The sequence below is a fragment of the Salinicola sp. MH3R3-1 genome, from assembly GCF_001937155.1.
GTDB lineage: Bacteria > Pseudomonadota > Gammaproteobacteria > Pseudomonadales > Halomonadaceae > Salinicola > Salinicola halophyticus.
Genome location: NZ_MSDP01000004.1, coordinates 1 through 113445 on the forward strand (window position 1 = coordinate 1; position 113445 = coordinate 113445).

Here is a 113445-nt window from a genome sequence, read left to right on the forward strand (position 1 = left end):
ACGCCATCTGCAATGCCTTCGGGTTTGGTGGTGTGAATGCCAGCGCGATCTTCAAGCGCTACGAGGGCTGAAACGGGCTGCGCTCGGCAATACGACACGAGCTACGACTGCGCCGGCTTCGGGGCGCTAAACAGCAGCTACGAGCTACGAGCTACGAGCTACGAGCTACGAGCTACGAGCTACGAGCTACGAGCTACGAGCTACGAGCTACGAGCTACGAGCTACGAGCTACGAAAAGGGCCAGCGACTGACGTCGCTGGCCCTTTTCTCGCAATAAGCCCGTGTTGGCTTTCGCGGCTCGCGATTTCAGGCCATCGTGTCGACGATCCCACCTTCGACCCGCATCGCCGCGCCGGTGGTGGCGCTGGCCTGGGGTGAAGCCAGGTAGACGCTGAGGTTGGCGACTTCCTCGACCTCGGCGACTCGCTGGATGATCGACGACGGCCGGTTCTCCTTGACGAAGTTGGCTTCCGCCTCGGCCTCGCTGATGCCTTGCTGCTGGGCGATGTCGGCAATCATCTTGCCCACGCCTTCGGACTTGGTCGGCCCGGGAAGCACCGCGTTGACCGTGACCTGGGTGCCCGCCAGAACCTTGGCCAGTCCGCGCGAGATCGACTGCACGGCGCTCTTGGTCATGCCGTAGTGAACCATCTCCGCCGGGATGTTGAGCGCGGACTCGCTCGACAGAAACTGGATTCGACCCCAGTCGCGCTGCTTCATGCCCTGGGCATAGTGGCGCGACAGCCGCACCGCGCTCATCACGTTGACGTCGAAGAACTGCTGCCACTCGTCATCGGGAATCTCGAAGAAGTCCTTGGGCCCGAAGATGCCGACGTTGTTGACCAGAATATCGCAGTCCGGCTTCTGCTCGATCAACGCCTGGCAACCCTCGGCCGTGCCCAGATCGGCGGCCACGCCGTCGAGGGTGGCGGCCGGGAGTTCCTGCTTGAGGGTGGCGATGGCGTCGTCGACGCGCGCCTGGGTCCGGCCGGTGACGGTCACGGCGGCACCGGCGCCTGCCAGGCCCTTGGCGATGGCCAGCCCGATGCCGGCGGTGGACCCGGTGACGATAGCGGTCTTGCCTGTCAGATCGATTTTCATCAGATGTCTTCCTTAGCGGTTTGGGCTTAGCAGTTTTGACTTAGCGGCTTTAACTTAGCTGTTGCGGCTTTGCTGTTTTGGCCTGCGCCTCGCCGGCCGTGAGTCTGCGGCGATGGTGATCGGCGAGGGGATGGCTCCCACGAAAGTGGCAGAGGTACACTCCGACATCGGGGCAGTCGTCGCGAACACAACCCGTGCGATGACGCTCGACGACTTTTCAGACAAACCCAAATGCTTTTATCGGGTAGCCGGTCAGTGGCAGCTAGTCAGTGGCGGCACTTCGATGACAGGGTCAATGACGGCCCTCGTGGCAACGGGGCGCTTTTCGCAATTCGCCGTCCCATCGCTGAAAGCCGCGAGGCCGTCGCCTCCTTATACTCATTCGACATACTTATTCGACACCCCCTAACCTCCAGGGAGAGAGACATGGCCGCGAGCCCGACACGTGACGATTTCGACAGCTACATGACCCCCAACTATTCGCCGCAGCAGGCGATTCCGGTGCGCGGCGAAGGCAGCCGACTGTGGGATCAGGCGGAGAAGGAGTACATCGATTTCGCAGGCGGCATCGCGGTCAATGCGCTGGGGCACTGCCATCCGGCCCTGGTCAATGCGCTGACCACCCAGGCCAACAAGCTGTGGCATCTCTCCAACGTCTATACCAACGAGCCGGCGCTGGCGCTGGCCAAGCAGATGGTCGAGCGGACCTTCGCCGACAAGGCATACTTCTGCTCTTCCGGCGGCGAAGCCAACGAAGCGGCCTTCAAGCTGGCGCGTCGCTGGGCGTTCGACAACTTCGGCGAGAAGAAGCACAAGATCATCTCGTTCAAGCAGGCGTTTCACGGCCGCACCCTGTTCACCGTCAGCGTCGGCGGTCAGCCCAAGTATTCCGAAGGTTTCGGCCCGATCCCGGGCGGCATCGTTCACGCCGAGTTCAACGATCTCGACAGCGTGCGCGCGCTGATCGACGACGAGACCTGCGCCATCGTGGTCGAGCCGATCCAGGGCGAAGGCGGCGTGACGCCGGCAACGCCGGAATTCATGCGGGGCCTACGCGAGCTGTGCGATCAGCATCAGGCGCTGCTGGTAGTCGACGAAGTGCAATCCGGCGTCGGCCGTACCGGCAAGCTCTATGCCTACATGCACTATGACGTGACGCCGGACATCCTGACCACGGCCAAGGCCCTGGGCGGCGGCTTCCCGATCGGCGCGATGCTGACCACCGATCGCGTCGCGCCGTCGCTGGCGGTGGGGACGCACGGTTCCACCTACGGTGGCAACGCGCTGGCCTGTGCCGTGGGTCTGGCGGCGCTGACCACCATCGACACGCCGGAGGTTCTGGAAGGCGTCGAGCGTCGTCACGCGCTGTTCCGCGAGCATCTCGAGGTCATCAATCGCAAGTACGGCGTGTTCAAGGAGATCCGCGGCATGGGGCTGCTGATCGGCGCCGAGATGAGCGACGACTTCCACGGCAAGGCACGGGATATTCTGCCGCTGGCCCTCGAACAGGGGCTGATGATTCTGGTCGCCGGTCCCAACGTGCTGCGCATGGCGCCGTCGCTGGTGATTCCGGAAGCGGATCTTCAGGAGGGCATGGCGCGGCTCGAGATCGCCATCGGGCAGCTCGTCAACCCATCATGATCGCCTCCGATATCGTCTCCAGTGGCATGGATGATCCCGCGGCGCGAAGCGTGGGCAACCTGCTGGTTCGCCCGGCGCAGTCGGGCGATCTGGCCGCAATCGAGCGGCTTGCCGGTGGCGCCACGCCCCGGCTGACCAATCTTCCCGCGCATCGTGACCGGCTCGAGGAGCGGATTGCCCGCTCCTCGCGCGCGCTGGCCCACAACGTCGACTTCCCTGGCGACGAGCTCTACACCTTCGTGCTCGAGGATCGGGACCTGGGCGAGATCGTCGGCACCGCCAGCATCCGGGCGCAGGCGGGGGCGCAGGACGCCTACTACACCTATCGTCAGGAAACCCTGATCCACGCCTCGCAGCAGCTCAATCTGCGCCACGAGGTGCAGACGCTATCGCTCTCCCACGAGATGTCGGAAGTCTCGCTGCTGTGCGCGCTGTCGCTGGATTCGCGCTACCGCGGCACCAGCGCGGCCACGTTGCTGCGCCGCGCCCGGCTGATGTTCATCGCCCAGTATCCCGAGCGCTTCGCGCAGACGCTGGGCGTGGCCTTTCCGGGCTATCTCGACGAGGAGGGCAGGTCGCCTTTCTGGGACAGTGTCGGCCATCACTTCTTCGAGCAGGGCTACCACGAGATCAACCTGCTGGCGGGTGTACGCTCTAAGAGCTTCATCGCCGAGGTGATGCCGCAGTTTCCGCTCTATCTGCCGCTGCTGACGCCCCAGGCCCGCGCGGCGATCGGACGTGAACATCCGGATCATGAACAGGCGCTGCAGGAAATGCTCGCCGAGGGTTTCGTGCGCTCGCGCCACGTCGATATCTTCGACGCCGGACCGGTGGTGAGAGGCGAGCGTCAGCGCCTGCGCACGTTGACCCACTGCGGCTGGCATCCGGTACGGATTCGCCCGGCGGCCTCGTTGCCGGATGCCGAACCGGCGATGGTCGCCAATCAGCAACTGGCCGATTTCCGCTGCACCGTCGCGCGCTATGCGCTCACGCCGACCGGTCAACTGATGCTGTCGGAAGAGCAGGCGGCGCTGCTCGGCGTCGAAGAGGGTCGTGCCGTACTGGTCGCGCCGCTGGCGCTACCCAATGTCGAAGACGCGCTGGACGAGGGAGAACTGTAATGCGCCTGCGACCCATTGGGCATCACGATATCGACGAACTGCAGGCGTTGGCGCAGGAGACCGGTGTCGGTTTCACCTCGCTGCCCAACAGCCGTGAATTTCTGAGCGCCAAGATCGACAACGCGGTGGCGGCGTTCGAAGGCCGCGTCCCCGAGCAGGAACGGCTCTATTTCTTCGTGCTCGAGGACGAGCAGAGCGGTGAACTGGCGGGCTGCTGCGCAATCGAGGCCGAGGTCGGCCGCGAGACGCCGTTCTATCATTACCGCGTTGGCAAACTGGCGCATTCGTCGGTCCAGCTCGATCTGCACCGCACCATCGATACGCTGTTTCTGAGCTCGGATCACACCGGCGATGCCGAAGTCGCCTCGCTGTTTCTGCGTCCGGCCTATCGCCGCGATCGCAACGGCACGCTGCTCTCCAAGGCGCGCTGGCTGTTCATGGCGGAGTTCCGCGACTGTTTTCCGGCCAAGGTGCTGGCGGAGATGCGCGGCGTGTTCAGCCCCGACGGCGTCAGCCCGTTCTGGGACAGTCTCGGCAGCCACTTCTTTCCGATGGAATTCAAGCAGGCCGACCAGCTCACCGGGCTGGGTCAGAAGAGTTTCATCGGCGAGCTGATGCCGAAATACCCGATCTACACGCCGTTTCTGCCACAGGCGGCGCGGGAGTGTATCGGCCAGGTCCACGAGCACACCCGGCCCGCGCTGGAGATGCTGAAGAAGGAAGGGCTGCGCTGGGAAGGCTATATCGACATCTTCGATGGCGGGCCCACGGTTGAGGCCTATATCGACGACGTTCGCGCGATCCGCCACTCGTCCTGCGTCACGGTCGAGGTCAGTAGCGAGCGACTGGAGCAGTCCGAACGCCCCGGCTGGATGGCGGCCACCACCGGGATGAGTGATTTCCGCTGCAGCTGGATCGGCCGCGGCCCCAGCGAGGACGGAGTGATCACGCTGACCACGGCGGAAGCCGAGCGGTTGAACGTGACCAGTGGCGATGCCTTGCGGGTGCTCGAGTCCTGAGTGCCGACTAGCAGCCGACGCAATTTCCAGAACAACCAGGAGTGATGTATGCACGCCAAGCAACAACTGCTGATCGACGGTCATTGGATCGATGGCGCCGCTGCGCGGTTCGATAAGCGCGACCCCATCACGGGCGACACGTTATGGCAGGCCGCAGCGGCCTCACCCGAGCAGGTCGACGAAGCGATCGCAGCGGCACGGCGTGCGTTCCCTGGCTGGGGGCGGCGGCCGTTCGCCGAGCGTCAGGCCGTGGCCGAGCGTTTCCGCGACGAGCTGGAAGCCAATCGCGAACCGCTCGCCCTTAGTATCGCCCATGAGACCGGCAAGCCGATCTGGGAAGCGCGCACGGAAGTGGGCGCGATGATCGCCAAGGTGGCGATCTCGCTCACCGCCTATCACGAGCGTACCGGCGAGCGCGCCCGCGATGCCGGCGGTACACGGGCGGTATTGCGACACCGCCCGCACGGCGTGCTGGCGGTTTTCGGCCCCTACAACTTCCCGGGGCATCTGCCCAACGGCCATATCGTGCCGTCGCTGCTGGCCGGCAACTGCGTGGTGTTCAAGCCCAGCGAACAGACCCCGATGACCGCTGACCTGACCCTGCAGTGCTGGGAGCGGGCGGGCCTGCCTGCCGGTGTGATCAACCTGGTCCAGGGCGCGGCGGAAGTGGGGCAGGCTTTGGCCGGCAACGCCGATATCGACGGCCTGCTGTTCACCGGCAGCGCCAAGGTCGGCGGGCTGCTGCATCGTCAGTTCGGCGGTCAGGTCGGCAAGATCCTGGCGCTGGAGCTGGGTGGCAACAACCCGCTGGTGGTCAAGGACGTGCGTGATCTCGATGCCGCCGTGCTGACCATCATCCAGTCGGCGTTTCTCTCCGGCGGTCAGCGCTGTACCTGTGCACGTCGTCTGATCGTGCCGCAGGGAGAATCCGGCGATCAGCTGATCGAGAAGCTGGCGCGGACACTGGCCGAACTGCATGTGGCCGAGCCCTTCAGCGAACCGGCGCCGTTCTATGCCGGACTGGTCAGCCCGCAGGCGGCGGAAGGTCTGCTCGAGGCCCAGCGCGACCTCGAAGCCCGCGGTGGCCGGGTGCTGGTGCGGATGCAGTCGCTGCAGGCCGGCACCAGTCTGCTGTCGCCGGGGCTGGTCGATGTCACCGGCTGCGACGTGCCCGATGAAGAGCACTTCGGCCCGCTGCTCAAGGTCGATCGTTACCGGAGCTGGGACGAGGCGATCGAACTGGCCAACGCTACCCGCTACGGACTTTCGGCCGGACTTATCGGCGGGGACCAGCCGGATTGGGACGACTTCCTACTGCGGATTCGGGCCGGCATCGTCAACTGGAATCGTCAGACCACCGGGGCCTCCAGCGATGCGCCGTTTGGCGGGATCGGCGACAGCGGCAACCATCGCCCGAGCGCCTATTACGCGGCGGACTACTGCGCCTATCCGGTCGCCTCGATGGAGGCCGATACGCTGACCCTGCCCGCGGCGCTGCCGCCCGGCATTCGGCTATGAGCGATTCCGTCAGCAATGCCATTAGCCATGCCATTAGCCATGCCATTAGCCAAGACATCAGCTACGCCACCAGTCAGGCCACAAGTGGAGTTACGCGATGAGCGACACGACGAACGCTTTCGCGCCGGACGTGCGTGAAGTCAATTTCGACGGCCTGGTCGGCCCGACGCACAATTACGCCGGGCTGGCCCACGGCAACGTGGCCTCGATGCGCCATGGCGGGTTGGCCTCCAATCCGCGCGAGGCGGCGCTGCAGGGCCTGGCCAAGATGAAGTCGCTGATGGACTCAGGCTACGCCCAGGGCGTATTGCCGCCGCAGCAGCGCCCGGATCTGGGTGCGCTGCGTGCCCTGGGGTTTGGCGGCAGCAACACCGAGATACTCGCGCGAGCCGCGCAGGAAGCGCCGCAGCTTCTGCGCGCGGTGTGTTCGGCCTCCTCGATGTGGACCGCCAACGCCGCCACCATCACGCCGGGTTTCGATGCTCCGGACGGTCGCGTGCACTTCACGCCGGCCAATCTGCAGTCGAGTTTCCATCGCTATCTCGAACCGGAAACCACCGGCCGCGTGCTGGCATCGATTTTCCGTGACGAGCGCCACTTCGCCCACCACAGCGTGCTGCCGGCGACGCCGGCGTTCTCCGACGAGGGTGCGGCCAATCACACCCGCCTGTGTGGCGAGTACGACGAGGCCGGCGTGCATCTGTTCGTCTACGGCCGACAGGCCTTCGGCGGTGAGCGCGCCCCCCAGCGCTATCCGGCGCGACAGACGCTGGAAGCGAGTCAGGCGATCGCGCGTCAGCACGGGCTCGAGGATTCACAGGTCGTCTTTGCCCAGCAGCATCCGGATGCCATCGACGCGGGCGTCTTCCACAACGACGTGATCGCGGTGGGCAACGGGCCGGTGCTGCTCTATCACGAGATGGCGTTTCTCGACGAGGAGAAGACGCTGGAGGCGCTGCGCTCCCGAATGGCTTCCCCGCTGATACCGGTACGGGTGCCCAGCGAGGCGATCAGCCTCGAGGACGCGGTCTCGACCTACCTGTTCAACTCGCAGCTGTTGTCGAATCCGGATGGCAGCATGACGCTGGTGGTGCCGGGGGAGTGCCAGGAGAACGAGGCTGTTTGGCGAACGATTCAGGATCTGCTGCTGGCGGGATACAACCCGATCAGCGAAGTGACGGTCAAGGACGTCAAGCAGAGCATGCGCAACGGCGGCGGCCCGGCTTGCCTGCGTCTGCGGGTGGTGCTCTCGGCGGCCGAGCGCCAGGCGCTGAGCGGACGGGTGCTGCTGAACGATGCGCTATATGCCGACCTGGTGGGCTGGGTCGAGCGTCACTACCGTGACAGCCTGACCCCGGACGAGCTGGCCGACCCCCGGCTCGCCGACGAGACGCTCACCGCGCTCGACGAACTGACCCGGCTGCTGGGCATCGGCAACGTCTATCCGTTTCAGATGGGGTCGTAGACCGGCCGGTCAGCCCTGGCCGGCGGCGCCGCCGACCATGCCGCTGCGCAGGTCGGCGCCACTCTGGCTGTTTTTGACATGCTGGCCCACGACATCTTCCGGTGAACCGGCCATTTCCCGGAACATGCCCATGGAACCGAGTAGCGCCGAGGACTCGTAGGGCACGAACACCCGCTCGCCATCCTTGGCCATGGTCGGTAGCGCCTTGATGTAGCTCTGGCCCAGCAGATAACCCACCACGGTGCGCTTGTTCTCCTCCGTCTCGCCGATGGCATTGAGCACCAGCTTGATCGATTCCTGCTCGCCCTGGGCGCGCAGGATGGCGGACTGCTTGTCGCCTTCGGCGTTGAGAATCGACGATTCGCGCTGACCCTGCGCCATGGCGATGGCAGCAGATTTCTCGCCCTCGGCTTCGGTCACCGTCGCGCGCCGTTTACGTTCGGCGGCCATCTGCAGGCGCATGGCGCTCTCGACCTCTTCCGGCATGGCGATGTCCTGCACCTCGACCCGGGAGATCTTCACGCCCCATTTGGACGCGGGCTCTTCCATGGCGGACTGGATCGCGTTATTGACCTCGGCGCGGGATTCGAACAGCTTGTCGAGCTCCATCTTGCCCACCACCGAACGCAGCGTGGTCTTGGCCAGCACCTCGACGGCCTGACTCATGTTGGCGACTTCATAGACCGCCCGCTTGGGATCGATGATCTGGTAATAAAGCGCGCCGTTGATGGTGACCGTCACGTTGTCGGTGGTGACCACCGGCTGTCCGGGGAAATCCATGACCGTCTCGCGGCGGTCGATACGGATTTCGTCGGTGGCGATCGGGTAGTACTCTTCTCCCTGCTTGCGGTAGCGGATCATGCTGATGGCGCGAGGCTGCTCGATGAACGGGATGATGAAGTTGATCCCGCTTTCGAGCAGCCGGTTGAAAGAGCCCAGACGCTCCACCACCATCACCTCCGACTGGCGAACGATCACCAGCCCCTTGACGATGAGCAGCACGCCGATAGCGACGATGATCAGGCTGAGAATCAGCCCCGGGCTGGCAAAGAGATCCATATGCGTTACTCCGTTGGGCTTTTCAGCGTCACGATGGCCTCGGTGCCGTCGAAATGCTGAAAGATGACCGCGCTGCCCAGCGGCAGTTCGGTCGTGTCGGTGTCGGCGACTCGCAGTCGATAGAAATCGCCGTTGATCTTGAGTCCGGTCGCGCCGTCGAAATCGCGCTTGAGGGTACGATATTCATGGCCTTTCTCGACCCCGGTGCCGGTCGTGCCGTAATCCACACCCGGTGGCGAGAACCAAGGGCGGATCACCTTGATGACCAGCGGCAGCAGCACCCCGGCGACGATCCCCAGGCCCAGCAGTTGCCAGGTCATCGACGCCCCCAGCCAGGCCAGCAGCGCCGCCACGGCCGCCGCGATCGCCAGCGCCAGCAGCACCAGCGCGCCCGAGGCCAGCTCCGCCAGGCCCAGCAGCAGCGCAATGCCCAGCCACACATAAGCCACGTTCCAGTCCATATCGGTCCTCGGTGATCGAGTCGGGAGGAAACTTCTCGAGGTCGGCGCTCGATGCCGGCCGGCGCCCGGGGCTCGTCAGTTTCGCTGAAAAGCGGTCCAGAAGGTTGCCCGCGTCGGACAGAACAGCGTATCAGAGATCGTTACGCCAAAGAGGATAGTGATCACCCTCGATGCGCATGCGAGAAATAATGTGAAGATCACGGCGTGCTCGGCGGGGCAAGTCAGTCATCGCCCAGCTTGACCATCTTCGGCCGGCCGATCAGCACGCCGGCGACGCTCTGGGCGGCGAGCAGCACGATTAGGAAGATCAGCGACAGCTGCCAGTCGCCGCTCAGGCCGTGCAACGTGCCGAACAGCAGCGGCCCGCTGGCGCCCATCAGATAGCCGATGCTTTGGGACATGCCCGAGAGCATGGCGGCGTGCTGCGGCTGTCGGGTGCGCAGCACGATCATGGTCAGCGCGAAGGCGAAGCAGCCGCCCTGACCGGCACCCAGCAGCAGCGCCCACAGCAGCGGCGAGGCGGTCGGGGCCAGCAGCAGGCCGAACAGCGCCAGCGCCACCAGCGAACAGAGCCCGAGCACCAGCAGGCTGTGATGGGTCAGCCGCGAGGCCAGTCTGGCGACGACGTAGCTGCCCGGGATGCTGGTGAGGTTGATCAGCGACAGCATGATCCCGGCGGTCGCCACCGGAACGCCGGCCTGAATCGCCACCGCCGGCACCCAAGTCTGCAGCGTATAGAAGCTCAGCGACTGAGCACCCATGAACAGCGTCAATGTCCACGCTACCGGGCTTCGGAACAGCCGCGACATCGGCGGTCGTCGGCTCGATGCTTGCTCGGCGGGGGCCAGCGAGATCGCCACGCGCCACCACACGATGGCGGAGCCGATGCCGAAGGCGGCCCACAGCCAGATTGGCGTGGACCAGCTTCCCGACAGATTCATCAGCGGAATGGCGCTGCCGGCGCTGATCGTGGCGCCGACGCCCATCATCACCGTATAGAGCCCCATGGTGCGGCCGAGTCGATCACCGCGATCACGTTTGACCAGGCTCGGCATGAACACGTTGCCGAAGGCGATGCCCATCCCCGCGCACAGGGTGCCGAGCAGCATGACCGTCAGGCTCTCGATACCGCGCAGCACGCCGCCGATGGCGATCAGCGTGATCGCGCAGGCGATGGCCCGGTCGAGGCCGACGCGATCGGCGAAGCCCGGCGCCAGCGGTGACAGCAGCCCGAAGCAGAGGATCATCCCGGTGGTGAAGAGGCTCGCCGTCCCCGCGCCGATGGAGAGCGTCGACATGATCGGATCGAGCACCGGTCCGATGACGACGATCGGCGCACGCAGATTGATCGCTGCCAGACCGAAAGCGACGAGCCATAGCCAGGCGGGTAGCGGGGGACGAGAGAGCGAGGCTGACGGCACAAGCGATCACCGAGTCATGAGCGGGCCGGCATCTTATCATCGTTGATCGGCGCATCGATGCTTGCACGTGTAAAGTGATCGTTTTACACTCAGTGCATGGACATTCGCACACGACTCATTTCGACCGCCGAGCAGCTCTTCGATCGCCACGGCTTTACCGCCACCGGGATGGACCGGCTGACCCAGGCCGCCGGCATCTCGAGCCGCACGCTCTACAAGCACGTCGGCAGCAAGAATGGCCTGATGGCCGCGGTCCTGAACGAGCGCGACCGTCGCTTCCATCGGCGGATCGACGCCGTCAGCGTCGATGCGCTGTTCGGCGCGCTGGAAACCTGGTTCGCCGAGGAGGGCGCAAGAGGATGCCTGTTCCTGCGGGCCTGGGGCGAGACCGGAGGTAGCGTTCCGGAGATCGCCGAGGTGATGGCCCGGCACAAGGAGCGCCTGCGGCAACGCATCGACGACATCGTCGTGGCGGAGATGGGACACCGCGACGACGAGCTGGCCGAGGCGATTCTGCTGCTGTTCGAAGGCGCGACCCACGCCGCGACCTATCGTGGCGGTGCGGCCGTCGATGGTGCTCGCCGGGCAGCACGGCGGTTGATCGCAGGCGCGCGCGCTGAGGGAAGCACTGCCTAAATGCCTACGCGGGCGAATCGCTGCGTTGCGCGGTGCTCGAAGGATTGCCTAACCCCATGTTATGTCTCGCCTTCTGTGCTCCGTGCGTCTTGCGCTTCATCCCGCTCGCCGATTGATTCAGCGCTTCCTTAGCGGATTCTGCTCGGGAAAGCCGTGCCAGTCTGGCGAACCATCCCTTGATGGTCCGAAAACACCACGGCGCCATTCTCCGGTTCAAGGCCGGCGGATTCGTTACGACCGTAAGAAAAACGATCATTTTACACCACGACTGTCGTCTGGACGTTTCGGTAGCGTTCAGCACTTCAGCAAGGAGGATTCCGATATGAACCGCCAGGAACTTCGACTCATCGTTGCCGGCACAGCGCTGATTGGCGTGAGCTACGGTTTGGCGCGCTTTGCCTACGGGCTGTTTCTGCCTAGCATGCGCGAGGACGTCGGGCTGAGTTCGGCCATGGCCGGGGCGATCGGCAGCGGCGCCTACGTTGGCTACTGTCTCGCCATCGTGGCCAGTGCAATGCTGGTGGAGCGTTTCGGTGCCCGGCTGATGGCCGTCGCTGCCGCCCTGATCGCGGCGGCCGGCATGGCGGTCGTTTCGATTAGCGAGAGCCCGCTGTTGCTGGCCGGCGCCATTCTGCTGGCGGGAACGAGTACCGGATTGGCCTCGCCACCCATGGCCCAGGCCGTCGCTCGCGCGATCCCGGAAGCCCGCCAGAGCCGGGCCAACACCATCATCAACGCCGGGACCAGTCTCGGCGTTGCGATCTCGGGCCCGGTGGCATTTCTCGCCACCGGCCAATGGCGAGTCGCCTACGCCGCGTTCGCGATCACCGCATTGGTGAACGCCGTGCTATTGCTCCTCAGCGTACCGCGACCCCCGGCCACCGAGACGCGTGTCAACGTCGCGCCCAAGGCAGGCAAGGATTCTTCCCAGCAAGAAGGTCGTCAGAACCGAGGCGGTTTATGGCGGGCGCCGGCATGGCGAGTGATGTTGGCCGCAGCGGGCACGGGAATCGCCAGTGCCGCCTACTGGACGTTCTCGAGCGAAGCGGTCGTCACGCAGGGGAATTTCGACCAGACAGTGGCCAATATCGTCTGGATTCTGATCGGCGTTGCAGGTCTGGTCGGGGGGCTGGCGGGGGATCTCGTCAAACGTTTCGGCCTCGACGTCGTTAATCGCGGGTCGCTCGGCGCACTGGCGCTCTCGCTCTGTCTGCTGGCGTTGTTGCCTGCCAGCCTGCCGGCGATGCTCGTTTCGGCGACGCTTTTCGGTGGTGCCTATATCATGCTCACTGGCGTCTATCTGGTCTGGGGGATCCGGCTCTACGCGGACCGGCCCGCCATTGGTCTTGGCCTGCCGTTTCTGATGATCGCCGTGGGCCAGATCGTCGGCTCGCCGCTGGCCGGCTATCTGATCGGCAGCCGGGGATACGCCTTCTGCTTTATCGTCTTTGCGCTGATTGCCGTGGCGACGATGCTGGTTGGATACCGGGCGGACGGACCGCGGAGCGACGCGGCAACGGATCGAGGCGATTGTGCTCGGCGAGAGGAGCCACGAGCCCAGCAGCCTTCGATCCCTCGCTTCTACATGCCGGCCATGCCGCCGCTGGGGTTGATCGAAAATATCGGCCGCAGCTTCAAAGGCGGGCTCGGCTCGGGCATCGACAGACGCTGCAGCCGTCGATAGGCGGCTCTGAGCGGATCAGTCTCCCAGCATCGCTTCCACGACACTCGCGTGTTGCAACAGCGCGGCATCGTCGCCCTGGGGGCGCGACAGCATCAGGCCGATCGGCAGGTCGGCACCGGTCGGGAAGTAGGGCAGCGAGATCGAAGCCGCGTCGAGATAGTTGAAGACGCTGGTATTACGCAGCGCCAGCCGGTTCGCCCGCTGGAACGCGGCGGCATCGTTTTCGAGTTCGGCTCGCTTTGGCGGCAACGTCGCTACCGTCGGCAGAAGCACAGCGTCGAAGCCGGCCATCTCGGCCGCGAAGCGCCGCTGCCAGCCGGCCCGCGGCCATAGACGCTGGAGGTAATCCGCGGCGCTGATATCCCGACCGCCGTTCAGACGCTCGGCGATCAGCGGATCGTAGTCCGCCTCGGCTTGCGCGAGCTGCTCGCGATGCAGCGCCGCCGCTTCGGGCACCACCAGGCCGCCTTGCTGATTGATCGCCAGCGCGCCGTCGACGGCCTCGAAACTCAGGCGTTCGATGTGACATCCCTTGGCTTCGAGCGCGGCCACGGCCGCTTCGAAGCCGTCGCGGACGGCGTCGTCCAGCTCGCTCAGCAGCCCGCCATCGGCAATCGCCAGGCGTAGCGGCCGCGGGGCGGAATTCAGCGCCGGCATTGGTCGCTCGGCCAGCACCGACCACAGCCGCGCGCAGCAGTCGACGCTGGGCGCAATCGGGCCGACGCAATCCAGGCTCGGCGCGAGCGGGTAGGCACCTTCGCCGGGCACGCTCTGCTGGCTGGGCTTGAAGCCGGTCAGCCCGCAGAACGCGGCCGGTATCCGCAGCGAGCCGCCGGTGTCGCTACCCAGCGTCGCCGCCGCCAGGCCAAAGGCGACCGAAGCCGCGCCGCCGGAGGTCGAGCCACCGGTGATACGCTCGGCGTCGAACGGGTTGGGCGGGGTGCCGAAATTATGATTGAGTCCGAGCCCCGAAAACGCGAACTCGCTCATGGTGGTGCGTCCGGTCAACAGCGCGCCGGCGCGACGGAGGCGGGTAACCGAGGGCGCATCCGCCGTGGCGGGTGCGCTATTACCCAGCACCCGGGAAGCCGCCTGGGTCACTTCGCCGTGGACATCGAACAGATCCTTGATGCTGATCGGAATGCCGCCCAACGACTCGTTCGGATCGATCCGCGTGAGCCGGTCACGCAGCTTGCCGGCATCGAATTCGATGAAGGCCGTGGCGGTGACGTCGGGCATCGTCTCCGCCCGTTCGATCAACGCCTCGAGTGCGTTTGCCGGCGTGAAGTCGCCGGCGTCTAACGCTGCCTGCCAGTCCGCCAGCCGCCGTCGACGCGGCGGCCGAGCCCAGAACGCTGTCGCGGCATCCTGCGGCGTCTCTGATGAGCTCATTGCGCCACCTCGAGTTCGATGACGGTGTAGACATGACTGAGGCGGCGATCCAGCACCGGGTCGTTGAGCGTCATCGAGAAGCAGGCGCTGGGGCGGATGCCGCCGATCGCTGGCACCGTTCCACACAGCAGCAGCGTGTTGGGCGCGAGGAATTCGCCCTGCTTGAGGGCGGCGGGCAGTTTGGCCAGCAGCGTGTCGACGTCGAGCAGCTCGGCGAGCGTGCCTTGCTGATAGGTGACGGTGTGGCCGTTCTCCTCGATCTCGCTCGAAAGCTCCAGCGAGTCCCAGTGGTCGCGGATCTCTTCCAGCGCCCACGCCTGCGTGGCGACCGGCTTGGCACAGAGCTGCTTGGACTCTGCCACGCCCACGGCTTCCAGCTTGCGGTCGGTGTGATCGGAGGCCAGCGTTACCCACAGCCGGCCTTCGCTATCACTGACCAGACAGACCTCGGCTTCGCCGGAGCCTTCGCCGCCGAGCATCTCGACGTCCGGCGCCTGGGTCAGCAGCTGGGCGCTGGCACGATAGAACAGCGGCACGCTAGACGGCGGCTTGACGCCGAGCTCGGCCAGCTCCTCGATATGGTGCTGCACGCCGGCCTGATCGCGGCCGGCCCAGCCGGCGATGGCCAGGCGCTGAGGTGAGAGAGTGAAAGTGCCCTGCGGGGTTTCGAAAGTCAGCATGAGATCGTTTTCCTGTTCAAGGGTGCGTCATTGAGCGCGTCAGTCAGGGCGTCAATGAATGAGAGTCACAGCGAGTTGGGTAGCCACAGCGCGATGCTCGGGAATATCACCAGCAGCGCGGCCATCAATAGCATGGCGACGATGAACGGCAGGGTGCCGACGATCACGTCCGAGAATGGCTTGCCGCGCCGGGCGGCCTGCACGATGTAGAGATTGAGGCCCACCGGCGGGGTGATCAGGGCCATTTCGACGAACAGGATCATGATGATGCCGAACCACACCTTGTCGAAGCCGGCGGCCGCGATCAGCGGCGTGACGATGGGAATGGTGATCACCATCAGCGACAGCGTCTCGATGAAGAAACCCAGCACGATGAACAGCGCGATGACCGCCAGCAGCAGGCCGTAGGGCGAGAGATCGTAGGTGTTCAGCAGCGTGGTCAGTTTCTGGACCAGCCCTGACGAGGTCAGCGCGAAGTTCAGAAACGAGGCGGCCAGAATGATGAACAGCAGCATCGAGGTCGTCTTGACCGTACCGTCGAGCGCGGCCATCAGCATCGGGCGATCCAGGCGCCGATTGGCGGCGGCCAGCCCCAACGAGACGATGACGCCGACGGCGGCCGCTTCGGTGGGAGTCGCCCAGCCGAGATAGATCGAGCCGACGATTACCGCGAACAGGATCAGCAGCGGCGCGAGAAACGCCAGGCTGCGAAAACGCGCGTTCCAGCTGGCGACGTTACGTGGGCCGCCGAGACTCGGCTTCCACCAGCACAGCACCAGCGCCACCGCCATGAACAGCAGCGACAGGCCCAGGCCGGGGATCAGCCCCGCCATGAACAGCTTGGGAATCGACGTTTCGGTCAGGAAGCCGTAGACGATCAGGTTGATCGATGGCGGAATCAGAATCCCCAGCGTACCGCCGGCCGCGATGCTGCCGCAGAACAGGCGAGGATCGTAGTTGAGCCTGTCGCCCTGAGGCAGCGCCACGGTGGAGATCGTCGCGGCGGTGGCGACCGACGAGCCCGAGGTCGCCGAGAACAGCGCCGCGGTGGTGATGTTGGCGTGAATCAGGCCGCCCGGCAGCCATGAGAGCCAGTGATCCATGGCGCGGTAGGCCTTCTCGGCGATACCGGCGCGCACAATGATCTCGCCCATCAGCACGAACAGCGGAATCGCGATCAGCAGGAACGAGTCCGCCGCCGACCACAGGTTCTGCCCTAGCGCCTTGGTCAGCGGAAAGAACGAGAAGAACTGGTCGATGCCGAAAGCGAGCAGAAACAGCGTGACCGCCACCGGAATGCCGGCCAGCAGTAACACCATGATGCCGACAGAGAGAAATCCGAGCATCAGCGTGACTCCTTCGTCAGCGGCGCTTCGGCCAGTTCGCCGTTATCCATGCCGATCAGCGCATCGAGAGTAGGCGCGTCCCGCTGGCACAGCGCGGCCAGCACCCTCAAGCCGATGACGCTGGTGGTGAAGGCGAACCAGCAGTAGCCGGCGGCCCACAGCAGTTGGGGAATCCACAGCGGCGTGGCCAGCGGTGTGTTGGCGGTCGAGCCGTTGGCGAGCGATTTGACCAGTACCGGGTAGGCGTTCAGTGCGATCGTCCACGCCACCAGATTGAGCGCCAGCAGCGACACGATATTCAGCGCGTGCTGCGACAGCGGCGGCAGGCGGCCATGGACGACGTCGATACGGATATGCGCCCGTTCGAGCAGGGTGTGGGAAATCCCCCAGGCCGATAGTACGGCGAGCACGTAGCCCGAGTATTCGTGGACACCGGAAAGCGAGTGACCGGCCAGCTTGCGCAGCAGGATCTCGACGCCGATGAAGATGGCGACGGCCAGCAGGGCGAGTCCGATCACGCGCGCAGCGAGCCGGGACAGGCCGCGGGTGAAGCGCACCAGCCCGTCCAGGCTCTGGATCAATGGTGACATGAGAGGGTCCTGTCCAGCGGTGATGGGGACCGCGCGTGCCGGCCGTGGCCGACACGCGCGCGCTAACGGTGGTCAGGGCGCCTTGGCCTGCAGGTCGACAATCTTGCCGACGCCGGCGTTCCACTGCTCGAGGGTGTCGGCATCGACGCGGCCGGCCCAGGCGGGTAGCACCACGTCTTCGAGGGCCTTGTGAGCGCGATCGACATCGGCCTGGGTCGGTTTGACCAGCGTCATGCTGGCCGGCTTGCCGGCCGGACAATCACCCTTGCCCGTCAGGCAGGCGATACCGCGCTGGGTTTCGGTCTTGGCGTTGGTCCACACCGGTGCGGTGAACTGCTTGTCGACCTGTGCCTGAATCAGCTGCTGCTCGTCGGTGCTCAGGCTGCTCCACTTGTCCTGGTTGATGGCGGTAATGACGTAGTCCCAACCGCCGATGGGCAGCGGCAGCATGTGGCTTGATACGTCGTACCAGCCGGCGCTGTAGCCGGACATCGATCCGGTCACGGCGCAGTCGATCACGCCGCGCTCGAGGGATCCGGGGACCTCGTTGAAGGCGATGTTGAGGCTCTGCGCGCCGAGAGCCTCGAGGAACTCGCCGGTCGAACGGCCGCTGCCGCGAACCTTCTTGCCCTCGAGATCGGCAAGACCCGAGATTGGCGTGTTGCAGAACAGCACCTGGGCGGGGTAGGGAACGATCGCCAGCACATGGCTGTTGAAGCGCTCGTTCATGGCTTTTTCGGCGATCGGGCGGAAGGCGTCCGCCACCGCGCGGGCCTTGTCGGTATCGGTCGTCATCATCGGCAGATCGAGACCTTCAAGCTCCGGCGCATCGCTGACGGTGTAGTCGCCCACCGTCATGCCGACGTCGAACAGACCGTCGCCGAGATAGCGAAAGACGTCGCCGCTGGCGATCCCCATCTGATCGAAGCTGGTGACCTGGGTAGTGATATCGCCATCGCTGGCTTTCGGTAGCGTCTCGCCCCAGAACGGCTGCTCGAATTTCTGGTGCAGTTCGAGACTGCCCCAGCTGCCGACGACGTTAAGGGATGTCTCGGCCGATGCCGTAGTCGTGACGCCGGCACCGAGTGCGGTGGCGATCAGCGCTGCCGCGATACGGGTTCGACGGGTGGATTTTGTGTGTTTGCAGATCATGGTGGTAAGCCTCGTTGTTGGCGTTCGTTATTGATGTTGTGTCGCGCTATCCATGTTGTGTCGCTCTAACGGCGTTGCGTCGAGGATCGCCCGCTTGGCCCGGGCTATAGCCGTGCTTCTAGTTCCAGCCAGTACTTCTGGTTCCAGCCAATACTTCTGGTTCCAGCCAGTACTTCAAGTTCTAGCCGAACTTCAGTCGATGATTGGGAATATCGGTGATCAGCATGTGCCCCGGACTGTGAGTGATCGCCAAAGGCAGACCTGCGGCTTCCAGGGCGGCCTGGGGGGTCACGCCGCAGGCCCAGAAAACCGCCAGCTCGTCGTCGTGGATGACCGGCGCGTCGCCGAAATCCGGCCGGGTCAGATCGGCGATGCCCAGCGACGCTGGCAGGCCGATATGCACCGGCGCGCCGTGAACCCGCGGCATATCGGTGGTGATCTGGATGGCGCGGATGGCGTCGGCCGGTTTGAACGGGCGCATCGAGACGACCAGATTGCCGCCGAACGGGCCGCTGGGTTCGAGCGGAACCTGAGTGCGGTACATCGGCACGTTGCGACCGAGCTGGATGTGGCGGACTTCGAGGCCGTCGGCGATCAGGGCGTCCTCGAACGAGAACGAGCAGCCGATCGAGAAGGTGACGAAATCGTCCTGCCATAGCTCGGCGATATCGGTGGGCTCCGCGCTAGAGACGCCGTTCCGGTAGACAAGGTATCGCGGCACGTCATGGCGCAGATCGATATCGGTACCCAGCGAGCGCGGATGCGGATCGCCGGGATCGGTCACGTCCAGCAACGGGCAGGCGCGGGGATTGCGCTGACAGAAACGCAGGAAGTCTTCGGCGTAGCGGGCGGGAAGAATGACCAGATTGGCCTGGGCATAGCCCGGCGCGAGTCCGCTGGTGTGTCGCTGCCATTGGCCATGGCGGATAGCCTGCCGGGCGGCGAGCGGTCGTGAGAGATCGGTCAGGTCTTCGGCGGTCATGTCGATGACTCGGTTGTGATTATCGTTCGACAATAAAAAGCCGCTGCTGATAAGGCAAATCGATTTTTCTGATATTAATCGATCGGAATAATCTTTCAGTCGCTGTTGGCTGCCCCTTCCACAGCAGGCGTGTTGTGCTGCTGATCGAGTCGGGCGATCTCGATCGCCAGCTCGGTGACGCCTTCGGCCAGCGACTTGTCCAGATGCTGAGGCCAGGAAGCGGTGAACTCGAGCTCGGGCAGTTCGATGGGCAATGCGATCAGTTTGCCCTCGGCCAGCTCGTCCTGCACCAGACGTGGAGGAATAGCGCCGAGCCCCAGGCCATCCAGCGTCATCCGCACGATCGTCCACAGCGAACTGGAGCAGTGCAGCTTGAGGTGTTCGAGTTTGTGCTGATGAAGCAGCGAGCCGAGCTCGCGGTAGGGGCGGCTATCCCGGGCAAAAGTGATCAGCGGCAGACCGCGCAGCCGGTGCAGCGAGAAATGAGCCGGGTCGAGCCCGAGTCGGGGGCTCGCGATCAGCCCCATGGTGTAGTGGCAGAGAAATCGATTGAACACTTCCTGAACGTTGACCGGCCCCATCAGAAACGCCATGTCGATATCGTGGTTGTGCAATTTGGTGGCGAGGCCGGGTGAGCTATCCACCTCGAGTTCCAGCGTCATTTCCGGAAAGCGGCGCGACAGCTCGGCCAGGAACTGGGGCAGCCAGCTATGGGCGATCGACTCGACGACGCCCAGACGCAACGTGCCCTGGAAGGGCGTTGCCAGCTCCAGCATGGCCATGGCTTCCTCGCGGGCCTCCATCAGCCGCAGTGCGTGACGGTAGAACTGACGGCCTTTCGGGGTCGGCTTGATCGGCCGCTGAGTCCGTTCCAGCAAGGATTCGCCGACGATCGATTCGAGCCTGGCGATACGGTCGGACACCGACGGCTGCGTCAGGTGCAGATGGCGCGCGGCAAGGCGAAACGACCCCAGCCGCACGATCCAGACGAAGGCTTCGATTTCCTTGAAGTCGAACATGGCAGGCTCGCTCGGGTCGCGGTGGGAGTGAAGGCTAGGCCGGATCAGGCGCCCGCCAGTATTGCATATTCGGGTTGGCTGACGGCGAGGTGCGTTTTCCGCCATGGTCGGATGTCCGCACGCGCTCCGGGCGGCTACAATGGGCCACCCTTTTTCTGCGCGGGGCGTGGCTGAGCCACCTCGAAAGAGTCGCTTTACGCTTCACAAGAGCCCTCACGACCGTGCATTGTCATCTGACCGTGGCACCCATGATGCATGCCGACCGTCATCTTTTGCCGTATCACCCAGCCGGCATGTATCGCTCAAATTTTGCCCGTTGAGGCAGCCAGTTGCCCGCGAGGCGAACAGACGAAAAACAGGAGCGCTCGATGAGCCAGGATTTTCCGGACGACAATTTCCCTGCCAATACGGATCACCGCCGTCGCCATTCCGCCAAGGTGGTCGATGGTCCCGGCAAGGCCGCCAGTCGCGCCATGTTGCGTGCGGTCGGCTTCACCGACGGGGATTTCAAGAAGCCGCAGGTGGGTATCGCTTCGACCTGGAGCCGGGTGACACCCTGCAATAGCCATATCAACGTGCTGGCGGAAGCGGCCAGTGAGGGTGCCGACGCCGCCGGCGGCAAGGGTGTGATCTTCAACACCATCACCATCTCCGATGGGATCGCCAACGGCACCGAGGGCATGAAGTATTCGATGGCCTCGCGCGAGATCATCGCCGACTCCATCGAAGCCGTCTCCGGCTGCGAGGGCTTCGACGGCGTGGTCGCCATCGGCGGCTGCGACAAGAACATGCCGGGCTGCATGATCGGCCTGGCGCGCCTCGATCGTCCCAGCATCTTCGTCTACGGCGGCACCATCCAGCCCGGCGCCGGCCATACCGATATCGTTTCGGTGTTCGAGGCGATGGGGGCTTATTCCCAGGGCAACAAGTCGCTGATCGAGGTCAAGCAGATCGAGGAAACCGCGATTCCCGGGCCGGGTTCCTGCGGCGGCATGTACACCGCCAACACCATGGCCTCGGCGATCGAGGCGATGGGCATGAGTCTGCCCAACTCCTCGGCCCAGGAAGCGGTCTCGCAGACTAAGAACGACGACAGCCGCGCCGCCGGCGAAGCCGTACTCAAACTGCTGGAGCTGGACCTCAAGCCCTCCGACATCATGACCCGCAAGGCGTTCGAGAACGCCATCACCGTGGTCATCGCCCTCGGCGGCTCCACCAACGCGGTGCTGCATCTGCTGGCCATCGCCAACACCATCGGCGTGGACTTGACGCTCGACGATTTCACCGAGATCGGCAAGCGCGTGCCGGTACTGGCGGACGTGCGTCCCAGCGGCCACTACATGATGAGCGAGCTGGTCGCGATCGGCGGTATCCAGCCGATGATGAAGATCCTGCTCGACGCAGGCCTGCTCCACGGCGATTGCATCACCGTGACCGGCAAGACGCTGGCCGAGAATCTGGCTGGCGTGAAGCCGTACCCGATGGATCAGGCGATCATCAAGCCGCTGGACAATCCGATCAAGACGAGCAGCCACCTGCGTATTCTCTACGGCAACCTGGCACCGGAAGGGGCGGTGGCCAAGATCACCGGCAAGGAAGGTACGCGCTTTACCGGTCGCGCCCGGGTGTTCAACTCCGAGGAAGAAGCGCAGGCCCGGATCAACGATCTCACCGTGGTCGCCGGCGACGTCGTCGTCATCCGCTACGAAGGGCCCAAGGGCGGCCCGGGCATGCGCGAGATGCTGACGCCGACCTCCGCGATCACCGGGCGCGGCCTGGGCGACAAGGTGGCACTGATCACCGACGGGCGCTTCTCCGGCGGCAGCCACGGCTTCGTGGTCGGCCACATCACGCCGGAAGCCTTCGTCGGCGGCCCTATCGGTCTGATCGAGGATGGTGACGAGATCACCATCGACGCCGAAAACGACGTGATGACGCTACATATCGACGACGCGGAAATGGATCGTCGCCGAGCAGCCTGGAAACGCCCGGCACCGCGCTATACCCGCGGCACCCTGGCCAAGTACGCCAAGACGGTCAGCTCCGCCTCTTTGGGAGCGGTCACCGACCTGCCCGAAGCGCTGGAAGACTGAGACTTCGGCCAGCGCTTGGCTGGCCGAGCCAGTGAAATCGACGCCCCGGTGCTTTGCATCGGGGCGTTTTGCTGTCGAGCATTCGTTCCCCCGATCCTGAATTCGATTCATGATCGAGCTGCATAAGTTTCATGTGCTGGCAGACCTATCATCGCCGGCGCTTGGGTATCCTTGGCGGCATCGTTTTACGCTGCCTCGCCGCAGCCGGATCAGACACTAGCGCCAATGAGTGCGCCAACCACCGCCCATCCGATTCACCGAGGGAACACTATGAAGACCAGCCGCGATCGCATCATTACCACCCATACCGGCAGCCTGCCGCGAAGCCTCGAGCTGTCGAAAATGCTGGTCATGCGTGAGCAGGGCAAGACGGTCGACACCGCGGTATTCGATCGCGAAGTCGCCGACTGTCTGAATGGCGTCATCGCCGCGCAGCTGGATGCCGGGCTCGACAGCATTAACAACGGCGAAGCGCCGCGGGTGGGGTTCTCGACCTACGTCACCGAGCGCATGACCGGCTTCGGTGGCGAAGGACGGCGCAAGCCGACGCTGGATATTCAGCGCTTCCCCGGCTATGCCGCACACATGGCGCGCCAGATCGGTGTTTCCGAGGATCTGGCCAAGGTCTGGAACACGCCGCTGGCCCAGCGTGCGGTGCAGTACGATCCGACGCTTTCGGGGGTGAAGGCCGAGCTCGCGTCCTTTTCCACGGCGCTCACCCAGGGACGGGCACCGCTGGAGACCTTCATGACGGCGGCTTCTCCCGGTGTCGTGACCACCACCATGCTGCGTGCCGAGAATAACCCCGATTACCCGACCGACCGCGACTACGTGCTGGCCGTGGCGCGGGAGATGAAGCAGGAGTACGAAGCGATCGTGGCGGCCGGCCATATCCTCCAGCTCGACGCGCCGGATCTGGCCATGGAGCGGGTCATCATGTTCGGCGACGCCGACCTTGGCACGTTTCTCGAACGGGTCGAGCTGCATGTCGAGGCGATCAATCTGGCACTCGAGAACATTCCCGCCGAAAAGGTGCGTCTGCACGTCTGCTGGGGCAACTGGCAGGGCCCGCATCAGGACGACGTGCCCGTGGCCGATCTGCTGCCGATCCTCTACCGCGCCAAGGTCGGTGCGTTGAGCATTCCGCTGGGCAATCCGCGTCACGAGCACGAGACCGTCTCATTCAAGACGCATCCGTTGCCTGATCACATGCTGCTGATACCCGGCGTGATCGACGTCACCACCAACTATCTGGAACACCCCGAAGTCGTCGCCAACCGAATCTGCGCCTCGGTCGATGCCATCGGTGATCGCGAGCGTGTCATCGCGGGCACCGACTGTGGCTTCGGCACCTTCGCCAGCTACGAGTTCGTCGCCCAGGACGTCGCCTGGGCCAAGCTCAAGGCGCTGAGTGACGGTGCGGCCATTGCCAGCCGTCGGCTGTGGGGCTGAGCGTTACGCCAAAGCGATTTTCGTGCAGCGATTCAGCCCTCTCCTATACTGCGAGGGCAAATGGCACAACAGGGAGAGGTGCAAATGTCGTCTAAATGGATAATCAACGCCGGTATGGGCCTGGCACTGAGCGTGATGCTGGCCTCAGGTGGAGCGATGGCTCAGGACAAGACGAGTGATGAACCGACCTTGGACAAGCAGTCGGGCGATCAGACCAACGCGCAGGAAAATGCCCACGAGACAGACGTTCAGGAGAAGGGTGCTCCCAAACTGGCCAGAGAATGCCGGGATCTCGCTGTGCAGAAGGATGACGACGGCAAGGAGTTCGACGGCAATTCCATCTATGACTCCAACGCCAAGGATTACAAGGCCAGCGAATTGGAGAAGGGCGATACCTTCGAGTTGCTGGTCGATCTGCTCGGCGAGGGTAACGCCAAGTACAACCTGACCTGCCAGGTCGATGCTCAGGGCAACTTGAGCTACGAGAGCATGGAAAAAACCTCCAAGGTCAAATCCAACCCGGGCGGTGCCTGAAGCCGAGTCTTGCATAAAGAAGACGCCCCTGTGAAAGCGGCCCCAATGGGGCCGTTTTCCGTTGGGTTCGCGCCATCGACAGCCGGAAACGGTTCGGGAGCGTGCATGACATGACGGCACTTACGGAAACATTCGAGATCGACGCCCCTGTCGGCGTCATCTCGGACACTCACGGCCTGCTGCGCGACGAGGCACTGACGCTGCTGACGGGCTGCCCTATGCTGATTCATCTCGGCGACGTCGGCGATCCCGCCATTCTCGAGCGTCTGTCCGAACTCGCTCCGGTGCTCGCCGTCAGAGGCAACATCGATCGCGAGGGCGAATGCGCGGCCTTGCCTTCGCATCGCCGGCTCGTGATCAACGGCAGAGCGCTGCAGCTGGTGCACGATATCTCGGATATCGATGCCGGGATTAACTGTGAGGCCATTCTCCATGGGCATTCACACAAGCCGCGTAATGAGTGGCGCGACACCGACGCCGGTCGGCAGCTGTGGTTCAATCCCGGCGCGGCGGGCAAGCGGCGCTTTCGCTTGCCGATCACGCTGGGCAAGTTATGGATCGATGCCGACGGTATCCGGAGCGCCGTCATTCATCTGCCGCTTTGAGCCGGGATCTTTCGCTTCACCTCACTCGTTCTCGGGTGTGATCCGGATCAGCGCACCGTCACGGGAATCGGTCAGCACCCACAGCGCGCCGTCGGCACTCTCCGCCACGTCGCGGACCCGACCGAGAGACGATGCCAGGCGCTGCTCGCCGGTCACCCGTTCACCGTCGAGCGTCAGCCGGACCAGACCGCCGGGAGATAGCGAGGCGATGATCAGATTGTCTTGCCAGTCGGGAAAGCGCTCTCCCCGATAAAAGGTCATGTCGCCCGGGGCGATGACCGGATCCCAGTAGTAGATCGGTTGCTCCATCCCTTCCTTGGCGGTCAGCCCATCGCCGATCGGTGCGCCGCTGTAATCCTCGCCGTAGGTGATCACCGGCCAGCCGTAGTTCTTGCCGGCCTGAGGGACGTTGAGTTCGTCGCCTCCCTTGGGGCCGTGTTCGATCGTCCATAGCTTGCCGCTGTTCGATTCCCACGCCGCCCCCTGGACGTTGCGATGACCGTAAGACCAGATCTCGGCCAGCCCGTCTCTTTCGGTACCTGCGTTGTGGCCATCGGCAAACGGGTTGTCATCGGGAATCGAACCGTCCGCGTCGATCCGCACCACCTTGCCCAGATGCGTATCCAGATCCTGGGCCAGTTGACGCGGCTCTGGCAAAGAGCGCTCCCCCAGCGTCACGTAGAGCCGGCCTTGGTCGTCCCATGCCAGGGCAGAGCCAAAATGCTTGGTGGAGTCCCACGCCGGGGTCTGACGAAAGATCACTTCGACATCGGTCAGCCGGCTGTGGTCCTGGCTGAGGACGCCGCGAGCGACGCTGGTGCCATTTTCGCCGTCGCCTCTGGGTTCGGCGTAGCTGAAGTAGATTCGACGGTTGCTGGCAAAGTCGGGGTCGAGGCTCACGTCGAACAGACCGCCCTGGCCGCGGGTGTCGATCTCCGGCAGGCCCTCGATGGGCGGAGAAAGCGTACCGGCCTGCAGGTCGACGGCGCGCAGGCGCCCGGCTCGTTCGGTCACCAGCGCCATGTCGTTGTCGACAAAGGCCAGCCCCCAAGGATGTTCGAGGCCCTTGGCGATCGTCTTCATCGACAGGTCGATATCGTCCTCGAGTGCGGGAGCGCGAGTCTGTCCGTCGAACGCCGGAGTTTGATCCGGTGCATTGGGCAGGCCGCTCTGGACCGGCGCCTGGGCGAACGATTCGCCACTCAGCGATAACAGCAAGGCAGCACTGGATGAGGTCAGGAGGTTACGTAGCATGTCGGTCTCCACGGGGTGGGGATGGCATCGCGTTGCTCTCTGACTGTAGCAGCCTTCCACGGGAGCGACGTAACGGGGGCTGATCTTCAACGAGCCGGTATCGATAGCCCAATAATGGATGCGAGGATTGTCGACAAACGCTGCCCGAAATCGTTCGAACTTGATACCATTAGCCTTTTACCGGAGTTCGACCTTGCCCGCTGATTCTCCTGCGCCTCGCTCGCATCCACCTCGCCTGTCTCCTCCGACGTGGGTCCGTTGGCTGTTGCTCGTCATCGGGTGTGTAATCGCTAACCGTCTGCTCAATGCGGTACACATGCCGGCTGGCGGATTCATCGGCCCCATGGCGGTGTCGATCACCTACGGCGTGATGATCGGCGGCCTGAAACTGCCGCGCATCGGCTTCAAGCTCAGTCAGGGCGTCATCGGCGTGTTGATTGCGCAGACGCTGACGATGTCGGTGCTGTTCAAGATTCTCGATTCATGGCCGGTGATGCTGATCGCGACCGCCATCACGCTGCTGCTGAGCCTGATCGTGGGCATCGGGCTGGTGCGCTATGGCGGGCTGCCGGGCTCGACCGCTGCCTGGGGCACGACGCCTGGCGCGGCTGCCGCGATGGTGGCGATGGCGGAAGAGAGCGATGCGGATCCGCGGATCGTGGCGGCAATGCAGTACGTGCGGGTGGTCTGCGTCGTGCTGGTGGGAGCGCTGGTCAGCCACTATCTCGGGGTGACGGATAACAGTGGCGGCGGCCATGCTGCCAATCTGCCGGCCAGCCTGGGGGCGCTGGGAAGCTTTGCGGCGACGCTCGGGGTCGTTGTCATCGGCGTGTGGATCTTCGATCGGCGACTGCCGGCCGGTGCGTTGCTGGGCCCCGTGGTGTTGGGGAGCGTCCTCCACCTGACCGGTGTGATCACCATCGTGCTGCCGCAGCCGCTGCTCGAGGTGGCGTATGGCATCATCGGCACCTATGTCGGCTTGCGCTTCGATCGCGAGACCGTGCACAACATCGCGCGCGCCCTCGGCAAGATGATCTTCGCCTCGCTGGTGCTGATTGCGCTGTGCGCGCTGTCAGCCTGGCTGATGACGCTATTGATGCACACCCAGTTCATTACCGCCTATCTGGGCACCAGCCCGGGCGGTCTCGACTCGATGACGATCATTGCCATCGATACCCATGCCGACGTGGGCCTGGTGGTGGCATTGCAGACCCTGAGGTTATTTACCGTCGTTCTGGTCGGGCCGGGCATGGCGCGGCTGGTTGCCCGTTTTGCGCGGCCGTCACCGGCCTAGATCTGACGCCAGACGCGTTTCGGGGGCAGGCGCCGACGTTGGCTCGAAGTCATGTCTTGAACGGGGGCTTCAGGTAAGGCTTTTCGGTTCCGGCCGCCAGGCCCATGGTGCTGCAGGCGCCACCTCGCTATGCCGCAGCTGCCACTGCCAGCGCTTCTGGACAGGCGGTGTCGGGGTATGGCTGCGGACTCGGCTGACCCAGGCCCGACGGGCTTCCCAGCGGATCAGATAGACTGTCTCGCCGTCGCGCAGGGGAGGGTTGGCCGGATCGATCAAGACGGCTTCGAACCAGCGCGAAAGATGGAATATCTGAAGTTTGCCACTGACCGGATGCGCGGCTACCTGAACGGCAACTTCCGCACCGCGGCCGCCGGGCGGCATCGAGGTGGCGAGCCAGGCCGGCAGACGCTGCTCAAGCACCATGGTGAAGACGGCCAATAGCGTGGCGAGCGTGACCGCCAGAGCAATGACCGTCGTAATGATACTTGTCGCGGTAGACGGCCACTCGATCCACTGCGTCGACCAGATAACGAGGGTAGCGAGCACTAGGGTGCGGGAAAGATATCGATAGACCATGGCGAGCGAACACAGGCTCAGGCCCAGCGCTATCGCTTCCGGTGTTGGATTGAGCCATTGTTCCATGAGTCCCCCTGCGACGTGACGCGATAGCCTCTGCGGGCAATTCGTCTTTTTATACGATGCCTTGAAAAGCGTCTTCTGTTGCCGACCGGCTGAGCGTTGCCTGCAGAATACGGATCGCCAGATCGGCTCTCCACCTCAGAACGGTAAACAATTGCTGTCTTACGTAGCGGTCGACAGAGACAGGTAGTGCGAATTCTTGCCTCGTTTGGCGGTGTCTCCATCGCCGACATTAACGTCGCTCTGTTCTTCGTTCTCGGGGCCGTCGGCATCAGGAAATGCCCGCGAGCCGCGCGGTTGGCACCGATATCGCCCTCTTCGAGGACGCGTTTGCCACAATGTTGAAGACCCGTAGCGGCCCTGAAACGCAAAACCCCGATCCGGGGATCGGGGTTTCGAGACATCAGAACGACAGAACATCGAAGCTGTAAAACTTTGAAACTCCGAAGCCTCCAGGGCGAATGAGAGCGAACCCTGGAGGCGGTTACTGCCGGGTCTTGAAGCGCTTGCTCTCAAACCGGCAGCATTTACTGCTGGGTCTTGAAGTACTTGTCGTAGATCTTGTCGTAGGTGCCGTTGTCCTTCAGCGTGGCCAGAGCATCGTCGAAACGCTGGGCGAGCTCCTTGTCGCGCGGCCGGAAAGCCATCCCGAAACCTTCGCCGAAATATTTCTCCGGCTCGCTGATCATGTCGCCGACGCTGACGTAGTCGCCGTCCTTGCTGTCCAGCAGCGTGGACTTGCCGACCGGAAAGTCGAGGAAGGCGATATCGACGCGTCCGGCGTCCATGTCCAGCACCAGATCATCGGCAGTGGTGTAGCGGCTGATGTTGGCATCGTCGCCGTACATGTCGGTCACGTAGTTGTCCTGCAGCGTGCCGCGCTGGACGCCGATGGTCTTGCCTTTCAACGTTTCGGGATAGACCGAATCGATACCGCTGTCGGCGGCGGCGAACCATGCGGAGGGCGGCTTGATGTACGGATCGGAGAACAGCACCGTCTGGCGACGCTCGTCGTTGATCGTCATCGAGGACATGATGGCGTCGTACTTGCGTGCCAGCAGCCCCGGGATGATGCCGTCCCACGCTTGCACGACCCACTCGCAATCGGCCTTGATCTGTTTGCACATGGCGTTGCCGAGTTCGATATCGAAACCGGTCAGCTCGCCATCCGGGGTGCGATATTCCATCGGCTCGTAGGGCACATCGACACCGATACGCAGCTGTTCGGTATCCTGAGCCTGGGCGACACCCGCGATCAGCGCGGCGCCGAGCAGGCTGGTAGTCAGCAGTTTTTTCATGGATCGCTTCTCTGTTGGGATGCGTGTGTTGTTGTGGATTGCGACTTGGCCCCCGGTTCGTTCGCGGCTATCCCGATGGAGGAAGGCCCGCGATATCCAGTGGACGACAACCGCAGCATAACGAAAGCTTACACGGTTGAATATCATACCAGTCAACGCCTGGTTCACGGCGCCAGCAGGTAGCCGCTGCGGTGACTCTGATGGCCGGCGATATCGGCGACGATCATCCCGGCGGTAGCCATGCGACGCTGGCTGCGCGCGTAGAACATGCCGGCCTGCGGCGCGTGGACCGGCTCGACGCGATCGCTGATCGGATCGATGATCTCGGCGATCAGCTGCCCGGCTTCGACCGCAGCCCCCGGCTTGGCATGAAACACCAGCAGGCCACCGATCGGGGCGTGCAGGAAATCCATCGCTGTCAGTTCGGTGGCGGGATAGGCCAGTTCGGGCAACGGCGGTGCCTCGCCGGCCACCAGGCCCAGATGTCGCAGCCAATCGATGATCGCCTGGGCATCGTGATCGGCAAGCTGATGATCGACGTCGCGCTGGCCGCGCAGCTCCAGCGTCACCGACTGGCAGCCGTAATCGATCGGGAAACGCTCGCCGAAGGTCTGCTGCAGCTGTTCCCATACCAGCGTGAAGCACTCGTCGAACGACTGCCCGCCGGAATCGGTGGCGAGCATGCTGGCCTTGGAGCCGAAGTAGCGTGCCAGCGGTTCGAACACCGGCCACGCTGCCGGGGTGGTGTAAAGATGCTCCACGGCGTCGAAATCGCAGTGCAGATCGAGCACGAAATCGGCGCGACAGGCCAGGCGCTGCAGAGTCAGCCGCATCGACTCCAGCGTGGTGAGCGACCCGGTTTCGGTAAGCGCTGCGCCCAATGCGGCGTCGAAGCGGTCACGAATCACGTCACGATTGTGGGCGATATCGTCGTTCAGCGCCGCGTCCAGCCCCTCGGCGATCTCGGCGGCGACGTTGATGTAGCGGCGATTGAAGTTGGTGAGACTCTCGAAATCGTAGCGGCCGAGCGGTGTATCCATCAGCTGCTGATCCAGCCCCACCGGATTGGCGACCGGTACCAGTGTCACCCGGCAGGCCAGCTGGCCCAGGGTTTCGAGTTCGGCCAGACGCTGCTTCAGGGTCCAGGCGACCAACATGCCGGGCAGTTCGTCGGCATGCAGCGCGCCCTGCACGTAGATGTGTCGCTCGGCATCCGCAGGGCCGAAATGAAAGCTGTCGATATGGCGCTCGGTGCCGGGCACCGGGCTGATCAAGGCATGCTTCTGATGTTCCACGACGCTTCCTCGGCTCGAAGATCGAAAAGCCCGGCCGCTGGCATGACGGCCTGCGTGCCGGGCGGATGATGGCGATTTACTTGGCGCAGTCCTTCTCGCTCGGACGCACCGACAGGTCGTAGTCGAAGTACTGTTCCATCAGCTTGTCGAAAGTGCCGTCGGCATAGACTTCACAGATCGCCTTGTCGAACTTCGCCGCCAGATCCTTGTCGCGCTGGCGGAACGCCATGGCCGCGCCTTTGCCGAAGATCGACGTCGGCGTCTTGATGCTGTCGCCGAGCTGCTTGTAGGGGCTGTCGTCTTTACGGAAGTCGATGGCGTCGTTGGCGATCGGGAAGTCTTCGAAGGTCAGATCGAGGCGGCCGGACTTGAGGTCGTTGACCACGTCCTGCGAGGAGCCGTAACGATGGATGTCGAGCACGTCGCCATACTCCTGGGTGACGTAGACGTCGCGGATGGTGCCGCGCTGCACGCCGACGGAGAGACCCTTGAGGGAATCCTTGTCGTCGATGTCGATATCGCGATCGCGAGCGGTGATCCAGACGCTCGGCGTGTTGTAGTAGGGCAGCGAGAACATCACCTGGCGTTCGCGCTCCGGCGTGATCGCCATCGACGATAGAATGGCGTCGTACTTGCGCGCCAGCAGGCCGGGGATGATGCCGTCCCAACTCTGCTCGACCCAACTGCAGTCGAGGTTGGCGCGGGCGCAGAGCTCGTTGCCGAGATCGATTTCGAAGCCTTCGAGCTGGCCGTCGGCATCGCGCATGACGAAGGGCTCGTAAGGCACGTCGATACCCAGACGAATGGCGTCATGTGTATCGCCGTCCTGGGCAACGGCCTGGCTCGAGACCTGGCCGGCGAAAAGGCCGCCGACGATCAGCACGCTGGTGATCCACTTGTTCATGAGGAATTCTCTCTTGTGATTGGTGACTTTGATCAGTGACTTTCGATCAGTGACTTGGGACGAATGGCAGAGCGTCGGGCGGCGACTCCTTTGAAGATCAGTCGTTCGCGGTCAGCCCCCAAGCGGGCGCAGATGCGCCAGCAGTCTATTTTCCAGCCTGCGGAACACGAACATGATACTGAAGGTCAGGCAGAGATAGATCAGCGCGACGAAGATGAAAGCATCGAACGGCGCGTAGAAGCGAGCGTAGACGTAGTAGGCCGCGCCGGTCAGGTCCATGATCGTGACTACGCTTGCTACCGCGCTGGCATGGAGCATGAAGATCACTTCATTGCCGTAGGCCGGCAGGGCGCGCCGGAAGGCGCTGGGCAGGATGATGCGTCGCATCATCAGCTTGCGCGACATGCCGTAGGCGCGGGCCGCCTCGATCTCGCCCTTGGCGGTATTCTTGATCGCGCCGTGGAAAATCTCGGTGGTGTAGGCCGCCGTGTTGAGGGTGAACGCGATCAGCGCCGGGAAGAACGCCTGCTTGAACACCACCCAGAAGATGCTGTCCTGAATGCCGTCGAAGAAGACGACGCCGTAGTACACCAGGTAGAGCTGGATCAGCAGCGGCGTGCCACGAAAGACATAGGTGTAGGCGTAGATCGGCAGCTTGATCCAGCGGCGTTTCGAACCCCGGCCGATGGCCAGCGGTACCGCCAGGACGAGACCCAGCAGCAGGCACAGAAAGACCAACTGCACGGTGGTGACCAGGCCGTCCCAGTAGAAACTCAGCGTATTGGCCGTGAAGATCAGGTTGCCGGATAGCAGTTCGGTGAACCAGCCGCTCAATTGTTCCATTCGCTGGACTCCCCGAAGCCTGTGTTGTAGCGCTTGGTCAACCTGGCGAAGCCCCACTCGGAAAGCGTGGCGATCAGCAGATAGACCATCGCGACCGGAATCATGAACATGAACGGTTCGTGGGTCGCCTTGGTCGCTTCGGCAGCGACACGGACCATGTCGGTCAGGCCGATGATCGAGACCAGTGCGGTGGTCTTGAGCAATACCATCCAGTTATTGCCGATCCCCGGCAGCGCATGGCGCATCATCAGCGGGAAACGAACGTGCCGAAAAGCGAGCAGGGGGCTCATGCCGTAGGCGCGTGCGGCTTCCATCTGCCCCTCTTCGACCGCCTGAAAGGCGCCGCGGAAGGTCTCGCCCATGTAGGCCCCGAAAATCAGCCCGATGGTGATCACGCCCGCGACGAAGGCGTTGACGTTGATGAAGATATCGATATCGAAGGCGTAGTAGAGCTGGTCGGTGAGCATGTTGATGCCGATCTGGCCGCCGTAGAACAGCAACATCATCAGCACCAGATCCGGCACGCCACGCACCAGCGTGGTGTAGAGCGTGCCGAGCGCGTGGATCAGTCGATTGCGCGACAGCTTGGCGCTGGCAGTCAACAGCCCCAGGATGACTGCCAGTATCAGCGATAGCACCGCCAGTTCGACGGTGACCAGAGCCCCCTCGAGCAAGCGCGGGCCGTAGCCTTGCAGGTCGATCATGATGGAATCCGCCTCAGTGCTTGGGCGCCAGGAATTGGCGCAGGCGCTCGGAGCGCGGGTTGTCGAGAACATCGGCCGGCGTGCCGGTCTCTTCCACCACGCCCTGATGCAGGTAGATCACCTGACTGGAGACGTCGCGGGCAAAGGCAATCTCGTGGGTGACCAGAATCATGGTGCGGCCCTCGTCGGCGAGATCGCGCATGACCTTGAGCACATCGCCGACCAGCTCCGGGTCGAGTGCGGAGGTCGGTTCGTCGAACAGCATCACTTCCGGATCCATCGCCAGCGCCCGAGCGATCGCGCCGCGCTGCTGCTGGCCGCCGGACATCTGGGTCGGAAAGTAGTCGGCGCGATCGAGCAGGCCGACGCGATCGAGCAGGGCTCGGGCCTCTTCGATCGCCTGTTTCCTGGGCTTGCCGAGCACGTGGACCGGCGCTTCGATGACGTTCTCGAGCAGCGTCATGTGCGACCAGAGATTGAAGTTCTGGAATACCATCGAGAGCTTGGCGCGGATTCGTTCTACCTGCTTCCAGTCTGTCGGTTCACGGCCCTTCTTGGTGGTACGAAAGTTGATCTTTTCGTTGTGGACGATCAATTCACCTTCGTCGGGCTGCTCCAGCAGATTCATGCAGCGAAGAAAGGTGCTCTTCCCGGAGCCGGACGCGCCGATCATCGTGATGACGTCGCCCTTGTGAGCCTGGAGAGAGATCCCCTTGAGTACCTCGACGTCGCCGAAGCGCTTCTTGATGCCCTGTGCTTCCAGGGGGATGGGGGTCGCGGCCATGATGTTGTCCACCGAGTGGGTTGGCTGGCGGGAAGCGGCGCGGCGTCTGATGGCCCGTCTTGCTGTCGAGGGTGCCATCTTTCGATGATGCTGGCGACGCCGACTCCCCGGCGAAAAATCCGGCGATTCTAGCAGTTTCGCCGTTAGGTTCCAGACAACGCCGGATTCGAGCGGCAGCGTGGCGGGACGGATGCGCGGTAATCGGACGGTAACTTATTGTTCATGTTGAGAAACTCCTGAGCGTGTTGTCGTTGTTGGAAATGTCGTGAATCGCTAGTGCGGGTCTGGCGGCGGGCATGGCCGGACCAGCAGTGCCGCCCGCGCATTCAGCTCGACGTTTGCATTGGGGAAGACCACCGAGAGCGGTGCGTCCTGCACGATGAAGGGCCCGCTATCTTGGTCGTCGGCGAGCGTTTCGCCGACGGCAAACTCGGTGAAGTTGGCGACGTCGTCGGCAAAGGCGAGGCGGAAGGTGTCGCTCGTGCGCATCAGTTCGTGAGCGACCTGGAAGAAGCGGAGATCATCCAGCTTCCCCGCTGTGGACGGACGCCCTTCGGCGAGGACGGCGAGCCACATTCGCATGCCGTTCAAGGCGTCGAGATCGTTGTCACCGAAAGGCCGCACCTTGCCCAGCTCGAGAGTATAGGCTTCGGCCGCATGGTAATGGCGCGAATAGTGGGAGAAGGTCCAGCTGTGTTGATGCTGGAACAATACGGCCTGCATACCCGCGGCCGCCAGCGATTGCCAACTCGACGAAGGCTGTATCTCTGACCGCGTCTGGGGCGGTTTCTCGACACGGGGCACCGTTTCCGTAAAGGGAACGACGGCAAAGCGCGGATAACGGCTGTCACGAATGGCGGTGTGCATGTCGAGATGCAGGCGGTGATCGGGATGTCTTGCAAAGAAATCGTCGACCGCCCGCATCAGCTCGCGCGCTCGTTCCGGCTCATCGCCTGTCTGATCGCCCGTCTGATCTCCCGTTTGATCACAATCCTGCCGGAACAGACGGTTGAGGTTGGTGGTGACGAAACGGCTCTGCGCGCGGATCGAAGGGATGTTGCCGAGGATGATCAGCAGCGGCGCGCCCAGCTTGAGGCGTCCGATCTCGAGCGCCGCGAGCAGCTCGCCGACCAGCTCGATGGGGGCGGTCTCGTTGCCATGAATACCGGCGGAGATCACCACGCTACGCGCGTCTGCGGCAACGACGTCCGGCGTCAGTTCGAGGATGCCCTCGCCGTGGATCCGATAACGCCCGCCGGTTAGACGACCCTCGTCCGAATTCTTCCGAAAGGAGGGGCTCGACGGGTCATCGCTTGAGACCGGCGCGTCGTCCAGTGTCGCCGTGAGCCACTTATCCAGCATGGTGGGCTCGCAGCGTCGGAAACGCTCGAATGACGAACGAGGACAAGGAGAACGGTGAGTTCGACACGGTAGACTCTCGCCAGTTTTCGGCTGCTATCAAGGAGCAGCCAGCTTACCCCGATCGCGGTCTCCGGCAAGCTGCCTCGTCGATACGCTGAAAAAAAGCGGTCCGATCTTGAAACCCAGGTGATGAAACCCGAGTGATGAAAGCCCGGTTCTCGACATTGTCGGCTGTGAAGTCTTCGTTCTTGTCTCCCGCTACGGAAAGGCGTCTTGCGGTGTTTGATCCGACAGGCCCGCGCGTCTCGCGGGCTTGCCAGCGTCATGCACGACACGCTCAGGTGTCCGTCAGGCTTCAAGCAAGCCCGCGAGTTCCGGTATAGAGGGTGTAGATCGAACGGCTGGCGGTCATCAGCAGCCGGTTGCGATGCTCGCCGACGAAACACAGGTTGGCGCACACCTCCGGCAGCAGGATGCGGCCGATGCGGTCCCCGTTCGGCGCAAAGATCGAGACGCCGTCATGACCCTCGCCGCCGGATGTCGCCGCCCATAGGTTGTCGTCCTGATCCAGGGTGATGCCGTCGTAGGTTTCGCTGTCCTGGCTCGACACCACGGTTTCGCGGTTGCTGAGTGACTGGCCGTCCTGGGAGAGCGCCCAGCGTGACACCGTGGCCGGCCGATCCGGAAAATGGGAAGGCGCGGTATCGCTGACGTAGAGCCGACGCTTGTCGCCGGACAGTGCGATGCCGTTGGGCTTGCCTAGTTCGTCGGAAAGCAGCTTCGGCGCTTCCAGCGTGTCGTCGACGTAGTAGATCGCCGGCTTGACCTCCAGCGGGCGCTTCTCGCCTTCATAATCGACATGGGCGCCGTAGCCGGGATCGGTGAAGATCACGCCGTCGTTGGGCAGGATCACCAGGTCGTTGGGGGCATTCAATGGTTTGCCCTGAAAGCGACTGGCGAGAACAGTGGTGGTGCCATCCCACTCGTAGCGTACGACCCGCGCCGGTGAATGCTCGCAGGCGACCAGACGGCCATGATGGTCGAAGGCGTTGCCGTTGGAGTGTCCGATGCCTTCGCGCAGCACGCTGACCTGACCGGTCATCTCGTCCCAGCGCATCTGCCGAGCGCGGGGAATATCGCTGAACACGGCGTATCGCCCGACGGCGTTCCAGGCAGGTCCTTCCAGCCACAGCCCCTCCGACCAGTGGCGCTCGAGCGGCGTATTGAAGACATAGTAGGGTTTGAAGCGATCATCCAGCACCTGCCACGCCTCGTCCGGATAGCGAGCGGGAGGCTCGGTTGCCGTCTGGGCCAGCAGGCTGGGCGAAAAGGCGACGGAGGCGCCGATCAAGGCAGAGTTGCGCAGTAGCTGTCGACGATCGAGAGTCATTGGGCGGCTCCAGGCTCAGGGTGCTGTTTACACTATAGAACGCCTGTCAGGGAGTGCGAGATAGGAGCCTTGAACGTCGACCAAAGCATGAGCATCGGGGCCGGGCCGCAGAGACATTCTTTGCGGCTATCGACTTCAGGTTCGGCCGGAAACCTCTCCAAGATTACCGGATCGCTGGCAATCGTCCGGATCCTGGGAGACTTGAACCAGTTCATTGACAGGGAACTCGAGTTCGCGGGCCTGGGAGATCAGAGCCGCATACGTGGGTTCGTCCAACGTCGGATCACGTGACAGTATCCACAGGTAGTCTCGATCCGGCCCCGCGACGAGCGCATGCCGATAACTGTCATCCAGCGACAGCACGCTGTAGCCGGCGTAGAAAGGACCGAAGAAGCTCACCTTGAGATGGCCGACATTGGGGTCTCCGGCGAAGCTGGCGCGGCCTTCTGCGCTTTCCCAGCGCTGTTCGACCGGATCGTAGCCACGGTTGATCACGCGAATGTCGCCGTCGTCACGGCGGCTGTACTCCGCCGTGACGCACTCGAGCCCTTCCTCGAAACCGTGGTCGAGACGGGCGATCTCGTACCATTGGCCCAGATACTGATCGATCTGGAAGTCGCTGACGGGCTGCGTTCCCTCGGGAACGCCCGTGCAACCGGCCAATAACGTGAACGGCGCGAGCCAGGTCAGACGGGGATAACGCGGGAGTTTGGTCGGCAACAGCATGAATATCTTTCCTTTTACGGCTGTTGCTGAGACTTCCGCGATGAGAAAAAGTTGCATTCACTACCCATTCGGCAACTTATCAGGCGTACGTGTCGTCATGCATCGTCACGCGGCGGTGTCGGCCGAATCAGAATCTCGTTGACATCGACCCGTTCCGGTTGGCTCAAGGCGTAGATCACGGCGTTGGCAATATCCTGCTCTTCGAGCGCCTGTTCGGGCGGCGAATCGAAAAACGGCGTGTCTACCATGCCGGGTTCGATCAGCGTGACGCGAATCCCCGAGCCGCGCAGCTCTTCTCTGAGATTGTGGCCGATACCGGTGACCGCCCATTTGGTGGCGCTGTACATCGAGCCCGCGATGGTGGTGCGCCCGGCGGCCGAGCCTGTCAGCAGCACGTGGCCGTGGCTCTCGCGCAGCGCCGGCAGCGCGGCCTGGATAGAAATACCGACGCCGTAGACGTTAGTCAGGATCATCGATTTCCAAACCTCGGCATCGGCGCCGCTGAAACCGCCGGGCGTTCCGCCCATGCCGGCGTTGGCAAAAAGCCCGTCGAGACGCCCGAAACGGGAGAGAGTCTGCGCCACGACCCGGTGCTGGTCCTCGGCGGAGGTCACGTCGCAACTGAGCGCCAGCGCGCGATTTTCGCCGAGGGAAGCCACCAGAGCGTCGAGCTTGTCCGTGTTGCGAGCGGCCAGGGCAACGCGGTAGCCCGCCTCGACCGCGAGCTTTGCGGTTGCCGCGCCAATGCCGCTCGAAGCGCCCGTGATCAAAATGACCTTGTCATGGGACATCGTCGATTCCTTTCGTCGTGAGCAATAACGACCGCCCCGAGAGGGGCGGTAAGTTCATCAACTGGCTTCCCGAGCTTCCATCTCGTGCCGATAGGTCTTGGCCAGGGAGACCTTTTCCGAGTCGCTCAGGGCGCGTCCTGCCAGCTGGAAGACTTCCTGCTCTTCTTCATCGAGGTGATGATTGACCAGATCTTGAAGCTTCTTGGCACTGGCCAGCCAGCCGGGAGAGTCGTACTCGGTCTCTTCTAGCGTCTCGATCAGCTCGTCGATCTCGTGATGCTCGGCAACGCTGTGACGCGCCTTCTCCTGCGTCATGTCGTGCTCCATCATCGGGATGTACAGCGCACGCTCTTCCGCGACGGCGTGATTTTCGAGTTCGGCGCGCACACGCTTGAACAGCTCGTCACGGCCTTCGCTGTCGCCGTGGGTCTTGACCAGAAGGTCCAGCAGGCGGCGCTGCTTGTCGTGACTTGCACGCAGGTCTTCAAAAAGCGTCATCTTCTTCATCCTTGTATCGCGGTCCTGGCGGGTGTCGGCAACGGGTCAGGGCCGCTGCCACAGATAAGGTTAGGTGATATGAACAGCGGCTGCTAAATCCTTCATCACTATCCTGTCGCAAGGGCAGTACGGCTTAAGTCGGATGTCCATGGCTCTCCAATTGTGTTTACTTACGTCAATAATATTATCAATAATATTGACGACGAGGATGCCATGGCAGACGAGCCTAACAACGAGCAACACGGCAATCAGCACGACAAGCCGGCTGACGAGCGACAGACCGGGCTCAATCAGGGCCTGGTGAACTACGGCGACGCCGGGTTTTCGCTCTTCCTGCGCAAGGCGTTCATCAAGGGGGCGGGTTACAGCGACGATGCGCTCAACCGTACTATCGTCGGCATCGCCAACACCGGCAGCGGCTACAATCCCTGTCATGGCAACATGCCGCAACTGATCGAGGCAGTGAAACGCGGGGTGATGTTGGAGGGGGGGCTGCCGATCGAATTTCCGACCATCTCGATCGCGGAGAGCTTTTCCACGCCTACCAGCATGTACCTGCGCAACCTGATGTCGATGGATACCGAGGAGATGATCCGCGCCCAGCCGATGGACTCGGTGGTGCTGATCGGTGGCTGCGACAAGACGGTGCCCGCCCAGTTGATGGGCGCCGCTTCGGCCAATCTCCCCATGCTCGAGCTGGTGACCGGCGCCATGCTCACCAGCGGCCACCGTGGCGTCCGTGTGGGCGCGTGTACCGACTGTCGCCGCTACTGGGGCATGTATCGCGGCCAGGAGATCGACGATCAGGAGATCGAAGAGGTCAACGCCAAACTGGTTGGCAGTGTCGGCACCTGCTCGGTTATGGGGACGGCAAGCACCATGGCGTGTATCAGCGAAGCGCTGGGCATCGCCTTGCCGGGCAGCGCCTCGCCGCCGGCGGTGACCGCGGATCGCATGCGCGTCGCAGAGGCGACCGGTCGACAGGCCGTGATCAACGCGCGAGCCCGTGTGACGCCGGACAAGATTCTGACCGAGAAGGCGTTCGAGAATGCGCTGCGGGTGCTGCTGGCGATCGGCGGCTCGACCAACGGGATTATTCACCTGACCGCTATCGCCGGACGCATGGGTATCGATATCGACCTGGCGGCTTTCGATCGGATGAGCCGCGAGACGCCGGTGCTGGTCGATCTCAAACCGTCGGGTCAGCACTATATGGAGGATCTGCATCGTGCTGGCGGGTTGCCGACCGTGCTGCGCGAACTGAAACCGCTGTTGCATCTCGACGCCATGACCGTGACCGGGCGCACGCTGGGAGAAGAGATCGATGCCGTGCCGGCTTTCGAACAGCAGGTGGTGCATCGCTTCGACTCGCCGCTCTATCCGGCCGGCGGGATCGCCTTCGTTCGCGGCAACCTGGCGCCCGATGGCGCGATCATCAAGCAGTCGGCGGCCGATGCCGGACTGATGGAGCACGAGGGCCGTGCGGTGGTGTTCGAAGACGCCGAGGACATGGCCGCGCGCATCGACGATCCGGCGCTGGACGTGACGGCGGAGGACGTTCTCGTGCTCAAACGGATCGGGCCCGTTGGGGCACCGGGGATGCCCGAAGCAGGTTATCTGCCGATCCCGCGCAAGCTGGCCCGGCAAGGCGTGCGCGACATGCTGCGAATCTCCGATGGTCGGATGAGTGGCACGGCGGCGGGGTCGATCGTGCTGCACGTGACGCCCGAAGCCGCCCTGGGCGGGCCGCTGGCGCTGGTCGAAAACGGTGACAGGATTCGTCTGAGCGTGAGCGAACGACGACTGGAGCTGCTGGTCGATGACGCAGAACTCGCGCGGCGCCGGGAAGGCTGGCGGCCGATTGCCCTGACCGCCGAGCGAGGGTATCGAAAGCTGTTTCTCGAGCAGATAACTCAGGCGGATCAAGGCTGCGATTTCACCTTCCTGCGCCCGCCGAACATCCAGCGTCGAGTACCGAAGTGATGGCGGTCCTCGAGGCCGATTATTCGTATCAACCGCCTTCCCGGAGCCGGTAGAGATGCAGATAACGCTCTTTCGAGGGCTGAAGATGCTGATAGCAGAGGCGGTGTAGCTCGGCGCGATCCTGCTGCTTGAGCGCGTCGATCATGGCAAGGTGCTCATCGCGAGCCAGCAGGATGGCCTGGCGATCGGTGGTACCGATGAAACGAATGGCGTGGGCCTTCTGCGCGAACTCATTGACCGTATCCGCAAGGTAGTCGTTGCCGCAGGCTGCGAACAGAGTGCGATGGAAGGCGATGTTGTGATGGAACACCGCGCGCAGGTCGCCGCTCTCCACGGCCGTACTGTGCTGGGACTGGATGGCGGTCAGCGCATCGATCAACGCGGGCGGGGCCGGCATCGGGATGCGATCCGCGGCGGCCTCTTCCAGCAGCTCACGCATGACATAGATCCCTTCCACCTCTTCGGGTGTGTAGGATTTGACGAAGGCGCCACGATTCTTGATCCGTTCTACAAGACCGGCGTTCTCGAGCTGAAACAGCGCCTGGCGCACCACATGGCGCTTGCCGGCGAAGCGCTGCATCAGGTCCTCCTCGACCAGTCTCTCCTTCGGGTGCACTCGATTCAGCACGATATCCTCTTCGATGGCCGAGACGATATCGGCGACGCTGACCGATTCGGCGGTCGCCTCTGCACGCTCGTCGGCGAGCCGCCGACCGCTAGCGGGGATGGTCGATTTAGCGATGTCTCGCGTTGGCATGAGCGTTTCCCATCATGATGAAGTTCCCGTCGATCGGTCGGCCATTGTCTGCAGCCGACTGGAGTGAGGCAAGTGGCGCTTCGACATGACTCCACCCGAATCACGAGCGAAACGTTCGGAATCGATTTTGCTGCGCCAATCTCCCGTATAACGCCAATTTTTCAGCTTTCAACACCGGTTTGTAGGACGTTAGTGCTTTAGTCTCTATTGGCGTCAATATTATTGACAATCTAATCGATAAATTAATACGTTCTTCTAGTCGCGGCAAGAACCGGCACGACAAGAACCGGCACGACAAGGACAGGTACGACAACGAATAAGCACGATAACGATAACCAGACTCCGTCAGAGAGGAATCGATCATGCACGCCAAAGCCCTTCGCCACTGGCTGACGATCACCGCCGTGGCCATCAGCCTGTCTCCCCTGGCGCAAGCCGCCGATTACGTGGGAGGCGATGAAGTCACCGTACTGCAGGGATTCAAACCGGGGGGCGGCAGTGACGCCCTGGCGCAACTGGTGCAGCCGCGCCTGAGCGAGATCCTCGGCGTCGATTTCGTCAACGAATACATGCCCGGCGCAACCGGCGCCATTGCGTGGACACGACTGGCCAAGCAGTCGCCCAAGGATGGCGGCACCATCAGCATTACCAATACGCCGATGCTGATGACCAACTACATCATGAACGACGCCATTACCTACAAGACCGACGAGTTGACCCCGATCGCCAATGTGGTCACCGACCCGGGCATCGTCGTGGTCAATGCCGACAGTCCTTACCAGACCATCGAGGACCTGCTCGAGGACGCCGAGAAGAACCCGGGCACGGTTACCATTGGCAATTCCGGCGTGGGGGGAGACGATTTCTTCACCACCATTTTGCTCGAGCAGGCCAAGGGTCTGTCGTTCAAGAAGGTTCCGTTCCAGGGTGACGGCCCCTCCGCGACGGCGGCCATGGGCGGCAAAATCGATGCCAGCTTCAACAACGTGGGCAACGTCTACGGCCAGATCGAGTCCGGCAATCTCAGGGCACTGGCGGTGTTTGCCGAGAAGCGGCTGACCAGCCTGCCGGACGTGCCCACCATGAAAGAGAAGGGCGTCGACGTGGTGGCCGGTTCCTCGCGCGGTTACAGCGCACCGGCGGGTATCCCCGACGAGGCTCGTCAGCAGTTGATCGAAGCGTTCCAGACCCTGGCCAAGGATCCCGATTTCCAGGCCCAGGCGGAAAAACGGGCCATGAATCTCGACGTCGTTACCGGCGATGACTACCGCGCCATGATCGACAAGATGGAGAGCGACTACCGCGACATTTGGGAATCGGTCAAGGACGAGGTCGGCCGCTGAGCGGCTGACGAACCATCGAGGAGGAGGGCGTCATGAATGTCAGTCGTTTGCTGCTGGGTCTGTTCGGCATCATCGTGGCCGGCGTCTTCTTCTTCGATGCCAGCCAATATCCTCGAGCCGCCGCCCAGATGCCGATGATCTATTCGGTGGCCGTGGCGCTGCTGTCGTTGGCGATGGTCGCCAGCGAGCTGCGTCTGCAGCGCCGTGCCTCGGCTTTTCGCGAGACAGAAGGCACTAAAGCGTATCAATCCGTAGCGACGGACGAAGCGAACGAAGTGCCGCCGGCGCCCAAGCGCTGGACCGCAGTCGCTGCCATTTTTCTGCTGGCGGTGGGGTACGTCGCGGTGATGACGACACTCGGCTACGTGCTGGCCACGGCGCTGTTCATGGCCTTGGCGCTGGCGATTCTGCGCACGGTGAAGTGGACCTTCGCGTTGATCGCGGGCGCGGTGCTGATCGCGATGATCTGTCTGGTGTTCGTGCAGTTCCTGGGCTTGCCGATTCCACTGCTGCCAAGCTTTTTATAAGCGCTCATCAAAGACAGCTTGTAAGCACTCGTCACAACCGGCGGCCCACCTTGCTCAAATCGAGCGCAGGAGAGTAGACGCGCATGGATTCCTCTTTGGTGATGATCGGGCTGACCAACGTGCTCAGCTTCAACAACATAGCCTGCATCCTTGGCGGGACGCTGCTGGGATTGTTCGTCGGGGCGATGCCGGGGCTGTCGGCAACGATGGCGTTGGCCTTGCTGCTGCCGCTGACATTCAGCTTCGACCCCGCGACCGGGCTGAGCATGCTGGCTTCGCTTTATGTGGGGGCGTCCTATGGCGGTTCCATCGCCGCGATTCTATTGCGCACGCCCGGTACACCGTCGGCGGCTGCCACCGTTCTCGACGGCTTTCCGCTCTCGCAGCAGGGCCGTGCCGGCGAAGCGCTGGGGGTGTCGCTGTTCGCCTCCTTCTTCGGCGGGTTGCTGAGTGGCATCGCGCTGCTGACGGCGGCGCCGCTTCTCGGCACGCTGGTGCTCGAGTTCGGCCCGGTCGAGCTGTTCGCGATCGCCGTGCTGGGCATCACGATCATCGGCTCGCTGGCCCAGGGCTCGGTCATCAGCGGTCTGCTCTCCGGCGGGTTGGGGCTGCTGCTCAGTACCGTCGGGATGGATCTGACGACGGGCACGCCACGGATGACGTTCGATCAGATCAATCTGTTCGGCGGGATCGATTTTACGGTGGCGCTGATCGGCTTGTTTTCGGTGCCCCAGGCGCTGACCCTGATCGAGAATTCGCACCAGGGTGGCAAGGTGGCGAGCCGCATCACCGATCGCTTGATGCCGCGGTGGAGCACCATCAAGCAGCTGATGCCCAATATCCTGCGCTCCAGCGGCATTGGCATCATCGTGGGGCTGATTCCCGGTACCGGTGGCGATACGGCCAGCTGGTTTGCCTATAACGAGGCCAAGCGCTTCGCCAAGGACAAGAGCCGGTTCGGCAAGGGAGAGATCGCCGGGGTCGCCGCGCCGGAGGCCGCCAACAATGCCGTGGTCGGTGGCGCACTGATTCCCACTATCGCACTCGGAATCCCGGGGAGCTCTTCCACTGCGATTCTGCTGGGGGCGTTGATGGTGCAGGGCATTCTGCCGGGTCCCAACCTGCTCACCGATTACGGCGATGTCACCTATACCCTGATCTGGGCAGTGATTCTCGCCAATATCGCGCTGCTGGTGGTGGGGCTGGCGTTCACCAAGATGAGCGTGTCGGTCACCAAGATTCCCGACGGCTTCATAGCCTGCGCGATTCTCACGCTCTGCATCGTCGGCGCGTTTGCCATCAACAACAGCCTGTTCGATGTCGGACTGATGCTGGGCTTCGGTCTGTTCGGTTATTGGATGAGCAAGGCGGGCGTCTCGCCGGCGCCGATGGTGATCGGTCTGATCCTGGGGCCGGTGATGGAAACCAGCTTCCAGCAGTCGATGCTGATCGGCAATGACAGCTTCGGCGTGTTTCTGGAGAGCCCAATTGCCACCGTTCTGCTGATCCTCGCGCTGCTGTCGATCTTGCAGGCGACACCGTTCTTTCGCTGGCTGCGCGTGCCGTTCAAGCGTCGCCTGAAACACGACTGATGCCTCGGCATGCCAATCACCCGGAGAGATGACCGATGACTCGAATTACCGATGTACAGGCGCGTACGGTCAATGTCGCGCTGGACAACCCGACCAGCTTTTCCAATCGTCAGGTATTCAAGCGCGATTACGCGCTGGTCAAGGTGACCGGCGACGACGGCGTCAGCGGTATCGGCTTCTGCTATGGAGGCAATAACGCCGGCCATCTGGTGACGCAGGCGGTGCGCGATCTGCTCAAGCCGGTTCTGATGGGGCAGGACACCCATCGCGTCGAAGGCCTGTGGCAGGAGATGTATCAGGAAAGCTTGCTCCATGGGCGCACCGGCTCGGTGATGCGGGCGCTAAGCATCCTCGACGTGGCGCTGTGGGACCGCAATGCTCGCGCTGCCAACCTGCCGCTTTACAAGTTCCTCGGCGCCAGCGACGAAGAGAGTGTGGCGGCTTACGCAAGCGGCGGCTATTACCTCGACGGCAAGACACCGGCCAAGCTGGCGGAGGAAATGACTGGCTATGTCGACAAGGGCTTCAAGGCGGTCAAAATGAAAGTGGGGCGCGAAGATCTGGCCGGCGAAGAGGCGCGCCTGGCGGCCGTTCGTGAGGCGATCGGCCCTGACGTGCTGTTGATGATGGATGCCAACAACGCCTGGCACGATCTGCCTTCGGCCCTGGCCTTCGCGCGGATGGCCGAGCCCTATTCGCCCTACTGGATCGAGGAGCCGTTCAGTCCCGACGACATCGACAACCATCGCCGTCTGGCCGAGCGCACGCCGATCCCGGTGGCGACGGGCGAGATCGAAGCCGGTCGCTGGCGCTTCAAGGAGCTGCTGGACAAGGAGGCGGCGATGATCCTGCAGACAGATGCGGCGGTCTGTGGCGGGATCACCGAATTCCGGCGTATCGCGGCCACGGCAGCGAGTTACGGCGTGGAAATCTGTCCGCACTGGTTCCATGATCTTCACGTGCATCTGGTCGGTTCGACGCCGAATGCGCCTTTCGTCGAATTCTTTGCCGACGATCAAGTGCTTAACTTCCGTAGACTGATCGATACGCAGCTGACCTTCAGCGACGGACGACTGCAGCTGCCGCAGACGCCGGGGCTGGGGTTCAATTTCGACGAGGAAGCGCTGGCGCGCTATGCCGCCGAGCCGTGGTCCTGAATCGATCGATAACCTGAATCAATCGATAGCCTGAATCGGCCGCCAACCTGCGGCGATCGGTAGTGACAACGGCGGGCCTTGGCCCGCCGTTCTCGCTACCTGCCACATGTCTATTTCATTTGTCCAACTTGAGGTCTGCGCCCATGTCGCCGAATGCGCCCTGCGGTACCGTATTGTCACCGGTCATCACGCCGTTTCGCGATGATCTCTCCCCAGATGCCGCGCGCTTCGTGGATCATTGCCGCTGGCTGATGGCCAACGACGTCGGCCTAGCGATCTTCGGCACCAACTCCGAGGCCAACTCGCTGTCGGTGCCGGAGCGCCGCGAGCTGCTCGATCACCTGGTCGCGGCGGGGCTCGACACGAGCCGTTTGATGCCGGGAACCGGCTGCTGCTCGATACCCGACAGCGTGGCGCTGACAAGTCATGCCGTGGCGCAGGGCGTCGGTGGTGTGCTGATGCTGCCGCCGTTCTATTACAAGGGCGTCTCGGAGGAGGGGCTGTTCCGGTTCTACTGCGAGGTGATCGAGCGGGTCGGCGACGAGCGGCTTCGTCTCTACCTCTATCACATTCCGCCGGTGGCGCAGGTTCCGATCGGCCTGGGGCTTATCGAGCGCTTGCTGAAGCGCTATCCCGAGGTCGTGGCGGGAATCAAGGACAGCTCGGGCGACTGGGCCAATACTCAGGCCGTCATCGATGCCTTCGGATCACAAGGATTCAAGGTCTATGCCGGTAGCGAACGCTTCCTGCTGCCGACGTTGCGGGCCGGTGGCGCCGGTTGCATCAGCGCGACGGCCAACGTCAATCCCCGCGCGATCTCGGCGTTGGGCGCCAGTTGGCAGGATGAAGACGCCGATGCGCGGCAGCAGGCACTCAATGAGATTCGCGATATCTTCGAAAGCGTGCCGATGATCCCGGCGCTCAAGGCCGCCACCGCGCATTTCAGCGGTGATTCCATCTGGGACCGCTTGCGGCCGCCGTTGGTCTCGCTCGATGACAGCCAGCGCGACAAATTGCTGGCCGCGTTGACGCAGCGCGGTTTCGGAATGCCAGGAGTCGCAGGGTAATCGTCGCTTTCGTATCCTCGATGTCTCTCTCCTGCGATAAGGATCACCCGTGACGCGCCAACAACGCCGCTTGTCTCGCATACGTAATTTCCTGGATCTCGAGCGCGCCGGTAAGCGCCATCTTCCGCGGCCGATTTACGGATACATCGCTAACGCAGCGGAAGATGGCAAGAGCCTGGCTGCCAACCGTGCGGCCTTCGACGACTACAATTTCCTGCCGCGGGCGCTGACCGATGTCTCCCGCATTTCGCTCGACACCGAACTGCTGGGCAAACGCTATGCTGCCCCGTTCGGTATCGCCCCCATGGGGATCAGTGCACTGTCCGCCTATCGGGGGGATCTAGCGCTGGCGCAAGCAGCGGCTCGGGCCAATGTGCCAATGATCATGAGCGGCTCGTCGCTGATCCCGATGGAAGAGGTGGCCGGAACCGAGGGCACTGACTGGTTCCAGGCCTATCTGCCGGGAGACAGGCCGGGCATCGAAGCGTTGATCACCCGTGTCGAGCGAGCCGGCTTCCGCAACCTCGTCATCACCGTCGACTATCCCGTTCCCCCCAACCCCGACAACAATCGGCGCAGCGGATTTTCATCGCCGATTCGTCCTAGTCTTCGCCTGGCGCTGGATGGCCTGGTCAAGCCGCGCTGGCTCTATGGCACGTTCTACAGAACGCTTCGCCACCATGGCATTCCGCATTTCGAGAATAATCACGCGACCCGGGGTATCCCGGTCATCTCTCGTCACGTCAATCGCGACTTCTCCGGCCGTACGCACCTCGACTGGGATTATCTCGCGTTGGTGCGGGAACGCTGGCCGGGTAACCTGATCGTCAAAGGCATTTTGCATCCAGAGGATGCCAGACGGGCCAAGGCGCAAGGTGCCGATGCGATCATCGTCTCCAACCATGGTGGCAGGCAGCTGGACGGTACGGTTGCTCCATTACGAATGCTTCCCGAGGTGATCGATGCGGTCGGCGATTTCCCCGTCATGATCGATAGCGGCTTCCGACGCGGCACCGATGTACTGAAGGCCCTCGCGCTGGGTGCTCGCTTCGTCTTCTTCGGCCGCCCCTTCAATTACGCGGCCGCCTACGCTGGCGAGGCCGGCGTCAGCCACGCGATTCGCTTGATGCAGGACGAGATCACGCGGGACATGGCCCTTCTCGGTATCACGGAAGTCCGGCAAATGGATATGAGTCGGCTTCGGAGAGCGCGTGACTGATTCGTTTCGCGACACGCTGCCTCCTCGACTGTCGCCAAAAGGCATCAATGACTAATATGACTAGTGGGCGAACTGCAACGACATGAGTATGCTGTGAAATCAGCGGCCTAAAGATATCGGGTGAGCGCTGGATTGCGGGACCCTGGCAGGGAAGTAAATGGAAAAGTAGCGGTCGGGAAAAGATGTGTTGCTGGAGGTTAACGCTTGCAGTTTGCGCAGCAAGATAATAGCCGTTGCTGCCTCCATTCCTGACCCGGTCGGCGTCCTGATCTGCCACCTTGCGCGATGAATTGAAGCGTCGTCGTTCGGTGTTTTCTGGGTTGAATCGATTTCGGATCGGGGTTTGTCTTTGACAATGGCAATGACAAAAGCACGCGGGTCGGGGAGTCATGACGCATGCGGCGGATGCTGACCGGTGGACTGCTGCTGCTCGCGCTTTTTTCGTTCAGCAGTCGTGGAGACGAGCTGGCGGTCATCGTCATTGCCAATCGCACCGTGCAGCAGTCGTCTCTGCCCCTGGAAACGCTCAGGGCCATCTTCGCGATGCGTCAGAGGACGCTGCCGGATGGACAGGCGGTACACGTCTTTGTCCTGCCCGATGATCATCCGGTTCATGAAGAATTTTCGAAGAAGATTCTCGGAGTTTATCCGCATCAACTACGATTAGCCTGGGATCGCGCGGTATTTTCCGGGACGGGTCAGGCACCCAATGAGGTGGAGGACGAGGCGGAGATGCTTGAATCCGTGGCGTCCACACCAGGCAGTATCGGGTATATCAAACAATCAAGCCTGAATGATCAGGTTCGGGTGCTCGACATTGAATAGATCGAATCCTTTACTCATCGTCGCTCACACGGCGGTATCCATACTGTGGGCTGCTAATGCCCATGCAATAGAAATTGCGGATACCTTCCAGGTTCACGGCTTCATGAGTCAAGCGCTCATCTTGACCGATCACAATGATTTTTTCGGCCCGAGTAGTGATGGAGGTGGGAGCTGGGAATATACCGAGCTCGGGCTAAACGCCTCTTTCCGACCCCTAGGTAATGTGCTAGTCGCAGGTCAGCTATTGTCAAGAAAAGCAGGCAGTGATGGTGATTTGAAAAACCCCGAGTTTGACTACGGGATTGTGGATTACCAATTTTTAACTCATAACCAAAGCACTATTGGCGCTCAATTTGGGCGATTCAAAAATCCATTCGGCCTTTACAACCAGACACGTGATGTGGCTGCAACACGGCCAAGCATTTTATTACCTCAATCCATCTATTTTGATCGGACTCGCACACCGGCTTTAACTGCTGATGGTGTGATGGGCTACGCAGAGCAGAGAATGAACAACAGCGTAGTACGCTTCCAGTTTGGTGTTGGTGAGCCCCGATTTGATAGTCAGGCTGCGGGCTCCTTACTAGGAAGAAGCGATTTAGGGACCTTTACTGGTAAGACCTCATATATTGGGCAAGCCAGATACGAGCATGACGGTGGAACGGTGGTGATGGCATTAACCAATGCTAACGTAAAGGCCAGTTTCAGCTCTGTTGAAAATGCTCCAGGCAATGGCGAGTTTTCTTTCGATCCCTGGATTTTCTCTTTTCAATATAACCAGGAAGAATGGTCTTTTACGACAGAGTATGCGCTTCGACCTATGAAAACTACTGGATTTGCCGAGCCATACGGCTACGACGTAACTGGAGAGAGTTGGTATCTCCAGTTTTCCAGGAAACTGACGGCAGACTGGGGGTGGCTACTACGATACGATTCATATACTGTAAATCGTGCAGATAGATCAGGGCGTAGTTTTGCGGCCCATACTGGGCAATCAGCATTTTCTCGTTATGCAAAGGACTGGACAACAGGGTTGCAATGGCAAGTCTATCCTAGAGTACTATTGTCTTCCGAGTTACATCATGTCGAAGGCACTGGCTGGTTGCCAGTGGTGAATGAGAATCCGGCTGATAGTCAAAGTAAGTATTGGAACATGTTGCTATTTCAAGCTTCTTATTTTTTCTAGATGATGCCCACATTAAGGCAAGCTAAATGCGAAATCGAAGGGGTGTGTTTCGGTTCAGTCTTAAGTGGAGGGCGTTGGCGTTTACTAGCCTTTTGTTATTGGCTCTGGCGAGTTTGGTTGCTTGGGTTAGTAATCATGCTTTAGTGAAACAATTTACGCAGACTCAAGATCATTTTTATGAAAGGCAAAGATATGAAGTTTCTTTAACATTACAAAGTTCTTCTGATTCAATGCGGCAGATAGCCAGCTTGCTTGCGGCCTCATCCAGTTTTAGTGACGCCCTACTTACAGGAAATTCGTCAATTATCGAGTCAGCTTTGAGGCCTCAGTGGCCTACCCTTCAGCTAGACGCGGGAATTGATAGTGTTGTGGTCTACGATAATAATGTAAAAAGAATTTTTTCTTTGGGGGATGGGAGGTCTTACAGTTATAGCGCGGCAAGTTCAAAGTGGTTGAAGAATGTTATTGAAACAGAGAAGCCAGACCGAAAATTGCTGTGTTATCAGGAATGCCGCCAATACGTTGCCGTCCCAGTTTTAGCGAATGGAACTGATGCCGGTATTATTGTGGTCTCAAGGTCGCTCGCCGATGTCACCCGGTATATGCAGAAAAGCTCTGGAAGTGAGGTTGCGCTATTAGTTAAATCCGTCAAGTTTAGTGACGGCTTCGATAATAGGTTTTTAAAGAGCTGGAATGCCGAGATAATTGCCCTGACTCATGAAGTGACTAGCCTTCCGTTATTTGAATCTATGTCTCAAGAAATTGATTTTGAAGAGATACAAGGTCAAGTAGGTCGATACACGGAAGCGGGTAGAATATTTGAAATTGTTGCTATTCCTATTGATAAAAATAGCCTCGAAAATCAAGAAAAGCTCGGTTATTTTTTGCTGATTTCTGATGTCACTGATCAGCTCTTATCAATTTCCAACTCAACGCATATGGTATTATTGATTGCGTTGGTGGGATGGTTGGCTGCAGAGTTTATTTTGTTTTCTATGTTGCGAAACAGGATGAATCGGCTGGGGTTTATTAGTCGGAAGCTTCCATTGCTAGCACAGCGCCAATATGATGTTATGCAGGATAGTGCTCTGCCCAAAAAAACGGTTTTTCATGACGAAGTAGATGTGTTAGAAAAGACGGCAATTGAACTCGCGGTCAAGCTTAAAGATATGGAAGGAGAAATTAGTGCTCGTGGGGCTGAGCTTGAAGGGCGAGTAAGAGAACTAGCGAAAGAGCGGGATTTCATTTCGGGTCTGCTTAATACGGCTCAGGTTTTAATCGTCATTCACGATCGAGGCGGGTGTATTACACTGACTAATGCATTTTGTAAGCATTTGACAGGTCTGGGCGATAATGAGTTGAATAGCTACGCTTTTCAAAATATCTTTGCGACTGATTTAGTTAATATTGATGAGTTTTTTGATAGTGGTGGCCAACAGGAAAGCAGGTTAGTCTCGAGCAATGGGGATGTCAGAGTTATCGTTTGGTACCACACGCCTCTTGATACTAGAAATGAAAATATTCATCAGGAGTTAATTTCTGTCGGTGTTGATATCACAGAGCGTAAATTGGCTGAAACGCGGCTCATGTGGTTGGCGAGTCGGGATTCATTGACAGAACTCTATAATCGACGTTTCTTTGAGGCGGAATTGGCAAGGGCGGTGACTCCTGACGCTTTTGGCGCAGTTCTTTACCTGGACCTGGATCGTTTTAAAGAAGTCAACGAGACGAGTGGCCATCAGTCCGGGGACCAGTTGCTAAGATTAGTAGCCACAGCACTCTCGGCATTGGGCCAGGGTAATATAGTGGCTCGTTTGGGAGGGGACGAATTTGCTATTTTACTTGAGCATGCATCGCAAGATAGTGCTGTTGCCATGGCTCAGCGAATAGCAAGTCACCTAGAGCTGAAAACATTACATGTCGAGGGGCGCACCCACCGTGCTAGCGCTAGCATAGGGATCGCGCTTTATCCTGATAATGGCGCCGCACCTGACGAACTGATGGCTAATGCTGACTATGCAATGTACATGGCAAAGGACGATGCTTCGCAGCGATGGCATTTGTTATCGCCAGAACAGCAGGGTCGGGAAGAAATAAAACAGAGAATCTACTGGGTAGAGACAATCCGTAATGCGTTGCTGAATGATGATTTTGAGCTTATGGTGCAACCCATTTTTCGTCTTGTTGATTTTGATGTTCAACATTACGAAGTACTTCTTAGGCTTAAAGGCGCCGATGGAATGCTGTTGTCTCCCGGCAATTTTATTCCAATTGCAGAAAAAAGTGGACAGATCGTAGCGATTGATAGATGGGTTTTGCTAAACGGGATTCGTTTAATGTCGAAATTGGCGGGTACTACGGCTAATTTAGCAATCAATTTATCGGGTCAGTCATTGCATGATAGTGATTTGACGAATTTTATGCAGAGCCAGCTCGATCTCTATAAAGTGGATCCTAGGAGATTAATTGTTGAAGTGACGGAGACTGCAGCAGTAACCGATTTCACCTCTGCCCGAGGGGTGCTTGAGAGTATTCGAAAGCTTGGTTGTAAAGTCGCTTTGGACGATTTTGGCGTTGGCTTTAGTAGCTTTCACTATCTGGGGCAATTTCCTGCGGACTATATAAAGATAGATGGGTCTTTTATTCAGCAACTACCCTCTAGCGAAGAGAGTCAGCTGATTGTCAAGGCTATCGTGGATATTGCAAAGGGTATGGGGAAAAAGACCGTTGCTGAGTTTGTCGATAGGGCAGAGTTATTACCTTATCTTAAAGCCTATGGCGTGGACTATGTCCAAGGTTTTTACTTTGGAAAACCTTCCACGGTTGCAAATACAATATTCGAGAGTAAATGAGGGATTTGAGGTGTCAGATGATTTTTTTAGTGTTTTCAGGATTGTATTTGCAGCCACAGAAGATGAGCGGAGACAAGCCTTTTTACTCAGACATCAGGTGTATTGTGAAGAGTTAGGTTATGAACCTATTGATAAAAAAAATCAAATTGAGACGGATGAATTCGATCGTCAATCTTTACATTGTCTGATAGAGCATCGGGTGACGGGTCTGACTGCAGGTTGCATGCGAATCGTATTTCCTGATCGCGTAGGTGTTGACGGCTATCGTCTGCCAATCGAGGAGCATTGCCGTGAACATGGCATTGGTATCAACGTTGGTTTTAATATTCACCCGGACTCTCTCTGCGAAATTTCCCGTGTCGCTATTCCCCGCTATTTTCGCTCGGGAAAGTTTGACGAAAGTGCTTTAAGTTATCTCGGAAATTTTGTCTTTTCTGATCAAGAGAGACGCCTTTTTCCTCTTATCGGTATTAGTCTTTTTTTGTGCGCGACAGCTTTTACGGGGCTAATCAAACGTCATCATGTTCTCGCTATGATGGAAAATCGTTTTCAACGTCTGTTAGCAAGGTCCGGGATAACATTTTCTCAGGTTGGAGGCTCGATCGAATTTCGAGGACGACGAGCTGCTTTCTATATTGATCAGCGGTGCGCAGAAAAAGAAATGCGGGATTCGATTAGACCACTTTATCGTTCAATTCAGGGTGAGCTATCACGGCAATTTCTTGAAAAAGGCGGGCGAAGCAAGAATTCGGCTGAACATGTGCTGTGTAAGACATCGATCTGAGCCGAGCTGAGTAGCGGCTCGGGCAGGTTGCATCTAGCGCGTAGAAGCCATTTCCGCATGCGGCGGCGATCCATATCGCCGCCGCCGTTCCGTTAACCGATCGCTCTGGCAATCTGCTCGCCCAGACTCCGGGTCGTGCCTTTTCCCTTCAGATCCGGCGTCAGCGTGGACTTGTCATCGCTTGCCAGCACTTCCTCGATCGCGCTGACCATCGCGTCACCGGCTTCCTTGTAACCAAGGTGCTCGAGCATCATCGCGCCGCACCAGATCTGGCCGATGGGATTGGCGATACCCTTGCCGGCGATGTCCGGGGCGCTGCCGTGAACCGGTTCGAACAGGCTGGGGAACTTGCCTTCCGGGTTGATGTTGGCCGAGGGCGCCACGCCAATGGTGCCGGTACAGGCGGGGCCCAGGTCGGAGAGAATGTCGCCGAACAGATTGCTGGCGACGACGACGTCGAACCAGTCCGGATGCAGCACGAAGTTGGCAGTCAGAATATCGATGTGGAACTGGTCGACGCTGACGTCCGGGTAGTTCTTGGCCATCGCTTTCACGCGCTCATCCCAGTACGGCATGGTGATCGAGATGCCGTTGGACTTGGTCGCGGAGGTCAACTTCCGGCGCGGACGGCTCTGGGCCAGTTCGAAGGCATATTTCAGCACCCGGTCGACCCCGGTGCGGGTCATCACGGTCTCCTGCATCACCGTCTCGCGCTCGGTGCCTTCGAAGATCTTGCCGCCGATGCTCGAATACTCACCCTCGGTATTTTCGCGAACCACGTAGAAGTCGATATCGCCTGGTTCGCGATCGGCCAGCGGGCTCTTGATACCCGGCATCAGGCGGCAGGGGCGCAGGTTGATGTACTGATCGAAGTGGCGCCGGAACTGCAGCAGCGAGCCCCACAGCGAAATATGATCCGGCACCTTGTCCGGCCAGCCCACCGCGCCGTAGAAGATGGCGTCGAAGCGCGACAGGGTTTCGAACCAGTCGTCCGGCAGCATCTTGCCGTGCTCGAGATAGTAGTCGCAGCTGCCGAACTCGAAATGCTCGAACTCCAGCTCGATATCGAAGCGTTTGGCGGCCGCCTCCAGCGCGCGCAGCCCTTCCGGAACCACCTCGATACCGATGCCGTCGCCGGCGATCACGGCAATCTTGTGGGCCTTTTTCTGGGCTTTCTGTTGAGCCATGGTCGAGTTACCTCATGAAGTCGATGAGTTGCTGGAAGACCGCATCTGGTGCTTCCTCGGGAAGATAGTGGCCGCAGGGCAGGGCGCCGCCCTCGACGCTGTCGTGAGAAACGGCACGCCACTCGGCGAGCGCGTCGAAGCAGCGTTCGATGGTGCCGAATTCGCCCCAGAGTACGTTCAGCGGTACCAAGAGATGTCGCCCGGCGTCGCGGTCGGCACGGTCGTGCTCCAGATCGATGGTGCGGGAGGCGCGATAGTCTTCACACAAGCCATGGGCCGCACCGGGAAGTGCCAGGCAGCGCTGATACTCGGCAATGGCGCGAGGATCGAATGGGCCCAGGCCGGCATGGCGGCCGCCCATGATCCGGGTGACATAATCGCCGGGCGCCGCTTCGATCCAGGACTCCGGTAGCGGCGCGGGCTGAATCAGAAAGAACCAGTGCCAGTAGGCAGTGGCGAAAGTCAGATCGGTGGCCTCGTACATCGCCAACGTCGGCGCGATATCCAGCACCATTAGTTTGATTACCCGATCGGCGTGATCCAGCGCCAGCCGATGCGCGACCCGACCGCCACGATCGTGGCCGCAGAGAAAGAATCGCTCGAACCCCAACGCCTGCATGACCGCGATCTGATCCAGCGCCATCCGACGCTTGCTGTAGTTGGAATGATGTTCTTCACCCGCTGGCTTACCAGAATCACCATAGCCGCGCAGATCGGTCGCGATCACGGTGTAGTGTTCGGCGAGCCTGAGGGCGAGAAGATGCCAGATGACATGGGTCTGCGGGTGACCGTGGAGCAGCAAAAGGGGCGGGCCTTCGCCGCCGATCACGCCATGAATGGCGACGTTGTCTTCCACCTCGATATCGAATTCGCGAAATCCCTCGAACATCGGCTTGGCCTCGGCTTGGGTTTCTTTCTGCGCTGACTTCAGTGTAGCCACTGAACGGCTCGGGATAATCGGGCTAGAATCGAAGCGACTGTTTCGCTCAAGTGGAGAATCTCATGTCGCCGGTCGATGATCTGGCCTTCTTTCAGCGGGTCGCCCAGGCAGGCAGTTTGACCGGTGCGGCCCGGGAGCTGGGTCTCTCCCTGTCCGCCGTCAGCAAGCGTTTGCAGCAGCTGGAGTCGCGGCTGGGCGTATCGCTGGCCGCGAGGACGACGCGGCGACTGGCGCTGACGGCGGAAGGGGAGCGCTACCTCAAACGCGGCGCAATGATTCTCGATGACCTCGGCGATCTGGAAAACTCGTTGAGAGATCAGAGCGCTGCGTTGTCGGGTCGGCTGAGAATCAACGCCACGTTCGGCTTCGGCCGGCGCCACGTGGCCCCGCTGATCTCGCGTTTTGCCGCGCTTCATCCCCAATTGGAGCTGCTGCTGGAGTTGACCAGCTTCCCCGCGGGGCTCGACGAGCAGGGGTTCGATATCAACATCCGTGTCGGTGAACCGCCGGAATCGCGCTGGATAGCCAGACGCCTGCTCGCCAACCGCCGCGTTCTCTGCGCGGCGCCCAGCTATCTGGCGCAGGCGCCGAAGCTTGAGCGGCTGGAGGATCTGGCACGGCATCGCTGCCTGATCGTGCGCGAAATCGATAGTGACTATTCGTTGTGGCGGTTCGAGGCCACCGACGAGGCGCGCACCCCGCGCGCCATTCGCGTTCAAGGCCGGCTTGCCAGTAACGATGCCGAAGCCATGACTCGGATGGCGCTGGACGGCCATGGCGTGTTGCTGCGGTCCTGGTGGGACGTTCACGAGCATCTGGCGCGGGGCGAGCTGGTGGCATTGCTGCCCCAATGGCAGGGGATCCGCGCCGACTTCCACCTGCTCTACGCCGAACGCGCGCGGGACAGCGCCCGAATCCGGCAGTTCGTCGATTTCATGGTGAACGAAATGAAAGGGCGCGTGCCGCCACTGCCTTGATGGCCGAGGGCCAGCAGCGCGGAATGCCAGACCACCGGACAAAAACTTCCGGGAGAAATTTTTGACGTCGCGCCAGCGACGGCCCGAAGGGTGACTGCCAGGGATACGTCAGGGATAGTAGGGCACAAAAAAATGCCTACCAGGGGATGGTAGGCAAGTAAGGGATCATTCAAGGGAACACTGACTCAGAGTGCGGCCTGCTCCCTTTAGTTCCACGAGGTTTCAAAAAAATCGCCATCAATTTGTAACGGTTTTTTGCTGTCACCGTTGACGCTTCGAGCGTCGATGCTTTCGCTCGATCCTTCCGCATCGACGTTACAGCGAGAACGCCGATTTCACCGCCGGCCATGCGGGCTGGTCATCCTGCGTCTTCACACCCTTCATCATGGCTTCGACGCGATCCGGATGGTCTTCGATCCAGGTCTTGGCGACCTCTTCCATCGATTTTTCTTCCTGGCCGTACTGCTTGATCATCCAGCTCTGTTCTTCGGCAGAGAACGAGAACTGATCGAAGAAGGTCACCAGGTTGGGGTTGGCCTCGGCGTAGTCGCTCGCCATCAGCGTGCGCACGTCGCTGGCGCCGTTGCCCTCGCCGAACAGATTCTTGGAGTCGTCGAGATACTGCATCGGCAGTTCGAGGTTCATCCAGTGCGGCGTCCAGCCGACCCAAATGATGGGCTCCTCGTTGGCGATGTGGCTCTTGGCCGCGCTCAGCATGCCGACCGTGCTGGTATCGATCAGCGTCCAGTCGCCCAGGCCCCAGGTATCCTCATCGATCGCCTTGTTGAGAATCTCGCTGGCAGCAGAGCCGGCGCCGAAGCTATAGATTTCGCCGTTGAACTCGTCGCGATGCGCATCGAGATCGGCGAACGACTTGATGCCGCTGTCGTAGACGTAGTCGGGCACGGCCAGCGTCATCTGCGCCCCGGTCACGTTGGTCGCCAGTCGGGTGATGCTGCCGTCGTCTTCCAGCGGTTCCAGCATCGGATTCTGCGCCGGCAGCCACGCGCCTAGGAAGACATCGACATCGCCCGTGTCGAGACCCTGGTAGATCACCTGCAGGCCGATGTCCTGAGCCTTGCTCTGGTAGCCCAGCGGCGCCAGCAGCTGATGGGCAATTTCAGTCTTCACGGTAATGCCGGGCCACGCCGGCACACCGAAGTTGATCTGCTTGTCAGCCGCCATCGCCGAGCTGGCGGTGGTCAGTGCGAAGCCGGTTCCAAGCAGCAGTCCGGTGGTCAGCGTCAGGGCGGAAATCGTCGTCGGTCGTTTCATTTATTGTCTCCTGTCGTTCCCTCAATTGGCGTATCCCATCGCGAGCGCCTGCTTTCCAGCCAACGAGCGCTGTCCGGCCGCGACGCGTGGGGGATACACGCAGAAAAGCCGCCCGGCCATGAATTCATGGCGTGGGCGGCTTGTATCAACGCCGTGCTGATCGTCGGCTCACCGAGACAGCACCCGTAGATGTGATTGCAGCATGTCCAGGTCCAGATAGGTACCCTGGAGATGACGCTTGCCGGTATTGGGGTCGAAGGCGTTGCGACCGTGCAGTACGCGGCGATTGTCGAAGGCGATCATCTGGCCCGGCTCGAGCGTCAGTTCGACCCGACGTTCGGGGCGGCGCAGGATCTGCCAGAAGGCTCGATAGGCCTCGTACCACGCTTCGATCCGATCCGCCGGCAGGCTCAGCGTGTCGCGAATCCAGTTGTTGAACCGGATCTCGCGCGGGCGGCCGTCGCCGTCCAGGTCGATTACCGGTTCGCGCACGGCGATATCATGGCCATCGTCCTGGAAGCGGAAGTCGATCGGCGTTTCCGACAGCACCCGGAAGGCCTCGGGGTTTTCCTCGCGCAGAATCTCGGCGACCGCGAAGCCGTCGGCAAAGCTGGACTCACCGCCTTCGGCATCGTTCTCCAGGCAGTAGAGCAGCTGGATGTCCGGCGGCTGGCGCCAGTTGGGCAGGTCGGTATGCAGCTCGAGACCGATCGCCGTATAGGCCGCGTTGTTGGGGTTGGGAACCGAGCGCACGTCGAAGCGGCCGCCGAAGTTGGTCGAACGCATCGGCCCGATGCTTTCGGCGATGCGCGATACCTCTTCCAGCTCGCAGGGGCCCTGATCGAGCATGACCAGGCCGTCGCGCAGCAGGGCGCTGGCCCAGCGGCTGCGGCCGTCGCCGTTACCGACGAAATCGGCATGGCTGACATGCGCCGGCGTGAACGCCTCGACCCAGGGCGTCGCCGTGGGCAGCAAGGTCGTCAGCTCGTGACCCGGGCAGCGTTGGTGCAGCCAGCCGGCGTCGAAGCGTGACACGTGGCCGTCCTGCCAGGTCAGCGTCAGCGAGCGGTCATCGAACTCAAAGGCTGCCAGCGCCTCGTCAGTGGCGAAGCGCTCCCAGAGAGGGTCGTCGAGCAGCTTGTAGAGACGCTCACGGGTCAACGGGTGGCGGCACTGGTCGCAGGCGCAGTGGTCGCGGAGCCACATCAACGGGAATTGACCGGTGCGGCCATCGGACCAGGCCAGCGTCAGACGTCGAACTTCCTGGACGGCGCTTTCCAGCGCAGCGTCCGTGGCGCCGTTGCCCTGGCGGTAGCGGCGCAGTTCCGCCATGTCGATGGGCGTCTCGCCATGATGATCGGTCAAAGCGTCGTTGAAGGCGTTAGCGGATGACAAAAGGGCACTTCCTCGATGGCGGGAATTACCATCTCTGTTAGTAACGTGTGTTATTGCGTGTCACTAGGATGCGGATTGCGTCGGAACATGACAAACGATTAATCTGGCTGCTAAGACCAAGCTTGGCTAATGAGCGGCTTTGCCTCTTGGACCAACGGATGATTTTGGGAGCGTCATGTCGGACTTACCGCCGGTGCTGTGGCTGCAGGCGTTCGAAGCCGCGGCGCGAACCTTGAGCTTCACCGAGGCCGGGCGCGAACTCGGCGTCACCCAGTCGGCGATCAGCCAGCGAATCCGGCTACTCGAGGATCGCGTCGGCCAGTCGCTGTTCGTGCGTTACCCACGCAGCCTGGCGCTGACGCCGGCCGGGCAGGCGTGGTTGCCCAGCGTCCAGGGCGCGTTCACCCGTCTCGCCGAGGGCACCTCGGAAGTCTTCGGCCCCAGCCCCGGCGCCCCGGTGACGTTACGCGCCACGCCGGCGATGCAGCAGACCTGGCTGGCGCCGAGGCTGATTCATTTCCAGCAGATGCACCCCGACATTACGCTACGGCTGGTCAGCGCGATCTGGGCGGACGATTTCGGCGCCGAGGGTGCCGACCTGGAAATTCGCTATGGTCATGGCGATTGGAACGACGTGACGGCGGAATGCCTGGGCGAAGAGCGACTGCTGCCGGTCTGTTCCCGAGCGCTGGCGGCGGAGCTCCTCACGCCCGAGGATCTTGCCGGCAAGACGCTGCTGCATGCCGCCGGATTCGCCGCAGGCTGGCCCCGCTGGCTGGTGGAAGCGGGATTCGCCGGACTCGAGCATCGTTGCCAGGCGATGATCTGCGATACGCACGTGACCACACTGGCACTGGCTTCCTACGGTGGCGGCGTCGCGCTGTCGCATCGGCGCCTGCTCGAGGCCAGCCGAGATCTGGTCGCGCCGTTCGATCTGGATATGGCGACGGATGAAGCATTCTGGCTGGTCCGCCCCAGCCGACGCCAGTTGCGGCCAGCGGCGACGGCACTGTGGGACTGGCTGTCCCAGACCAGTGAATCCCCGCCGTAAGTCTCTCGAATCCCTCGCTTTTAGCCTGATTCAAGCCCTGACTCTAGCGCGCGCCCGGCGCTGCGCTACGCTGAGATGAGATATCGCCACCGGAGATGGACCATGCAAACACGCTCTACGCGCGCCCGGCGCGGCAACCGGCTGGCAACGACCGGCTTCGCGCTGATGCTGGCCGGTTCGGTGCTGACCGGTGCGACGCTAATCAGTTTTCCCGCCGTGGCGGATGGCGTCTCGGTCGTCGATCCCCAGACGGGTCATCGCATCAGGCTGCCGGATAACGACCGCGATGGCCGCGCCGACTACGTGCCCAAGCGGTTGGATGTCCATGTCGTTCCCGGTTTGAGCTACCCGCGGGAAACGCGGCAACAGCCGCCCAGCGGTGGCGGCTCGATCTGCCATGGCAGCGATGGCGGCTCGACCGTCTCCACCGCACGACGTGTCTGCGATCCCGGGGCAACTGCCGGAGATGGCGGCGCCGAGCGAGCACCTGGGACTTCCTCGAACTCGCGCTCGACGCCGACTCGTCCCAGCACGTCCTCTTCGACTCGGGTCGAGTGAGCCTGGCCGTCAGCGCTGGAAATACTCGCCGATGACAGTGACGACATGGTCGATATCGTCCATCGAGACATCGCGATGGGTGACGAAGCGCGGGGCGTAGAGCGCACCGACCAGGATGTCGCGCGTCTTCAGCCAGGCATGGAGATGGTCGGGATCAAGCTCCGGCCGGGTGAATTCGACGAACACCATGTTGGTCGCCTGCGCCGTCACCGTGATGCCGTCGATACCGGCGAACCCGGCCGCCAGGCGCTCCGCCTTGGCATGATCATCGACCAGCGGCGCCAGCTGATGCTCCAGCGCATATTCGCATGCCGCCGCCAGCATGCCGACCTGACGCATGCCGCCACCTACCACCTTGCGCCAGCGCCGCGCCGTCTCGACGAAATCCGCCGCCCCGACCAGCACCGAGCCCGCCGGCGCGCCCAATCCTTTCGAACAGCAGATCGAGACGGTATCGAACGGCTTGCACAGCGCCTTGAGGCTGGCGCCGGTCGCGGCCGCCGCATTACCGATCCGCGCACCATCCAGATGGGTGGCTAACCCGAAGCGCCGCGCCAGCGTCGTGGCCTCTTCGACATAACCGGCATCCAGCACCTGGCCGTGGAAGGTGTTTTCCAGCGTCAGCAGTCGCGTGCGCGCAAAGTGCGGATCGATCGGTTTGACCGCCGCCTTGATCTTGTGCAGCGGCAGCGTGCCGTCCGCCTCGTTCTCGATCGGCTGCGGCTGAATGCCGCCCAGCACCGCCGCGCCGCCGCCCTCCATTCGATAGGTGTGTGCCTGTTGGCCGACGATGTACTCGTCGCCACGCTGGCAATGGCTCAGCAGCGCCACCAGATTGCTCTGGGTGCCGGTAGGGAAGAATAGCGCCGCCGCCTTGCCGGTACGCTCGGCGATATAGGCTTCCAGACGCGCAACGCTAGGGTCGTCGCCCCAGACGTCATCGCCCAGCGGCGCATCGAACATCACCTGACGCATCGCCTCGCTGGGGCGGGTGACGGTGTCGCTGCGAAGATCGATCATCGAATTTGACCTTTTGTACGTGGTGTTGGATTTGATCAGAGATTGTAGCGGCAATGGTGGCGTGTCGCGGAACAAAGGAATCGCATGACCAATGCCGATTTGTCTCGTCTACAGGGCTGACGCATGATGCGAATCATCTTCGAAAACGTCCGAACGACAAGGAGAAGCGCATGAAACAGTACGCCTTGGTGGCTTACGACTATACCGACGACGAGGCACTCGACCGTCGACTGGCCAATCGTGATGCGCATCTGGCGGGCGTTCGTGCGCTGGCCAGCCAGGGGAAATTTCTCAGTGGCGGCGCGATCCTCAACGACGACGGCAAGATGATCGGCTCCAATGCTCACTTTCGATTCAGCGACCGGCAGGAGCTGGACGCCTGGCTCGAGACCGAGCCCTACATGACCGGGCGGGTCTGGGAGCGCGTTGACATTCGTGAAGTGAAGCTCTTCGATCCCCACGCCTGAGGCCCTCATGACCGATAGCGTTTCGCTACCCTCGCAGGTCCGTCAGCTTCTCGAAACGGCGCCTCGCGAAACCCTGCCGCTGACCTACCAGCAGCTCGCCGAGGCGTTGGGGTTACAGCCGCCGCGCACCATCCAACGTGTTGCCCAGGCGCTGGAAACCCTGATGCGTGAAGACGCCGAGCACAGCCGTCCCTTCATCGCCGCGCTGGTCATCAGCCGGCGCGGGGAAGGGCTCCCCGCGCAGGGTTTCTTCGATCTGGCGGTGGAACTCGGGCGATTTCCCGCCGAGCCGTCACGGCATGCCGAAGCCTGGCGGCAGGAGTTCGAACGCGCGCTGGCGGCGATGAGGTAGGCCTTCGCGGCCGATTTCCAGCCTCAGCCGAAGCGCGGCTCATGTGCCCTTGGCGCCATTCGCTGGCAGCTCCATCAATAGCGGCCCGCCGGCGAGGCCCTGCTGCAGGCGAGTGGCGAGGAGTTCCAGGATGGCATCGTTCTCGCCCACCAGCCGAGTCGTCACGACGTTCAGGCCGGGGGAGTTCGACATCGCCTGCGCGCCGATCTCCGCGATATCGCCGCCTTCACCGGCGTGACGGCCCGGGGAAAGAAACAGCATGGACAGGATCACGTCACTCGCGGCCAGGGCTGGCGAGGCCAGCAATGTCTCCAGCAGTGGCTCGTTGAACCGATAGGCATCGCCGTCGCGACGCTCCATGGAAGCAAAGGTGACGCAGTCGGCCTCATCGGCCAGCAGCGCGCTCAGTTGCCCGGCGAGATAGTTGCGTACCGCCGTGACCTCCGGAATCGGACTGCCGTGATCGACCAGCACGACCTTGGGCCGCGATAGGCCGGCCATTCGTTCGCGTACGTTGTCTGCCAGCAGCCGGGCCAGGCGCAGATCCGGCGCCAGCAGCGTGTCGACCAGCGGCGGGGCGACCTTCACCGAGAGCTGCGGGTAGTTGGCCTGTACCTCGGCCAAGCGCTCCGGCAGGTAACGGGTCAACGCCTGGCTGGGCCCGAAGAAGAAGGGCAGGATCAGCAGCTCCGTCACGCCGTCGGCCGCATATCGTTCGGCCAGTGGCCCCACGGATACAGCCTTCTGCCCGCCGAGCTGCTCGGGCGGAATCTTGAACGAGTGCAGCAGCGATGCGGCCTCGACCGCCTCGCCCGTGGCCTGGCTCAAGGCGTCGGCAAGGCGACGCAGATTGAGCGTCGCGGCAGGGCGCAGGGAGCCGTTGTCGACGAGCAGTATCTTTCGCATGGGACGTTATCTTTCGTGGAGCCATGAAGCTGGCGAGGACGGACGGAATGTAGATTGCCAGCGTAGTTGGCGGTGGTGCCCATCACACTACCGCGCCGGCATTCGGGTCAAGTCGCCTGGAAGTAAAACCTCGCCTCGAGATAAAGCGTCGGAAGTAAGAGCTGATGTCCCAAATTTTGTTGACAGCCACTACCAGCGCTCGGCGCGGCGGCACTGCCTTTGGATGTGTTGACGCTGCTGCTGCAACCTCGTCCAGCCTTTGTCTTCGAGGCCCGCTTGCTGCAGCTGCTGCTGAAGCGTGGAGGAATCGGCTAGATCGGTGAGCTTGGCAATCATTTCCTGAATCTGGCGTTTCACAAACGGATAACTGAAACGGCACTCCTCGGCGAAAGCCTGCCAATCGCGTGGTAGCAACTGCATCGAATTGAACTGCTCGCCGATCGAGAAGGCCATATCCGAGTCGTAACCGAGCACAATGGTGCCGACGAGGTCATAGGCTGGCGCGACCTGCCAGCGGCCACGAGCGTCCTGCAATAAGGACACGTTCTTGGCGTGGCCATCGCTGTTGCCGACCAGGACATTGAATATTTGCCAGCGAAGCAACTGCTGGATGGACGTCGCCGAGGGGCGGCAGGCCTCGCGAACTGCTTGCACGATCTCTCCGAAACGCGGGCCACCGTAAGCCTGATATTTCTGGTTGCGCGACAGCCCCATGGTCTGACACAGATCCTCCTGATGCACACGCTCGACATGTGCGCTCTCAATACCCAAGCGATCATAGCGTTCGACAATCAAGTAAGGATGACGGCCGGCATAGGCCATCGTGGTCGCCGGGCAAGCCATTCCCCCCAAGCGCGCCAGATTGTTCAGATAAAGCTCATTCAGGATGACTTGCTCACGCCCTTCGACGGCGAATTTCAGGATATGGGTAGAGGGCTCGATGCCCGAAGGCAAGTAGAGCTTATCGCCCCACAGTCGCAACGGTATTTTGTCCTGCGCGCCGGCCAGCGAGAGGCGAGGACGCCTGGCCGGGTCACCATCGCTCATCAGTGCATACCGCTCACGAGCGCCTGCCCATTGCGCGAGCCGATCAAACGGCAACTCGCGGTAGTCGTCGTCCGTTGGGAACGATGGGGCTCTTGGCGGCGGCGTTTGATCGATCGGTAGAATCGTCAGCGCACCGGCGCAGTCACCGCCAATGGCGGCCAGTAGCGAGAAGTCATCATCCGGAACGCCAAGGCGCTTGATCAGCGCCGCCCGGGCCTGCTCTTCGGGCAGCAGATTGCCGAACCAGTGATGTGCGAGCAGATCCTCGGGCTGCCAAGCCTTCTGGCTCAGTGGCAGGCTATGTGAAATGGCGTGCCCGTCTTGTCGCCAGGCATCATCGTACTCGAAGCCCATCAGTCGGCCATCGCCGCCGCGCCACAAGGTCCCCACGCGCTGCGTGCCACGCCACACGTATAGCGAATCCGGTAATGTCATGACTCGGTCTCGTCCGGGGGGGTGGCGGAAAGCTCGATGCCCAACGTATCGAGCACGATCAGTACGCGGCCCAAGCCGCAGGACTCGCGGCCGTTTTCCAGCTCACTCAGAAAGCGGATGCTCAATCCGCAAAGACCTGCGAGGGTTTCAAGATTCAATCCCTGTCGCTTGCGCGTGCGGCGAATCAAGGACCCAAGCGTCCTGGCATCGTTGATGGAAATGGCCTGGGATGAGGGCATGGCTTTACGCTTTTCTGGGCAAGGAAGAAGGCTGTGGGGCTAGCATATCTAAATTTTCCCGCTAGGGATAATTTACACAAAGTCATAGCCTAACCTACGAAATTTTCCCAATCGGGAAAAATAGCCAAGGGGTGAGCTGATAGCGCTGCGGTTTTCCCTATCGGGAAAGTGGCGGCCTTCTGAGTGGTCTGCTCAGGTGAGATGGCTAATTGGTCCGCTTTCGGCCAAAAGCGGACGTTCAGAGCATTCTGATATAACGCGAAGCTTTGCGGCAACTTTGGAGCCGCGCAGCGGCGGAAAAATTGTCCGACAACAGCGTCTTGTTAAGTTTTTATATCTCGTCGTCTGGATGAGGAACCCTTTTCCCGAGCCATCTTTCAAATTGCTCCTGAGCATTGCAACCGTCAGCCTCTTTACGCAGATACTTCCAGCGAATGTCTTCACTCAGGCCAGATACGCCTGACCAGCCTCTAGGAAGCCCAAGTTCCTCTTCGGCGTCTTCGATTGTTAACCTTAGTGATTGGAAATGCTCTTTGGTAAATCGCCACTGTCCATTGATGAGCGGGTTGAATTCCACATAGCACTCATACACCAACTCTAACAGCAACTTGTAGAACTGCTCACATGCCACTGCAACGTTTGGCTCAGGAATATTCCCTAGTTCTTTGAATTCAGCGAAGTAGTGAATTACCTGTCCGCCTGAGGAGCACCCCCCACCGATAGGACTTTCGCCAATGTGCTGTGTGACTCTCCGCAGGCGATTGAAGAAAGAACACAAAGGCTGGGCGCCCAAATACTCTTGCTTCGCGGCATACCATTTATCGAACTCAGATATCCCTGTTAAAGAAGACTGCATGGCGAAAGTGATACTTCTTGCTGCAGCGGCAAATGCAATAGTATCAAACTTTAAGCCATAGATGCTGAGTCCAGATGAGAGTACACGATCTAGAAAATACTCTGTTTCTTGCACTTTGTTGTCGACTAAGCCAAAAGATCTTGGCATTGGCTCGATACTCCCCGGGAAACTGAACGCCAGCCAGCATGTGCGGCTACGAAATGAAGGCGAAGCCGCAATGTAGTAGGCGTCGCCGTGCCTAGCATTGTTAAGCCTCATCCTCGTCGTGACGAATATATTCTTTTAAGACCTTGTTCACGTCGAATTCACCCACAACAAGATCTCTCTTTGGGAGCAGGAATACTCGGCGAATATCTTTTGCTAGCTCTGATGCGTACAACCCCATTCTAGCTGCCTGATCAGCAGCGGCTGCCCGGGTCGCTTCAACGTCAACTGCGACATCCCACAGGAAAGCCGCAACTTGGTCTGCTTGCCGAACTTCCTGAGGGAAGACCATTAGCCTGTGAGCAATCTCTGCCTTCTGAGGCTTGATGAATCCAGCTACAACGGAAAGATCAGGCAAATCCGGGACCCTGCCTATAAAAGAACCTGCATGACCATCCGATGCCTTAGCGAGGTCATGATCGGCCAAATTCTCCGCGCAAGTGATTGCGTAGCCCTCAAGACTTACTGCGGCAGAAAGAGCATCAAACTTTGTTGCTTGCCTATCTTTCCTGTTTTCCAGCCAAGCGTTTATTGCAGCGCCAGCTACAGTGGCGACCAATGCACTTGTAATTACCGTAGAAAAGAACTGCTCCATGTTTCCTCATGCTTAACGCCCGGCTTTGGGGCGGGCTTGTAGCCGCGCAGCGGCGGAAAGACCGTCCCAGCCCCGAAGGGGCGACAACAGCCGTTTGTTATGAATTTCCGCTCTACCACTCCAGCCCTTGGCCTTGTTGAATAATTTCATTCGTCCAAGCCAACACCAAGCAAAGGCCAGAGTTTTCTATACCCCATTTCCTACGCTCTTGACCCGCGTAGCCACCGTATATACTTTCTAGCTGACTCTCATAGTACGATTCAAAGTCACCATACGCGTTACTTTCCAAGTGGATACTCAGGTCTATATCAGCTCCAGCGCGCTCTTTAAGAAAGCGCAACACACGCCTTCCTTCTATAGCTTGATGAATGTCATCGATTGATATTTCGGCGTACTTCCCAGAATCAATAAGGTTGTTAACATGGAGAATTAACAGAGTGAGCGCTGAAACTTTCATCATAAGCTCCTTGTGACTGATGATTCATAACAGGCAGTTAGACTGCCAGCTCGTTTATTGACTTGAACGCGATCCCACGTTCATTCGTGTCATGCCGCATGCCATGTTCTATCTATCCCTTTGAAATTAAAAGAAGTTAGGTGTAGTTAGGCAGCATAGTATAAAGCATCGTGCCGGCTGTATAACACGACTGAACGAGCATGCCGCGTTTGCCGGAAGCGCTGCTTCGGGTCGCAAGCCGCCTTGATCTTCTTATGCCAATCCCCAGGCCGCGTTTTCCCGCCGCACCGACTCATTAGTATCTGTACCAATGTAAACTAATGTTTAGTCCAAGTAACGCCTGTGAGGCCAATTCTCTAGTCGGGATAGGCTGGAGTGTAATGGTCAGTAGGGCGGGGTGATGGCTGGTGCGCAGCGAAGGGGGGCGAAGATCAGTCCTACGACTGATCGAGCCCTGCCGGATGGTTCCGCTCGAACCGCACCAATGGTTCCTGGCGGAAGTAGCGGTTCAGCAGATCATAAAGCTCGGGATAAACCTCAATCAACTGATCCGGGGCGCTGAAGAACAGCTCGCAGCAGACGGCGAAGCATTCGCCGGGGTGGGTGGCGGCGTAGTCGTCGATGGGCGTTTCTTCACCACGTTCGATGTGGGCTTGCAGGTCGTCCCACACCGCGGTGAAAACGCGATGCCACTCTTTCGAAGTGACGTCGCTCGCGGCGGCCAGCGGCGGGAAGCCGTCGATATCCTGCGAGTTGCCCAGATCGAGCTTGTGGGCAAATTCGTGAATGATGACGTTGAAGCCGGTGTAGTCGCCGCTTTCGGCGACATCGGGAACTGCCAGCACCACGGGGCCGCGCCAGGAGGTTTCTCCGGCGCGCTCGTCAACGTATTCGTGCATCACGCCGAAGTCGTCCATCTCTTCGACGTGGCGGTGAAAGCTATCCGGCAGCAGGATGATCTCGGTGACGTTGTCGAAGGCGGCGCTGGCGTCGCGATCCGACCAGCCGAGCGTCAGCAGCTCGGCTTGGGCGGCAATCGCCAGCATGGCGGGTTGATCGAGCTCGACGTCGTCACCGGCCACCCAGCGCTTGCGCTGTAGCAGTTGCCAGGCTCGCGGGCCGAGGCGTTCGGCATCGGCGTCATCGAGATCGGCCAGCAGCGGCAGGCCGTGGCGGATCTTCCGCCACGCCTCGGGATCGAACGGCGGGCGCGAGCGTTGCCAGGCCTCGCGCCGGCTATCCTTCCAATCCTGTCGCCGGGCTTTCCACCAGCCCCGCCACCCGCTTTCTTCCCCGTCTCTCCAGGCACTCATGTCACGCTCAGCTCTCTTCCTGCCGGCTCCCTGACTTCCACGACCAGTCGCGCAGGCGCAGGTCGAACAGGTCGAGACGGCGGTCCTTGAGGTTGGTCACCGCGCCTTCGGAGCGCACCAGCTTTAGCTTGGTCAGGTCGAGATCCGAGAACATCACCATTTCGGTATTGGGCGTGGTTTCCGACAGCACCGCGTCGTGCGGGAAGGCGAAGTCCGACGGCGAGAACACCGAAGACTGGGCGTACTGGATGTCCAGGTTCTCGATCGAGGGCACGTTACCCACGCTGCCGCAGACGACCACGTAGCATTCGTTTTCGATCGCGCGGGCCTGGGCGCAGTGGCGCACGCGCAGGTAGCTGTTCTTGGTGTCGGTCCAGAACGGCACGATCAGAATGTCCATATCCTGCTCGGCCAGTAGCCGCGGCAGTTCGGGGAATTCGACGTCGTAGCAGATCAGCATGCCGACGCGCCCGGCATCGGTCTCGAACACCTGCAGCTCGTCGCCGCCTTCGACCACCCAGTCACGCCGCTCCTGCGGGGTGATGTGCAGCTTGGCCTGACGGTCGATCTCGCCGTCGCGGTGGCAAAGATAGGCAACGTTGTAGAGCTTGCCGTCCTCGCCCAGCTCGACCATCGAGCCGGCCACGATGTTGATGTTGTAGGAGATCGCCATGCGCGAGATTTCGGTCTTGAAGCGCTCGGTGAACCCGGCCAGGAAGTGAATCGCGGCGACCTGATCGGTCTGGTCGGTCAGCCCCATCAGCGGTGTGTTGAACAGCTCCGGGAAAACGGCGAAGTCGCTCTGGTAGTCGGAGATCGCGTCGACATAGAACTCGACCTGCTGCAACACGGCTTCGACCGAGTCGAACTCGCGCATCTGCCACTGCACCGCGCCCACGCGAACCTGGGTGCGGCGGGTCTCGATGATCCGGCTGGCCGGCTCGTAAAGGATGTTATTCCACTCGAGCAGCGTGGCGTAGCCCATCGACTTCTCGTCTTCGGGCAGATACTTGGTCAGCAGGCGCTTGACCAGGAAGTCGTTGGCCAGCTGGAACGACAGGATCGGGTCGTAGAATTCCTTGCGCGCCACCCGGTCGATGTACTCGGCGGCTTTCATCTCGTCGGCGTGCTGGTGATAGTTCGGGATCCGGCCCCCGGCGAGAATCGCGCGCAGGTTCATCGAGCGGCACAGGTCCTTGCGCGCTTCGTAGAGACGCCGGCCGAGACGGTAGCCGCGATAGGCCGGATCGATCAGCACGTCGAGGCCGTAGAGCGCATCGCCGTTGGCCTCGTTGAGAATGATCTCGCGATGGCCGATCAGTTCGTCGTACTTGTGCGGATTCGAAAAACGGTCGTAGTCGACCAGCACGGTCAGCGCGACGCCGACGATCTTGCCGTCGTCCTCGATGATGATCTGGCCGTCGGCGAACTCGCCGATCAGCTTGTCGATCGTGAGTTTCGACCAGGCGCCGCCGATGTCGTCGTAGACGGCATCCATCAGTCGCTTGAGCTGCGGGTAATCCTCGGGCGTGAGGTTGCGCAGGTTGAGGTGCAGTTCTTCCAAAGACATTGAGCGCCTGACTCCATCCGATAAACAGGGAAGGGATATAGGGACAAAGTCTAACACGCCGCGGCGCTACGCCCTTGTGCCAAAAAGGGTCTGGATAACCGAACGGCTATTGATCGGCCCTTCAGAAAAGGAAGCGATCTGCCGACAATATCTCTGGTTATCCTAATTTTCCTTTGCGACGGCGAAGTTTCAGGGCTCCCGTCGGAGATGCGGCATGAAACGATTACTACCGGTCTGTGCGGGGCTGGCCATGGCAGCGCTGGCCTGCTCCTCCGAGGCCCGACCGCTGACGGACGACGGACGGCTGACGTTCAGCGGATTCGGTACGCTGGGGCTGGTTCACAGTAACCAGGGCGACGCCGAATTCATCCGTGATATCAGTCAGCCCAAGGGCGCCGAAGAGGGCTGGAGCGCGCGCACCGACTCGCTGTTGGGTGCCCAGGTCGGCTATCGCCTTACCGACGAGCTGGACACGGTGGTGCAGGGGATCAGTCGCTATGGTGAAGATGGCAATTACCGCCCGGAAGTGAGCTGGGCGTACCTGCGCTATCGGCCGGATCCAAGCGTTCAATTTCGCGTTGGTCGGCTGGGCTGGGACGTCTATCAGCTCGCCGATTCGCGCTACGTCGGCTATGCCTATCCCTGGGTGCGGCCGCCGGTGGACCATTTTGGTATCCTTCAACTGACTCACATCGATGGTGGCGACGTCACCTTCAAGCAGCCGGTCGGTAGTGATCTGTTGCTGCTGAAGCTCTATGCCGGACGATCCAGCAGCAAGATCTATCTGATCGACGACCTCTCGGCGGATTTTGACGTCGATAGTGTCTACGGCGGGCATATCGATTATGAGACCGGCTCATGGCGGTTTCGCACGAGCTACACCGAAGTCAGATCGGATGTCGACTTCTCGGGAACCGTGGCCGATCAGATCGAGCAAATTCCGTTTCTCGGTCTCGACGCCGACAAGGTTCTCGGTGATATCTTCGGCTTCGACCGGATCCGGCTGTTTTCGCTGGGAACCCTGTATGATCATGGGCCGTTGCAGGTACAGGTGATGTGGAATCGAAGCCAAACCAGCCGGCACGAGGGGCAGATAGATTCCGGCTTCATCTCGGTCGGTTATCGAACGGGCAGAGTGACACCCTACGTGGTGGCATCGGGCGTCAAGACGTCATCGACCAACCCCGACAACAGCGATATCGACCAGCGGACGTGGTCGCTGGGCGCGCGTTACGACGTGACGACCAATATGGCTCTGAAGGCGCAGTTAGACCGCATTGACACGCGAAGTCCGGGCTTCCTTTGGCGACAAGCCGACAGTGACTGGAGCGGGGGGTGGAGTTCGGTCTTCAGCCTCGGTCTGGACTTCATTTTCTAGGATAGCGTCCATGAACCGAGTCCGAAGGCTTCTACTTGCCTCAACCCTGACCGTCACCACGCTGATCACCTCGTCGGCCAGTGCCGACATCGCGATCGTGGTCAATGCCGGCAGCGGCATCGATCATCTGACCCGCAGCGACGCGGTCAATATCTTCATGGGCCGCTATCGCAAACTGCCCACGGGTAACGTCGCGCTGCCGGTGGATTCGTCTTCGCTCAAGGCACGCTTCTACCGCGCGCTGGTCAACAAGGATCTGGCGGAGATCAACTCCTACTGGGCCAGGCTGGTGTTTTCCGGCGAGGCGTCGCCGCCACAGCAGATCGCTTCGGGCGATGACGTGCATCAGCTCGTGCTCCAGAACATGAACGCCCTGAGTTATGTCGACAGCGCCCATGTGCCCGACGATATGCATGTCGTGCTGACGTTGGGCGAGTAAGCCATGCCTCGTTTACTGCTGCTGCTGCATACCCGACTGGCACTACGCACGACGGCGATCATCCTGCTCATCGTCACGTTGCTGGGCGTGGTCTTCCTGGCGCTGGCGGTTTATCTGCGTGCCGAGAGTGTCCAGCGGGAGCAGCAGTCGCGAATCCAGGAGCTGCTGACCACGGTCGAGCGTACCGCGCAGATCGGCTGTTTTCTGGGCGATCGTCATCTGGCTCAGGAGGTCACCGACGGTCTGCTCAGCAATAACATCGTCAGAGCCGCAAGGATCGAAGCTGCCGATGGCACGACACTCGCCAGCGGTCGAACGAATCCGGGTGACCCCGATGCCGCCACGGTCACTCGGGACGTTTTCTCGCCGTTCGAGCCGGGCACCTCGGTATGCGAGATCACGGTCGAGCCCGATCAGGACTACATCGACGAGCTGGTGGCGCAGGCCTCGAATTTCATCGGCGGCGCGTTGCTACTGCAACTGGTGGGGATCGGGCTCTGCGTCATATTGGTCGTGGTGAGGTTCGTTACCCGTCCGATTACCGGGCTGTCGCATCGCCTGAGCGAGCTGGAGGCGGAAACCGGCCAGCAGCTGCAGGCGCCGAAGGGCAACCGCGATGACGAGATCGGCCAGCTGGTCATCAGCGTCAACGCGATGATCGACAATCTGGTCCAGAGTCTGAGCGAAGAGCGCCGGCTTCGGCTCGAGCGGGAAGTCGAGGAGCGCCGCTATCGGGCGATCTTCGATAACGTCGAAGCCGGTATCTTCGAACTCGACGGTGGCGGTTTCATTCGGTCCGCCAACCCGGCGTTTCGGCGCCTTTTCGGCATGCCCGGCGGGACCAATCTGGAGCGCCATCCGGTCGCGTTCGCTTCGCTGGTCAGCGACGGTGACGGCGAGGCGCAATCCTTCGTCATTGGCGATGATCAGGGCGGACATGATCGACAGTGGGAGGTGGCGCTGGAGGATGGCGACCGGAAGCGCTGGGTCAGCCTGATTCTGAGCCCCCTCGAGACGGGGCGCCTGCAAGGGGTGGCGCACGATATCACCGAGCGCAAGGAGGCAGCGGACGCGGCCGAGCGGATGGCGATGACCGATCCGTTGACCGGGCTCGGCAACCGTCGCGGCTTCGATCATCGGCTGGCGGTGATGGCGCGCCATCATCGGCTGTATCCCGAACGCTGCCACGCGTTGATCACGCTGGACTTCGATCATTTCAAGCGGATCAACGACACCTACGGCCATCAGGTCGGGGATCGTGCCTTGAACCATGTCGGTGCCATTCTGGCGGACCTGGTACGGCAGCGCGACTACGTGGCCCGTCTCGGCGGCGACGAGTTCGTCGTGCTGCTGGAAGGGTGTAGCGAGCGTGACGAGATCGAATCGATCCTGACGCGTTTTCTCGAGCGTCTCCGCACGCCGCTGCAGGCGGACGACGGCGTCGAAGTGACCGTCGGAGTCAGTATCGGTATCGCGCTGCTAGGGGTGGATGCCGACGACCCCCAGCAGACGGTGCAGTTCTCGGATATGGCGATGTACGCCGCCAAGCGCGCCGGGCGCAATACCTGGCGGTTCTACGGCGATGCCAGCGTCGCCAACGCCGACTGACGCGGGTTTCCGGCGAGCCCGGTTACTGGCGAGATCCGGCTCCTGGTCGAGATCCGGTTCCTGGCAAGATACCGCTAGCCGGGCCGGGACATCTTGAAGTTTTGATCCGGGCTGATCTCGAAGTAATCGGCAGGGCCGCCGCCGCGCAGAATCGGCCGCGCGGCGGCAGTCTGGTAGACGCCGTCGCTCAACAGCGTCGGATCGATATGCACGCCGACCACTTCCCCCAGCACCAGCCAGTTGTCGATCGTCTTGCCGTTGGCCGCTTCGAGGCGGATCGATTGCGTCAGCCGGCATTCGAAAACGACCTGCGCTTCTCCGACATGCGGTACGTCGACGACCCGAGATGGACGGGGCGTCAGGCCTGCCAATTCGAACTCATTCACCTCCGGCTCCACCGACGCCGAGCTCTGATTCATGGCCTCGGCAAGAGTCTGTGTGGATAGCTGCCAGCAGAACTCGCCAGTCGCTTCGATATTGCGCACGCTGTCCTTATAGCCAGCGCTAGAGAAGCCGATGATCGGTGGTGTGTCGGCAAAAGCATTGAAAAAACTATAGGGCGCCAAATTCAGCCGACCATCGCGATCCTGCGACGAGATCCAGCCGATCGGTCGCGGGCCGACGATCGCCTTGAACGGATTGTGGGGTAGCCCGTGGCCGAGGCTCGGTTCGTAGAAGTGTACATTGTTGGGCATGCCGAAGAATTCCTGAAAGACGTGACAGATGTCGAGACGATATCGCGTGGAAGTTTATTACCGGGTGCCTGTTTACGCAGGGCTATGTCATGCAGAGCTTCGGGCTTTGCCTTGAAGGACTTGCCATACAGGGCTTTGCCTTACAGGACTTTGCCCAAGAAGACGACGTGCAGACAGATGCCAGCGAGTGACGAGGGGTGTGTCAACTGACCAGCGACAGCGAAAGAGCTGCTGGGCCATGGGAAAATCGAGAAATCAGGATGGAAAAGCGTCAGGCTCGACGGCCGGAGCCGTCGAGCCCGATAAACGCAGCGATCGTTATTTGCGAACGACGCGATAGATCACCAGCAGCACGATCGCACCGATAACCGCGATCACGAAGCTGCCGATATTGAAACCGGACACGTCACCGAAGCCCAGCGCGGTACCGATCCAGCCGCCAATGACGGCACCCAGAATACCGATGATGATGGTGACGATGATGCCACCCGGATCTTTACCCGGCATGATCAGCTTGGCAATGGCGCCAGCGATCAGACCAAAGATGATCCATGCAAGAATTCCCATGGCGTCTGTCCCTATTTAATTCGTGGTTTGAGCATGCCTTCCTGACATGCCCTTTGGAAGTTAGTCGTAGATGGTGGAAACGACAAGCACCGAATTGGCGCTATCATCGTCTTCTCAGCCTGATATCACTGATGACGACAGCGCGTCCCGGTCTACCATTCGACCCATGAAGGAGGGTTCATGTCATCCAGCGATGCCGAAAACAGAATCGTCGGGCGCGTATTCAACTCGAACCGGCTGTCGATCGGTTTGGCGTTGCCGGTAATGGCGAACGATCAGGCGGTGATCGACGTCAGCGAGCAGAGACGCCTGGCAGGACTCGCCGACGCCGCCGGATTTCGCGCCTTGTGGATTCGCGACGTGCCGCTCAATAGCCGCGACTATCCCGATCCGACTGGCCATTTGGATCCGTGGAGCTGGCTGGGTGCACTGGCGGTAGAAACGCGGCAGATCGCCCTGATCAGCGGCGCCATCGTGCTGACGCTGCGGCATCCGCTGCATATCGCCAAGGCGGCGGCATCGATCGCCACGCTATCGGAAGGTCGCTTCATTCTCGGCCTGGGCGCCGGCGATCGGCCGCCGGAATTCGCCGCCTTCGGTGAGGATGTCGCCGAGCGGCGGCGCCTGTTCGCGGATCACTGGCAGGTAGTGGCACAGGCGCTGAGTACGCCACAGGAAGTCGTGCCGGATCGGCGTGATACGGATTCGTCGGATTTCCAGCTGCGGCCGTTGCCGCCGGAACCGGTGACGCTGCTGGCGGTCGGCTCGGGCGGTCAGAGCGTCAACTGGATCGCCCGCAACGCCATTGGCTGGATGACCTATCATCGCGAGCCGGCGCAGCAGCTCGATCGCTATCGGATGTGGCGCGCCGCCGTCGAACAGAGCGCGCCCGGCGAGTTCCGCGGGTTCGGAGAGGCGATGCGCCTCGATCTGGCCGCCAATGCTGGCGCACCGGCGACGCCGATCGATCTGGGTTACCGGACTGGCCGTGATGCGCTCATCCAAAGACTCGAAGCACTCAGAGAGATGGGCGTTCATCACGTCTCTCTGAATCTACGTCTCGAGGAGCGGCCAGCCGATGCCATCATCGAGGAACTGGCCGCCCACGTTCTGCCGCACTTTCACGGCTCCTGAACCCTTTCGGACTCGCGCTGAAACGATGTCACCCGTGGCGTAAAGGTCTTACTGGGCGTGGCTGGCCAGGAACGTCAGTGTGCGGCCGTGTGCCAGTGCCGAGGCGTGCTGGTTGTAGCTTGCCCGTGCCCAGCAGTTGAAGCCGTGTTCCGCACCGTCGTAGAGGTGGACTTCGATATCGTCGTTGCCGGCGAAGGCCTGACGGGTCTGCTCGACGTGCTCGAGCGGAATGTGGTCGTCCTCGGCGCCGAAGTGGAACTGTGCCGGCACCTTGAGTTCATCGGCGCGCGGCAGATATTCGGTGATACCACCGGCGTAGTAGCAGATCGCCGCGTCGACGCCGGCGTCCAGACCGCAGAGGTAGGAGAGCACGCCACCCATGCAATAGCCCACGGACGCTACCGGGCCATCGCAGACGGGGCTTGCCCGTAGTGCCTTGGTCGCCGCACGCAGATCGCTGATCGCCGTGGGGTAGTCCAGCGCCTGCTTGTGAGCCACGGCTTCTTTCCAGTCGTCACCGTCGTAGCCAAGCTCCACGCCGGGCTCATCGCGCCAGAACATGTCGGGCACGATGACGCTATAGCCATCCATCGCATACTGTTCGGCGACACCACGCATGTGTCCATTGACGCCGAAAATCTCTTGGATCAGCACGATGCCGGGGCCTTTGCCCTTGTGCGGCAGCGCCTGATACGCCTTGAACGTCTTGCCGTCTTCGGCGGTGATCTCGATCCATTCGGTCTTGATGTGGGTCTGGGAATCGCTATGAGACATGATTTCTCCTTGTGGGCGGTCAACGGAACTTTGAGATGTGGAAATGAAGCCCGAGACAGGAGTTTAGCAGGCAATGTAAAAGACGAGGGCGATGCCTTTCATCGATACAGCGTCAGGCGGCTTTGCTGGCGGCTGACGAAGGCTGGGTCCCTGGGGCGGCAGTCATGAGCCCGGCCCTCGAGAGCCTTCAGCGACATGTCGAGAGCCGTCAGCGGCGTGTCGAGAGCCTTCAGCGGCGTGTCGAGAGCCGTCAGCCGAGATCATGAACGTCACCATGAGATCGGCGGTCTCCTCCGGGCGTTCCACCGGAAAGGCATGGCCCGCGCTCTCTATCAGCGCCGTGCGGCCGGCCTCGGGTAGACGTTCGGCAATGGCCTGACGTGCCGCTGCCGGCACCAGCGCGTCACTGTCGCCGAAAAGATGCAACTGCGGGATCTTCAGCGCCTCCAGCACTTCGCGAAGATCCAGCGCCGACAACACGCCCAGCCCGGCCAGCGCCTGGTCCAGCGGCGTCGTGGCCAGGGCTTCCATCAGTTGACGACCCAACCGATGTGTATCCCGACCACCTTGGGCGCTCAACTCGGCAAATCGTCGGAACGTCCGGGTAGGCGATGCTCGCAAGGCGCGCTGGAACTCTCCCACGGATTCCGCCGTCATCGCTTCCGGCCAGCCCGAGCGGGTGACGACACTGGCGTTGGCCCCCAGCGTGATCAAGCCTCGCGCGCGCCGGCCACGCCATTGGGCCAGCGAGGTGGCCAGCATGCCGCCGAGAGACCAGCCGGCCAGCCAGGCGTCTTGAGGTAATTGATGATCCAGCGCCGCGACCCAACTTTCCGGCCGGTGGCTGGTCAGGGCGGGATAGCGCACACACTCGACGTGATAGTCCGGTAACCGCTGGCGCAAGGCGTCTGCCAGCGGTTCCAGCGGTGCGGGCCCGAGAGCCCAGCCGGGTAACAGCAGCAGTCTTTGGGGGCTCATGCCAATATTCTCCTGGCGGACGATAGCCGACGCGCGGTCTTGAACAGCGCTCTCAACAGCCGGTCGATCTCTTCATGAGTATGGGCCTGCGAGAGCGTGAAGCGCAGTCTCGATGTCGCGGCGGGGGCGCTGGGCGGGCATATGGCGCTACATCAGAGCCTGGCGCCTTCGAGCGCGGCGGAAAGTGTGAGCGCCGCGGCTTCCTTGCCGCCCTTCCGACTCTTCAGCCGACCGGCCTGTCTCGCGCGCCAACTCGGCCCGATCGCCAGCACGGTATCCAGCGAATCGGCGGATACTGTGCTCATGCCCGCGCCGTCGCGTCCGAGACCATGGCATCGATCCGAGCCCGGGTCACGCGCTGCTGGAGGGCGGCTTCGTGGGCGTCGTCGTCGACGTCTTCACGGGTCTCGGGGTGAAGGCCGAGACGCTCGAAAAGTCGTCGATCGTGCGTTGCCTGCGGGTTCTGCGCGGTCAACAGTCTCTCGCCGTAAAAGATCGAATTGGCCCCGGCAAAAAACGCCAGCGCCTGGGTTTCGTCGCTCATCAGCTCGCGCCCGGCGGCCAGACGCACGTGAGAATGTGGCATCAGAATTCGAGCGACGGCGATGGTGCGGATGAATTCGATCGGGTCGAGATCCTCGACGTGTTCGAGCGGCGTGCCCTGGATTCGGATCAGCATGTTGATCGGCACGCTCTCGGGATGCACTGGCAGATTGGCGAGCTGCTGCAGCAAACCGGCGCGATCGTTAACGCTTTCGCCCATGCCGAGAATGCCGCCGCTGCAGATCTTCATGCCGGACTGACGCACGTGGTCGAGGGTTTCCAGGCGGTCGGCGTAGGTGCGCGTGGTGATGATCTCGCCGTAGTACTCCGGCGAGGTATCCAGGTTGTGGTTGTAGTAATCGAGCCCGGCCTCTCCCAGCTGTTCGGCCTGGTCACGACTCAGCATGCCCAGCGTCATGCAGGTTTCGAGCCCCAAGGCACGCACGCCGCGGACCATCTCCAGCACCAGCGGCATGTCTTTCGCGCTCGGGTGTTTCCATGCCGCGCCCATGCAGAAACGGCTGGCACCGACGGCCTTGGCCTTGCGCGCTTCTTCGAGCACGGTTTCGAGCTGCAACAGCTTCTCGCGCTGAAGGCCGGTGTTGTAGTGGCCGGACTGCGGACAGTACTTGCAGTCCTCCGGACAGGCGCCGGTCTTGATCGAGAGCAGCGTGGAGATCTGCACCGCATTGGGATCGAAATGCTGGCGATGAACGCCTTGCGCTTCGAATAGCAGCTCGTTGAACGGACGTTCCAGCAGCGTCTGGATCTCGTCTCGCTGCCAGTCGTGACGCGGCGAAGCGCTAAAGGTTCGAGAAGGTCTCATATCGTTAGTCAACTTTGATTTTAATGTTGGTTGACTGGATGTTGTCACGAGGGCATGTGAACTTCAAATAAGCTTTACGTTGACAGGCCCATCGTGACCGAGACGACATCGAGATAATGGAACGGCTTGAGATCGTCCCGGGCTCGTTCCGGGCTCGGAATAGGCGCTGGCAGTCGATGGCATTTGTAAAACGAGATGATGCGGAGGCATTGTTCACGGCCCTAATCGTCTAAGCTTGGGGACTTTCGCGCCAATCCTGGCCGGACATGAGGAGCCGCATGGACGCTTACAGCCCGACCTGGATCGCCGCTCAACTGGGTGGGTTCGTCGCTCTCGGCTTCATCATCGCGGCATTTGCCAGTCGTCAGGACGACCGGCTGCTGCTTTATCTGATATTCGCCAATGTGGCCTTCGCGGTGCATTTCCTGCTGTTCGGCGAGGCGGTCGCGGCCGGCATGTCGGGCCTGGTGGTCGTCCGGATCTGGCTGGCGCGGCGCTTTCCGCGGCGCCAGGGGATCATGTGGCTGGTGCTGGCGGCAACGGCGGCGGTCGCCATCGCGACCTGGCAGTCCTGGTACGATATTTTCCCACTGCTTGCCGCCGTGTTCGGCACGCTGGCGATGTTTCTGTTGCGGGGCTTGCCGATGCGGGCGCTACTGGCGGGTGTCGCGCTAAGCTGGCTCGCCAACGCGCTGATCATCGGTTCGATCGGCGGCGCCATTGCCGAACTCATCGCGCTCGGCACCAATCTGATCACCATGTGGCGTATTTACCGCGCGAAGCGCCAGCTTCAGACTAGCTGACGGCGATTCTCGAATCATCTGCCTCGATGATTCTCCCTGCCGACACAAGGTAATGTATCCATGTCCACTGTTGCCCGCCGCCGTTGGGTCGGCGTATTCGCTCTGATTGTCGTAGTGCTATTGCTGGTCTTTCTCGCCGGGCCCTGGGCGCTCACGAAGTGGGCGGAAAATCGTTTCACCGACTCGCTGGGGACGCCCGTCAAGATCGAGCGGGTGACTTTCAACCCGTTCACGGCCACTGCTCGATTCTCGACGCTGCGGGTCGGCGACGGCGAGATGCCCATGATCGAGATAGCCTCCGGTGAGGTCGCGGTCGAATGGACAACGTTGTGGCAATCCGGCATTCATATCTCGGAGGTACACCTCGACTCGCCAAACCTGCATCTGATATCGCCGCAATCCGGGCCGCTCAATCTGGCCACACTGGGCGCGGACTCGTCCTCGGGCGACGCTTCGTCCGATGACGGTTCATCGCTAACTATCGAGCGTATCGACGCGAGCGACGGCCAGATCGACTGGCAGGATCGGGAGACTGGCGAGGACGCTTCCATCGCTGCAACTGGCGTGAGCCTGACGCTGCACGATTATCAGCGCGATGGCGACTCGCCGATGCAGGGGCAAGCCTCTGGCACGGTCGGCGGTGGGAAGATCGATCTCGAGGGGCGTTTCGGGGTGATGCCGTTGACCGGCGATCTCGCGATCACGACGCAGCAGGTAGCGGCCTCCGCCATTGCCCCCTGGTTGACCGCGGGGATGCCGGCGCGAATTGATCAAGGTCGGGTCGATCTCGACGGTCAGCTTCGCTTCGGTACCGCGGCGAACGCCTTGATCGCCTATCAAGGGAAGGTGTCACTCGACGATCTGGCAACGGTCGACTCACAGGATCAGCCGTTGCTTTCTCTGGATCGTGGCGTGTTCGAGGGCGTCGATTTTGCCCTCGACGACCACCTGGAGATCGATTCTTCGGTGCTCACCGCGCCCAGATTGACGGCCCTGATCGATGACGCCGGGCAGTTCAATCTCACGACCGCCTTTGCCTCTCAAGAGGAGGGCAATGATTCGAAAGACGCCAACCGAAACGGGGCCTCTCAAAACCGCAACGACGACGCCGGCATGGCGCTCGCTTTGAAGCGTTTCGAGGTCAAGCAAGGAACGTTCGATTTCGAGGATCGGCACATGTCGCCAACCGTTGCGCTCGACGTCGATGGGCTGAACGGTCAGCTTTCCCAGTTGGATATGCGTAGCGATCAAGCCGCGCACTATCGCTTCGATGGCATGGAGAGCGAAGGCACACCGGTGATGGTCGAGGGGAATATCAATCTCGGCGAGCCGCTCGACGCGCGCATGCGGCTGACGACCAAACAACTCGAGCTGTCCCAGTTCGCGCCCTATATCCGGCGCTTCGGCGGCTACCGCATCGACCATGGCACCGCCGATCTCGAGCTCAACTATCATTTGCAAGGCAGCCGCCTGACCGCGCAGAACCACATCATTCTCAAGCATTTGAACCTGGGCCAGGAGATTGACCAGGACGCGACGTCGCTGCCGTTGAAAAACCTGATCGGGCTGCTCCAGGCCAAGTCAGGGGTGATCAATCTGGATATTCCCATCGAGACGACCGTCGATGGGAACACCCAGGTGGATATGAGCGAGGTGGTGTGGCAGGCGGTCACGGAGTCATTAGGCAATATCCTGACATCGCCGGTCGACTCCCTCCAGGCCCTGATGGGCGGTGACGATTGAGCGGATAGCCCACGAGCGGCGGTTTGGGTATTGGCCGGCAAGGTTAGGCCGCAATTTGCGGGCGGCTTTATTATTGATTGTCAGGTGGTGGCGCCGTCCTGATCGCCCTGCCGGACAGAGTTGCCGAAACCATCTTTCTGCTCGGCCCACTTCAGCAGGGCGTCCAGCGCTGGACAGAGTGTCTGTCCCCACGGCGTAAGGCGGTATTCCACTTTCGGTGGCACAAGGGGATAGACTTTTCGGGCCACGAGTCCATCCGCTTCCAGTTGCCGTAGCTGCTGAGCCAGCATTTTCTGAGAGATACCCGAAATCAGTTTTTCAAAGTCCGAGTAGCGCTGCACTTTGCCATCGAAGAGGTGGAAAAGAATAATCAGCTTCCAGCGCCCTTCCAGCATTTTCAGTGCATCTTCCACGTCGCTCGCGGCAGTATCGGGCGTATAAATCTTTCTCATTGGTAAGCCACTTACCTTTTAGTGCGTTCTTGATAATACGTAAGCCCGGGCAGAAGATTCTCGCAAATTAACCCCTGCGAGAGAGATAACCTCATGAGTCTGTCACTGCCACACGCGATTGCCACTTATTTCAGTATCAGCAACGGCGGAGATGACGCCCGCCTCGACGATTGTTTTACGCAGGATGCCTGTGTGAATGACGAGGAAGAGACTCACCAGGGGGCAGAGGCCATTCATGTCTGGTTACGTGCAGCTCGCGACAGGTTTGCGTATCGAGTGGAACCGGTCAGCATCTCCCGACAGGGCGACACCATAATCGTTAACGCGACCGTTACCGGCACTTTTCCCGGCAGTCCGGTTCGACTCGACCACACTTTCCAGCTCGTCGATGCGAAAATCCGGTCATTGGAGATTCACTAATGGGCATGGATCTAAATTTGGATGGGCGTCGTGTACTCATTACCGGCGGTAGTAAAGGCGTCGGTGAGGCGGTCGTCGCACTGTTTCGCCACGAAGGTGCGAACGTGCTAGTAGCAGCACGCATTTGCCCTGTCGCTCTGCCCAATGAACTGTTCGTTGCCGCCGATCTGACGACAGCCGAGGGATGCACCGCGGTGGTTGACGCGGTCGACGAGCGCTTGGGCGGTGTGGATATCATTATCCATGTGCTGGGTGGCTCGTCGGCGCCCGGTGGAGGCTTCGCGGCCCTTGGAGAAGCGGAGTGGCGGAAGGAGCTCGATCTCAATCTGTTCCCTGCCGTGCGGTTGGATCGCGCCTTGCTACCGGGGATGCTGGCTCAGGGTGAGGGTGTCGTCATTCACGTGACGTCCATTCAGCGTGAGCTACCTCTGCCCGAGTCGACCACGGCTTACGCGGCGGCCAAGGCTGCGCTGTCCACTTATAGCAAGAGCTTATCAAAAGAAGTGTCACCCCAAGGCGTGCGTGTGGTCAGGGTAGCGCCGGGCTGGATAGAGACAGCAGCTTCCGTCGACCTGGCCGAGCGGCTTGCCCACCAGGCAGGCACGGATTATGAAGGAGGCAAGCGGATCATCATGGAAGCGCTAGGTGGCATTCCGATCGGTCGCCCCTCTAAGCCGGTTGAAGTGGCCAACTTGATCGCGTTTTTGTCTTCACCGCTGGCGGCGACCATCACGGGAACGGAATACGTGATCGATGGTGGTACCGTGCCCGTCGTTTGAGACGGCAGTTGATAACGTGCGGGCGCGGCGCCATGCCGAACTGCTGGTAAGCCAGGCGCAGGAAGGTATTTTGAACGATGTGCGACCGACATGCCGATGGGCTGAGCATTATGCACGATCGCTGGTGACGAGGCGTAAGCTTGCCTCAGCCCGGCCGACGCCGATCCTCGGTGACCCGCCGGCCCCTGATGCAGTCGGCTTCATGCGGTTCATCAATCCACGGCTCGGCGACGCCCTGTTCAACCCATTCGGTCACCGCGGGGTGGGTGAGCAGGCGCTCGGCGTAGGCCATGGCATCGGGGCCGAGTTCGATGCCGTAGCCGCGGATACGCACCGCCACCGGGGCGAACATGGCATCCACGGCGGTGAACGCCTCGCCGGCGAGCCAGGGCCCACCGAAAGCCTCCAATCCTTCCTGCCACAACGCTTCGAGCCGGGTCAGATCCTTTTCGAGCGCTTCACTCGGCGTGTCCAGGTCTATGGTCAACGAGCAGTTCATCGAGCACTCGTCGCGTATCGCGGCAAAGCCCGAGTGCATCTCGGCGCTGGCGCAGCGCGCCCAGGCGCGGGCGGCACGATTACCGGGCCACGCGGCCGGGTGATCCTCGGCAACATATTCCACAATCGCTAGTGAGTCCCACACCACCTGATCGCCATCGTGCAGGCAGGGCACCTTGGCCGTAGGCGAAAAACGCGTGAACGCCTGCTGCTTGCCGGCGCCTTCGAATGGCGTCAGCACCTCCTCGAACGGGATCTCCAGCGCGCGCAGCAGTACCCAGGGTCGCATCGACCAGGAAGAGTAGTTCTTGTTGGCGATGAAAAGTCGATAGGCCATGGTTGCCTCCGCGTCAGGAAAAATCCGAGTATGCGATGTCGGGGCGACTCCGCAAAGTTTCGCTCGACGGAAAGAACAGCGGCTGATCGTTCGATGGAATAAGGACAGCGCCGATCGGACTTTTTGATTCTGTCACCCCGCCCCAACACTCAGCGGTTAACCGACTAGGCTTTAGCCAATCGATTTCGTTCAACTACGTTCAATTGCCGGTTTATCGGTTACCGGATGTGCCGAGAGGTCATGGATGGCTCCCAACTCGCTGACCGACACCAATAGCCCCCTGAGTGCCGATCAGGCCAGGCGCGTGCAGCAGGCGCTGGCGGATCTGGATGCCTCCCAGTGTCAGTGGCTGAGCGGTTATCTGTCCGGGCTCAACGCCCAGGCCGCCGGATCGCCGCAGATCGGGGATGCGCCGGCGCCAGCGGCATCTGCCGCGTTGACCGTGCTCTACGGCAGTCAGACCGGCAATGCCGAAGGGGTGGCCGAGCTGGCCGCCGAGCGTGCCCGCGCCCAGGGCTTCGACGTCACGCTGGCGAGCATGGCCGATGCCGGCAAGAAGACGTTAAAGGCGGTCGAGCGATTGCTGGTCGTCGTCAGTACCCAGGGCGACGGCGATCCGCCCGACCCGGCGCTCGAATTCCACGAGCTGATGATGGGGCGCAAGGCGCCGAAACTCGCGGGGCTGCGCTTCGCCGTGCTGGGCCTGGGCGACGCCAGCTACGAACACTTCTGCCAGACCGGCAAGGAGTTCGCCGCCCGGCTGGCCGAGCTCGGCGGCGAAGCGATCCACGAGCGGACGGACTGCGACGTGGACTATGAAGAGACGGCCGAGGCCTGGATCGACGAGGTGCTCGAGTCGTTGTCCGGCGACCTCGCCACGCCGCCACCGGCTCAGGTCGCCGAAACCGACGCGTCGCATGGCGGTCAGCCGCGTTACTCCAAGAAGCATCCGTTCCTGGCCGAGGTGCTGACCAGCCAGCCGCTCAACGGGCGCGATTCGGACAAGCAGACCCTGCATCTCGAGCTGTCGCTGGAAGATTCCGGGCTCGACTATCTGCCGGGCGATGCCGTCGGCGTCGTGCCGCAGAACGACCCTGGCCACGTCGATGAGCTGATCGAGATGCTCAAGTTCGATGCCGAATCGCCGCTGGAGGAGGGGCGCGTGCTGCGCGACGCGCTGCTGACAGATTTCGAGGTGACCACGCTGACGCGGCCGTTTTTGAAACAGTGGGCGGAGTGGTCTCGAGCGCCGGAGCTCCAGCGTCTGCTGGGTGAAGAAGCCCGGGACGAGCTGCGCGACTGGCTGCAGGGACGCCATATCGTCGACGTGGTCGAGCAGTTCCCGGTCGAGGGGATCGATGCCGCTCAGTTTTCGGCGGCGCTGCGCAAGCTGCCGCCACGGCTCTACTCGATCGCCTCGAGCCAGTCCGCGGCGTCCGACGAAGTGCATCTCACCGTCGCCGTGGTGCGTTACGAAACCCACGGCCGGGCCCGCAACGGCGTGACCACGAGTTATCTGGCGGACCGCATCGAGCCCGGCGACCGAGTGCCGATCTACATCGACCGCAACAAGCAGTTCAAGCTGCCGGACGATGACGAGGCGCCGCTGATCATGATCGGTCCCGGCACCGGCGTTGCCCCGTTTCGCGCTTTCCTGCAGGAGCGCGAGGAGCGAGGCGCTGGCGGCGACAACTGGCTGTTCTTCGGCGATCGACGCTTCCGTAGCGATTTCCTGTATCAGACGGAGTGGCTCAAGTGGCGTCAGCGGGGCTTGCTCACGCGACTCGACGTCGCGTTCTCCCGCGATCAGGCTGACAAGGTCTACGTTCAGGACCGGCTGCGCGAACAGGCCGAAACGCTTTACGCCTGGCTGGAAGCGGGGGCGTATGTCTATGTCTGTGGCGATGCCGAATTCATGGCGCCGGACGTGCATCAGGCCTTGCGCGACGTGATCCGCGAACAGGGCGGGCACGGTGAAGCCGGCGCCGACGATTATCTGCGCCAGATGCAGCAGGAGAAGCGGTATCAGCGCGACATCTATTAGGAGCCGACATGGACATCATCGCCAAACTGCGTGACGTACCCCTGGATGAGCTGCATCCCAACGAGCGGCTCAAGGTGGAGAGCGACTATCTGCGGGGGGCGCTGGAAGCGGGTCTGGCCGACCGCGCGACCGGCGCCGTCGCCGAGGACGATACCCAGCTGACCAAGTTTCACGGCTTCTATCAGCAGGACGACCGCGACCTGCGCGACGAGCGCCGGCATCAGAAGCTCGAACCGCTCTACAGCTTCATGGTGCGCTTGCGCCTGCCCGGCGGTCTGGTCACGCCGGCCCAGTGGCAGACGCTCGACGACGTCTCCTCGCGTTACGCCAACGGCACGCTGCGCATCACCACACGGCAGACTTTCCAGTATCACGGCGTGCTCAAGGAGAACCTGCGACCGCACCTGCAGACGATCCACCAGGCGATGGTGGATACCATCGCTGCCTGCGGCGACGTCAATCGCAACGTGATCTGCACCGCCAACCCGCATCGCTCCGCTGTTCATCGCCAGGTCTACGAACTGAGTCATCAAATCAGCACCCGGTTGCTGCCCAGCACCCGCGCCTATCACGAGATCTTTCTGGGTGAGGAGCGTGTCGCCGGCGGCGCCGAGGAACGCACGGATGCGCCGGCGGAAAGTGATTCGCCGGCACTCGATCCCCAGGAGCCGCTTTACACGCGCCATTATCTGCCGCGCAAGTTCAAGGTGGCGCTGGCGATTCCGCCGGAGAACGATGTCGACCTGTTTGCCCACGACGTCGGTTTCATTGCCGATGTTCAGCAGGGGGAAAATGGCGAGCCCGGCGAGCTCCGCGGCTTCACCGTCTGCATCGGCGGCGGCATGGGCATGACCCACGGCGAACCGACGACCTTCCCGCGCCTTTCCGATCCTATCGGCTACTGCACGCCGGAAGCCGTGCCCGCCGTGGCGGAAGCGATCATGCTGGTGCAGCGCGACAACGGCAATCGTCGCGACCGCAAGCAGGCACGACTGAAATATACCGTCGAGGAGATGGGGCTCGACGCGTTCAAGGCCGAGGTCGAAGGGCACCTCGGCGAAGCGCTGGCACCGGCGCGCGATTATCACTTCGACAACAACGGCGATCGGCTGGGCTGGATTCAGGGCGACGACGGTCTTTGGCACTATGGGCTATTCGTCCAGAACGGACGCATCGCCGACTTTCCCGATGGCCCGCAGCTGCGCACCGGCCTGCGCGAGATCGCCGAGCAGCACGACGGCGACCTGGTGCTCACCACCAATCAGAACGTGATCATTACCCAGGTCGACGAGTCCCGGCGCGAGGCCATCGACGCGCTACTGGACCGTCATCGGCTGGTCGCGGTAACGTCTCCGTTACGGCGTAACGCCATGGCCTGCGTGGCATTCCCGACCTGCGGGCTGGCGATGGCGGAAAGCGAGCGCTATCTGCCGTCGCTGATCGACAAGCTCGACGCCGTGATGCGCGAGGCTGGGCTCGCCGACGACGCCATCATCGTGCGCATGACCGGCTGCCCCAACGGCTGCGCGCGGCCGTATCTGGCCGAGATCGGCTTCGTCGGCAAGGCGCCGGGGCATTACAACCTCTATCTCGGCGGCGGCTTCAGCGGCCAACGACTGAACAAGCTTCACCGCGAGAACATCGACGAAGCGACAATCCTCGAGACACTAACACCGTTGATCCAGCGCTACGCCGCCGAACGCGAAGCCGACGAACCCTTCGGCGACTTCGTCATTCGCATCGGCGTGATCAACGCGACCACGGCAGGGCGCGTATTTCACGAAGTCTGAGCGGGCCGCGATCGAGCGGGGAAACTACTCCCGGTGCGGCACCGGGCGCTTGGCCGGACCGCCATAGGGCCACAGCCAGCCCTTGGGCATCGGGCCCTTGTTGCGTCCGCCCTGACACTTTTGCTCCCAGGCGTGGGCGAGGATGCCCACCGAGCGCGACAGGCAGAACAGGCCGCGGGCCAGCGGGGCGGGAAAGCCCAGTTCGGCATAGATGACGGCGGTGGCACCGTCGATGTTGAGCGGAATCGGTTTGCCCTTCATGGCGACCAACTGACGTTCGACCTCACGGGCGATGGCGACGAAATTGCCATCCACCTCGCCACGAGCGGCGGCCTCCTCGACCAGCTGCAGGAGCCTCGGCGCGCGCGGATCGACAGGATGGAAGCGGTGACCGAAGCCGGGAATGATTTTGGTTCGCTCGCGCTGCCAGGTGGCGATACCTTCCTCGACGGCGGCTTCCAGTTTGCGTCCGCCGATCTGGTTTTCGAGTATCGACTGATACAGCTCGACGGCCTGCTCGCCGGCGCCGCCGTGAACGTCATCGAGCACGTTGACGGCGGAGGCCATGGCGTTGTTGAGACTGCTGCCGCAGGTGACCGCCATCCGCGCGATAGCTATGCTGGGGGCCTGCGGGCCGTGATCGACGGCGCTCATCAATGCCGCTTCCAGCAGTGCGGCCTGCGCTCGGCCAGGCAGTTCACCTCGGGTCATCAACCACACCATGTCGGTGAAACCGACGTTGCCGATCAACTCCTCGATCGGGTAGCCGCGATAGCGAATCTCGCCGGGGCGCATATCGATGATGTCGGTTTTCCACCACTGCTGGGCCTGGTATTCGGGCGTGTGAGCGTCGGTCATGGGATTCTCCGTTATTCGTCGTTAGCCGCTTGAGCGGGAAGGAGGGTGGCGTTGTCCTGACCCAGGCGCGGCGGGGGGGAAGCAACGCGCGGTGGCTGTTCATCGAAGCGATAACCGCCGCTGACCACTTCCAGCGGTCGGCCGATCGAGGTGTCGTCGAATCGCTCGATCAGACCGCGGTCGCGAACCTGGGGGTGGGCCAAGGCTTCCGCGACGCTGTAGACGGGCCCGGCTGGTACGCCGGCTTCGACCAAGCGTGGCCACCAGTACTCGGTCGTTTGCTGTTTCAGCACCACCTCGATGCAGTCGCTCAGCGCCTGGCGGTTATCCAGTCGTGCCTGGCGCTGGGCAAAGCGCGTATCCGTTAACCATTCGGGGCGTTCCAGCAAATGGCAGATCGCCTCGAACTGCTCCTGCTTGTTGGCGGCGATGTTGATCAGCCCGTCAGCGGTGGCGAACGTGCCGGAAGGGCTGGCCGTGACGTTGTCGTTGCCCATTGGCTGGGGTGGCTTGCCGGCGATCAGTAGGTTGGAAACGGCCCAGCCCATGGTGGCGAGCACGGATTCGAGCATCGAGATGTCGATGAAATGCGCCTTGCGGGGGCGCTCGGCCAGCGCTGCATTGATCGCCATTGCCGCCGTCAGCCCGCCAACGGTATCCGCCAGCGGATAGCCGACCCGGTAGGGCGCGTTCTCCGGCGTGCCGGTAATGCTCATCACGCCCGCCATGCCCTGGATGATCTGGTCGTAGGCCGGATAGTTGGCCAGAGGACCTTCCTGGCCGAAGCCAGAAATCGCGCAGTAGACCAGCTCGGGGTTGGTCTGACGCAGGGTTTCGTAGCCCAGGCCGAGACGTTGCATGACGCCGGGACGGAAATTCTCGACCACGACATCGGCGCTCGCCACCAGCTCGAGAAAGGCTTCGCGATCGTCAGCCTGCTTGAAATCCAGTGTCACCGAACGCTTGCCGGCATTCTGGGCGAGAAAAGAGACGCCCATCAGATCGCGGTTGAGCGCCGGGTCCGCGCCGAGCTGGCGGGCGAGATCGCCACCCTGGGGTCGCTCGACCTTGATCACCTCGGCACCGAGATGGGCCAGCTGATGACAGCAGAACGGGCCGGCCAGCACATTGGTCAGATCGAGTACCCGGTAACCGGTTAACGGCGATGACATCATTCCTCCTGATGAAACGAATTCTTTCAGAGAGAATATGGTTGCGAGGAGTTGGTTGCAATAGCGTTTTGCCTGTCGCAACATTCGCCATTAGTCCAAGTCAGAATTTGCATGATCGGAATGTCCATTATCGAAAGGAGCGTCATATGGCCCAACGGCGCGTCGAGGCCGTCGAGCGAGCACTGACTCTGCTCGAGGCGTTCTCCCAGGAGCGGCGAGAGTTTTCACTGACCGAGCTGGCCAATGCCACCGGGTTTTACAAGAGCACCATCCTGCGACTGATGTCGTCGCTGGAACACTTCGGCTATGTCACTCGTGACGAGCGCGGCATCTATCGGGTCGGTCCGGCGGTGTCGCGCCTGGCCCCGCTGGCGGGGGACGGGCCACAGCTCGAGAACCTGGTGCGGCCGATTCTGGAATCGTTGCGTGATGCCAGCGAGGAGACCGCCTCCTTCTATGTGCGTGACGGCGATCACCGCATCTGTCGGCTGCGCGAAAACGGTCGGCTGGAGGTGCGCCACCATCTCGAGGAAGGCGTAAGACTGCCGCTGGGGCGCGGCGCGGCAGGTCGGGTGCTCAATTACGAGACCCCGCGGGGCCAGGTCGCGGTATCGAGCGGCGAGCGCCAGGCCGGCCTGTCGGCGGCGGCGATCGGTATCTACAACGGCGAGGGCGAGTTGATGGGCGCCTTGGCGCTATCCGGTCCCAGCGAGCGGTTCACGACGGCGGTCAAGGATCGCCATACGCCTTTGCTGATCCAGTACGCGCCCCGTCTCGAGCGGCAATGGCCCCGTGCACTACGTGCCAGCTGACGCTCGCTGCATCGCCAGTCCGTGAGAAAAGCCTACAAGACTCGACAGGAGCCGGCGGTGGATCGGGAGAGCGCCAGAACAACGGCCGGCTCGCTGGCGAGCCGGCCGTTTTCGATTGCCGACCTTACTGGATCAGGCCGACCTCTCTGGAGATCGTTTCGATATCGGCGATCTGCTGGTGGACATAATCCTTGAAGGCATCACCACTGCGATCGAACGGAATCAACCCGTTCTGCTTCATGACATCCTTCCATTCCTGACTTTCATAGACCTTGTGCAGGGCATCTTCCCACCAGGCAACGTCTTCGTCGGAGAGCTTCGGTGGCAGGTAGAATCCGCGCCAGTTGATGCCCTCGACATCCACGCCCTGTTCCTTGGCAGTGGGGAATTCGCTGAGGGCGCCGGGCAGGCGGCCATCGGCGAGAACCGCCAGGACGCGTAAATCGCCGGATTCGACGAAGCCGAGAATCTCCGAGGCGTCGCCGGAGAAGGCGTCGATATGGCCGCCGACGACCTGCGTCATCGCCTCGCCGCCGCCGTCGAACGGCAGATACTTGATCTTGTTCAACGGTTTGATGCCGTCGGCGCGAGCCATCATCAAAACCTTGAGATGGTCCCATCCGCCGCTGGCGCTGCCGCCGGCGAAACTGACGCTGGAAGGCTTCTTCTCCATCGCGTCCAGCAAGTCCTCGAGGGTCTGGTAGGGTGAGTCCTTGCTTACCGCGATCACCCCGTAGTCAGCGCCGACGGTGCCGGCCCAGTTGACCATGTCGGCGTTCATGCCGGGGAACTGATGCTGGGCCAGGCGAGTGGTGGTCGAGGTAGACGCCGAAACGATGACGTCGTTCTGGCCGGCGCGCTTGGTCACCACGTGGGAGAACGCGACCCCACCGCTGGCCCCCGGCATGTTGGTGGTCTGGACGCTGCCGTCGATGGCGCCGATTTCACTCAGCACCTGCCCCACGCTGCGACAGGTGAAATCCCAGCCGCCGCCGGGATTGGCGGGTGCGATACAGTCGATCTTGCCGCTCGGACCGGCCGCCTGGGCCGACAGGGACAGCGTTGCCAACGCGAGCGCGGCGCAGAGTGCGGATGGCTTCAAGGACAGCAATTTCATGGCGTCTCCATTATTCTCTTTTGTAGAACCTGTTTCGACAGTGAAAATTATTCCGACGCGGGAACGGGGTCAATCTCGAAGCCCTGAATTGCGACTAAAGAATACTGTCAGAAGCTATAATGTTCTTTCAGATAGAACTTTTCAGCCCAGCGAGACGTCCGTCAGTCACGGAGACGGCGAAGCGGGACAGGCGATAGTCGACGGCGATAAAGGCGAGCCCAGGTTTTATCTCCGCGAAGGAAGCGTCAAACTAGCCTGGCGTGTAGCCGTGGTCGGAAGAGCTGGCGCTCGCTCGGTGTTTTGATGAGAACGCTGGGTCATCCCTTTTTCAGCGAAACGGTGTTTTATGGCGTTACGACAATCGATCCGTATCAACAAGTACATCAGCGAAAGCGGGATGTGCTCTCGTCGGGAAGCCGATCGCTTCGTGGAGCAGGGCAACGTGTGGATCAACGGTCGCCGAGCGACGACCGGTGACCAGGTAGTGGCGGGGGATCGGGTCAAGGTCAACGGCCAGGATATCGAGCCTCAGGAAGAGGAGGATCTGATCCTGATCGCGCTGAATAAGCCGGTGGGCATCGTCAGCACCACCGAGTCCAGCGAGAAGGACAATATCGTCGAGTTCGTCAAGCATGGCGCGCGTATCTTCCCCATCGGCCGGCTCGACAAGGACTCCCAGGGGCTGATCTTCCTGACCAACAACGGCGATCTGGTCAACAAGATCCTGCGCGCCAACAATCATCACGAGAAAGAGTATCAGGTGACGGTCAACAAGCCGGTCACCGATGAATTCGTCGACGGGATGCAACGTGGCGTGCCGATTCTGGGCAAGGTGACGAAGCGTTGTCAGGTACAGAAAGAATCGACGTTCGTGTTCACCATCACGCTGGTCCAGGGTCTCAACCGCCAGATACGCAGGATGTGTGAATACTTCGGCTACGAAGTCACTCAGTTGGTGCGTACTCGAATAATGAATGTCTCGCTCAAGGGCTTGGCGCTGGGTGACTGGCGCGATCTCACCCCAAAAGAGATTGATACGATTATCGCGTTGACGGAAAGTTCTGACGCCGCGCCGGAGAAGAGGCGGCCCGCCAAGCCCGACGCCGGTTCTCGCTCGGGTGCCGGCAAGACAAAATCGCCGGCATCCAAAAACCGTCAGAAATCGGCGCAACCTGGTGCCAGAACCGGTGCAAAAGCGAATTCAGGGGCAGGGGCCAAAACCGGCGGCAAAGCCGCCGCATCCAAGCCCCATCCCAGAGGCAAGAACGCCGCCAACGGCAAAGGGCGGCCCGGCCCCAAGAACGGTGCTGCGGGCAAGCCACATCCCAAAGCCAAAGCGTCCAGCGCGGGGAAACCTGGCGCGAAAGGCAAGGCGAGCGCCAAACCCGCCGGCAAGAACCGTTCAGGCAAGCCGGGCCCCGGCAGTCGTGCCAGGAACGCGCCTTCCAAGAAGCGTTAGGAAACGATTCCGTTAGGACCCGCCAGGCGATGGTTTTAACTAATGGCTTTCACGCCAGCCTTGGCGACCTGTACGTCCTGATCCGGCTTGACCCCGGAAACGCCGACACTGCCGATCACGTGGCCATCGTGAATCACCGGAACCCCACCAGCCAACAGCGCCGTCATCGGGGCGGTCACGAAGGCGGTGCGCCCATTATTGATCATATCCTCGAAGACCTGGGTTTCCTTGCGCCCGGTCGCCGCGTTACGTGCCTTTTCGGTCGCCACGCCGGCGCTGAACGGCGCGGCGCCATTCATGCGGCGCAGGCCGAGCAGGTGGCCGCCGTCATCGGCGACGGCGATGGTGACTGCCCAGCCCTGAGCTTCGGCTTCGGTCTGCGCGGCATCCAGAATGGCATTGACGTCGTTGAGTTCGAGTGCGGATCTAGTGAGCATCGGTCGTCCTTTCGAGAGAGTGCGTAGAGAGAGTACGTAGAGAGCGTACGTAGAAAGAGTACGCGTTGCGGGCTACCGAAAGCCGGTCGCCCTTGAGTCAGCTTGGTCTTAGGTCAGTCCGTCTTGAATCACTGGTCTCCAGGCATTCATCCACCAGTTCGATCCAGTGACGGACCGGTGTCCGACCGGCGCCGTTGAGATGGCTCTGGCAGCCGATATTGGCGGTGACGATGGTGTCCGGCGCCTGCGCTTCCAGTGCGTCCATCTTGTTGTCGCGCAGCCGCTTGGCCAAAGTCGGTTGGGTGATCGAATAGGTCCCGGCGGAGCCGCAGCAGAGATGGCCATCCTGCACCGGCGCCAGCGCGAATCCCAGCCGTGTGAGTACGGTTTCGACGGCACCGCCCAGTTTCTGCGCATGCTGAAGCGTGCACGGGCAGTGAAACGCCAGCCGCGCTGACGGATGCCGTTCTCCCAGCGCTTCCAGGTCCTCTTCCCGCAGGATCTCGACCAGATCCTTGGCCAGCTCGCTGACACGTCTGGCCTTGGTGGCGTACTCGGGGTCGTCGGCCAGCATTTCGCCATACTCCTTGACGAAGGCGCCACAGCCGCTGGCGGTCTGGACGATCGCTTCCACGCTGGCGGTACCCGCCTCACCCGTGCTCTCGATCAGCGACCACCAGGCATCGATATTGGCGCGCATGCGCTCGCGCCCGACGTCCTGGGCATTGAGATGAAAATCGATGGCGCCACAGCAGCCGGCTTCCCGGGCCGGCTTGACGCCGATACCCAGCCGGTCGAGCACCCGCGCCGTGGCGTCGTTGGTGTTTGGCGCCAGTCCCGGCTGCACGCAGCCTTCCAGGATCAGCATCTGGCGGGCGTGGCGGGCAGGGTCGGGGCGTTGGTGGCGAAGAGGTTGCCGCGGCGGCTGGCGGGCCGGAATCTTGTCGCGCAGATCGTGCGGCGCCAGCGGGCGAAACGTCTGGCCCAGGGCCAGCAGGGCCTGGAAGCGTTTGGGTTCGACCAGCGCCGTGCGCAGGCCCAGGCGCAGGGCGCGCTCGCCGGGCCGGCGGCCGACCCGGCGGTCGATTTCGGCACGCCCGATATCCAGCAGCTTGTGATATTCGACGCCGGAGGGGCAGGTGGTCTCGCAGCTGCGACAGCTCAGGCAGCGGTCCAGGTGCAACTGCGTCTCCTGGGTGACCTGTTCGTCGCCGTCTTCGCTCTCCAGCAGCTCCTTGATCAGGTAGATGCGCCCGCGCGGGCCGTCGCGCTCGTCACCTAGCAGTTGATAGGTCGGGCAGGTCGCGTTGCAGAAGCCGCAATGCACGCAGGTGCGCAGAATGCGATCGGCCTCGACGATATGCGGCTTCGTGCGGGCGGCTTCGGAGAAATGGGTCTGCATGGGGTAAAGGTCTCCTCACCACTCGGCGTAAAGCCGACCGGGGTTGAAAATCGCCTGGGGGTCGAGTCGGTTCTTGAGCTGGCGGTGATATTTGGCCAGGACCGGTGCCAGCGGCGTGAAAGGCGAATCGCCGCTGGCGCCGGGGGTGAATCGTGTGGCGTGACCGCCGGCGGCGATGGCGGCCTCGTGGATGTGGATGTCGGCCCGCGGGTCGCCCTCGACGCCGCTTCCCTCGGCACTTTTCAGCCAGCGCTGGGCGCCGCCCCAATCGACGAGCCAGTCGCCCTCGAGCGAAGGCATACGGGCCAGCGCCGGCAGCGACAGACGCCACAGGGTACGCTCGGCAACGGTATCGGCAGCGTCATCGACAGCGTCATCGAAGAAGGGCAGCCGCTGCTCGCGTAGCTGCTCCCAGAACAGCGGCTCTTCCGGTTCACCGCCAAGGCGCTGACGCGTGGCCGATACCGACCCTTCACCGCCTTCGAGGCGCACGTGCAGTGCCGTTCCATCGTGGGCGGCGCCGGTGATCGGCAAGGGTTCTCGACCCCAGGCCGTCAACCGATCAAGCGCTTCGGCCAGCGGCAGTTCGAGTCGCAGACAGGCGTGCGCCTGGGGGATGGGCAGCACCTTGAACGAGATCTCGGTCAGCACGCCGAGCGTGCCCTGGGCGCCGACCATCAATCGCGAGAGATCGTAGCCGGCAACATTCTTCATCACCTCGCCGCCGAAGCGCAGCAGCTTGCCATCAAAGGTAATGACGCGAACGCCGAGCACGAAATCGCGTACGGCACCGACCCACGGGCGACGGGGGCCGGAAAGCCCGGCCGCGACCATGCCACCCACCGTGGCGTTGTCACCGAAGTGCGGCGGTTCGAAGGCGAGGCGCTGGCCGTTGTCGGCGAGCACCCGTTCGAGATCGCGAAGCCGAGTGCCGGCGCGCACGGTCGCCACCAGCTCCACCGGATCGTAATGCACGATGCCGTGGTGGCCGGTGGTGGAGAGCGACTGCGCGGCATCGACCTGGCGACCGTAGAACGCCTTGGTGTCACCGCCGACGATTCGCAGCGTGGCTCGCTCGGCCTGGGCGCGCGCGACCTGCTCACAGAGCGCCTCGCTATCGTCGTTGCCCGCCAGCGCATCCGGCCCGGGTTCGTCCGCCGAGGTGTATTCCGGCCGCTGATCCTGCAGATGAGTCATGGGCGTGATTCCTGTTTCTGAAGCGGCGTGGCGCTATGCCTCGTATCAGAGCTTAAAATCTGGGCAGCTCGGGATGCGGCAGCTCACCGTGATGCACGTGCATGGCACCGAATTCGGCGCAGCGGGCCAGCGTCGGAATGTTTTTGCCGGGATTGAGCAGGCGGCGCTCGTCGAAGGCGGACTTCACCGCATGAAACAGGGTGATCTCGTCGGCGGCGAACTGGGTGCACATCTGGTTGAGCTTTTCGCGGCCGACGCCGTGCTCGCCGGTAATGGTGCCTCCCGCCTCGACGCACAGCTCGAGAATCCTGCCGCCGAGTGCCTCCGTGGCTTCGAGCTCGCCCGGCTGGTTGGCGTCGAACAGGATCAGCGGGTGAAGATTGCCATCGCCGGCGTGGAAGACGTTGGCGACCCGCAGTCCGTAATGCGCGGACAGTTCGTTGATGCCCTTGAGCACGCGCGGCAGTTCGCGCCGGGGAATGGTGCCGTCGATGCAGTAATAGTCCGGCGACATCCGGCCCACGGCGGGGAAGGCGGCCTTGCGTCCGGCCCAGAACAGCTGGCGTTCGGCATCGTCGCGGGCGAGCTGGATCTGGGTCGCGCCGGCGGCGTTGAGCAGCTCGCGAACCCGCTCGCAGTCGGCCTGCACGTCGACTTCGACGCCGTCCAGTTCGCACAGCAGAATCGCCTGGGCGTCGACCGGGTAGCCGGCGTGAACGAAATCTTCGGCGGCGCGAATTGCCAGGTTGTCCATCATCTCGAGGCCACCGGGAATGCAGCCGGCGGCGATGATGTCCCCGACTGCTCTGGCGGCCAGCTCGACGTCGTCGAAGCAGGCCATCAGCACCTTGGCCACTTCCGGTTTGGGCAGCAGCCGCACCGTGACCTCGGTGATCACCCCGAGCATCCCCTCCGAGCCCATGAACAGCGCCAGCAGGTCGTAGCCGGGAGTATCCAGCGACTCGCCGCCGAGGGTCATGCGCTCGCCCTCGATGGTGACGATCTCCACGCTCAGCACGTTATGGACGGTGAGGCCGTACTTCAGGCAGTGCACGCCACCGGCGTTCTCGGCGACATTGCCGCCGATCGAACAGGCGATCTGCGAGGACGGGTCGGGGGCGTAGTAGAGCCCGTAGGGGGCGGCCGCTTCGCTGATCGCCAGGTTGCGCACGCCGGGCTGAACGCGGGCGATGCGGGCATCGGCATCGACGCTCAGGATCTTGTTGAAGCGGGACATCACCAGCAGCACGCCTTTTTCCAGCGGCAGCGCACCGCCGGAGAGGCCGGTACCGGCGCCGCGCGTCACCACCGGCACGTGATGTTCGTAGCAGACCCGCATCAACGCCTCGACCTCGGCCAGCGTCGTGGGCATGGCCACCAGCATGGGCAGCACTCGATAGGCCGACAGCCCGTCGCATTCGAACGGGCGCAGATCTTCCTCGCGACCGAGCAGTGTCAACTGGGGGGCGACTGCCAGGATGGCCGCCATCAGCGCCGACTTGTCGACGTCGGCGATATCGCCATCGATGCGTTCGTCGTAAAGCAGTTCCATGACTTCTCCTGGAGCCGGTCGGCGGCAGGTACGGTTCGAAAGAATGGCGTTTGTGGAAGGGCTTTCCACATTGGCGATGCGATCATTCTGTGGAAGGCCGTCGTCGGGGGCTATTAGCCAAAAGCCCAACGAACGGATAAAGGGTCAGATCACGGGGCGATAAAGGTGTCGCGACGAGAGAGCGACTCCCGGCGGTGCCGGGAGTCGTGGGGAGCGGCGAGTCGGTGGCGATTCGCCGCCTTGTTCATTTTGGTTCTGTCTGTACGCGGTCAGCCGCCCATGAGGGGGTCTTCGAAGCCGAACACGTAGAACGCCAGCAGCCCGATGGTCCCCGCGAACAGGCAGTAGTAGATCGTCGGCAGGATCGTCTTGCGCAGCGTCGTACCCTCGCGACCCAGCAGCCCGACGGTGGCCGAGGCCGCCACCACGTTGTGGATCGCGATCATGTTGCCGGCGGCGGCGCCCACCGCCTGCAGCGAGATCATCATCGCAGTGGAGACGCCGAGCACTTCGGCGACATTGAACTGGAACGCCGCCAGCATCAGATTGGAGACGGTGTTGGAGCCGGCAATGAACGCACCGAGCGCGCCGACGGCCGGGGCGAACAGCGGGTAGATCTGGCCCACGCCATCGGCGACCAGCTGGGCCATGGCGACAGGCATCGAGACCAGGTCGGACTCGTTGACACCGGAGTTGATCAGGATCCGCACCATCGGAATCGTGAACAGCAGCACGAAACCGGCGCCGAAGATGGTCTTGGAGGACTCGGCAAAAGCGGCCTTGACCTGCGGGGCGCGCATGCGATGCAGGAAGATCGTGCAGATGACGGCGATCAGGATGATGCCGCCGGGCAGATACAGCCATTCGACGCTACCGGAGACGCCCTGTTCGCCCAGAATATTGCTCCAACCGGTACTGATCGACGACAGCCCCGCCTTGACCGAGGGGATGGTGCGCGAGATCACCAGCAGGATGGCGACGATGACGTAGGGCATCCAGCCGCGAAGAGTCGACATCGGCGCGCGGCCGGCGACATCGTCGACCTTGATCTCGATAGTGCCGATCCATTCTGCAGGCCATTTCGAGCGTTCCGGGAAGTCCCAGGTGTCCTTGGGCAGCAGGAAGCCCTTGCGCGCCGCCGGGACCACGATTGCGAGCCCGATCAGGCCGCCCAGCAGCGACGGGAATTCAGGCCCCAGAAATACGCCAACCAGCATCGAGGGCACCACGAAGCTGACGCCGACGAACAGCGCGAACGGCGTGATCGACAAGCCTTCGGTCCAGGAACGATTCTCGCCGAAGAAACGCACCATTACGATGACCAGAATCAGCGGCATGAACACCCCGATGATGCCGTGAGTAATGACGACTTCAGAGGTGATCAGGCGGAAATAGGTTTCCCAGGTCGAGCCGTTGGTGGTGAGCTGATCGGCAATCGCTACCTGATTCACGCCACCGGTGACACCGACCACGATCGGGGTGCCGACGGCGCCGAACGACACCGGCGTCGACTGCAGCATCATGCCGACGACCACGGCAGCCAGCGCCGGAAAGCCCAACGCCACCATCAGCGGGGCGGCCACGGCGGCCGGCGTACCGAAGCCGGAAGCGCCCTCGATGAAGCAGCCGAACAGCCAGGCGACGATCAGCGCCTGGACGCGTCGATCAGGGCTGATCCCGGAGAAACCGTTGCGGATCGCCATGATGCCGCCCGAGTGTTTCAGCGTGTTGAGCAGCAGGATCGCGCCGAAGATGATCCACAGCAGCGATACGGTCATGATCAGCCCCTGCAGCGTCGAGGCCAGCACGCGAGTCCCGGTCATGTCCCAGGCCAGCAGGGCGATCAGTACCGCGACGACGAACACGATCGGCATCGCCGTACGCGCCGCCATGCGGAAGCCGATCAGCAGAACCCCCGCCAGCACCAGCGGCAGGAAGGCGAGCAGAGAGAGCAGCGTTTGATCCATATCGAAAGCCCCTGTGTCGTTATTATCAGCTTCGTTTATCGCCAGGATGGCATCGCCGAGCAGCGACGAAACGCTCGATCCGCTCCGGTAGCCGGCGCAGCGATTGACTCGGAAGATAACCACAGGCGGTCTCCCTGCCAATCGTGGTCATCGGGTCTGACCTTTAGGCGGAGAGACCTGCAAGCGCTTTCCAAGTCATTGATCGGTAAAGGGTTGGAAACCTGTTGCAGGGGTGGAAACGGGAGCGGTTGGCGTTGGCGTTGCGACTAATGGACATCGCCGCCTCACCGGGAGGGTGAGGCGGCGATGATGTCGAGGCGGCGATGATGTCGAGGCAAGAAAAGACTGGCGACGGGTTCCGGGGAAACAGCCCGGCGCCAGAGCCGTCAGCCGGTGGCGAGCACACCGGTCTCGGCTTCGACCTGCTCGGTGGACATCAACTCGAGCGTCACAGGAATCGACTTGCCGGCGATGGTGTTGCTCTGCCGGTCCCGATTGGCCAGCGGAATCAGATCGTTGACTTCAGGGTAGTAGGCGCCGAGACAGTTCTCCGGCAGGTCGTAGGCGATGATCTTGAAGCCCGAGACCTGACGTTCAATGCCGTCGTCGCTCACCGCTCTCAAGGTGACCCGGTTGCCGGCTTCGAAACCGTGCTTCTCGATGTCGGCGGGGTTCATCATCAGCACCATGCGGGTGCCGTAGATATCCCGATAGCGGTCGTCATAGGAGTAGACCGTGGTATTGAACTGATCGTGCCCGCGGATCGACAGCAGCTGAAAATGGGCCGCGCCCGGTTCGGACGCATCTTCGGTGAGATGGTCGTCGGGAAACAGGAAGTTGGCCTTGCCGGAGTCGGTGTTCCAGATCCGATCGCGGGCGGCGATATCAAGATGAAATACACCCTTCGCTGCCAGACGTTGATTGAAATCGTAAAAGGTGTCCGGCTGCGTCGCCTCGATCTTGTCGCGGATGCGCGCGTAATCCTCGGCGAGCCACTCCCAGTCGACCTTGGCGTTGGGCGCCAAGGTCGACTTGCCGAGCCCGGCGACGATGGCGATCTCCGAGCGCAGATGCTCTGACGCCGGCTCCAGCGCGCCCTTGGAGCCCTGCACGTTGCACATGCCGTCTTCGATGGTGATGGTCTGCTCGACACCGGCCTGAACGTCCTTCTCGGTACGCGCCAGCGCCGGCAGCAGATAGGCCGCCTTGCCGTGAATCAGATGGCTGCGATTGAGCTTGGTGGCGATCTGGACGGTGAGCGGTATGTCGCCGACGTGGGCGGCGACGCGGGCCTGATCGGCGATCGCGCGGAAGAAGTTGCCGCCCATGCCGAGAAACGCATCGACTTCGTCACGCAGGATCGCTTCGCAGCAGAGCGACACGTCGTGACCGTGCTCGCGCAGACATTCGATCCCGAACACCTCGTCCATCTTCGACAGGAACGCCTCGCCGGACTTGTGGAAGATCCCCACGGTGCGATCGCCCTGGACGTTGGAGTGGCCGCGAACCGGGCAGGCGCCGGCGCCACGCCGACCGATATGACCACCCATCAGCAGCAGATTGAGAATCTGGTGGACGTTGTCGCCGCCGCGAATGTGCTGGGTGATGCCCATGCCCCAGCAGCAGATCACGCGCTCGGCCCGCATCCAGGCGCGGGCGGCTTCCTCGATCGCCGCCCGTTCGAGACCGCTGTGACGCTCGATGCGCTCCCAGGGCAGGCTACGGCAATGGTCGGCAAACGCGCTGAAGCCGTCGGTATGCATCGCGATGAAGTCGTGATCGATGACACCCTTGGCGCCGCTGGCTAGCGCCTCGTCATCGACCTCGACGATGTGCTTGCACATGCCCTGAATTGCGGCGATGTCGCCGCCGATGCGCACCTGATGATACTGCGAGCTGATCGGCACGCCGTGGTTGGTCAACATGTCCTTCGGCGTCTGCGGGTTGGCGAACTTGACCAGAGCCCGCTCGCGCAATGGGTTGAAGGTGATCACCTCGGCGCCACGCAGGCGGGCCTCGTGCAGCAGCCCCATCATCCGCGGGCTGTTGGTTCCGGCATTCTGGCCGAACAGGAAGATGCAGTCGGTATGTTCGAAATCGTCCAGTACCGTGGTCGCCTTGCCGACGCCGATGCTCTGGGGCAGCGCCACAGTGGTGGTCTCGTGGCACATGTTGGAGCAGTCGGGAAAGTTGTGCGTGCCGAGCATGCGACCGTACAGCTGCCACAGGAACGCCGCTTCGTTGGAGGTGCGACCCGAGGTGTAGAGTTCGACGCGTTTGGGGTCGAAGGACTTCACCCGCTCGCCAATCTCGCGAAAGGCGGTCTCCCAGTCGATCGGATCGTACTTGTCGGTCGCCGGGTTGTAGCGCAGCGGATGCGTCAGCCGGCCCTGCTTCTCCAGGGCGTGATCCGACCAGCCGTGCAGCTCGGAAACAGTGTGCTTGGCGAAGAATTCCGGCGTGGTCCGCGCGGCCGTTGCCTCCCAGGCCACCGCCTTGGCGCCGTTTTCGCAGAACTCCGCCGGGCCGGGTTTTTCCGGATTGGGCCAGGCGCAGCTGGGGCATTCGAAGCCGCCCTCGGGGTGGTTGATCTTGAACATCAGCCCGTTGCCCTTGAACGGCACCTTCTCGCGCAGGAAATGCGATTCGGTGGCCTGAATCGACTGCCAGCCACCGCCCGGCGCATCGTGTTTGCCCTGCTTGCCATGCAACTCGTCGTCCTTGAGTCGGCGTACCATGATCTACTCCTTCGTGACCGATCTGAGGTGGTAAACCCGCCGTGCTCCTGTCTGAAAAGTCCTGCCTGAAAAGGTGACTCGCAGGCTCACGGTATGACTGCTATCCGTAACAGTATGGCAACGATTTCCGATCTTCGCCGACGCGATGTGGATCGTCAGCGCGTGTTCCGGGTTTGACGGCTTACTCTCCCTTGGACATGCTGCGACCACTGCAGCGTGATAACTGTATCTGACGAGGAGTGTGACATGGGCCGCAAGATGTTCGATCTGTGCGGGCGCGACGAGCGTCTGCGATTCTCTCCCTACTGCTGGCGGGTCAAGTTTGCGCTGGCGCATAAAGGGCTCGATTGCGAATTCGTCCCGTGGAAGTTCACCGACAAGGAGGCGATCGCCTTCTCCGACCAGTCCAAAGTGCCGGTACTGGTCGATGGCGACCAGAGTGTCGTCGACAGCTACGAGATATTCCGCTACCTCGATCGCGTCTATCCCGACAAGCCGCTGCTGGGCGACGGGCCTGCCGCGGAGCGCGCGCGGTTCTTCAAGTTCTACGCCGAGCGTTCGCTGGCGCCGGGCGTGATGCGCACCATTCTGATGGACGTTTTCAACGCCGTGCATCCCGACGACCGCGAGTATTTCCGCACCACGCGTGAAAAGGCGTTCGGGCGCACGCTCGAGGAGATGCATTCGCCGAGTCAGGGACTGTCGATGCTCGACAAGGCCCTGGAGCCGATGCGTGGCCGGCTGGAGGAATCGCCATTCCTGGAGGGCGACGAGGCTGGCGCATCGGATTACCTGGTGGTGGGCGCGTTCATGTGGGCCCGGGTCGCCTCCGCTGCCGATCTGATCTCCAACGCCGACCCGGTCTACGCCTGGTTCCAGCGGATGCTGGATCTGCATGGCGGCATCGGCCGTAACGCCACGCGGATCGTCGATATCGACGGCGGCTATGCCAACTGATCGCGAGCTTTAGCCGGTTGCGCAGGGTTTTTTGGCCCGGCGGGCAGGGGAGGGTTGGACTCACAGCGAAGAGGCTTTTGAACGGCGCGGGGCGATGTCGGAAGACGCCGCCTCGCGCAAAGCCTATCCTGACAGCATCCGGCTTATCGCCGGGCGTCACGACAGGAGCCTGTGATGATCGATCTCTACTACTGGACGACCCCCAACGGTCACAAGATCACGCTTTTTCTCGAGGAAGCGGGTCTCGATTACCGTATTTATCCGGTCAATATCGGCAAGGGTGAGCAGTTCGCGCCTGAGTTTCTCGAGATCGCCCCCAACAACCGCATTCCCGCTATCGTCGATCGTGCACCGGCCGACGGTGGTCAGCCGCTATCGCTGTTCGAGTCCGGCGCGATACTCGAATATCTGGCCGACAAGAGCGGCAAGTTTCTGCCCAAGAGCGGGCGCCAGCGTTATCGCGTGCTGCAGTGGCTCAACTGGCAGATGGGCGGGCTGGGGCCGATGGCGGGCCAGAACCATCACTTCCGTCACTATGCGCCGAAGAAGATCGATTACGCCATCGAGCGGTACATGAATGAGACCTCGCGGCTCTACCGCGTCCTCGACAAGCAGCTCGACGCCAACGATTACGTCGCCGGCGACGACTACTCCATCGCCGATATGGCGATCTGGCCGTGGATCAAGCCGTTCGAGAAGCAGGGTCAGGATCTGGAGGATTACCCCAGCCTGCAGCGCTGGTTCGAGCAGGTCGGCAACCGCGAGGCGGTCAGAACCGCCTACGCCAAGGCGGAAGAGATCAACCCGCAGAACAATGTGGAAATGACCGACGAGGCGCGCAAACACCTGTTCGGGCGCCAGTAGCGCCGACGCCAGATTTGGCAACGTCGACGACAACCCCGGCCTTGGCCGGGGTTGTCGTTTTGCGGTCTAGCCGGCAAAAAATTCCCGGACCTGGCGAAACGCGGTCGAGAAATAGAGCTCGTAGGTGTCCTTCTCGACGAAGCCGATATGCGGTGTGGCCAGCACGCGGGGGTGGGCCTGGTAAGCGTTGGCACCGTCGGGTTCATTCTCGTAGACATCCAGCGCTGCCGCTCCCGGGCGGCCGGCGTCGAGGGCATCGAGCAGCGCACCGGGTCGGATCAGCTCGGCCCGGCTGGTATTGACCAGCAGCGCGTCGGCGCGCATGGCGGCAAGGTCCGCCGGCGTGATCATGCCGCGAGTGTCATCGCTGAGCTTGAGATGCAGGGTGATCACATCGCAGCGGGCGAGGAAGGCGTGTCGATCGGGCTCGAATTCGATCCCTAGTTCGAAGGCGCGCCCGGCGCTGCTTTCCCGACCATGCGCGACGACGTTCATGCCGAAAGCCTGGGCGTAACCGGCGATCAGACTGCCGATCTTGCCCAGGCCCCAGATACCCAGCATGCGCCCATGCACGGCATGGCCCAGCGATTCCGCTTCGAGACGCTCGTTGGTGCGCTGCCAGTCGCCCTCGGCCTGTCGGGTGAGATAGCCGCCCAGCCGCCGACAGCCGGCCATAATCAGCAGCCAGCTGAGCTCCGCCGGGGCGATCGGCGAACCGCCGCCGTCGCGAACGGCGATGCCCAGTTCCTCGCAGGCCTCGACGTCGATGGCCGAGGAGAGACGCCCGGTCTGGACCACCAGCTTGAGGTCCGGCAGCTGCGCCAGCAGTTCGCGGGTCAACGAGGTGCGTTCGCGGATCAGGATGATGGCGTCGCTCTCCGCCAGGCGCGCGGGCAGCGCCTCGTCTTCGAGATGTCGATGTTCGATGTCCAGGCGCACATCGCTGCCGTCTAGCTCGTGAGCGGCGTCGAGAAAGGCACAGCATCCCTGATAGTCGTCCAAGACCGTAACCGTTATCGACATGACAGCTCCTCGAGATGATGGCGTTTGCGCATTGTTGGCACTTTCGTCATCGGCTGTCGAGTCGCTTTCACCGTCTTCGATTGCCGGTTTTCGGTTCAGCTCTCTTCCCGCTCCAGGAACTTGCGTACCCGCTCGGTACTGGGGTTGGTGAAGAACGTCTCCGGGTCGGCCTGCTCGATGATCAGCCCCTTGTCCAGAAACACGACCTTGTCGGAAACCGCGCGGGAGAACGCCATCTCGTGGGTGACGACGATCATGGTGTATCCCTCGGCGGAGAGATCCTTGATCACCGCCAGCACCTCGCCGACCAGTTCCGGATCGAGTGCCGACGTCGGCTCGTCGAACAGCATCACTTCCGGCTGCATCGCCAGCGCCCGGGCGATCGCCACGCGCTGCTTCTGGCCGCCGGAGAGGGTGCCGGGATAGGCATCGGCCTTGGCCGACATGCCGACCTTTTCCAGCAGTTCGCGAGCGTGAGCTTCGGCCTCGGCTTTCGATTTACCCAGCACGTGGATCGGCGCTTCGGTGACGTTGTGCAGCACGTTGAGATGCGGCCAAAGGTTGAAGCTCTGGAAGACCATGCCGGTACGGGCGCGAACCCTGGCCAGCTCGCGAACCGGCATGGGACGCCCGGCATCGTTGACGCCGATGCGCTGGCCGCCGATGTGGATGCTGCCGCGGTCGGGCTGCTCCAGCCAGTTGATGCAGCGCAACAGCGTCGATTTACCGGAGCCGGAGGAGCCCAGGATCGTCACCACGTCGCCCTCGCGCACCTCCAGATCCACGTCGCGCAGGACCTCGACGCCGTCGAAACTCTTTGAGAGATGGCGGATCGAGACTGCGGCTCGCTCGCTGCGGGCTGCGCCGGTCGCGGTTTGTTCAGACCTGACTCTTTCGGATGTGTTCTTCTCAAACATTATCGAATCCCCGTTTGGCGCTGAAACGGCCGCACTGTTTGACGATGATCTCCATGACCACGCTGACCGCCCAGTAGAAGCCGATGACCACGATGAAGGCCTCGGTGGGAATGAAATAGGTTCCCGACAGGCTGTTGGCGGCGGCGGTGAGCTCTCGCACGGTGATGATCACCAGAAAGGCGGTGTCCTTGAGCGCGTAGATCAGCTGGTTGCCCAGCAGCGGCCGGGTCTGCATCACGATCTGGGGCAGAATCAGGCGGAAGAACATCTTGCCCTTGGTGAAGCCGTGGGCCTTGGCGGCTTCGACCTGACCGGGCGGAAAGGTCAGCCGCGCGCCGCGGAATATCTCGGCGAAGTAGCAGCCGTGGTAGACCGCCAGTGCCCCGACGCCGGACCACCAGGCATCGAGGCGAATATCGAACGCCGGCAGGCCGTAGTAGAGCAGATAGGCCAGGATCAGAAACGGCAGCATCCGCATGCCGTCGATGAATACCCGCAGCGGCACGGTCAGGCGAGGGCGGCTGCCCTCCAGCAGATAGAGCATGCCGCAGCCGATCAGGAATGCAGCGCTGATCGACAGGCCGAAGATCTCCATCGTGCTGAAGAACCCGCTCCAGAACTGATCGCGAGCGCTCCACAGAATTTCCCAGTTACTCATGGCGCCTCCGCAGCGTTTCGTTCCACCGCTTCTGTCGTCGTGGTCTCATCACACCGCCAGCCGATTGGCGCGACGTTCGGCAATTCGCTGCAGCCAGACCAGACAGCCAATCGCGGCCATGTAGAGCGCGCAGGCGACCAGAATCGGTGGCAGAGGTTCGTAGGTGACGGCCGAGATGCGATTGGTGACCCGGGTCAGGTCGACGATCCCGATCACCGCGATCGCCGGGCTGCCCTTGATCAGAAACGACATCTCGTTGATCAACCCGGGGAGGCTGGTGATCATCATCTGCGGCAGCATGATGCGGCGGAACGTGACCCACGGCGTCATGCCGGCGGCCATGGCCGCCTCGCGCTGATCGCGGGAGAAGTTGCGAAAGGCGCTACGCCAGATTTCGGCGTTGAACGCCGTGGTGTTGAGCGTCAACGCCAGGATGCCGGCCACGTTGCGGTCGAGATTGATGCCGAAGGTCGGGGCGCTGAGAAAGATGAACAGCGCCAGCGTGACCAGCGGCGTGGCGCGCGCCAGGCTGATGTAGAGCACCAGGATCTGGTCGACGACGGGAATGCGGGCGAGGCGGATCAGGGCCAGCATCAGGCCGGCCGTCACCCCGATGACGATGGAGACGCCGGAAATCCAGACGGTCGTCCAGGCGCCTTCCATCAGCATGTGCCAGGCACTGGCATTCATGGGCGGCTCCCGAGGGCTTGAGAACGGGGGAGGCGCCGCGCGAACCCGCGGCGCCAAGGATGTTACGTGTCAGGCGCTGTGACGTGTCAGGCGATGCGGTATGTCGTGCGACCTGACGATCGGGCCACCTGGATCAGTCGTCCAGCCCCGCCAGCTCGTGGAACTGCTCGACGCTCTTTAGCGGCTCGTCGGGGAGGTCGGGGAAGCTCTCGCCAAACCATTTCTCCTGCAGTTCGGCCAGACGGCCGGTCTCCTTCATGTGATCCAGGAACTTCGTCATGTAGGCGAGCAGTTCCGGGCTCGACTTGGGGATCGGCCAGGAAACGTAGCCGGCACCGGAAACCGCCGGGCCCTTGGCAAAGACGTCCGGCTTGGAGGCCACCAGCGTGTTGACCGGCACCGCCGAATCAATCACGAAATCGAGACGGCCGTTGGCCAGGTCGGCGAAGGCTTCGGGGTAGGATTCGTACTGCACTACCTCACCCAGCTCGCCGCCGTCGTCCTCGAGCATCTTCTTCAGCTCCGGCAGCCGCGATAGCAGCACGCTGCCCGCCTGAACGCCCACTTTCTTGCCGCTGAGGTCGTCGACATCGCTGATGCTGTCGTCGTCGGCGCGCTTGATCGCGAAGTGCTGGGCGGAGGCATAGGGCGGGGTGTAGTTGAATACCCGAAGGCGTTCATCGGAGACCGACGCGCCGGTCAGCGCCATGTCGTACTGGCCGGTGGAGACGGCCGCCAGCAGGCCGGTCCAGGGCAGAATGTCCTGCTTGACGTCGAAGTCAGCGTAGTTGCGCAGCTCCTCGAGCATGTCGGTGTTGAAACCCTTGGCGTTGCCATCCTCGATGAAGTTGAACGGCGCGTAGTTGTCCTCCGTCGCCACGCTCAGATAGCCGCGGCTTTCGATTTCCGGCAGGTCGGCGGCGAAGGCCGTCAGCGACAGGGTCGACAGAGAAAGTGCCATCAGCGTGCCGGCCATGGCCTTGGCAGCGAGACGTGGCAGCGGGAATCTGGCGGTGGGTTTGCGGTTCGGGAAGCGCATCATGAAGTACACCCTCTCATTGTTGTTGGTGTCGGTGATTGATCGTGATGATTGGTCGTGACGATTGCGTACCGATGATCCCACCCTAAAGAATCCGGGAGCGGTTGCTGTAGAGCCAGTTGATGAGCATCGGCTGGCCAGACCGGCGTTGCCGCCGGCAAATCAGGCGAGCGCTTTCAGCGCCGTGATCAGCGCATTGAAGGAATCGCCGGCGAGGCCGATCCCCACCAGTTGGCTGGCACCCGGGCGTGGCGCAGAGAGCGTCCATTCGGCTCTCCCGCCGCTCCACTGGAACACGTAGTGCCGGCCGTCGGCCTGAAGGAAGCCCTTGGCTCGCGCCAGGCCATCGGCATGCTCGGTGAGCAGAGACTCCAGCGTTTGCCGTGACAGCGAGGAGGGAAGCGCGATCGCGAAGCGCTGCCAGTCGGGGTCGCGATCATCGGCGGTGGGGCGAAATGTCGGCGGTCGCACGGGCGCGGGTTTCGGTGGCCTCTCGGCGCTGGAATCCACGCTGGCATCGGCGTGGGCGACCTGGGCATGGAGGTTGAGCGACTGCAGCCGACGCATTAGCCCTTCGCGTTCGGCATCGTCGAGATCGTCGCCGCGATTGAGCGAGAGCGTGTCGGCGCTGGCAATTTGGTCGGCCACCAGCTCGCCGACGCGACTGTCACCGAGGCGCTGCGCGAGACTGGCCAGATCGACCAGGGTGACGATGCGAGCCAGGCGGAAGCGGCGTGCCACGCGGATCATGTCGGCGATGCGGCGAGGCCGGGCCACGCCGCTGGTTTCGATGATCAGCGCCGCTGGCGGCTCCGGCCAGCGGCCAATGCGCGACAGCTGGGTGCCCAGCTCGTCGCTCAGCGAGCAGCACAGGCAGCCGCTGCTGAGCTTGAGCAGGCGCTCTCCGGCGTAGTCGATCAGCTCGGCATCGACATTGATGGTGCCGAAGTCATTGACCAGCACCAGCGTGCCCGGTGCCACGCCGTCGCGCAGGTAGGCGTTGAGCCAGGTGGTCTTGCCGGCGCCTAGATAGCCGGCCACCAGTATGACCGGGATCGGTCCGGCGTCGGGTTCAGACATTGTCGAAGACGCGACCACCGACGACCGTCGCGGCGACGCCGATCGAGGCCAGCCGCGCCAGCGGCACCTCGCGCGGGTCCTCGTCGAGCACCGCCATGTCGGCGAACTTGCCCACCTCCAGGCTGCCGACGCGGTCGTCCAGCTTGAGGGTGTAGGCCGCGTCCAGCGTGATCAGGCGCAGCGCGCGTTCCACGCTCAGCGCCTCGTTGGGCCCCAGCACTTCGCCGCTGGCGGTCTGACGGGCGACGGCGCACCACGCCGTGAACAGCGGCGCCAGCGGCGTGACCGGGGCATCGCAGTGGGCGGCGATGGGGATGCCCAGGCGATCTGCCGAGGCCAGCGGTTCGAGACGCTGGCAGCGCTCGAAACCCAGCGTGCGCGAGCGGTGAATGTCGCCCCAGTAGTAGAGATGATTGGCGAACATGTTGAGACACACCCCCAGCCGCGCCGCGCGTTTCAGCTGGGCGTGGCCGATGATCTGACAGTGCTGCAGGGTGTGGCGATGATCGGCTCGCGGCCACAGCTCCAGCGCCGATTCGATGGCGTCCAGCATCAGCTCGACGGCCTCGTCGCCGTTGGTGTGGATATGCAGCTGCAGCCCGGCCTGATGATAGCGCTGCACGATCTCGGTGAGGTATTCCGGCTCGGCATTCCACATGCCGTTGGGCGAGCCGTCGTGATAGCCCGGCCATTTGAGGCGCGCGGTGTAGCCCTGGATCGAGCCGTCGGTCATCAGCTTGACCAGACCGAAATGTAGTTTGTCGCTGCCCAGCTCGCGGCAATTCAATACCCGGTCGATGCCGGCTTCCGGCGTGTAGGTCAACGCGCTCATCGCCGGCGCCAGGCGCATCGGAACGTCGTCCCGGTTACAGGTGCGCTGCATGCTCCCGATGCCTTCGTCGCTCAGCGGGTTGTAGAGGTCGGTCAGGGTGGTCACCCCGTGACGCTGGCCGATGCGCGCGTAGCGCTCGAGTGTCGCTTCCTCGCTGCCGCGATCGAAGAGGTCGAGGTCGAGCGTGTCGAAGATCGCGAACATCGCTGCCATTTCGCGCAGCTCGCCGTTGGGGCGGCCGTCGTCGAAGGTCACCACGCCCTCGATATCGGCGTGAGACTCGAGTCCGGAAAGGCGCAGCATGGCGCTGTTGACGGTCATCATGTGCAGGTTGGCATGGATGACGACGATCGGCCGTTCGGCGTCGACGGCGTCGAGGTCGTTGCGATCCAGGCGGCGATCCGGGAAGTAGATCGGATCGAAGCCCCAGGCGATCAGCGGGGTTTCCGACGGGAGCTTGCCAACCTGTTCGCCAAGATGGCGCTGTAGCGCGGCGATGTCGGTCAGCCCTGGCCAGGTACGGCCGTCGGGGTCCTGTCGGGGAAAGAAGCCAGCGTAGGGATACTCCCACAGCACGCCTTCGAGCGCGTGGCTGTGGCCCTCGACGAAGCCGGGCAGAATGACCTTGTCGGCGAAGCGCTCGTCGAGTTCGTAGTCACCCAGATCCGTCAGCGTTTCCAGCGAGCCGACCCCCAGAATCCGGCCATCGAGCACCGCGATATGGGTGGCTTCCGGCTGCGAAGGGTTCATGGTCACAATGCGCCGGGCGGCAAAGATACGATGGCTCATGAGGGATTGGGCTCCTGAATCGGTGCGGTGCGGTTGCCCCGGCTGCGCTGCCATTTGAGCAGCAGCGGAATGCAGAACAGCATCAGTATCACGTAGCCGCCGAAGATCGCCAGATAGCTCCAGGCGCCGAGTGAGGGCGCAATCGGGGCGACGAAGAACAGCGTGGGAATATTGACCACGATGATCGCGATGTTGAAGAACGCCAGTTCCTTGGGCACCGAGGTGCTGAAGTCGGCATCCAGCATGCGCAGCAACAAAAGCCCAGTGCCGGTGGAGCCACAGCAGCAGCCGAAGGCGGTGACGGCGCGTTCCGGACCCAACCGACCGCTGAGCCGACCGATCGCCATCGCGCCCAGGAAGGTCACCAGCGTCACCGCGATCGCGATGAGCAGAATCGGCACCAGCAGGGCGGAGAGCACGGCGATCTGGATGCTCATCAGGGTGGCGACGACCATGAAGTCCACCGACCCGCTGGTGATGCGCTTGAGCGTGTCGTCGTCGACCTTGTGGGTCCAGCCAAAGCGGTCGATCGCCATGCGCATCAGCACGCAGACCGTCAGGCCGTGGATGAAGAACAGGTTGTAGCTGAAGAACACCGATAGCACCTGACTGCCTGCCACCAGCGGCTGCATTGCGCTCAGCCATACATAGGTAATGACATACGCCACGCCCAGCAGGCCCAGATGCCAGGCCAGCGAGTCGACGGTGCCGGAGTGCGAGACCTGCTTGCCGGCCGAAGGCTGGGTCTCGGGCGTGTGAAAGCCGCGAACGAAATCGTCGTCGAGTGTCGAATTGCGGTTGGCGTTGAGCCCCCGCTTGAGAAAGTAGCGTGCGGCCGGCACGCCGACGACGAAAGCGGCCACGAAGCCCAGCGACGCGAAGATCACGCCGACCTGCGCGGCGTTGGCGATGCCGTAATCGTTCTCCCAGATCGTGCCGTAGGTCAGTGCTTGGCCCGGCCCCTGGGTAAATCCATGGGTGACGATGGCGCCGAGCAGCGGGCTGAGATCGCTGCCAGTGACGAGGTCGTAGCCCGCCATCAGGCCGTAGCCGATCACCGCCTGAGCGCCGAGACTGGCGGTCCAGATCAGGGTCAACCACAGCCCGCCACCGACGATACCCTGACGCTGTTCACCCGCGGCCGGCTTGGGGCTACCGGTCAGACACAGCGACATGAAGCTCAGGGTG

105 protein-coding genes (1 of these 105 only partly in view) are annotated in these 113445 nt (G+C 62.0%); 42 read left to right on the forward strand and 63 right to left on the reverse strand.

Annotation, left to right across the window (positions count from 1 at the left end; all coding sequences use genetic code 11):
- Window positions 1–306 precede the first annotated feature (306 nt).
- On the reverse strand, window positions 307–1101 hold the full coding sequence (locus BTW08_RS02575; protein WP_075560960.1) for an SDR family oxidoreductase: 795 nt from the start codon (window positions 1099–1101) through the stop codon (window positions 307–309).
- A gap of 426 nt (window positions 1102–1527) precedes the next feature.
- Between BTW08_RS02575 and BTW08_RS02585 the strand changes: the two genes are divergently transcribed.
- From BTW08_RS02585 to astB, 5 genes are all read left to right on the forward strand, one after another.
- Window positions 1528–2742, forward strand: coding sequence for an aspartate aminotransferase family protein (locus BTW08_RS02585; protein WP_075560962.1), 1215 nt, complete (start codon window positions 1528–1530; stop codon window positions 2740–2742).
- Window positions 2743–2768: 26 nt separating this feature from the next.
- A complete protein-coding gene (locus BTW08_RS02590; protein WP_075561145.1) occupies window positions 2769–3863 on the forward strand; it encodes an arginine N-succinyltransferase in 1095 nt (364 codons plus the stop codon).
- Window positions 3863–4882 (forward strand): arginine N-succinyltransferase, encoded by a 1020-nt coding sequence (gene astA, locus BTW08_RS02595; protein ID WP_075560963.1) that lies wholly within the window; start codon window positions 3863–3865, stop codon window positions 4880–4882. The genes BTW08_RS02590 and astA overlap by 1 nt, the downstream gene beginning before the upstream one ends.
- Window positions 4883–4930: 48 nt before the next feature.
- Window positions 4931–6400: a succinylglutamate-semialdehyde dehydrogenase gene (astD, locus tag BTW08_RS02600; RefSeq protein WP_075560964.1), complete on the forward strand. Its 1470-nt coding sequence runs from the start codon at window positions 4931–4933 to the stop codon at window positions 6398–6400.
- Between the two features lie 97 nt (window positions 6401–6497).
- Window positions 6498–7865 carry an N-succinylarginine dihydrolase gene (astB, locus tag BTW08_RS02605; protein WP_075560965.1) on the forward strand — a complete coding sequence of 456 codons (1368 nt, stop codon included), beginning with the start codon at window positions 6498–6500 and terminating at the stop codon, window positions 7863–7865.
- 9 nt (window positions 7866–7874) lie between these two features.
- Here astB and BTW08_RS02610 read toward each other — a convergent pair whose 3' ends face one another.
- From BTW08_RS02610 to BTW08_RS02620, 3 genes are all read right to left on the reverse strand, one after another.
- The gene (locus tag BTW08_RS02610; RefSeq protein WP_075560966.1) at window positions 7875–8924 is read right to left on the reverse strand and encodes an SPFH domain-containing protein; all 1050 of its coding nucleotides are present in this window, start codon (window positions 8922–8924) and stop codon (window positions 7875–7877) included.
- A gap of 5 nt (window positions 8925–8929) precedes the next feature.
- Window positions 8930–9385 (reverse strand): nodulation efficiency, NfeD-like protein, encoded by a 456-nt coding sequence (locus BTW08_RS02615; protein ID WP_075560967.1) that lies wholly within the window; start codon window positions 9383–9385, stop codon window positions 8930–8932.
- Between the two features lie 221 nt (window positions 9386–9606).
- Window positions 9607–10806: an MFS transporter gene (locus tag BTW08_RS02620; RefSeq protein ID WP_075560968.1), complete on the reverse strand. Its 1200-nt coding sequence runs from the start codon at window positions 10804–10806 to the stop codon at window positions 9607–9609.
- 96 nt (window positions 10807–10902) lie between these two features.
- Here BTW08_RS02620 and BTW08_RS02625 point away from each other — a divergent pair, with 96 nt between their 5' ends.
- Together BTW08_RS02625 and BTW08_RS02630 are read left to right on the forward strand one after the other, a co-directional pair.
- Window positions 10903–11442, forward strand: coding sequence for a TetR/AcrR family transcriptional regulator (locus BTW08_RS02625; RefSeq protein WP_075560969.1), 540 nt, complete (start codon window positions 10903–10905; stop codon window positions 11440–11442).
- A gap of 322 nt (window positions 11443–11764) precedes the next feature.
- Entirely contained in the window at window positions 11765–13126 is a 1362-nt protein-coding gene (locus BTW08_RS02630; RefSeq protein ID WP_075560970.1) for an MFS transporter, read from the forward strand.
- Between the two features lie 15 nt (window positions 13127–13141).
- On the opposite strand, the gene BTW08_RS02635 is transcribed toward BTW08_RS02630, so the two are convergent.
- From BTW08_RS02635 to BTW08_RS02665, 7 genes are all read right to left on the reverse strand, one after another.
- Window positions 13142–14518 (reverse strand): amidase, encoded by a 1377-nt coding sequence (locus BTW08_RS02635; protein ID WP_075560971.1) that lies wholly within the window; start codon window positions 14516–14518, stop codon window positions 13142–13144.
- Window positions 14515–15198, reverse strand: a complete 684-nt coding sequence (locus tag BTW08_RS02640; RefSeq protein ID WP_075560972.1) for a DUF2848 domain-containing protein — start codon at window positions 15196–15198, stop codon at window positions 14515–14517. Before BTW08_RS02640 ends, BTW08_RS02635 begins: the two co-directional genes overlap by 4 nt.
- A gap of 65 nt (window positions 15199–15263) precedes the next feature.
- Window positions 15264–16544 (reverse strand): TRAP transporter large permease, encoded by a 1281-nt coding sequence (locus BTW08_RS02645; RefSeq protein ID WP_075560973.1) that lies wholly within the window; start codon window positions 16542–16544, stop codon window positions 15264–15266.
- A complete protein-coding gene (locus BTW08_RS02650; RefSeq protein WP_075560974.1) occupies window positions 16544–17134 on the reverse strand; it encodes a TRAP transporter small permease in 591 nt (196 codons plus the stop codon). The genes BTW08_RS02645 and BTW08_RS02650 overlap by 1 nt, the downstream gene beginning before the upstream one ends.
- Window positions 17135–17206: 72 nt before the next feature.
- Window positions 17207–18286 (reverse strand): TRAP transporter substrate-binding protein, encoded by a 1080-nt coding sequence (locus BTW08_RS02655; protein ID WP_075560975.1) that lies wholly within the window; start codon window positions 18284–18286, stop codon window positions 17207–17209.
- A 181-nt stretch (window positions 18287–18467) separates the two neighbouring features.
- The gene (locus BTW08_RS02660; protein ID WP_075560976.1) at window positions 18468–19268 is read right to left on the reverse strand and encodes a putative hydro-lyase; all 801 of its coding nucleotides are present in this window, start codon (window positions 19266–19268) and stop codon (window positions 18468–18470) included.
- Between the two features lie 95 nt (window positions 19269–19363).
- The gene (locus tag BTW08_RS02665; protein WP_075560977.1) at window positions 19364–20287 is read right to left on the reverse strand and encodes a LysR family transcriptional regulator; all 924 of its coding nucleotides are present in this window, start codon (window positions 20285–20287) and stop codon (window positions 19364–19366) included.
- A gap of 368 nt (window positions 20288–20655) precedes the next feature.
- Between BTW08_RS02665 and ilvD the strand changes: the two genes are divergently transcribed.
- The 4 genes from ilvD to BTW08_RS02685 all read left to right on the forward strand — a co-directional run bounded on the left by ilvD (window position 20656) and on the right by BTW08_RS02685 (window position 24971).
- Window positions 20656–22380, forward strand: coding sequence for a dihydroxy-acid dehydratase (gene ilvD / locus BTW08_RS02670; protein WP_075560978.1), 1725 nt, complete (start codon window positions 20656–20658; stop codon window positions 22378–22380).
- 270 nt (window positions 22381–22650) lie between these two features.
- The gene (locus BTW08_RS02675) at window positions 22651–23832 is read left to right on the forward strand and encodes a hypothetical protein (RefSeq protein ID WP_075560979.1); all 1182 of its coding nucleotides are present in this window, start codon (window positions 22651–22653) and stop codon (window positions 23830–23832) included.
- An 84-nt stretch (window positions 23833–23916) separates the two neighbouring features.
- Window positions 23917–24366: a hypothetical protein gene (locus tag BTW08_RS02680; RefSeq protein WP_139313560.1), complete on the forward strand. Its 450-nt coding sequence runs from the start codon at window positions 23917–23919 to the stop codon at window positions 24364–24366.
- Between the two features lie 110 nt (window positions 24367–24476).
- On the forward strand, window positions 24477–24971 hold the full coding sequence (locus BTW08_RS02685) for a metallophosphoesterase family protein (protein ID WP_075560981.1): 495 nt from the start codon (window positions 24477–24479) through the stop codon (window positions 24969–24971).
- A 21-nt stretch (window positions 24972–24992) separates the two neighbouring features.
- Here BTW08_RS02685 and BTW08_RS02690 read toward each other — a convergent pair whose 3' ends face one another.
- Window positions 24993–26225: a PQQ-dependent sugar dehydrogenase gene (locus tag BTW08_RS02690; protein ID WP_075560982.1), complete on the reverse strand. Its 1233-nt coding sequence runs from the start codon at window positions 26223–26225 to the stop codon at window positions 24993–24995.
- 265 nt (window positions 26226–26490) lie between these two features.
- On the opposite strand from BTW08_RS02690, the gene BTW08_RS02700 reads away from it, so the two are divergent.
- Window positions 26491–27519 carry an AbrB family transcriptional regulator gene (locus BTW08_RS02700; protein ID WP_281491938.1) on the forward strand — a complete coding sequence of 343 codons (1029 nt, stop codon included), beginning with the start codon at window positions 26491–26493 and terminating at the stop codon, window positions 27517–27519.
- A 69-nt stretch (window positions 27520–27588) separates the two neighbouring features.
- Here BTW08_RS02700 and BTW08_RS02705 read toward each other — a convergent pair whose 3' ends face one another.
- From BTW08_RS02705 to BTW08_RS02760, 12 genes are all read right to left on the reverse strand, one after another.
- Window positions 27589–28161 (reverse strand): hypothetical protein, encoded by a 573-nt coding sequence (locus BTW08_RS02705; protein WP_075560984.1) that lies wholly within the window; start codon window positions 28159–28161, stop codon window positions 27589–27591.
- Window positions 28162–28685: 524 nt separating this feature from the next.
- Entirely contained in the window at window positions 28686–29456 is a 771-nt protein-coding gene (locus BTW08_RS02710) for a transporter substrate-binding domain-containing protein (protein ID WP_075560985.1), read from the reverse strand.
- Window positions 29457–29620: 164 nt separating this feature from the next.
- Window positions 29621–30751: a succinylglutamate desuccinylase/aspartoacylase family protein gene (locus BTW08_RS02715; RefSeq protein ID WP_075560986.1), complete on the reverse strand. Its 1131-nt coding sequence runs from the start codon at window positions 30749–30751 to the stop codon at window positions 29621–29623.
- Window positions 30752–30827: 76 nt separating this feature from the next.
- Window positions 30828–31655: a transporter substrate-binding domain-containing protein gene (locus BTW08_RS02720; protein WP_075560987.1), complete on the reverse strand. Its 828-nt coding sequence runs from the start codon at window positions 31653–31655 to the stop codon at window positions 30828–30830.
- 111 nt (window positions 31656–31766) lie between these two features.
- Entirely contained in the window at window positions 31767–32498 is a 732-nt protein-coding gene (locus BTW08_RS02725; protein ID WP_075560988.1) for an ABC transporter permease, read from the reverse strand.
- Window positions 32486–33202: an ABC transporter permease gene (locus BTW08_RS02730; RefSeq protein ID WP_075560989.1), complete on the reverse strand. Its 717-nt coding sequence runs from the start codon at window positions 33200–33202 to the stop codon at window positions 32486–32488. Before BTW08_RS02730 ends, BTW08_RS02725 begins: the two co-directional genes overlap by 13 nt.
- A gap of 13 nt (window positions 33203–33215) precedes the next feature.
- Window positions 33216–33986, reverse strand: a complete 771-nt coding sequence (locus tag BTW08_RS02735; protein ID WP_075560990.1) for an ATP-binding cassette domain-containing protein — start codon at window positions 33984–33986, stop codon at window positions 33216–33218.
- Window positions 33987–34259: 273 nt separating this feature from the next.
- Entirely contained in the window at window positions 34260–35348 is a 1089-nt protein-coding gene (locus BTW08_RS02740) for a succinylglutamate desuccinylase (protein WP_075560991.1), read from the reverse strand.
- Window positions 35349–35703: 355 nt separating this feature from the next.
- Window positions 35704–36738, reverse strand: a complete 1035-nt coding sequence (locus BTW08_RS02745) for an SMP-30/gluconolactonase/LRE family protein (RefSeq protein WP_075560992.1) — start codon at window positions 36736–36738, stop codon at window positions 35704–35706.
- Window positions 36739–36873: 135 nt separating this feature from the next.
- Window positions 36874–37464: a lipocalin family protein gene (locus BTW08_RS02750; protein ID WP_075560993.1), complete on the reverse strand. Its 591-nt coding sequence runs from the start codon at window positions 37462–37464 to the stop codon at window positions 36874–36876.
- 95 nt (window positions 37465–37559) lie between these two features.
- Window positions 37560–38255, reverse strand: coding sequence for an SDR family oxidoreductase (locus BTW08_RS02755; protein ID WP_075560994.1), 696 nt, complete (start codon window positions 38253–38255; stop codon window positions 37560–37562).
- A 57-nt stretch (window positions 38256–38312) separates the two neighbouring features.
- Window positions 38313–38753, reverse strand: coding sequence for a hemerythrin domain-containing protein (locus tag BTW08_RS02760; protein WP_075560995.1), 441 nt, complete (start codon window positions 38751–38753; stop codon window positions 38313–38315).
- Window positions 38754–38966: 213 nt separating this feature from the next.
- Here BTW08_RS02760 and BTW08_RS02765 point away from each other — a divergent pair, with 213 nt between their 5' ends.
- On the forward strand, window positions 38967–40736 hold the full coding sequence (locus BTW08_RS02765) for an IlvD/Edd family dehydratase (RefSeq protein WP_075560996.1): 1770 nt from the start codon (window positions 38967–38969) through the stop codon (window positions 40734–40736).
- 28 nt (window positions 40737–40764) lie between these two features.
- On the opposite strand, the gene BTW08_RS02770 is transcribed toward BTW08_RS02765, so the two are convergent.
- Window positions 40765–41493 (reverse strand): GntR family transcriptional regulator, encoded by a 729-nt coding sequence (locus BTW08_RS02770; protein WP_083627646.1) that lies wholly within the window; start codon window positions 41491–41493, stop codon window positions 40765–40767.
- 362 nt (window positions 41494–41855) lie between these two features.
- Here BTW08_RS02770 and BTW08_RS02775 point away from each other — a divergent pair, with 362 nt between their 5' ends.
- From BTW08_RS02775 to BTW08_RS02820, 10 genes are all read left to right on the forward strand, one after another.
- Window positions 41856–42836, forward strand: coding sequence for a tripartite tricarboxylate transporter substrate binding protein (locus BTW08_RS02775; RefSeq protein ID WP_083627647.1), 981 nt, complete (start codon window positions 41856–41858; stop codon window positions 42834–42836).
- Window positions 42837–42868: 32 nt separating this feature from the next.
- Window positions 42869–43363: a tripartite tricarboxylate transporter TctB family protein gene (locus BTW08_RS02780; RefSeq protein ID WP_075560997.1), complete on the forward strand. Its 495-nt coding sequence runs from the start codon at window positions 42869–42871 to the stop codon at window positions 43361–43363.
- Between the two features lie 83 nt (window positions 43364–43446).
- A complete protein-coding gene (locus BTW08_RS02785) occupies window positions 43447–44955 on the forward strand; it encodes a tripartite tricarboxylate transporter permease (RefSeq protein ID WP_075560998.1) in 1509 nt (502 codons plus the stop codon).
- Window positions 44956–44990: 35 nt separating this feature from the next.
- Window positions 44991–46112: a mandelate racemase/muconate lactonizing enzyme family protein gene (locus BTW08_RS02790; RefSeq protein ID WP_075560999.1), complete on the forward strand. Its 1122-nt coding sequence runs from the start codon at window positions 44991–44993 to the stop codon at window positions 46110–46112.
- 143 nt (window positions 46113–46255) lie between these two features.
- Entirely contained in the window at window positions 46256–47179 is a 924-nt protein-coding gene (locus BTW08_RS02795; RefSeq protein ID WP_075561000.1) for a dihydrodipicolinate synthase family protein, read from the forward strand.
- Between the two features lie 49 nt (window positions 47180–47228).
- Window positions 47229–48398 carry an alpha-hydroxy acid oxidase gene (locus BTW08_RS02800; protein ID WP_075561001.1) on the forward strand — a complete coding sequence of 390 codons (1170 nt, stop codon included), beginning with the start codon at window positions 47229–47231 and terminating at the stop codon, window positions 48396–48398.
- A gap of 396 nt (window positions 48399–48794) precedes the next feature.
- Window positions 48795–49223, forward strand: coding sequence for a hypothetical protein (locus BTW08_RS02805; protein WP_075561002.1), 429 nt, complete (start codon window positions 48795–48797; stop codon window positions 49221–49223).
- Between the two features lie 103 nt (window positions 49224–49326).
- Entirely contained in the window at window positions 49327–50409 is a 1083-nt protein-coding gene (locus tag BTW08_RS02810) for a hypothetical protein (RefSeq protein WP_075561149.1), read from the forward strand.
- A gap of 74 nt (window positions 50410–50483) precedes the next feature.
- The gene (locus BTW08_RS02815; protein WP_168170626.1) at window positions 50484–53261 is read left to right on the forward strand and encodes an EAL domain-containing protein; all 2778 of its coding nucleotides are present in this window, start codon (window positions 50484–50486) and stop codon (window positions 53259–53261) included.
- A gap of 10 nt (window positions 53262–53271) precedes the next feature.
- Window positions 53272–54045, forward strand: coding sequence for a PEP-CTERM/exosortase system-associated acyltransferase (locus BTW08_RS02820; protein WP_075561004.1), 774 nt, complete (start codon window positions 53272–53274; stop codon window positions 54043–54045).
- Window positions 54046–54137: 92 nt separating this feature from the next.
- Here BTW08_RS02820 and BTW08_RS02825 read toward each other — a convergent pair whose 3' ends face one another.
- Both BTW08_RS02825 and BTW08_RS02830 read right to left on the reverse strand, forming a co-directional pair.
- Window positions 54138–55232 (reverse strand): tartrate dehydrogenase, encoded by a 1095-nt coding sequence (locus tag BTW08_RS02825; RefSeq protein ID WP_075561005.1) that lies wholly within the window; start codon window positions 55230–55232, stop codon window positions 54138–54140.
- A gap of 7 nt (window positions 55233–55239) precedes the next feature.
- Window positions 55240–56121: an alpha/beta hydrolase gene (locus tag BTW08_RS02830; RefSeq protein WP_075561150.1), complete on the reverse strand. Its 882-nt coding sequence runs from the start codon at window positions 56119–56121 to the stop codon at window positions 55240–55242.
- 113 nt (window positions 56122–56234) lie between these two features.
- Between BTW08_RS02830 and BTW08_RS02835 the strand changes: the two genes are divergently transcribed.
- Entirely contained in the window at window positions 56235–57149 is a 915-nt protein-coding gene (locus BTW08_RS02835) for a LysR family transcriptional regulator (RefSeq protein ID WP_075561006.1), read from the forward strand.
- 315 nt (window positions 57150–57464) lie between these two features.
- Here the strand turns inward: BTW08_RS02835 and BTW08_RS02840 are convergent, their stop codons facing one another.
- Window positions 57465–58334, reverse strand: coding sequence for an ABC transporter substrate-binding protein (locus tag BTW08_RS02840; RefSeq protein ID WP_246837631.1), 870 nt, complete (start codon window positions 58332–58334; stop codon window positions 57465–57467).
- 258 nt (window positions 58335–58592) lie between these two features.
- Entirely contained in the window at window positions 58593–59819 is a 1227-nt protein-coding gene (locus tag BTW08_RS02845) for a TauD/TfdA family dioxygenase (RefSeq protein WP_075561008.1), read from the reverse strand.
- 175 nt (window positions 59820–59994) lie between these two features.
- Here BTW08_RS02845 and BTW08_RS02850 point away from each other — a divergent pair, with 175 nt between their 5' ends.
- Together BTW08_RS02850 and BTW08_RS02855 are read left to right on the forward strand one after the other, a co-directional pair.
- Window positions 59995–60870 (forward strand): LysR substrate-binding domain-containing protein, encoded by an 876-nt coding sequence (locus BTW08_RS02850; protein ID WP_075561009.1) that lies wholly within the window; start codon window positions 59995–59997, stop codon window positions 60868–60870.
- 102 nt (window positions 60871–60972) lie between these two features.
- Entirely contained in the window at window positions 60973–61428 is a 456-nt protein-coding gene (locus BTW08_RS02855; RefSeq protein ID WP_075561010.1) for a hypothetical protein, read from the forward strand.
- A gap of 9 nt (window positions 61429–61437) precedes the next feature.
- Here BTW08_RS02855 and ltaE read toward each other — a convergent pair whose 3' ends face one another.
- Window positions 61438–62448, reverse strand: a complete 1011-nt coding sequence (gene ltaE, locus BTW08_RS02860) for a low-specificity L-threonine aldolase (protein WP_075561011.1) — start codon at window positions 62446–62448, stop codon at window positions 61438–61440.
- A gap of 170 nt (window positions 62449–62618) precedes the next feature.
- Between ltaE and BTW08_RS02865 the strand changes: the two genes are divergently transcribed.
- Both BTW08_RS02865 and BTW08_RS02870 read left to right on the forward strand, forming a co-directional pair.
- On the forward strand, window positions 62619–62915 hold the full coding sequence (locus BTW08_RS02865) for a YciI family protein (protein ID WP_075561012.1): 297 nt from the start codon (window positions 62619–62621) through the stop codon (window positions 62913–62915).
- 7 nt (window positions 62916–62922) lie between these two features.
- Window positions 62923–63267 (forward strand): hypothetical protein, encoded by a 345-nt coding sequence (locus BTW08_RS02870; protein ID WP_075561013.1) that lies wholly within the window; start codon window positions 62923–62925, stop codon window positions 63265–63267.
- A 39-nt stretch (window positions 63268–63306) separates the two neighbouring features.
- Here the strand turns inward: BTW08_RS02870 and BTW08_RS02875 are convergent, their stop codons facing one another.
- The 8 genes from BTW08_RS02875 to BTW08_RS02910 form a co-directional block, all read right to left on the reverse strand.
- The gene (locus BTW08_RS02875) at window positions 63307–64173 is read right to left on the reverse strand and encodes a CbiX/SirB N-terminal domain-containing protein (RefSeq protein WP_075561014.1); all 867 of its coding nucleotides are present in this window, start codon (window positions 64171–64173) and stop codon (window positions 63307–63309) included.
- 189 nt (window positions 64174–64362) lie between these two features.
- On the reverse strand, window positions 64363–65631 hold the full coding sequence (locus tag BTW08_RS02880; protein WP_168170627.1) for a type II toxin-antitoxin system HipA family toxin: 1269 nt from the start codon (window positions 65629–65631) through the stop codon (window positions 64363–64365).
- Between the two features lie 20 nt (window positions 65632–65651).
- Window positions 65652–65894 carry a helix-turn-helix domain-containing protein gene (locus tag BTW08_RS02885; RefSeq protein WP_075561016.1) on the reverse strand — a complete coding sequence of 81 codons (243 nt, stop codon included), beginning with the start codon at window positions 65892–65894 and terminating at the stop codon, window positions 65652–65654.
- A gap of 331 nt (window positions 65895–66225) precedes the next feature.
- Window positions 66226–66897: a hypothetical protein gene (locus BTW08_RS02890; RefSeq protein WP_075561017.1), complete on the reverse strand. Its 672-nt coding sequence runs from the start codon at window positions 66895–66897 to the stop codon at window positions 66226–66228.
- 100 nt (window positions 66898–66997) lie between these two features.
- Window positions 66998–67549 (reverse strand): hypothetical protein, encoded by a 552-nt coding sequence (locus BTW08_RS02895; protein WP_075561018.1) that lies wholly within the window; start codon window positions 67547–67549, stop codon window positions 66998–67000.
- Between the two features lie 112 nt (window positions 67550–67661).
- Window positions 67662–68006 carry a hypothetical protein gene (locus tag BTW08_RS02900; protein WP_075561019.1) on the reverse strand — a complete coding sequence of 115 codons (345 nt, stop codon included), beginning with the start codon at window positions 68004–68006 and terminating at the stop codon, window positions 67662–67664.
- A gap of 437 nt (window positions 68007–68443) precedes the next feature.
- Window positions 68444–69319: a M90 family metallopeptidase gene (locus tag BTW08_RS02905; RefSeq protein WP_075561020.1), complete on the reverse strand. Its 876-nt coding sequence runs from the start codon at window positions 69317–69319 to the stop codon at window positions 68444–68446.
- Between the two features lie 7 nt (window positions 69320–69326).
- On the reverse strand, window positions 69327–70889 hold the full coding sequence (locus BTW08_RS02910) for a bifunctional GNAT family N-acetyltransferase/carbon-nitrogen hydrolase family protein (protein WP_075561021.1): 1563 nt from the start codon (window positions 70887–70889) through the stop codon (window positions 69327–69329).
- 214 nt (window positions 70890–71103) lie between these two features.
- On the opposite strand from BTW08_RS02910, the gene BTW08_RS02915 reads away from it, so the two are divergent.
- Genes BTW08_RS02915 through BTW08_RS02925 form a run of 3 tightly spaced genes read left to right on the forward strand, consistent with a single transcriptional unit; the run spans window position 71104 to window position 74314 of the window.
- Window positions 71104–72267 (forward strand): porin, encoded by a 1164-nt coding sequence (locus BTW08_RS02915; RefSeq protein WP_083627649.1) that lies wholly within the window; start codon window positions 71104–71106, stop codon window positions 72265–72267.
- Window positions 72268–72277: 10 nt separating this feature from the next.
- Entirely contained in the window at window positions 72278–72706 is a 429-nt protein-coding gene (locus tag BTW08_RS02920) for a hypothetical protein (RefSeq protein ID WP_075561023.1), read from the forward strand.
- A gap of 3 nt (window positions 72707–72709) precedes the next feature.
- Window positions 72710–74314, forward strand: coding sequence for a diguanylate cyclase (locus BTW08_RS02925; RefSeq protein ID WP_075561024.1), 1605 nt, complete (start codon window positions 72710–72712; stop codon window positions 74312–74314).
- Between the two features lie 74 nt (window positions 74315–74388).
- Here the strand turns inward: BTW08_RS02925 and BTW08_RS02930 are convergent, their stop codons facing one another.
- Window positions 74389–75009, reverse strand: a complete 621-nt coding sequence (locus tag BTW08_RS02930) for a flavin reductase family protein (RefSeq protein ID WP_075561025.1) — start codon at window positions 75007–75009, stop codon at window positions 74389–74391.
- A 318-nt stretch (window positions 75010–75327) separates the two neighbouring features.
- Window positions 75328–75576, reverse strand: coding sequence for a GlsB/YeaQ/YmgE family stress response membrane protein (locus BTW08_RS02935; protein ID WP_075561026.1), 249 nt, complete (start codon window positions 75574–75576; stop codon window positions 75328–75330).
- Window positions 75577–75756: 180 nt separating this feature from the next.
- Here BTW08_RS02935 and BTW08_RS02940 point away from each other — a divergent pair, with 180 nt between their 5' ends.
- Window positions 75757–76710: a TIGR03571 family LLM class oxidoreductase gene (locus BTW08_RS02940; RefSeq protein WP_075561027.1), complete on the forward strand. Its 954-nt coding sequence runs from the start codon at window positions 75757–75759 to the stop codon at window positions 76708–76710.
- Window positions 76711–76758: 48 nt separating this feature from the next.
- Here the strand turns inward: BTW08_RS02940 and BTW08_RS02945 are convergent, their stop codons facing one another.
- The 4 genes from BTW08_RS02945 to bioB form a co-directional block, all read right to left on the reverse strand.
- Entirely contained in the window at window positions 76759–77484 is a 726-nt protein-coding gene (locus BTW08_RS02945; RefSeq protein ID WP_075561028.1) for a dienelactone hydrolase family protein, read from the reverse strand.
- A 162-nt stretch (window positions 77485–77646) separates the two neighbouring features.
- A complete protein-coding gene (locus BTW08_RS02950; protein ID WP_075561029.1) occupies window positions 77647–78462 on the reverse strand; it encodes an alpha/beta fold hydrolase in 816 nt (271 codons plus the stop codon).
- Window positions 78463–78614: 152 nt separating this feature from the next.
- Complete coding sequence (locus BTW08_RS19090; RefSeq protein ID WP_168170628.1) at window positions 78615–78767, reverse strand: hypothetical protein; 153 nt, start codon at window positions 78765–78767, stop codon at window positions 78615–78617.
- Complete coding sequence (gene bioB, locus BTW08_RS02955) at window positions 78764–79831, reverse strand: biotin synthase BioB (protein WP_075561030.1); 1068 nt, start codon at window positions 79829–79831, stop codon at window positions 78764–78766. The genes BTW08_RS19090 and bioB overlap by 4 nt, the downstream gene beginning before the upstream one ends.
- 278 nt (window positions 79832–80109) lie before the next feature.
- On the opposite strand from bioB, the gene BTW08_RS02960 reads away from it, so the two are divergent.
- Window positions 80110–80634, forward strand: a complete 525-nt coding sequence (locus BTW08_RS02960) for a YgjV family protein (RefSeq protein ID WP_075561031.1) — start codon at window positions 80110–80112, stop codon at window positions 80632–80634.
- A 60-nt stretch (window positions 80635–80694) separates the two neighbouring features.
- Window positions 80695–82377: a DUF748 domain-containing protein gene (locus BTW08_RS02965; protein WP_075561032.1), complete on the forward strand. Its 1683-nt coding sequence runs from the start codon at window positions 80695–80697 to the stop codon at window positions 82375–82377.
- A gap of 80 nt (window positions 82378–82457) precedes the next feature.
- Here BTW08_RS02965 and BTW08_RS02970 read toward each other — a convergent pair whose 3' ends face one another.
- Window positions 82458–82829 (reverse strand): helix-turn-helix domain-containing protein, encoded by a 372-nt coding sequence (locus BTW08_RS02970; protein WP_075561033.1) that lies wholly within the window; start codon window positions 82827–82829, stop codon window positions 82458–82460.
- Window positions 82830–82922: 93 nt separating this feature from the next.
- Between BTW08_RS02970 and BTW08_RS02975 the strand changes: the two genes are divergently transcribed.
- Window positions 82923–83249, forward strand: coding sequence for a nuclear transport factor 2 family protein (locus BTW08_RS02975; RefSeq protein WP_075561034.1), 327 nt, complete (start codon window positions 82923–82925; stop codon window positions 83247–83249).
- Window positions 83249–84028: an SDR family oxidoreductase gene (locus BTW08_RS02980; protein WP_075561035.1), complete on the forward strand. Its 780-nt coding sequence runs from the start codon at window positions 83249–83251 to the stop codon at window positions 84026–84028. Before BTW08_RS02975 ends, BTW08_RS02980 begins: the two co-directional genes overlap by 1 nt.
- 145 nt (window positions 84029–84173) lie before the next feature.
- Here BTW08_RS02980 and BTW08_RS02985 read toward each other — a convergent pair whose 3' ends face one another.
- Window positions 84174–84863 carry a glutathione S-transferase family protein gene (locus BTW08_RS02985; RefSeq protein ID WP_075561036.1) on the reverse strand — a complete coding sequence of 230 codons (690 nt, stop codon included), beginning with the start codon at window positions 84861–84863 and terminating at the stop codon, window positions 84174–84176.
- A gap of 244 nt (window positions 84864–85107) precedes the next feature.
- Between BTW08_RS02985 and BTW08_RS02990 the strand changes: the two genes are divergently transcribed.
- Window positions 85108–86907: an assimilatory sulfite reductase (NADPH) flavoprotein subunit gene (locus tag BTW08_RS02990; RefSeq protein ID WP_075561037.1), complete on the forward strand. Its 1800-nt coding sequence runs from the start codon at window positions 85108–85110 to the stop codon at window positions 86905–86907.
- Window positions 86908–86915: 8 nt separating this feature from the next.
- Window positions 86916–88697, forward strand: a complete 1782-nt coding sequence (locus BTW08_RS02995; RefSeq protein ID WP_075561038.1) for an NADPH-dependent assimilatory sulfite reductase hemoprotein subunit — start codon at window positions 86916–86918, stop codon at window positions 88695–88697.
- Window positions 88698–88721: 24 nt separating this feature from the next.
- Here the strand turns inward: BTW08_RS02995 and BTW08_RS03000 are convergent, their stop codons facing one another.
- Window positions 88722–89555, reverse strand: a complete 834-nt coding sequence (locus BTW08_RS03000; RefSeq protein ID WP_075561039.1) for a citryl-CoA lyase — start codon at window positions 89553–89555, stop codon at window positions 88722–88724.
- 11 nt (window positions 89556–89566) lie between these two features.
- On the reverse strand, window positions 89567–90727 hold the full coding sequence (locus BTW08_RS03005; protein WP_075561040.1) for a CoA transferase: 1161 nt from the start codon (window positions 90725–90727) through the stop codon (window positions 89567–89569).
- A 146-nt stretch (window positions 90728–90873) separates the two neighbouring features.
- On the opposite strand from BTW08_RS03005, the gene BTW08_RS03010 reads away from it, so the two are divergent.
- On the forward strand, window positions 90874–91539 hold the full coding sequence (locus BTW08_RS03010; protein WP_075561041.1) for a helix-turn-helix domain-containing protein: 666 nt from the start codon (window positions 90874–90876) through the stop codon (window positions 91537–91539).
- Window positions 91540–91663: 124 nt separating this feature from the next.
- Here BTW08_RS03010 and BTW08_RS03015 read toward each other — a convergent pair whose 3' ends face one another.
- Window positions 91664–92656, reverse strand: coding sequence for a tripartite tricarboxylate transporter substrate binding protein (locus BTW08_RS03015; RefSeq protein WP_075561042.1), 993 nt, complete (start codon window positions 92654–92656; stop codon window positions 91664–91666).
- 346 nt (window positions 92657–93002) lie between these two features.
- Between BTW08_RS03015 and rluF the strand changes: the two genes are divergently transcribed.
- Window positions 93003–94115 carry a 23S rRNA pseudouridine(2604) synthase RluF gene (gene rluF, locus BTW08_RS03020; protein WP_075561043.1) on the forward strand — a complete coding sequence of 371 codons (1113 nt, stop codon included), beginning with the start codon at window positions 93003–93005 and terminating at the stop codon, window positions 94113–94115.
- 35 nt (window positions 94116–94150) lie between these two features.
- On the opposite strand, the gene BTW08_RS03025 is transcribed toward rluF, so the two are convergent.
- From BTW08_RS03025 to BTW08_RS03050, 6 genes are all read right to left on the reverse strand, one after another.
- Window positions 94151–94552 carry a heme-binding protein gene (locus BTW08_RS03025; protein WP_075561044.1) on the reverse strand — a complete coding sequence of 134 codons (402 nt, stop codon included), beginning with the start codon at window positions 94550–94552 and terminating at the stop codon, window positions 94151–94153.
- 97 nt (window positions 94553–94649) lie between these two features.
- A complete protein-coding gene (gene glcF / locus BTW08_RS03030) occupies window positions 94650–95954 on the reverse strand; it encodes a glycolate oxidase subunit GlcF (RefSeq protein ID WP_075561045.1) in 1305 nt (434 codons plus the stop codon).
- Between the two features lie 15 nt (window positions 95955–95969).
- Complete coding sequence (glcE, locus tag BTW08_RS03035; protein ID WP_075561046.1) at window positions 95970–97151, reverse strand: glycolate oxidase subunit GlcE; 1182 nt, start codon at window positions 97149–97151, stop codon at window positions 95970–95972.
- Window positions 97152–97203: 52 nt separating this feature from the next.
- Complete coding sequence (gene glcD / locus BTW08_RS03040) at window positions 97204–98703, reverse strand: glycolate oxidase subunit GlcD (RefSeq protein ID WP_075561047.1); 1500 nt, start codon at window positions 98701–98703, stop codon at window positions 97204–97206.
- Between the two features lie 269 nt (window positions 98704–98972).
- On the reverse strand, window positions 98973–100670 hold the full coding sequence (locus tag BTW08_RS03045; protein WP_075561151.1) for an L-lactate permease: 1698 nt from the start codon (window positions 100668–100670) through the stop codon (window positions 98973–98975).
- Between the two features lie 386 nt (window positions 100671–101056).
- The gene (locus BTW08_RS03050) at window positions 101057–103408 is read right to left on the reverse strand and encodes an FdhF/YdeP family oxidoreductase (RefSeq protein WP_075561048.1); all 2352 of its coding nucleotides are present in this window, start codon (window positions 103406–103408) and stop codon (window positions 101057–101059) included.
- Between the two features lie 246 nt (window positions 103409–103654).
- Between BTW08_RS03050 and BTW08_RS03055 the strand changes: the two genes are divergently transcribed.
- A complete protein-coding gene (locus tag BTW08_RS03055; RefSeq protein WP_075561049.1) occupies window positions 103655–104365 on the forward strand; it encodes a glutathione S-transferase N-terminal domain-containing protein in 711 nt (236 codons plus the stop codon).
- 174 nt (window positions 104366–104539) lie between these two features.
- Window positions 104540–105229, forward strand: coding sequence for a glutathione binding-like protein (locus BTW08_RS03060; RefSeq protein ID WP_075561050.1), 690 nt, complete (start codon window positions 104540–104542; stop codon window positions 105227–105229).
- A gap of 66 nt (window positions 105230–105295) precedes the next feature.
- Here BTW08_RS03060 and BTW08_RS03065 read toward each other — a convergent pair whose 3' ends face one another.
- The 8 genes from BTW08_RS03065 to BTW08_RS03100 form a co-directional block, all read right to left on the reverse strand.
- On the reverse strand, window positions 105296–106252 hold the full coding sequence (locus BTW08_RS03065) for a D-2-hydroxyacid dehydrogenase family protein (protein WP_246837626.1): 957 nt from the start codon (window positions 106250–106252) through the stop codon (window positions 105296–105298).
- 95 nt (window positions 106253–106347) lie between these two features.
- Window positions 106348–107169, reverse strand: a complete 822-nt coding sequence (locus tag BTW08_RS03070) for an amino acid ABC transporter ATP-binding protein (protein WP_083627652.1) — start codon at window positions 107167–107169, stop codon at window positions 106348–106350.
- Window positions 107162–107827 carry an amino acid ABC transporter permease gene (locus tag BTW08_RS03075; protein WP_075561051.1) on the reverse strand — a complete coding sequence of 222 codons (666 nt, stop codon included), beginning with the start codon at window positions 107825–107827 and terminating at the stop codon, window positions 107162–107164. Before BTW08_RS03075 ends, BTW08_RS03070 begins: the two co-directional genes overlap by 8 nt.
- Before the next feature lie 48 nt (window positions 107828–107875).
- Complete coding sequence (locus tag BTW08_RS03080; protein WP_075561052.1) at window positions 107876–108517, reverse strand: amino acid ABC transporter permease; 642 nt, start codon at window positions 108515–108517, stop codon at window positions 107876–107878.
- A gap of 133 nt (window positions 108518–108650) precedes the next feature.
- Entirely contained in the window at window positions 108651–109559 is a 909-nt protein-coding gene (locus tag BTW08_RS03085) for a transporter substrate-binding domain-containing protein (RefSeq protein ID WP_246837627.1), read from the reverse strand.
- A gap of 159 nt (window positions 109560–109718) precedes the next feature.
- Complete coding sequence (locus BTW08_RS03090; RefSeq protein WP_075561053.1) at window positions 109719–110636, reverse strand: CobW family GTP-binding protein; 918 nt, start codon at window positions 110634–110636, stop codon at window positions 109719–109721.
- Window positions 110629–112257: an amidohydrolase gene (locus tag BTW08_RS03095; RefSeq protein ID WP_075561054.1), complete on the reverse strand. Its 1629-nt coding sequence runs from the start codon at window positions 112255–112257 to the stop codon at window positions 110629–110631. The genes BTW08_RS03090 and BTW08_RS03095 overlap by 8 nt, the downstream gene beginning before the upstream one ends.
- Window positions 112254–113445, reverse strand: the 3' portion of a protein-coding gene (locus tag BTW08_RS03100) for a sodium/glutamate symporter (protein ID WP_075561055.1). It continues 212 nt past the right edge of the window; only the last 1192 of its 1404 coding nucleotides appear in the window; its start codon lies off the right edge, out of view; the stop codon is at window positions 112254–112256. The genes BTW08_RS03095 and BTW08_RS03100 overlap by 4 nt, the downstream gene beginning before the upstream one ends.

What these genes read in the sequence shown, in the direction of transcription:
- BTW08_RS02765 (WP_075560996.1), top strand. Translation starts at nt 38,967, where the DNA reads ATGGCAGACGAGCCTAACAACGAGCAACACGGCAATCAGCACGACAAG.
- BTW08_RS02760 (WP_075560995.1), bottom strand. Translation starts at nt 38,753, where the DNA reads ATGACGCTTTTTGAAGACCTGCGTGCAAGTCACGACAAGCAGCGCCGC.
- BTW08_RS03055 (WP_075561049.1), top strand. Translation starts at nt 103,655, where the DNA reads ATGGGCCGCAAGATGTTCGATCTGTGCGGGCGCGACGAGCGTCTGCGA.
- BTW08_RS02730 (WP_075560989.1), bottom strand. Translation starts at nt 33,202, where the DNA reads ATGATCGACCTGCAAGGCTACGGCCCGCGCTTGCTCGAGGGGGCTCTG.
- BTW08_RS02585 (WP_075560962.1), top strand. Translation starts at nt 1,528, where the DNA reads ATGGCCGCGAGCCCGACACGTGACGATTTCGACAGCTACATGACCCCC.
- BTW08_RS02575 (WP_075560960.1), bottom strand. Translation starts at nt 1,101, where the DNA reads ATGAAAATCGATCTGACAGGCAAGACCGCTATCGTCACCGGGTCCACC.
- BTW08_RS02790 (WP_075560999.1), top strand. Translation starts at nt 44,991, where the DNA reads ATGACTCGAATTACCGATGTACAGGCGCGTACGGTCAATGTCGCGCTG.
- BTW08_RS03090 (WP_075561053.1), bottom strand. Translation starts at nt 110,636, where the DNA reads ATGTCTGAACCCGACGCCGGACCGATCCCGGTCATACTGGTGGCCGGC.
- ltaE (WP_075561011.1), bottom strand. Translation starts at nt 62,448, where the DNA reads ATGATCGATCTTCGCAGCGACACCGTCACCCGCCCCAGCGAGGCGATG.
- glcE (WP_075561046.1), bottom strand. Translation starts at nt 97,151, where the DNA reads ATGACTCATCTGCAGGATCAGCGGCCGGAATACACCTCGGCGGACGAA.
- BTW08_RS02805 (WP_075561002.1), top strand. Translation starts at nt 48,795, where the DNA reads ATGCGGCGGATGCTGACCGGTGGACTGCTGCTGCTCGCGCTTTTTTCG.
- BTW08_RS02615 (WP_075560967.1), bottom strand. Translation starts at nt 9,385, where the DNA reads ATGGACTGGAACGTGGCTTATGTGTGGCTGGGCATTGCGCTGCTGCTG.
- bioB (WP_075561030.1), bottom strand. Translation starts at nt 79,831, where the DNA reads ATGAGACCTTCTCGAACCTTTAGCGCTTCGCCGCGTCACGACTGGCAG.
- BTW08_RS02865 (WP_075561012.1), top strand. Translation starts at nt 62,619, where the DNA reads ATGAAACAGTACGCCTTGGTGGCTTACGACTATACCGACGACGAGGCA.
- astA (WP_075560963.1), top strand. Translation starts at nt 3,863, where the DNA reads ATGCGCCTGCGACCCATTGGGCATCACGATATCGACGAACTGCAGGCG.
- BTW08_RS03080 (WP_075561052.1), bottom strand. Translation starts at nt 108,517, where the DNA reads ATGAATGCCAGTGCCTGGCACATGCTGATGGAAGGCGCCTGGACGACC.
- astD (WP_075560964.1), top strand. Translation starts at nt 4,931, where the DNA reads ATGCACGCCAAGCAACAACTGCTGATCGACGGTCATTGGATCGATGGC.
- BTW08_RS02840 (WP_246837631.1), bottom strand. Translation starts at nt 58,334, where the DNA reads ATGGCGGCTGACAAGCAGATCAACTTCGGTGTGCCGGCGTGGCCCGGC.
- BTW08_RS02900 (WP_075561019.1), bottom strand. Translation starts at nt 68,006, where the DNA reads ATGAAAGTTTCAGCGCTCACTCTGTTAATTCTCCATGTTAACAACCTT.
- BTW08_RS03015 (WP_075561042.1), bottom strand. Translation starts at nt 92,656, where the DNA reads ATGAAATTGCTGTCCTTGAAGCCATCCGCACTCTGCGCCGCGCTCGCG.
- BTW08_RS02930 (WP_075561025.1), bottom strand. Translation starts at nt 75,009, where the DNA reads ATGCCCAACAATGTACACTTCTACGAACCGAGCCTCGGCCACGGGCTA.
- BTW08_RS02990 (WP_075561037.1), top strand. Translation starts at nt 85,108, where the DNA reads ATGGCTCCCAACTCGCTGACCGACACCAATAGCCCCCTGAGTGCCGAT.
- BTW08_RS02680 (WP_139313560.1), top strand. Translation starts at nt 23,917, where the DNA reads ATGTCGTCTAAATGGATAATCAACGCCGGTATGGGCCTGGCACTGAGC.
- BTW08_RS02735 (WP_075560990.1), bottom strand. Translation starts at nt 33,986, where the DNA reads ATGGCCGCGACCCCCATCCCCCTGGAAGCACAGGGCATCAAGAAGCGC.
- BTW08_RS02785 (WP_075560998.1), top strand. Translation starts at nt 43,447, where the DNA reads ATGGATTCCTCTTTGGTGATGATCGGGCTGACCAACGTGCTCAGCTTC.
- BTW08_RS19090 (WP_168170628.1), bottom strand. Translation starts at nt 78,767, where the DNA reads ATGAGCACAGTATCCGCCGATTCGCTGGATACCGTGCTGGCGATCGGG.
- BTW08_RS03010 (WP_075561041.1), top strand. Translation starts at nt 90,874, where the DNA reads ATGGCCCAACGGCGCGTCGAGGCCGTCGAGCGAGCACTGACTCTGCTC.
- BTW08_RS02725 (WP_075560988.1), bottom strand. Translation starts at nt 32,498, where the DNA reads ATGGAACAATTGAGCGGCTGGTTCACCGAACTGCTATCCGGCAACCTG.
- BTW08_RS02960 (WP_075561031.1), top strand. Translation starts at nt 80,110, where the DNA reads ATGGACGCTTACAGCCCGACCTGGATCGCCGCTCAACTGGGTGGGTTC.
- BTW08_RS02910 (WP_075561021.1), bottom strand. Translation starts at nt 70,889, where the DNA reads ATGTCTTTGGAAGAACTGCACCTCAACCTGCGCAACCTCACGCCCGAG.
- BTW08_RS02770 (WP_083627646.1), bottom strand. Translation starts at nt 41,493, where the DNA reads ATGCCAACGCGAGACATCGCTAAATCGACCATCCCCGCTAGCGGTCGG.
- BTW08_RS02755 (WP_075560994.1), bottom strand. Translation starts at nt 38,255, where the DNA reads ATGTCCCATGACAAGGTCATTTTGATCACGGGCGCTTCGAGCGGCATT.
- BTW08_RS02710 (WP_075560985.1), bottom strand. Translation starts at nt 29,456, where the DNA reads ATGAAAAAACTGCTGACTACCAGCCTGCTCGGCGCCGCGCTGATCGCG.
- BTW08_RS02835 (WP_075561006.1), top strand. Translation starts at nt 56,235, where the DNA reads ATGTCGCCGGTCGATGATCTGGCCTTCTTTCAGCGGGTCGCCCAGGCA.
- BTW08_RS02965 (WP_075561032.1), top strand. Translation starts at nt 80,695, where the DNA reads ATGTCCACTGTTGCCCGCCGCCGTTGGGTCGGCGTATTCGCTCTGATT.
- BTW08_RS02685 (WP_075560981.1), top strand. Translation starts at nt 24,477, where the DNA reads ATGACGGCACTTACGGAAACATTCGAGATCGACGCCCCTGTCGGCGTC.
- BTW08_RS02985 (WP_075561036.1), bottom strand. Translation starts at nt 84,863, where the DNA reads ATGGCCTATCGACTTTTCATCGCCAACAAGAACTACTCTTCCTGGTCG.
- BTW08_RS02750 (WP_075560993.1), bottom strand. Translation starts at nt 37,464, where the DNA reads ATGCTGTTGCCGACCAAACTCCCGCGTTATCCCCGTCTGACCTGGCTC.
- BTW08_RS02920 (WP_075561023.1), top strand. Translation starts at nt 72,278, where the DNA reads ATGAACCGAGTCCGAAGGCTTCTACTTGCCTCAACCCTGACCGTCACC.
- astB (WP_075560965.1), top strand. Translation starts at nt 6,498, where the DNA reads ATGAGCGACACGACGAACGCTTTCGCGCCGGACGTGCGTGAAGTCAAT.
- BTW08_RS02675 (WP_075560979.1), top strand. Translation starts at nt 22,651, where the DNA reads ATGAAGACCAGCCGCGATCGCATCATTACCACCCATACCGGCAGCCTG.
- BTW08_RS02640 (WP_075560972.1), bottom strand. Translation starts at nt 15,198, where the DNA reads ATGCTGACTTTCGAAACCCCGCAGGGCACTTTCACTCTCTCACCTCAG.
- BTW08_RS02610 (WP_075560966.1), bottom strand. Translation starts at nt 8,924, where the DNA reads ATGGATCTCTTTGCCAGCCCGGGGCTGATTCTCAGCCTGATCATCGTC.
- BTW08_RS02645 (WP_075560973.1), bottom strand. Translation starts at nt 16,544, where the DNA reads ATGCTCGGATTTCTCTCTGTCGGCATCATGGTGTTACTGCTGGCCGGC.
- BTW08_RS02940 (WP_075561027.1), top strand. Translation starts at nt 75,757, where the DNA reads ATGTCATCCAGCGATGCCGAAAACAGAATCGTCGGGCGCGTATTCAAC.
- BTW08_RS02665 (WP_075560977.1), bottom strand. Translation starts at nt 20,287, where the DNA reads ATGTTCGACTTCAAGGAAATCGAAGCCTTCGTCTGGATCGTGCGGCTG.
- BTW08_RS02630 (WP_075560970.1), top strand. Translation starts at nt 11,765, where the DNA reads ATGAACCGCCAGGAACTTCGACTCATCGTTGCCGGCACAGCGCTGATT.
- BTW08_RS02780 (WP_075560997.1), top strand. Translation starts at nt 42,869, where the DNA reads ATGAATGTCAGTCGTTTGCTGCTGGGTCTGTTCGGCATCATCGTGGCC.
- BTW08_RS02925 (WP_075561024.1), top strand. Translation starts at nt 72,710, where the DNA reads ATGCCTCGTTTACTGCTGCTGCTGCATACCCGACTGGCACTACGCACG.
- BTW08_RS03070 (WP_083627652.1), bottom strand. Translation starts at nt 107,169, where the DNA reads ATGTTTGAGAAGAACACATCCGAAAGAGTCAGGTCTGAACAAACCGCG.
- BTW08_RS02945 (WP_075561028.1), bottom strand. Translation starts at nt 77,484, where the DNA reads ATGTCTCATAGCGATTCCCAGACCCACATCAAGACCGAATGGATCGAG.
- rluF (WP_075561043.1), top strand. Translation starts at nt 93,003, where the DNA reads ATGGCGTTACGACAATCGATCCGTATCAACAAGTACATCAGCGAAAGC.
- BTW08_RS02740 (WP_075560991.1), bottom strand. Translation starts at nt 35,348, where the DNA reads ATGCTGGATAAGTGGCTCACGGCGACACTGGACGACGCGCCGGTCTCA.
- BTW08_RS02995 (WP_075561038.1), top strand. Translation starts at nt 86,916, where the DNA reads ATGGACATCATCGCCAAACTGCGTGACGTACCCCTGGATGAGCTGCAT.
- BTW08_RS02890 (WP_075561017.1), bottom strand. Translation starts at nt 66,897, where the DNA reads ATGCCAAGATCTTTTGGCTTAGTCGACAACAAAGTGCAAGAAACAGAG.
- BTW08_RS02895 (WP_075561018.1), bottom strand. Translation starts at nt 67,549, where the DNA reads ATGGAGCAGTTCTTTTCTACGGTAATTACAAGTGCATTGGTCGCCACT.
- BTW08_RS03045 (WP_075561151.1), bottom strand. Translation starts at nt 100,670, where the DNA reads ATGGATCAAACGCTGCTCTCTCTGCTCGCCTTCCTGCCGCTGGTGCTG.
- BTW08_RS02870 (WP_075561013.1), top strand. Translation starts at nt 62,923, where the DNA reads ATGACCGATAGCGTTTCGCTACCCTCGCAGGTCCGTCAGCTTCTCGAA.
- BTW08_RS02980 (WP_075561035.1), top strand. Translation starts at nt 83,249, where the DNA reads ATGGGCATGGATCTAAATTTGGATGGGCGTCGTGTACTCATTACCGGC.
- BTW08_RS02650 (WP_075560974.1), bottom strand. Translation starts at nt 17,134, where the DNA reads ATGTCACCATTGATCCAGAGCCTGGACGGGCTGGTGCGCTTCACCCGC.
- BTW08_RS02690 (WP_075560982.1), bottom strand. Translation starts at nt 26,225, where the DNA reads ATGCTACGTAACCTCCTGACCTCATCCAGTGCTGCCTTGCTGTTATCG.
- BTW08_RS03085 (WP_246837627.1), bottom strand. Translation starts at nt 109,559, where the DNA reads ATGATGCGCTTCCCGAACCGCAAACCCACCGCCAGATTCCCGCTGCCA.
- BTW08_RS02625 (WP_075560969.1), top strand. Translation starts at nt 10,903, where the DNA reads ATGGACATTCGCACACGACTCATTTCGACCGCCGAGCAGCTCTTCGAT.
- BTW08_RS02810 (WP_075561149.1), top strand. Translation starts at nt 49,327, where the DNA reads ATGAGTCAAGCGCTCATCTTGACCGATCACAATGATTTTTTCGGCCCG.
- BTW08_RS02975 (WP_075561034.1), top strand. Translation starts at nt 82,923, where the DNA reads ATGAGTCTGTCACTGCCACACGCGATTGCCACTTATTTCAGTATCAGC.
- BTW08_RS02655 (WP_075560975.1), bottom strand. Translation starts at nt 18,286, where the DNA reads ATGATCTGCAAACACACAAAATCCACCCGTCGAACCCGTATCGCGGCA.
- BTW08_RS02830 (WP_075561150.1), bottom strand. Translation starts at nt 56,121, where the DNA reads ATGTTCGAGGGATTTCGCGAATTCGATATCGAGGTGGAAGACAACGTC.
- BTW08_RS03075 (WP_075561051.1), bottom strand. Translation starts at nt 107,827, where the DNA reads ATGAGTAACTGGGAAATTCTGTGGAGCGCTCGCGATCAGTTCTGGAGC.
- BTW08_RS02905 (WP_075561020.1), bottom strand. Translation starts at nt 69,319, where the DNA reads ATGAGTGCCTGGAGAGACGGGGAAGAAAGCGGGTGGCGGGGCTGGTGG.
- BTW08_RS03050 (WP_075561048.1), bottom strand. Translation starts at nt 103,408, where the DNA reads ATGGTACGCCGACTCAAGGACGACGAGTTGCATGGCAAGCAGGGCAAA.
- BTW08_RS02825 (WP_075561005.1), bottom strand. Translation starts at nt 55,232, where the DNA reads ATGGCTCAACAGAAAGCCCAGAAAAAGGCCCACAAGATTGCCGTGATC.
- BTW08_RS02875 (WP_075561014.1), bottom strand. Translation starts at nt 64,173, where the DNA reads ATGCGAAAGATACTGCTCGTCGACAACGGCTCCCTGCGCCCTGCCGCG.
- BTW08_RS02915 (WP_083627649.1), top strand. Translation starts at nt 71,104, where the DNA reads ATGAAACGATTACTACCGGTCTGTGCGGGGCTGGCCATGGCAGCGCTG.
- BTW08_RS02855 (WP_075561010.1), top strand. Translation starts at nt 60,973, where the DNA reads ATGCAAACACGCTCTACGCGCGCCCGGCGCGGCAACCGGCTGGCAACG.
- BTW08_RS02935 (WP_075561026.1), bottom strand. Translation starts at nt 75,576, where the DNA reads ATGGGAATTCTTGCATGGATCATCTTTGGTCTGATCGCTGGCGCCATT.
- BTW08_RS03000 (WP_075561039.1), bottom strand. Translation starts at nt 89,555, where the DNA reads ATGACCGACGCTCACACGCCCGAATACCAGGCCCAGCAGTGGTGGAAA.
- BTW08_RS02970 (WP_075561033.1), bottom strand. Translation starts at nt 82,829, where the DNA reads ATGAGAAAGATTTATACGCCCGATACTGCCGCGAGCGACGTGGAAGAT.
- BTW08_RS03065 (WP_246837626.1), bottom strand. Translation starts at nt 106,252, where the DNA reads ATGTCGATAACGGTTACGGTCTTGGACGACTATCAGGGATGCTGTGCC.
- BTW08_RS02775 (WP_083627647.1), top strand. Translation starts at nt 41,856, where the DNA reads ATGCACGCCAAAGCCCTTCGCCACTGGCTGACGATCACCGCCGTGGCC.
- BTW08_RS02795 (WP_075561000.1), top strand. Translation starts at nt 46,256, where the DNA reads ATGTCGCCGAATGCGCCCTGCGGTACCGTATTGTCACCGGTCATCACG.
- BTW08_RS02635 (WP_075560971.1), bottom strand. Translation starts at nt 14,518, where the DNA reads ATGAGCTCATCAGAGACGCCGCAGGATGCCGCGACAGCGTTCTGGGCT.
- BTW08_RS02720 (WP_075560987.1), bottom strand. Translation starts at nt 31,655, where the DNA reads ATGAACAAGTGGATCACCAGCGTGCTGATCGTCGGCGGCCTTTTCGCC.
- BTW08_RS03060 (WP_075561050.1), top strand. Translation starts at nt 104,540, where the DNA reads ATGATCGATCTCTACTACTGGACGACCCCCAACGGTCACAAGATCACG.
- BTW08_RS02850 (WP_075561009.1), top strand. Translation starts at nt 59,995, where the DNA reads ATGTCGGACTTACCGCCGGTGCTGTGGCTGCAGGCGTTCGAAGCCGCG.
- BTW08_RS03095 (WP_075561054.1), bottom strand. Translation starts at nt 112,257, where the DNA reads ATGAGCCATCGTATCTTTGCCGCCCGGCGCATTGTGACCATGAACCCT.
- glcF (WP_075561045.1), bottom strand. Translation starts at nt 95,954, where the DNA reads ATGCAGACCCATTTCTCCGAAGCCGCCCGCACGAAGCCGCATATCGTC.
- BTW08_RS02745 (WP_075560992.1), bottom strand. Translation starts at nt 36,738, where the DNA reads ATGACTCTCGATCGTCGACAGCTACTGCGCAACTCTGCCTTGATCGGC.
- BTW08_RS02885 (WP_075561016.1), bottom strand. Translation starts at nt 65,894, where the DNA reads ATGCCCTCATCCCAGGCCATTTCCATCAACGATGCCAGGACGCTTGGG.
- BTW08_RS03005 (WP_075561040.1), bottom strand. Translation starts at nt 90,727, where the DNA reads ATGTCATCGCCGTTAACCGGTTACCGGGTACTCGATCTGACCAATGTG.
- BTW08_RS02705 (WP_075560984.1), bottom strand. Translation starts at nt 28,161, where the DNA reads ATGGAACAATGGCTCAATCCAACACCGGAAGCGATAGCGCTGGGCCTG.
- glcD (WP_075561047.1), bottom strand. Translation starts at nt 98,703, where the DNA reads ATGGAACTGCTTTACGACGAACGCATCGATGGCGATATCGCCGACGTC.
- BTW08_RS03025 (WP_075561044.1), bottom strand. Translation starts at nt 94,552, where the DNA reads ATGCTCACTAGATCCGCACTCGAACTCAACGACGTCAATGCCATTCTG.
- BTW08_RS02660 (WP_075560976.1), bottom strand. Translation starts at nt 19,268, where the DNA reads ATGACCGCCGAAGACCTGACCGATCTCTCACGACCGCTCGCCGCCCGG.
- BTW08_RS02590 (WP_075561145.1), top strand. Translation starts at nt 2,769, where the DNA reads ATGGATGATCCCGCGGCGCGAAGCGTGGGCAACCTGCTGGTTCGCCCG.
- ilvD (WP_075560978.1), top strand. Translation starts at nt 20,656, where the DNA reads ATGAGCCAGGATTTTCCGGACGACAATTTCCCTGCCAATACGGATCAC.
- BTW08_RS02950 (WP_075561029.1), bottom strand. Translation starts at nt 78,462, where the DNA reads ATGAGCCCCCAAAGACTGCTGCTGTTACCCGGCTGGGCTCTCGGGCCC.